Origin of the sequence: Planktothrix rubescens CCAP 1459/22 (genome assembly GCA_904830895.1) — a bacterium.
GTDB lineage: Bacteria > Cyanobacteriota > Cyanobacteriia > Cyanobacteriales > Microcoleaceae > Planktothrix > Planktothrix agardhii.
Map to the genome: position 1 here is coordinate 915,344 of LR882958.1, position 115,343 is coordinate 1,030,686.

Below are 115,343 nucleotides of genomic sequence, written 5' to 3' on the forward strand. Positions count from 1 at the left end.
TCGCTAACTCCCAACGTAAAAACTGAATTAGTTGTGCTTGTTTGGGTGAAATCATTTTGAGGTTCCTAGAAATCGGGCATAAAAAGTTAGATTCTGGTAGAAATTAAGTTCCACATTATTAATCTTACCGAAAATCTAGGGCTACTCAGTGACAGATATCTGGCGAAATCTGTGATTAAATCTGGTTAATGATGTGATCATCATCACAGGGCAAATAATCACTACACTCAGTCTCTACAAGATTTTATTTTCGGAGTTGAATTGAGATAATGCTACCACTCTTTGGGTGAACATCGCTTTTTGATGGTATTTTAGTTATGGAAGTTTGAGTACCTTTGCTAAAAATGGTTTAATAAAAATCGATTCATTAAAAAAATATTAAAAATTCCCGAATTTGGTTAATCGTTGAAATGTAGGTTTTATGAGAAATTCTATCGTTCAGGGCGTCAAAACAGCAGAATTCGTCTATTACCCCCCCCAAATCGCATTAACGGCAAAACGGATTTTGGTCAAACCCAATTTAGGATATCCCGTTGGGCCGCCCGTTACCGTCAGTTTGCAGGTCTTAACCACGGTAATCCAAACCCTGCGACATCAAAACCCTGATGCGGAAATTTTAATAGTAGAAGGGGTTTGTTCTCCGGTGTCTCTGGGTGAAATTGTTCGTCGTCATGGGATAGATCAAATTTTAGGGGACGGAATGCGGATTTTGGATGCGGATATCCTCCCTTTAACTGAATATCCAAATTTGTCCCCCCAACCCGTGCGGTTTAAATCGATGTTCGCCCCCAGTTTATTGACAGAGGTGGACTGTCGAATTAGTATCGGGGCATTTAAACGAACTATTCTAAATGGAAACCCTTTAATTTCTGCATCCTTAAAAAATTTATATGGTTTGTTTCCCAGGGCGCATTATCGCGCGAGAAGTCCCCATTCACGAGGACAATTACACCGTCCTTCTGTTCCGTTAATCTTACAGGATGTTTATTTTTGTATCGGACATTTATTTGATGGGGCTATTGTAGATGGCGATCGCCAATTTATCAGTCCTAATTGGAAACCCGACCGAGGTGAATCAATCCCATTAGGAAAAGTATTTTGGGGGGAAGATTTAATCAGCGTTGATCGAGAAGCCTGTAGGGTTGCAGGGGAAATAATTCCCAGTTATTTAGGCCGGATTGATCAACTGCGTTCGTAAAATAATACCCCCATTTTGACCACACAAATGAAAGGCTTTTTGGGTAGCTAAAATATGTTCTGGGGTTTCGGCAATCGGAACCGTTAGCGCACAATTATCGACTAGATAATCATGTAACTTTGATTAAAATTGTTCCAGAAATCTATTGAAAACGAGGAACGGTTTGATTAAGATATAGTTTAACAGGGGATAGAGCAAGGGATTGTCACTGAGGGAATAGAAGAATAATTTTTATGTTTAGGTTTGATGATTTTATAGTATTTAAGGATATTCTAAAGAAGTGTTAGAATCAAGGAATAGCCATACCACACCGGACGGGGTTGCTCCCAAGTCAAATCAAAGGGTAAATTCCTGATACCTAAAAAATCCTAATTCAATGAGGACTATGATGCTAAACCGATTCAAAGCGATTTATAGGATAGTAATTTTAAGTTTAGGGTTGGTTTTCCTACTGGGAATCACACCTACTTGGGCTGCTCAACCCCTCCCTGAACCCAATGCTCAAGGTAACTATGTGAGCCTATCTTCCCATCTATATTGGCAAGTTGTTGATTCCGATCCTAATGGGTTGAATTGTCGCATGGGAAATTCAAGCATTGAAGAAATTTGGAATCCTGATAACCCTGGATTTCCTAGTATTAGTAATTGGCCGGTAGTTGCCACATTTAAACCCGATGAGATTTTTCGAGCGCAAGTGAGTTATAGTGGCTTTGTTTTCACCAGAGATGCTCAATTTTTACCTTGGATTTTTGTTAAGAAAAAACTTGATGGCACACCTACAAACTGTTTTATACGGGCGAATAGTGCATTAATTAAACCCGTTGAAGAACCAATGAATAATAATATTTCAACTCCCACTGTTGAACAACCAACAGATAATAATATTATTTCAACTCCCACTGTTGAACAACCAACAGATAATAATATTATTTCAACTCCCACTGTTGAACAACCAAAGGATAATATTTCAACTCCACCCGTTGAACAACCAAAGGATAATAATATTTCAACTCCAACTGTTGAACAACCAACGGATAATAATATTTCAACTCCAACTGTTGAAACGCTTCCTGATACTAGCAGTGACAACACTGAACCCTTTATTGATTTGTAGGTATCTCTCGTTTCTAGGTAGAACCTAGAAACAAGAGATAGGAGTTACTAATTTTTTTTTTTGGGTTTTTTTGGTGGGATTTAATAGTATTTAATCTGGCAAATCTGGATCAATTCCCAATTCCCGCAACTTAGCCGCCAATCGTTCTGCCCGTTGTTGTTCTTGGTCTGCTCGTTGGCGTTCTTGAATAGCTTCTTCTGAACTCCACAGTAACAAATTACCTGAATTATCCCACCAACGCAGCCAATTCATAGTTTGTTGCAACCGTTCCCCCGACCAAATTCCCAGATATAATTCTAGTTGTGGAATCCATACCCGTCCCTGATCATTTGCTGGGTGTAAAACATATCGCCCATCTTGCAAATAACGGACTTCTAAACTTCTATCGTAGGGGTCATAAGTGATGTATGTAGGAACTTGAAGAATCTGTTCATAAAAGTGGAATTTGCCATAGGGAGGAGTTGAGCGGATAGATAATTCTCCTCCATCTGCTTCTGATAGAAATTCCATCACAATCTCAATATTAGCGCCATCAATATTAGGGCTATAACTTCGACGAATTACTCCTTGGGGTAGAGGATGGACTTGAGGCACATAAAACCAGTCTGGAGCTTTGACAACAGTGTTTTTATTAACAGTTGCAACTAGCCCTAAATTAGAAGCAATTAGCATTTCTGGCTGAATATATCCGGCGGCTCCGAGTGCATCGGTCAGAGCCGCAGCCAGAACGGGCTGCTCAAGTTCTGTTTTGCCGTCAGCAAAGCTTTGGATTACCTGAAGCGCAACTTCAATCTCGGTGTGGCAATCTTTATTACCCACATTCCGCAGATATTTAAGCCAATTGAATTGCCAATTAAATTGGAATAAATAAAAGCCCAAATCATTATATGGCAATCATTTGGGCTATTTTCAATGTAGAATAATAATTAGAGTAGCTGAACAAATAAAAATATGAAAAACCCCCTAGAAGCGATAGAAATCGTGAATTTAGACCATTTAGGAATAGTAGCAGGCGTAATAGATGAGATGGAATTAGTAGAAGAAGTGAATAAAAAAGTGGGATTAAGAGGAAAAGAAGCCATAAGCCCAGGACAGGTAATGAAAGCAATGATTTTGAATGGATTAGGGTTTTTGAGCGCGCCGCTGTACCTATTCGAGAACTTTTTCGTAGGGAAAGCAACAGAACATTTAATAGGAGAAGGAGTAATAGCAGAGCAACTAAATGATGACAGAATCGGGAGAGCATTAGATAAATATTATGAAGTAGGAACAACAAATCTATTCACAGCAATAGCCCTAAAAGCCGCCCAAAAATTCCAAGTAGAAAAGGAAAGCGTACACCTAGATAGCAGTTCGATATCAGTAGAGGGAGAATACAAAAGTAAAGAAGAAGAAAATCAGGAAATAGAAGAAGAAATGAAAGCCATAAAAATAGTGCATGGATACTCAAGAGATAAAAGACCAGATCTGAAACAATTTATAATAGATATGGTAGTAAGCGGAGACGGAGATGTGCCATTATATCTAAAAATAGATGACGGAAACGCCGATGATAAAAGCGTATTTGTAGAAAGACTAAAAGAATTTAAAAAGCAATGGACATTTGAAGGAATATGTGTAGCAGACAGTGCATTATACACAGCAGAGAATATAGGAGCAATGGCAGGAATGAAATGGATAACAAGAGTACCATTAAGTATAAAAGAAGCGCAAAATAAGATTGTAGAGATAGAAGAGGAAGAATGGGAGCAGAGTCAAATAAAAGGATATAGAATAGCAACGAAATCAAGTGAGTACGCAAACATAAAACAAAGATGGTTAGTAGTAGAAAGTGAAGCCAGGAAAAAAGCAGCCCTAAAAAAAATATCAGAGCAAGTAGAAAAACAGTTAGAGAACGCCAAAGCATCACTGCGGAAGCTATTGAAACAAGAGTATGCTTGCATAGCGGATGCAGAGATTGGGATAAAAATGTTATCAGATTCGTGGAAATATCACGAAATAAAAGAAATAAAATGCACAGAAAAAGCCAGTAAAAAAAGCCAAAGTAAAACAGAAAAAGGGAATCAAGAAAAGACAATAGTTTATCAAGTAACAGGAGAGATAGAACCTAGAGAATCAGTGATAGAAGCGGAAAAAATCAAAGCCGGAAGATTTATATTAGCGACAAATATATTAGACAAGAAAGAGGTGAGTAATGAAAAGCTATTAGCCGAATACAAAGCGCAGCAAAGTAACGAGAGAGGATTTAGATTTTTAAAAGATCCGTTATTTTTCACAGCAAGTGTATTCGTGAAAAAACCAGAGAGAGTGGAAGCAATAGCGATGATAATGGGATTGTGCTTGTTAGTGTATAACCTAGCTCAAAGAAAATTGAGAAAACAATTAGAAACAGCCCAAGAAGGGGTAAGAAATCAGGTCAAGAAATTAACGAATAAACCGACGATGCGGTGGATATTTCAAATGTTCCAAGCGGTGCATTTAGTCAGGATAAATGGAGAAAACCAAGTGAGTAACTTAACCCAAGAACGTCAAGAAATATTGCAGCATTTAGGGAAAGATTGCTGTCAATACTATTTAATGATTCCTGGGGGATAAAGATTAAAAGAAAGGGGGAAATAGTTGTAAAAAATCTAAGTTATGAGTCAAGATGAGAACTCTTGGCTGAAAAGAATTTGGTGATAAAATACAAATATATTAAAAAAATGGAGTTCTATTTCTATTAAAAAATAGTAATTATTTATGTTTAGTTAAATAGCGGTAAACTAGCTATATAATTTGATAGTAAAGCCTCGGAAGTTCACCGAAAAATTGGAATAGGTTTCTATTTTTTAGAATTAGTGGAAAATTTGACCCCTATCTGCGGAATGTGGGTTATTAAGTTGTGAGGGGTAATTCTCCTCCATGTGATCGCATTTTCCAGAAACAAAAAAAGCGATCACGCTCCTTCGGGAAAGATACGCGATCGCCCTTCATCAAAAAGCAGCATCCACGCATTCTCTGACGGTTTGAAATTCGTTTAATCTCTGTTTCATCCAGGTCATCAAAAAACCCGCCTAAGCGGGTTGATTTCCTAGGATTAAACAAGGAACGTAAATTAGGCTTTAGTTGGGGGAGTTAATTCTATAGTAGGGGTTGAATCTGGGGGTTGTTCTTGTTTGTTCTCACTTGCGGATTGAACTTGTTTGAGATGAATTGTATTCACCTGAACAATAAAGTTTTCTATGGCTCTTTGAGCTTTTTTAGAAAGTTGACCATCTTCCATCGCATCATATTGATACAAGGTACTTACTCCTAAGATGAATTTTTCCTGTTCCGCCTCTAATAATTCCACAGCAGTGTTCGCCGCTACCCAATTTTCTTGAAACGGAAAAGAGGTGACAATACTAGCAACAATAGCTGCAATTGCGGGACAAATTACAGGCAACCATTTTAACCAAGATACCCCAGCTTCTAGTTTATCCACTAACACTAAAATAGGAGTGACACCCGATAAAACAATTGTGGCAGTTTGTGAAATATAGTAAATACTGCGACAGTCTCTTCGGGTTTTTTTATAGTCTTCAATTAACTCCTGAGCATATTCTAATGCTTGGATTCTCGCGGCGGTAATCACCGACTTATCCATAGGACTATTCTCACCTGTTAAATTACCTGTTAAAATTGTATACAGTGCAGCATTTTTCTTTATTTTGGAGAGTTTGTCTGCCTGTTGATAGTTCTGAAAAACTTGTCGGTTAATTAAGAACAAACAAATCCAGGTTGCTGCTAAAATAATTTCATAGATTTTAGCGACTTGCAACTCAGAAACAAAAATGTTAATGAAAGCTGCACCTACAAAACCTGCCAAGGAAAAATACTCAACAATTTTTAGCAGCAGTAGGAGGCTGGAGTTGGGTGAACTGGAAGAATCCTCAAGGGTAATGATCATCGACGCTGGGTTCGTCTCTGTAACATTAGTCATGGCTTAAAGGCTAACGGAATAAGCAGAATAACTTTCATCAATATTATACACCATCTGGAAGGGTAACATTTTTAAATTATCTAAGAAATGAGAATACTGTTTCAGCAGTGGAAACCTGATCAAAAGCTCTGTAGTCAGTTAAATTTTATGGGTTCTTGACAATTGGGTGTTAATATACTACATTAATAGTATAAAATAAAACCACAGAAGGGAAATGGGTCGAAATTCTGCCTATCAATGATCTATTAAAAACCCACTATGAAGCGTTTAGAGATTGAAAACCGTACTATTTTACTCGCCTTAACAGGTTCCAGAGGCTATGGAGTGGCAACAACCACCTCAGATATTGAGGGTATTTTTATCAGGATAATTAACGACTAATCCCGCTTCTGTGGCGGTGGCAACACCCTCAATTGCCCAGGGAGGAATTTGATTAGCATCTTTGAATATTTTCAGGGTTTGTTGAGGATTTGTATGGGGTTTTAACTCTAACCCACTTGCTAAAGCGACTAACACTTGAACCCGGGAAATTTCTTGTTTAGGTCGGAAGATATCCCCTGGATATCCTACTAAAAGCTTTGGATTACCTGAAGCGCAACTTCAATCTCGGTGTGGCAATCTTTATTAAGTTGTGAGGGGTAATTCTCCTCCATGTGATCGCATTTTCCAGAAACAAAAAAAGCGATCACGCTCCTTCGGGAAAGATACGCGATCGCCCTTCATCAAAAAACAGCTTAACAATAGCAAATGGTGATTGAGCAACTAACTCAAATTCACCCCAAATTTTTTAATTCCAACTTTCTCGGAATCTGTTGACATAATTCTCAAATTCTTGATCGCTATCGAAATGCGCTCTGAACTCTTGATCTGCTCTCATCTCGCTAATAATTCTTTCTACATCCTCATTAACCTCAGCCTCATTAAATGCAACGGGTTCATCTGTTGGTTCACTGGTGTATTTTAGTTCTCCATCAATGTTTTCAATGCCATTTAGGCGTAGGCTGGTTGAGACATATCGGCCTGATCGGGTTCGACATTGGGCCGATATGACATCTCCACGAATTGAGATATCATCACAAGATTGATCAAAATTAGCAGGTCTCCAAGAAGAAGTGACCTTGAGAGTTCCATCAATATTTTCAATCCCTTCCAACAATAAATGAGTCTGATTTACTGATTGGTCCCTTCTTCTGCAATTCGCTTCTAATATATAGCAATCCTAAATGATTTTCTATATATAAGTATACTGATGAATTTTGGGAAAATCAAATTTATGTTCCTTAGTAAAAAACTCGAACAAAAATTTGATAATCTTAAACGACCTGCATAAATACCAATACTTCCTCAAAAAGTTTTTCGCTTGTAACCAAATATCTTCAACCGGATTTTGTTGCGGAGCATTAGGAGCAAATAAAATACAAGTAATTAAAAAATCATCAGGTTCTTTATCACCATTTATTTCTGATAAAAATTCTCTAAATTCTCCAAATCTATGATAGCTCGCTCCATCCCAAATTAAGATAATTCTCTTGTTTTTATATTGGTTTTGTAAGTATTTTATAAATTCAATTGTTGATTTTCCATCCCCAGATGGGTAACTTTTAACATGGAATCTTTTGCTTTGATAATTCAGTGCTCCAAAATAAGTTTGTCGCTCTTTTTCATTGGTAATTGGAACTTCAATTCTTAGATTTGATTGACCCCAAACGTAGCCATTAACATCTCCATGAAGTAGATGACATTCATCTAAAAAAAATACTATTACTTCCCCCGATTCTATGCCAGCCTTTTGTTTTGATAACATCTCATTAATTTCTTCTCTCTTTTTTTTTACTTGCTCTTCGTTAAATTTTGGATTCACCTTTTGAGACTTCTTCCAACTAATATTTGCCTGGTCAAAAAGTTTATAGTAGCTTTGTTTCGATTTATATATTACCCCAAATTCTTGATCCACATAAGTAACTAATTCATCTAAATCCCAATACTTTTTATTCTTTAACCACTCAATTACTTCTGTTTTTTCTTGAATACTTAAATACCCTTTTGAGCCTTTATATCCTAGTTTTAATCCAGCGATTCCTTTGACTTTAAAAACTTTTTTCCAATGCCCAACAAAAAATTCGCTTACACCTAAAATTTGGCTGATTTCACGGTAAATTTTACCGGTGAGTGCCATCCTGACAGCTATTGCTCGTTTTAGTTCTCTTGCCGAAAGATTACTCTCAATTAAAATTTCTAATTCAGCTATTTCTTTGTTCCGCTCTTTTTCTGCCTGTTGTAAGTCATTCATAATTTTTATTGTCATAATCAAGTAGTGTATATCATTATATCATGCTCTTGATAATGATTTAGGACTGCTATAGAACCGTAAATATTAATATCTTCGCAGGTGAGTTGATAACTACTTGAAGCAGCATTAGCAGGCAAGGGACTGGTAATCAGTGCCAAGCTAAAAACAAATATTAAGACGGAGATTGCCTTAATCCAACGATTTAAGATCACTTTAATTACTCCTTGTCTTTGTGAGTTTTTACCTATAGATTGAGGTTTGTGTTTCCTCTCTACACTAATAAGACGTTTCCCAAGCTCAATTTCTGAATTTTTTGAGTTAGAGGCATTTTTTCTAAATTAATCCACCCATAAACTCTCTTGTGTCACTTTATACGTTCGTGGTTAAATTTGCCACCATTTTATTGAGTTCGCTAATTTCACCTAAGATATCCGGGTCACTAAAAGATTTAAGTGCATCCGCATATTCTTTGACGTTCCCGGCTTTTTGTGTTGCCAGGTTGATTCGCTTTTCTAGGTGATCAGACAATTGGGAGATTTTATTGGTTAATACGATTGCCTTCTGTAACACAGGAGTTTCTCTGCGTAAAGTTCTTAAACTTTTCTCAATATAATAGGCTTCTAAAAACCGGATTGTTTCCGGCTTTCGCGTTATAGCTCCTGCGGCTTTGATGTAATATGTTCCACTGTTAGCCAAATTGGGCCCACCGGCAGTGGCTTGATCAAGGGCGGGGACGGCGCAGTCCATGAATTCTTTGGCGCTAAGGTCTGTTTTGCAACCTTTGTAAACCGCCACTTGATAGATTCGGTCTATTATATAGTAAAGTTTCATCGCTTCTTTAAAGCTTTTTAGATTATCATCATTATCATATCCAACAAGTCTTTCTACGCATGGAAGAAATTTAAAAAATATATAGCCAGTGTCACCTTCAGGTACAGGTTTATCAGCTTCACAATGGTTGATAACAAAGTCAAAAAAGTATACATACTTATTATCGCCGAATATACTGATGTCGCGTGTTATAGGGTTTCGAGAAAAAACTTTATATTCCAGAGTGATATTTTCATTATATCCTTGATTTGCCTGCTCTTTTTGTAGCTGATTGATTCTATTAAGACGATTTTCGTACTCTCTCTGAGATTCATCGCTAAAATTCCCATATTTTACAGCATTTTGCCTAGCATCAATTTGAATTTTTTGTAATTTATTGTCTATCTCTGACAGTGTTGTTTTCCCATTTTCATAAGACAGATTGGGAAGTTTTTGGATTGCTGTCAATACACTATCTAACTCTACTTTAACGTTAGATACATAGGACTGTATTGCGCTATTATAGTTCAATGCCAATGCTGGTTTTGGAGCCAAAAGCAGTGCAGATAGAAGCAAAATGACTAAAGTTTTAAACACAATCTTGGCTTGAAATAATAAGCTTTTGCTGGATAAAAGTCTCATTTCCATACTCCGGTAGTTTTTGGTGCCCATAAATTAACTCAGTAGTTTTTGGGTTTAATTTTACAGAAGAATAGATGGCTGTTATTGCCATCTATTGTGTGAAGATCTAAACTTACTGAACCAAACCTGTTATAAGTTCGTGGTTAAATTCGCAACCATTTCATTGAGTTCGCTAATTTCACCTAAGATATCCGGGTCACTGAAAGACTTAAGTTCTTCCCCATACCCTGTGACGTTCCCGGCTTTTTGTGTTGCCAAGTTAATTCGCTTTTCGAGGTGATCAGAAAATTGGGAGATGTCTTGGGTTAATTTTATGCCCTCGGACAACTTCTGGTTATCTTTCTCTAACTTGGTTCTACTGTCTATTAAAGCGTTCAGCCTAGACCGGATTAATAATAGATTTGACTTATTTGTTTCCAAATACTTCCTGAAATTATCGGCTCCTTGGATAAACTGATTGTCCACTTGCGATCCCAGTTTTTTTGCAGCCCGTTCAATGCGCTCTAGTTCACTTTGTTTTTTCTGGTATTCCGCTTCATTTCTCTGCACTTCCTTCTCCATAGCTTGTTGGGAGGCATATAGCTTGTTGATCTCATTAAGAACATTTTTGTACTCTTTCTCACCTTCATCCCTCAACTTCTGAAAATCTGCGGCATTTTTCCCGGCTTCGGTTTGAAGTTTTTGTAATTGACTCTCTATCTCTGACAGTGTTGTTTTACCAGTCTCGTAAGACAGATTGGGCAGTTTTTTAATTGCTGTCAATACACTATCTAACTCTACTTTCACGTTAGATACATAGGACTTTATTGTGCCATTATAGTCCAATGCCAATGCTGGTTTTGGCACAAAAAGCAGTACAGCTAAAATCAAAATTACTAAGGTTTTCCAAACAATCTTGGCTTGACTTAGTAGGTTTTTCTGGGTAAAAAATGTCATTTTCATAATTCGGTAGTTTTGGGTGTCCATAAATTAACTCAGTCGTTTTTGGGTTTAAATCTACAATAGCAATAGATGGCAATCACCGCTATCTATTGCATTTATTCCTTAAGTCATGTCTAACAGGTATTTTGTGAACCTTAGCTGATCAGCGCGGATGCCTGAATGGGTGTTCTAAATTCCTTGAGAGACTTTATTACTTAAGTTCGTGACTAATGTAGCCAAATCTTTGATTTCACCCAAGATATCCGGGTCGCTGAAAGAAGCAAGTGCATCCGCATACTCTTTGACGTTCCCGATATTTTGTTTTGCCAAGTTGATGTCGTTTTCAGCCTTATTGCAGAATGAAGACATTCTAGTGGCTAGGACTGCTGCTTCAGCTATTGTCTGCCTGTTGCTTTCTAACTTGGTTTTATTTTGTTCTAATGTATTAATACGAGACTGCTTCGACCTGAGTTCTGCTTTCTTGCTTTCAACAGCATTGCGAAGTTGCGAGATCCGATCCAATCGTGATTTTAGATCATTTCTGAGCGGTTCAAGTTTTTGATTTTCACCTTCGTATTTTCTTATTTCTGCATTGAATGAGCTTTTAAGCCCTAGTGGATCAAAGGTTAGTCCGTCTAATTCCCTTCTAATGTGCCTCGCCGCTGCCAAATTATCCTGTATCTCGCGGTTCAGTTTTTCGTACTTCTTGTAAGCTTCGTCATATTGACTTCCCTCAAGACCTAATTCACGTTCTACGATGGGTAATTCTGCGTTCTTTGCTTCCACTTCTCCCTTCAAAACCTGTTGCTCTTGATACATTGTGTTGATGTTATTCAGAAGTTCTTGATATTTTTTCTGCTGCTCATTACTCCAAGTATCAAACTGTTTGGCACGGTTGCTTGAATCCTCTTTAAGTTTTTGTAGTTGACTGTCTATCGTTGCCAGACTTTCTTGACCTTCTTTCTCAGGTAGAGTGGGAAGTTTCTGAATAGACTCCAGTATGTTCTTGAAATCTCCTGTAAGTTTAGATATGTATGATTGTAGTTCCTGGTTATAGGCAATAGATGGATCTACACTTGCAGGGGAATTAACTGTATTCTTAATCAGATTAATGACTGGATTGAAGTCAATTTTCTGAAGCTCATTAGAGACTTTATTCAAGTCACCTTTCTGAATATCATTAACGACTTTATTGAAGTCAACTTTCTGAACATCATTAACGACTTTATTCAAGTCAACTTTTTGAACATCCTTTAAGAAACCACCCAAGTCAAACGCTAATGCAGGAGTTGGGAAAAAAAGCAGTAGAGATAGAATAAAAACGACTAACGTTTTCCCCATGAACTTGGCTTTAGTGAGTAATATTGTAGTCGGAAAAAAATTCATTTGTATACTCCGGTAGTTGTGTTTATCCATGACTTAATTCAGTAGTTTGTTGGTTAACTTTAGATAGCGATGATTCAGCATCTATTGCAGCTATTCCATCAACGACGAGCAGGCTTGTTCTAAACCTTAGTTGATAGGCTTTATAGCCTCTTCTAAAGCTTGAATCTGCATATTGACAGAACCGAAAAGTTTTTTAGCTAACTCAGGTGTTAGTTTCTTAGCAGTTTCGATTGAAGGTTGTGCCTGTATATTAGCTGCTACTTTATTTTCCAGAATTCTTGCTGCTACTAAAGATTCCTGAGAAATTCCATAGACAGCCATCCATTGGGATAAGCTCCGCAAGAACATATTAATGAATTGCTGGCTAGAATATCTCTGAATCTTCTTCTCTAAAGATAAGCTTACCTGGGGTTGAAGATTTTTGAATTTTTTAAGGTTATTACAGTAGCTCTCCATTGAATACCAGAAAACTGTTTCCTGCTTCAATGAAACCACGATTGTAGAGAGTGCTTTATATACAGTATGGAAACTCTCAACAGATCTGGCAGCATCAGAAATACTGCTTTCTAGGCTGGAAATTTGTCCTGCATATCTGCTAATTTTTAAAAGAGTTTCAATTTTTTGTTGTTGAAGACGTTGCATTTGAGTAAAGTATCGAGAATTTTCTTGCGCTATAAGTTCCTTTCTTGGGTCAGGAACATTGACTCCAAAAAACCCTAAAAAACCGGCAACAAAACCGCTAAAGCCTCCGCCAGCAGACTCTTCTATTTTTAAGAGGGAATCACAATGATCTATAATTAGCTTATCGATATCTTTTAAAAGATTATCTTGATAGACTTTCGCGTTTGTCTGAAGTTCATTAAATTCATTCAATTCTTTAGTCAGTTTAGTCTGATCAGCGTAGCTCAGATTCCGTAAATTTAATGAATTTTTACTGACATCGTAGGACTGATTATAAAGATTTTCAAAACTATCCCCTAAAGTTTTGGCATAAATACCCATCTGGTTTGCAATCTTCGCGCAATACTCTAATTGAATACCGGCTAATGCTTCTTTACCTGCCAATAGGTGTTTGTATATTTTAACCAGAGCAATCATGATTTGTTGACATTGACTGATGTATATGTCAAGTGTGTTAATACATTGGCCAGAAATTTTATGCAGTGAAAACTGGATTCCAGCGACTTGGGACTGAATATCTGTTCCCGCCGAAGCGTTGAATGCCAGAAACACTAAATCCCCAGAATTTTCCAAATTCCGCACTAACGAATCCATTGACAAAACTCCAAGAATCTGATCCCTAGAATCAGCCACAAATTTACTGTCAATTTTCTGAGGAATGATAAGCGTCTCTATCTTTTCTTTATTCGTTATATAAGGTTCTACCCAAAGGCCCAGATTATCTTGTGTCAGTATTGTTAAGTCGCTCATTTTACCTACATAATTGATGTATGGGTTAAGAAATTTAGAGGGGGTTAGTCATTGCTTTATGTCGTCAACACAGGGGTTGGAACAAAAGGCAGTCAGGAAGGGACAAGAGATAGCAAGTGTTGTGGAGCAAAACATCACAACACCCGATATCTCATGATCCTCAGCTTATCCAGGTTTACAAACCTTAGATAAATATCTCAATCTTGATTTTTAAGGTACAAGCACCGCTTGAACATCTAAAGTTGTCAGTTCTGCATTCAGATTTTTAAGAACTGATTGAGCTAAGGCTGGTGCTGCTTTTTGCCCTGCTTCAATTGAAGGTGCTGATGCGATGTTAGCGCCAACTTTTTGAAATACCTCATTTGAAGCAACCAGATATTTTTTAGAGACGCTATTCACAGCCACCCATCTACAGAGCAGATCAAGGGCTCCTCTCATGAAAACTGGTTGAGAGTAAGCCTTACGCCGTTTATCCTCAGATTGGATTTTCATAGCGCTTTTCAGTGAGGATTGAGCCCTTGGGGATTGCAGTCTTTCACAGAAATTCGCCATTGAATCCCAAAATAATGCTGTCTCAGTCAATGCAACGTGGGCTTGGGCAAGAGCGCGAACTGCACATTCGAGACTCTCAATCGCCATAGCTGTGTTATCAATGTCGATTTTTGTATTTGAAACTCGTACTGCATATTCTGCAAGTTTTGCCATCGTTTGACGGCTATCCTCTGCAAGTTTATTCCGGGCATTGAACAAATTAAGTTTGTGAGTTGACGCACGCTCTAGTGCAGACTGTGAGGAACTTGACATTTCTTTCAAGTCCTGTGACATCCGATCTGTGGCTTTTTGAAGACCTTCGAGGGCTAGTTTTGCTTGTTCTAACTGCTCTGTTAATAATTGGTTTTCTTGGGTTTTTTGTTGAAGTTTCTGTTTTTCAGCTTCTTTTGCCGGCGAATCAGGCAGGTCTTTTATATTTTTGTTGCACTCAACAATTTCTTGCTCAACTTTAAGTTTTTTTCGCTGAAGTGCAAGTTCCTCTTTCGTGGCTTTCTCCAAATCAGCTATTGATGAGTCTACCTTCTTGATCGTCGGGTTCGTCGATGAGGTTTGGGTGTTAGCTGCTGAAGTGCTTCCACCGCCTAAATTTCCCCCCATCAATCCCCCAGTTTTTGCAGCAGCGAACATTTGAACTCCTGCACCGAAAGCAGCAGACAGACCTCCCATAATTGTAGAGGCGAGTCCTAGATCAAAAGCCCTTTGGGACTCTCTTTGCTCTATCTGTTTAGCTTCCTCATATTCTATATTGATTTGTTCTAGTGATGATTTAATCTGCTCTTGAAGCGTCTCAGCGTTTTTCTGAACTGCTGCCAACTCAGCTAAACCCTGCTTTAACTTTTCTCGGTCTTCATTCTTAATATTTCTTAAGTCCAGTGACTCATTATGTACAACGGTGCAGTCAGCTATAATTTTCTTAAAACGAACGGCTAAAGCTCTGGCTTCCTGAGCCATCTCTTTTGCAGTCTCTCCACACTGTGCAATTATATCCACAGCTGCCTCTTCCTCAATCTGATATAAGAAGCTATAAGCCGAGAATATATTCTCGATGACATCATCAGACTTTGTTACAAAACCTTGAACTGTTGTTATGCAAACTGTACAAGCTTCATAGAACGATCTTTGTAGGTCAGACATCTTGACCTGGATATTCGGTACCCCTGACAAGGCATTAAATGCCAGGTACATCAAATCACCAGTCGTTTTTAAGTTCAATATGACTTTTTCGATCGATAAAGTCTGCAAAATTTCCCGTTCAGCCTCAACGACTAACACAGATGTGTAGCTCGGTTTAGCCAAAAGTGAATAGATTTCCTCTTTGTTACCCGTTTTGATGACTAATTCGAGCTTTTCCTCGTTAGGATCAACTTTAACAATTGATGATTCGCTCATGTTATTTACCTGTAAACTGATTGTTTTTCGTGGTAGCCCGGTTCCGGGCTTAGGCATCTGTATCTATAAGACGATCTCAGATGGCAATTTCTGAATTTTTTGAGTTAGAGACTGTTTTTTTCCCTTTTTCATGCTTTATATGCCGAACTGCGCCTTCAATGCCTTGTTATCAGTGGAACTGAACCATTCAGGTGTTGCCAGATCTGCTGTTTGTAAATTCGGGATATATAACTGAAAAGCATCAGGCCACCCTCCTAAAGCTTCAGGATAATACACACCGTCGTATAACGTCTGATAAATTGGGTTTTTGGATACAGGCTGTGGCGCGTAGCGACCCCAAAAAGCTTCTTTATCGTTCAGAAGCTTTGTTTCCATATAGTAAGTCAGGCTATTCCACTCAATGGTCACTGCTGATCTGTCTCGAACATAAGCCAAAAATATTTGACTTTTTGCAATAGAATCTTTTAATATCCCTTTTACTCCCCGTGTATCATCCTTGAATGGGTCATAATTAGACCACCAAGGAGTAATTGGGGGTGTAAAACGATGAATATTTGGATTTCTTGACGGCTTATAACCAGTAAGCTTCCATAACTTCATCCCTTTGGGAAGGATTACTAATGTCGCTTTTTGGTCTAGGAAGGCTTGTTTCACATGATCCGGCTGTTGATTCCATTGGAGTGGCATTTATTTAAAACCTCATGTTTTTGATTCAATCGAGCTAATTTTGTGTGCTCTCTTACACTTTAAAGACGATTTCCAACCTCAATTTCTGAATTTTTTGAGTTAGAGGCTATTTTTTTCCCCTAACTCAATCCCACTAGAAACTCATCCTCAACGAGGTTAATCCTTCCGTAATAAAGCTTTTAGCCGTTTCAAAGCGACTTCAACCTCCCCACGAGCCGGATAAAGTAACTGTTGACTCAAGGCACTGCGATAAACCTTCATTGCCCCCATAACATCCCCTAACCCCTCTAAAGCTCTGCCTAACCAGTAATCAGCTATAACGGGGTTGAACATCCTCAGTTCCTGACTTCGTACGCAAGCTTCTTCCCACCAGTGGTGACTCGCCCCATCATTCCCCAGTACCCGATAACTTTCTCCTAGCCACACCGCAGCCGAGACGAATTGCAGATATCCCCCATTTTCAGGTAAAAACTGCCATCCTTGCTGTAGTACCTCCACCGCTTCTTGGTGTTTATGGGCTAAGGCTAACACTCGGCCATGACGAAACCAAGCATCCGGTAACAGAGGCTGAAGTTGAGTTCCCTGGAAAGAAATACGACACCCCCTCTCAATCTCCTGAAAGTTTTGCACCAGCACCCGCCCTGCTGTCGCCCAAACACTCCAACGTTCAGGAAATCGCTCCAGCATTTCTTGCACGATTGAAGCAAGACTTTCCTTTCCTCCTGGGAGAGAAACTTGGGTAGAGGCAATCAAAATTTCACATAAGGCTCGATAGATTTCACAATCATTGGGATAGAGACGATAAGCTTTCAGTATCACTTTAGCTGCACTCTGATAATCCCCCCTGTGAAATAAACACAGCCCATAGTAATACCAACCACGAGGATTATTAGGGTGTTCTTCAGTAAACTCTGTTAACACCCTGACTCCTTGCTCCCAATCTCCTCGAAAAATGTGGTAATAAGCTAAGGATTTATGGACTTCGGCTCCATGAGGTGCCTGTCGTAAAGCAGAGCTAATCATCTTTTTAGTCTGCTTGCCCTCTTCACCAGATACCCATCTCATCGTGCAACGCCAATCCAACTGTCGTTGAAGTACCCGCAAATCATTAGGAGCTAGGACGATTAATTGATTCAGCCGTCGCTGGGCTTCCTGATAATTCCCCAGTTGGAGCAGTCCATCATAGCTATGAATTAAAGCCACAATATCATCTGGGTTGATGGACAAAATCATGTTAAAGGCTTGTAAAGCCCCCACAGGATTCTCTCTACCCATCTGCAATTGTCCGACAGCCAGCCAGGTAGCAGTGTTATCTGGTTCTAGGTTAGCCGCCGTTTCAAACGCAATGATGGCTTTTTCCGTATCACCTTGACAAACGGCAATCAATCCGCTAATGTTCTTACTTACAGCTTCATTTTCTGAGAAAACTAAGGCACTTTCATAAACCCTAATTGCCTCAGCTTTCTGTTGCATGAGTTCCAAAAGTTTCCCCAACTTCAACCACAGATTGATTAATTGGGGCTGTCGGTCAAGGACATGGCGATACTCTTCAATCGCCAGAGACCATTGACCCATCGCGTAGAACAAATTAGCTAATTCCAACCTTTTTTTCCAGCCAGAGGGATACTGCTGCACATACTGACTTAATGTTTTCAACTTCTGGTGTTGTCGGGTTGGTTTTTCTTCTAAGACTAGGTGAATATTCAACTCCACCCCAGAGGACTGGGTGAGTGATACCAAGCATGAGGCAGTGTTTCGAGACATATCGCACTTATTTGATAATTAAGGGAACGATCAAAGCCCTCCTTTTGTCGGGAGGGTGGGGTCATCTCTGAGTCAGTCCTGATCATTGCATTGGAGTCGAAACTCTCTACTTCGGTTATCTTTTTTTTGTCGGGTAACTTAAAAGGCAATAGAGAAGATTGTTCTAACCCAGACAAATACCTTGTCAATCGTTTTTGCACAATTCCTCGTGCCTGTGAAATCCGTTTGCAAAGGTTGTCGTAGGATATCCCTAGTTCTTGTGCTATGTCCTGATAGGATTTCTCCTCAATGAAGTATAGGACAAAGGGTTCCCGCAGTCTGGGTGGTAAATCCTCAATCACACGGTGAATGATTATTCCTAGTTCGCATTCCAAAGCCCAGCTTTCAGGACTATTGGAGGAGAAAACAAGCCCATCATCCCCTTTTTCAAATATTATTTCCAAGCTCTCAACCCGATTACCTAACATCTTGTATTCTCGATGTATATCCATACAGAGGTTATAGGTTAGTCGAGTCAACCAAGCTTTAAAGTTAGTAACGATATGACTCCCCTGTCTAATCTTCTCAATGGCTTTGAGCATCGCTTGGCTGAGTACCTCTTCGGCATCAATAGCATTACCTCTCATCCATTTCAGGCAGCAATGATAAAGATAATCTCGATACTGCCCCCATTGCTGCCAAAACAGTTTTTCTCTCTCTTTTGTGCCATCCGAAATTGTCTTTACAGCTTGGGCAATTACTAAGGGATGTAAAGTTTTATTACTATTCATGTTTTCAGTGCATGGGAGTTAACTTAATGGGTTCGTTATGTCATCCTCCTAAAGAATTATTCCACAAATAATTTAGGATTTCTATAGCCGTGTTGAAAATAGTTGGAAAAATTTACATCTATAATATAAAAGCCAGTAAAAATCAAGTCATTGTCATCCCACCAATCGACAAAACCGCTTCGATTCGGTCATAATTAGATCCGCGATTGATGGGACTTAAATATTTACTGTTATCTGGGTTTCAAGCAATAATATTGCCCGTTGCCAGTTAAGGAGTTAGACAGAGCACGACCAATTGACTGTGATGGCACTGGTGTTATCGCAGTAACACCCAGGCACGTCATTAAGAATGAAGATTAAAGTTTCACCCGCTTTGACAACTAGAGTCGTTTCTTGACCCACTTCTGCTACAACCGCACCGGTTTGCTTGTTCACCGCCAGCAGAGCAAAGGATGTATTGTTAGGATATTTCATCACATCCTGATATTTGAAGTCCTTAATTCCTGCTGATGTACACTCCGGCAAAAATTCCGCAACGCTAAATCGGCCTGATGGGGTAAATTTAAACGTGACATCCTGACTCTGCTCGTTAGTAAATTCTACCCCTGTCTCCAATTTGCAGGGAATTTCCAATTGGCCGTCTAAAATAATCGGTTTCACTGGGGTCGGGTTAACCACTGCCTGAATTTGCTCTGGACTGAGGGCGACATTATAAATAGATAAACCCTTGATACTGCCCATGAAATAATTCATGCCCGCATTTTGATAACCTCGGCAACCGAGATAGAGGGGACTATTAGTTTTGGTATTCCCAGTAGTCGTATCTGTATTGCTACCCTCTAATTTTCCATTAATATAGAGAGAGAGTTTCCCTTGATTATTTTCCTTGCTGCGGACAAACGCGACATGATGGAATTGCCCATCATTAACTTTGCTGGTTGACCGCACACTAGGATTATTGCTGCCATCATAGCGGGCTGCAACAATTATCCCAGAGCTATTCCCCGCTTTTTGATTTATGTAGCGAATCACATAAGGATATCCCCCAGAGCCACTGATCCACTTTTCAAGGACATCATTATCTCCATTTTTCGTGTCTTTTTGTTGACTTTCGGCTTTAACCCAAACGGCTATGGTGAAGTCCTGATCGGCGCTAAAGTTGATCGCGTCACTATTATTAACTTTTTCAAAGTCACTGATGCCATTAAAGCTGTAAACTTTGTCCTCTGAATTGTAAACAGGTATGGGAGCCATTTTTTATCCTCGTATCCACGTAATTGTTTTGGGTTAGTTTGAGTTCTAATCTATAAGAAGATCTCAGAAGGAAATTTCTGAAATTTTCGAGCTAGATGCGTTTTTTCTCAACAAATGCACCCCATCAAACAGGCACTTAAGATTAAAACTAAACTTTGCCCAATACCTTACCATATCTTCCATTGTCGAAGCAATACTCGCTCTACAAAAGTTTGCCAAACTTCAAGCATACATCTATTAATTCGGGTTATGGATGGGGCCATCTTAGGGTAAGTCTTGATGATTTCAATAATCATCTATTTCTGTTGTAACAATAATTGCCAATCTCGAATTAACTCCTTAGACCACATCCAATTTTGAGATAATTCATTAGGTTCAAATTTATTAGGTGCTTCACTCATCACTTTACTACTAAATTTAACCGCTTTACTCAACATAAACTCTTTTTCTTTACTAGGCAAAGTTTGAGCAAATCTCCACCAAACCAAGGAAATTCCCGCATAAGCATTTAACTTATCTTGTTGTTGAACTTGAGACTGGATATTATTAGCAGTTCCGGGTGTTATTTTTCCTGATAAAGTAGGTTCCTCAACCTCTAAAACTTGCATCCAAACTTGATAGGCATTTTCTAACTTTCCTTCGGTATAATAAGCAAAACCCAAGGCGTTTTTATACTTCATAGATTTAGGATTTTGTTGAACTGCTTTTGCCCAATGGCGTCGCACGTCATCAATTTTATATTCCGTACTTCCCCTTTGAATAGATTGCCAAGCTAACCGACCATGAAGAAAATTAACCATAGGATTATTCAAATCTTGAACCTGTACCGCAGCTAAGGCGGCTTTAGCTTTTTGTAATGCTCCTCTATCTAATAATTCTGTAGTTGCTTCTTCTGCCGATAATAGATTTCTCTGATAAAATTGTTCAACGGCAATTCCTAAAACATAATCAGTATTTGCTGTTTTTAAATCCGTAGCTTGAGGTTTATCAGTTCGTAGAGACGTGCCATGGCGCGTCTCTCCATGGCGCGTCTCTCCATGGCGCGTCTCTGCTAATTTTTTCGATTGTAAAGCCATATTTTGCCACCACAAAGCCCCAAAACCCAAGGGAATGAGCAAAAATGGTAAAACCCAGAATAATCGTTTTCCCTTAAACAAATTAACGGCACTTAAACCCGATAAAAAGTTTTTAGAATCAGAGTTTAAAGACTTATTTGTAATAGTTTTTGACGGTGAATTTAAAGATAAAGAAGGTATTTTTTCTGCTGCTAAATTTGGTATTGATTCGGTTTTTATGGGAGGATTTTCAACCTTTGATTTATTTAGAAAATCTCCAATAAAGTCAAGATTATCTGAATCATTGTCTAAATTATCTTCATAAACGATATCATCTAATAAATCTTCGATATTATCATCATTCATATTATCCAATTCGGATAATGATAGAGTTTCAGGGGTAGATTTTAGCTTCAAATCTTGTTCTGCTGGAGGAGAAGGTAAAGGTAAAAATTCCTGTTCTTCCAGAATCGAATTATTGGCGTGATTTGCGGTTAAATATCCATTAAATTGTCGATGTAAATATAAAATTGGCAATGCCCAATATAATTGATCGGAACCATAAGCAGAAATTAATCCTTGTCTGGCTCGACTTAAACTTAAATCAATCGGATAACCCTGATTTAGATTTCTATATAATAATCGCGTTAAGGTCAGTGCCACATCATCAGGAATGCGTTCTGCCATGGCTAACACCCCTGGAATACCGCGCTTAACGGCATATTCAGCTAAATTTAACTGGGCAGAATCATCGCTAACATTTGGTATATTTCCATAAGCTCCCCGACAGGAATTTAACACCACCATTTGCACGCCATTATTAACTAATAATCCGGCTAAATCATCGCCATTTAGGGTTTCTGTTAACCCGGTTCGACGACTAACTAAATATAATTCTCCCCCAGATACACCTAAATTACTATGTCCGGCATAATGAAATACTTGATATTCTCCTTGTTCCAGGGCTTGGGTGAGTTGTTCTCGGTCGGGTTGTTCTAAAATAGTTAGTTGAATATCGGGGGTTATGGGTTTCACAAAATTGCCGTTACTTCGTCTATTTTCCCGTCGCAATTCTTCTTGTAAATGCAACACTTCCCGCTTTAGTTGTAGGGTTTCTTGGTCGGTGGGGGCGGCAATAGCAATTAAAATTTTTAAGGGTTGATTGGGTTTTCTAACTTGGGTTTGGGGAATAGAATTCATCCCAGGTTGGTAACGAGAAAAAACCACATCGGTTCCCGTCGCTATTGGACGATCTGCGGCGTGTAATACTTCCCAAGGTAAACTCGATAATCGTTTGCCTTTTACGCCTAAGCGTAATTGTAATAATTCTTGACGATTTTGGGCGATCGCTTGGGCGCAAGTCCAACTATTGTGTAAAGTTCCTTGAAATAAGCCATGATAAAGCTGTTGACCCAATTCTACTAAACTTAATAGGGGCGGATCACTGGTGGATTGAGTTGCGATTGTTTGGCCAAAACCACGGGAACGACGAACTGTTTGGCCCTCCAATAGACCTAACAGGGGATCATTCATCAATTGACGAGCCTGGGCTAACCATTCGTCCACAGGCCATTTAACTTGTTCTTCGGCTAAAGGAACACCGGATGCGACTTTTTCGGTTCGCACCAAATATTCATTATCTCCAACCGGGGTAACGGAAATATGGAATTCCTGAGTCATAAAAATCTATGACGGAAATGTAACTATTTTGCTCCTGAGTCTAGGGTAACTAATATTAGGCAAATTTGCTTGCGGAAACCGGAAATTTCCTGTCCGTAGGGACTGATGAGGAGCTATAGTAATCCTAAACATTTATGAATCAATTCTACTTCATAGTAAGCCCTTCAGGGCTTAATCCATATTTGCTGGTAAATTTATCCTTGATAATTGGGATTTATGAATAAGCCCTGAAGGGCTTACTACAAATAGGCAATAATCAACATTAAAATTCAAGATTACTTTTTTTGTTGCCAGCGCATCCAAACATTGACACGATAAATTATAAGGGATATTCTGTGACACCGGAAAAACACCCCATCCTCATTTTCTACGAAGAGGCGATACAATTGGCTACAACGCACTATTTTAGAGGCGTGAAGCTATAACTAAGCTATAACTAAGCTAGAATATATGTTACCTCAAAAAAAAGCCATGACTGAAATTACCCTAGATGAAACTAAACTCAAAGAATTGCTCAAAACAGCTATTTTTGAGTTGGTGCAAGAAGAAAAAGAAGTATTTTCTGAACTTTTTGCCGAAGTTATACAAGACATCGGAATGGAAAATGCGATTAAAGAAGGCGAAAATACTGAAGTAGTCAGCCGCGAGGAAATTTTCAAAATTCTGCATAGAAAACCATGAATATTGAATTTAGAAAGAGTTTTGAAAAGGATTTAATCGAGATTCTTGATCCCAACTTATTGCCCAGAATTCAGGAAGTTATTGAACGGGTTGAGCAAGTAGAAAAATTGAGTGAAGTTAGCAATCTAAAAAAACTAAAAGGTGAGGCAGAATACTATCGCATTAGAGTTGGGGATTACCGAATCGGTATCAAATTTAATGATAGTGTCGTGTCTTTCATCAGGGTATTGCATCGGAAAGAGATTTACAGATACTTTCCCTAGATTCTGATAATTATCCAGGATTCAATCAATTAAGAAACCGGGTTTCTTGAAATTTAATCCTGATGGTAGGTGTAATTCATGAATTGCCCCCTAACACAAACTATTCAGGATTGCTATACTTATGAAGAAACTCTAAATGATGTGCGACCAGCTATTCTATTTCATATTGAGACTTTTGGAGAATCGTTGCTAGAATCTGAATCCTCAATCCTAATCCTCGAAGCTTTTGTCGCAGAGATAAGCGTATAATGGCAAGGTTTCCGGTTGACGCCCCCAAATCAAAAGTTATTAAGCGTAGTCAGACATTGCTGGGCTTAATCCATATTTGCTGGTAAATTTAGGAGATTAAATCATTATCTATGTTTCCTTTTATTCCTACATTTGTTTTAGCAGAAGTGATTACCATTCCCCCGCCAAATCTAGGGAAACGATATATTACTCAAGCGCAGGAAATTCGAGCTTTACCTGGACAATTGAATGAAATTCCGGTATTAAATAGTAATAGTCCCGAAGTGGTTAAGGGGGAAGGAATTTTATTGTCTACCTTTCCCCAAACAGCGAAAAAATTTCCGAATGCTCACCTAAATGTTCCTATCAGTGGAGAGTTTGAATTTTTTTCCCATCATATTGCTCGTCCGATTAATAAACAACAAACCCTATATCAAGGAGTATTAGTTTATAACCCCAGTCCTCAACCCGTTACCCTGAATATTCTGCAAGGGATTAGTTATGTTACCTCACCGGACGCGCCTTTTGTGGAACTACCACCTTTGGTGGAAGACCCCCAAGGTCGGGTATTTTCTGGGCCAGGGTCACGGATGGCGGGGGATATTTTACGGGGAAGAAATCAACTCAGCTTTCCTGAACAAATCATAATTCCGCCCCAACAAACCCAGATGTTGTTTAGTTTACCCATCCCAACGGCCAGCGCCCGTTCGACCCTACTCCGATTACAAAGTAATAGCCCTGTATACCTAGCGAATTTAGTGCGGTTTAACTCCCCAATGAATTCTCCGATGATTCCCAATATTCCCCGCTTACCTTTATCTCCGTTTTTCCCCCCACAAATCCCAGCTTTAGCCCAATGGTGGGATTTTTTAAATACGGGAAAACTAGCCGAACCCAGAGATGTGATCCCAACCTTCGGGGATAATGTCTACACGGGAGAAAAGGTTTATGGTCGTGTGGCGGGGGTGTCTGTGGGTTCCCAATGGACGGGAACAGTAGTAGACCGTCCGGGGATGAATTATTTAACCATTCCCGATCGAGGTTCGGCTTTTTCTTATCCTTTAAGTACGGTATCGACGGCAACTTTAGGAACCCAACAGGTTCAAAGCGCACCCTTATTAGCTCGTTATCCTGATACAGCCCTTCGCGCCCATGGCAATTATGGGGTGCGTTATAGTCTCATTTTACCCTTATATAATTCTACCCGACAATCCCAAACCGTGAGTTTATCAATTCAAACTCCATTTAAACAAAATGTGGCATCTAATCGGTTAACCTTTATTGAACCCCCCCAGGGACAAATATTTTTTCGCGGGACGGTGCGACTGAGTTATGTTGATGATTTTGGACAAAACCAACAGCGTTATTTTCACCTAGTCCAACGTCAGGGACAACAGGGGGAAGGGTTAGTTAGCTTAAATTTACCTGCGGGGGGTTCTCGTGCTGTGGGAGTGGAGTTGATTTATCCCCCCGATGCGACTCCGCCCCAAGTATTAACGGTAAAAACTTTAGACTAAGAGTGGAAACTGACCTTAATTAGCTCTAAAATTAAGCACTATAATTAAGTTTAATAGTCTAGTTTCTAGGGATGTTTCATGTTTTAGAATGATCGCCTCGTTTTGGGCTATATAGTAATGGACATGGTTATGAGGACAAAATATAGCCATGTCCGGCGGGTAAGCGGAGAGAGAGTCTATGTCCTGAGCACTCTTGGCAACTACTTATATCCCCATTGATAGGATTATAAAGAAGACTGTAAATTATGACTAAATTCAAGAAAGTTAAACGTTTTTTTTTGTTAGGGTTGATATCATTTTTAATAGTAATTTTAAGATTATCTCAAGTTGATGCTCAAGAGGTTTCCATCTCTGAATTTAGAGAAAATTTAGTGGCTCAAGAAGTTGCTGAACAGTCTTTTGAGGAGATAATTAAAGGCAGTAAAAAATTAGAAGGTTTATTTACAATTTATCAAAATAAAGAATCGGGAAAGGTTTATTTAGAATTAACATCTGAACAGTTAAATCAAGATTTTCTGTGTTTTGTGACATTGGAATCTGGTATCGGAGAAGCCGGAATTTTCAGTGGATATGCTCTTAGAGATATTCTCTTTCAATTTCGTCATCTACAGAATAAAATTCAATTTGTTGTTCCTAATATTAATTTTCGTACTCAAGAAAATGATCCTCAAATTGATTCTATCAATCGTTCCTTTAGTGAATCTGTTTTAAAAACTTTACCTATTTTAAGTATTAATCCTGATACAAAAACTATATTAATTGAAATTGGGGATTTATTCAATGGGGAAAGTGATTTACCCGGGTTAATGATCCAATTCTCAGATTTTTTAACAACTAACTATGCGATTGATCCGAGTAAATCCTATATTTCTGAAATTCAAACCTTTCCAGAAAATGTCGAAATTGAATCCATATTTGGATTTTCTCTTTCACAATATGCAGATGAACAATATATTCCATCCTTACCCGATAACCGCACCTTTAATTTAAAAGTTCGTTATAGTTTATTAGCAGTTCCTTATGGTAATAATTATGTTCCTCGGTTAGCAGATGAACGAGTTGGGTATTTTACAACCACCTATAAAGATTTATCAAAACGGGATGAAAGATCAACAGCCGTTCGTTATATTAATCGCTGGAATTTGGAAAAACAAGACCCCAATGCTGATTTTTCTCCCCCGGTTAAACCGATTACATTTTGGATTGAAAATACCGTCCCTTTAGAATATCGGGAGACAATTCGAGAGGGAATTTTATTCTGGAATAAAGCCTTTGAACAAGCCGGATTTATAAATGCGATTCAAGTCGAACAAATGCCCGACAATGCCCCTTGGAACCCCGCAGATGTTCGTTATAATACCATTCGCTGGTCTACTTCCTTTGATGTTGACTTTAGTGGTTATGGCCCCTCCCATACTAACCCCCTAACCGGGGAAATTTTAGATGCAGATATTATTATAGAAAGTAATGCTATCCGAAGTTTATCTGATGAAATAGATGTATTTTCAGGAGAAAATTTATCAACGATATGGACAGAAAATTATCCGCCCAATTCACGATTAAAGACAGAAAATCAACTTTGTCCGACAGGATTATCCGCCTATTCTATTGCCAATCAATCTGAAGCTCAAAAAAATAAAAAAGCCCTAGCTAATTTTACCCATGAATCCTGCTTTCATCGAGGTTCTAAGCAACAATTCAATGTAGGAACAATGGCTTTATCTCTCTTGGGAAATGTGATGCCCAATAGCCCGAAAATGGAACTCTATATCAAGCAATATTTACGTCTTTTAATTGCCCATGAAGTCGGACATACCTTGGGATTAAGACATAATTTTCAGGGGAGTACCCTGCTATCTCCAGAGGAATTAAATAATACTGAAATTACCCAAAAAAAAGGATTAGTGAGTTCAGTTATGGATTATGTTCCAGTTAATTTAGCCCCCCAAGGAACAATCCAGGGAGATTATTTTTCTACCCGAATTGGGCCCTATGATCAATGGGCAATTGAATATGGTTATCAACCCATTGCTAGTACAACTCCACAGGGAGAATGGCAAAGGTTACAAGAGATTGCAAAACGATCAATTCAACCGGAATTAGCTTATGCAACAGATGAGGATTTGAGATTTTTTCTTGACCCAGCAATTAATCGTGACGATTTAAGTAATAATATGTTGCAATATTCTCAATGGCAATTTGATAATGCAATTGAGATGTGGAAACGGTTAGAAAAATATACCCCAAGTCGGGGAGAAGGTTATGATAAAATTCGGAAAATGTTTAATACAATTGTTAACTATTATTTTATTCAAGCTAATCATTTAACTCTTTATATTGGCGGACAATCTTTTACTCGAACCCGGGCTGGAGATGGAAATAATCGTCTACCTTTGGAACCGATTTCGATTGAAAAACAAAGAAATGTGTTAAAACTCTTGGAAACCTATATTTTTAACGATAAAGCATTTAATTTTTCTCCTGATTTATTAAACAAATTAGCTCCGTCTCGTTGGTCAGATTGGGCAAATCCCGATCAAAATAGTCAGTTAGATTATCCTATTACTAGCTTAATTAGTCTTATTCATCGTTATGTTTTACAAGATTTATTTAATCCTATAAGGTTATTTAGGTTGCGAGATTTAGAATTAAAAACAACGGCGAATAATGCTTTAACCATACCCGAATTATTTGAAACTATTCAGAATGGCATCTGGACGGAAATTTTAGCTAATAATGGAGAAATTGAAATTTCCAGTCTACGGCGTTCTTTACAACGGCAACATTTAGACATTTTAAGCAATATGGTATTGCGAAAAATCTCAATTCCTGAAGATGCAGAAACCGTAGCTTGGTATCAGCTTAAACAGTTAAATAATCAGTTAGAAACAACCTTAAAACGAAGCAAGAATAAAATGAATGCTTACACCTTAGCCCATTTAGAACAAACTCAGAATCGGATTCAAAAAATATTGGAATCACAGGTAGAATCTTATTAAATTTATATTGAATTAAAAGGTAATCCAGTGTCAGAAAATACAACCTCAAATCAGCCTCTATCTATTCCTGAACTCCAAAGTCTAGGACATACTTATTTAGGTCAACAACAGTTTTTAAAAGCCATCTCGGTTTATGAACAATGTATTTTGGAGTCTCCTGATATTGTTGCTAATTATTGGTATTTGGGATTATCTTGGTTATTACAGGGAGATGTATTACAGGCGCAAACAATATGGTTTTCTGCTTTTGCTGAATCTAATTTAGAAACAACTGAAATTACTGAATTTGTCAATTTTTTAAAAGGTAAAGCAAGAGAATATTTATCCTCCCAATCTTTTGAATTTGCCCAACTAATTTATGAAGCAATTTTAGAATGGTGTGAAACCGATCTTGAGGTTTATGATAATCTAGGTCATACTATTGCACTTCAAGGAGATTTAGAAGCAGCTATTAGGATTTGGCAAAAAGGGATTGAGTTAGAACCCAATTCTATTCAAATGTATCTTAATCAAGCAAATATTTTTCAAAAATTAGAACAATTTGAAGCCGCAATTCAATGTTATCAAGAAGTTGTTAAATATTCCCCAGATTATTTAATTTATTACCAATTAGGATTATGTTTAACTCAGATTAAACAATGGGAATCTGCGATTAATGCCTTTGAAAATGCAATTCAACTTCAGCCAAACTATGCACCCGCTTATAGTGATTTAGGAATGAGTTTAATAATTTCGGGGTTATTTGAAAAAGGAATTAGTTTTCTTAAACAAGGAATCCAGAAACAGCCTCAATTTTATCAGGATTTAACTGGGAATAAAACTCTATCAACTCGTAATATAAATTCCTTAGTAATTAATTTTTTAAGACTGTTATTATCTCCCTCAATACCCCCAATAGAGTTATATATTGGCTTGAGCAAAATGTTATCTAATTTCTATCCAGATCCAGCCTTGATTTTACTTCAAAAAGCTCAGGATATCGCCCCCAATAACTTTCTAGTTTATTTAAAATATGGAGATATATTTTATAATTATAAACAGGATTATGTAGAAGCATTTCAGTGTTATTTAGCGGCTAATTTATCGGATTTTTTATCTGTAATAGATAATACTATTTCCTGGGAAGAAAAACAAGCTCGTTATCATTTGGCATTGGGAAAATGTCGATTAAAATTAAACTGTTATCAACAGGCGATCGCTAATTTTAAAACGGTTATTGATTTTAATTATAATCTAGTTGAGGCTTATTATGGTTTAGGTCAGGCTTTATTTCATACTGGAGAAATTGATCAAGCTATTGATAGTTTAAAACAATGTTTAAAATTTGATTCTGAATCAGCTTTATATTCAGGATATTTGGGATTTTTATTAATTTATAATAACCAGATTGAAGCCGGATTATTTTATTTTAAAAAAGCCATAATTTATGAATCTTCTGTTGCGAATTGGATTGATAGTTTATTAAACAATTTATCAGAATTAGGGAAATTAAATACTTCTGTTGATCTCTCAGAAATCAAACCAATTAACCCTCCAATTCAATTTGATCAATCAACGGAAGATTGGCTAAAATCTAATCCTTCAACTCCAGACAATTATCAACAAATTTATCCCGAAACTATTGTTAATCTAAAACCCCCAAAATCCTTGGATAATTCTATCCATTTTAGTTTTAGATTTGGTCAACAGATGGAACTTCCTGCTGCTTTTGTGCTTAAAATTCCTCAAGGGCGATTTTGGTTAAGTTCTGATCAAAATCAATCGGCTATTTTAACCCGAGAACAACATTTTTTAGGGGATCTTTCCCCAGAATTTCCTTTATTAAGTCCGGGTCATCCTGACAAAAATCCCAGTCAGCATTCTATTTTATCTATTAATAAATTACCTCCAATTTATTTTATCAATGGGACTGTGGCTATTTTAGCTGGACTTTCAAATTCAGTTTATTTTCATTGGATGTTAGATGTATTACCTCGAATTGAATTATTGAAAAAAAGCAGTATTAATTGGCATGAAATTGATTACTTTATTGTTGACAATCGTTTATCTTTTCAAAAAGAGACTTTAGAGAAATTACAAATTCCCCAAAATAAACAAATTAATATTAATGAATTCCATCATCTCCAAGCCCAAGATTTAATTGTGCCTTCTTTCCCTGGTTGTGCGGCTTGGATGGCCCCATGGACTTGTGATTTTTTAAAGCAACATTTTTTGCATCCTGATGCTGTTGCAAATTCCCCTAATATTAAACGAATTTATATTACTAGAAATGCCGCAAAAAGCCGTCGGATTTTAAATGAGAATGAATTATTAAGGGTTTTACAACCCTGGGGATTCCACTCTATTAAATTAGAATCAATGTCTGTGATCGAACAAGCTGCGTTATTTTCCCAGGCTGAAATAATTATTGCACCTCATGGGAGTGGGTTAACCAATCTTATCTTTTGTCAACCCAACACCAAAGTAATCGAGTTATTTTCCCCAAATTATGTCTATCATTGCTATTGGTGGATTAGTAATTTAGTCGAATTAGATTACTATTATTATATTGGAGAAACCTTCCCAGGTTACTATCTCCACCGTTTAGTTTATCCTCAACCTTTTTCCGAAGATATTTTAGTTAATATTCAAGAATTTTTAAATCTGCTGGTACTAAGTAGTTACACAAAATAAATTACCTAGTTGAGAAAGGGAACATCCCCCCAAACCCCCCGTGTACGGGGGGCTAGGGGTGGAGGGAACAGGGTGGAGGATGTGTAATTAATTTTGTTTAGGTACTTATTGGGAATGGGTTAAAATTACCGATAAATTAATATCTAAAAACCAGCAATCGCAAGCTAATCTTAAATTAAACAAAAATTTTGCCGGATCAAGGACGATCAACGGTAAAAATTAGAAATTAACTCAATTCTATAATCGGGAAATATCTCTGGCTGACTCTGACAGGGTAAACGTGCTACCTTAATCCCAGAGTCCACCAGAAAAATAATCTCGCTGTCGCAAAAGGAATAGACATGGTAACACTGATTGAAAATCCCTTGCGGGTGGGACTGCAACAAGATCGAATTCCCGAACCCCAGATTTTAGTAATTTTTGGTGCATCGGGAGACTTAACCCAACGGAAATTAGTCCCAGCCCTCTACCAGATGAAATTAGAGCGCAAACTTCCGCCAGAAATAACCATTGTCGGGGTTGCTCGTCGGGAATGGAGCCACGACTTTTTCCGCGAACACCTGCGGGAAGGGGTGGAAGCATTTGGGGGCGGTTTATATTCCCAAGCCCTTTGGGACGACTTCGCCCAAGGGATTTTTTACTGTTCGGGGAATATGGATGAACCCGAAAGTTACCAAAAACTCAAAGCCTTTTTAGGGGAAATTGATGAACTGCGCCACACCAGGGGAAACCGAGTCTTTTATTTATCCGTAGCCCCGCGTTTTTTTGCCGAAGCTATTGAACAATTGGGTGGAGCCGGAATGCTCCCCGACCCGAAAAAACAGCGTTTAGTCATCGAAAAACCCTTTGGTCGAGATTTAGGTTCGGCCCAAATTCTCAACCGGGTGGTGCGTCAAGTCTGTTCCGAAGAACAGGTCTATCGGATTGACCATTATTTGGGGAAAGAAACCGTCCAAAACTTGATGGTGTTTCGTTTTGGCAATGCGATTTTTGAGCCGATGTGGAACCGTCAATTTGTCGATCACGTCCAAATTACCGTGGCGGAAACCGTGGGTTTAGAAGGACGGGCGGGCTATTATGAAACCTCCGGGGCACTGCGGGATATGGTGCAAAACCACCTGATGCAGTTATTTTCCCTAACGGCGATGGAACCCCCCAACTCCCTCGATGCCGATAGCATTCGTAACGAAAAAGTTAAGGTGGTACAAGCAACCCACCTAGCAGATACTAATTTTTTAGAATATTCTGCGGTACGGGGACAATATACCCCCGGTTGGATGAATGGCCTACAGGTTCCGGGTTATCGTTCCGAAGACGGAGCCGCCCTGGAGTCCATCACCCCAACCTATGCCGCGTTAAAATTTTATATTGATAACTGGCGCTGGAAAGGCGTCCCGTTCTATTTGCGAACTGGAAAACGAATGCCGAAAAAGGTAACGGAAATTGCCATTCAATTTAAGGAAGTGCCGTTTTTAATGTTCCAGTCGGCGGCAAAACAGGCTAACCCGAACGTTTTGGTCTTGAGAATTCAACCAAATGAAGGAATTTCCATGCGCTTTGAGGTGAAAACCCCCGGAAATTCTCTGCGGACTCGTTCCGTTGATATGGATTTTCGCTATGATACGGCTTTTGGTAAAGCGAATACAGATGCCTATGCCCGTTTATTGGTTGACTGTATGTTAGGAGATCAAACCCTATTTACACGGGGGGATGAAGTCGAAGCCTCTTGGCAAGCCCTCACCCCGGTTTTAGAAGTTTGGGATGCCCCAGCCCCAGCCGAGTCTATCCCGCTCTATGAAGCCGGAACTTGGGGGCCAGTGGAATCAGAACTTCTGCTCAACCGGGATGGCCGTCGTTGGAGAAGACTTTAATCAGTTAACAGTTATCAGTTAACAGTTATCAGTGCAAGAGTTATCAGTGTAAGAGTTAAGAATTTGATCAACTGTTTCTTAATCACTTCTTTTCTTTACTGATAACTAATGACTAATAACTGATGACTAATAACTGATCACTAATAACTGATGACTAATAACTGATAACTGTTAACTGATAACTGATAACTGATTATGACTACACCACTTGTTGCATTACAAAAACCCAAGGATATTTCCCTCAGTCAAATTGAAGCTGAGTTAAGTAGTATTTGGCTAAGTCAGAATATTGGAAGTAGTAAAACCACCGCCATTGCTACCCGGGCGGCTACCTTTAGTATGGTGGTTTATGAACCCGAAGAATTTCAACAATTGTTAGGAGCTTTAGGGTTTTATCTCGGCAATATTGATGGGATTCATGGAACATCAACCCGGGATGCGATTAAAGAAGCCCAGAGAATTTATGATTTGCCGATTAACGGGCGAGTTGACCCCGATACCTTGCTAAAATTACGCCAAGAATTTGCCAAACTTCCCCCCGCAGATCAAATTATTCCGAATCTGGATGGACGGGGATTTAGTATTAGTGAAACCATTGCCGCTCAAAATCCCTGTCGGATTATTACCCTGTGTCCAATTGTAGGAGAGGATACCGGAGTCACAGCCCAGGTTTCTGCCTACTGCCCGATTCAGAAAAAAAGTGAAGAAGGGTTAGTCTGTTGTGAATATATTACCCTCAGAGGCACAAAAGCAGCCTTAGAACGGGTGGGAAGTGTGGTTTCCTCCCTGATGATTCCCGATTTACCTAAGTTTGTTTGGTGGAAAGCCACACCTAACCCAGAGCAGGAATTGTTTAAACAATTAGCGGGTTGTTGTAATTGTGTGATTGTGGATTCCTCTTATTTTAGTGATCCAGAATCAGAATTGTTAAAAATGAACGATTTGATTGAACAGGAAACCTATATTGCTGACTTGAATTGGCATCGACTTTCCCCTTGGCAAGAATTAACTGCCTCTGCCTTTGACCCCCCAGAACGTAGAGCTTCCTTGGTCGAAATTGATAATATCACCATTGACTATGAAAAAGGCAATGCGGCTCAAGCCCTAATGTTTTTGGGGTGGTTTGCGAGTCGTTTGGAATGGAAACCTGTTTCTTTTGTAGCTAAAGGTGGGGATTATGATTTAAAACTTATGGAGTTTATCGGGCCGAATGATAAAAAAATTATGGCCGAACTCGCGGCAATTCCCACGGCGGATTATGGTGAAATTCCAGGAGATTTAGTGGGGTTACGGTTAACTTCTAGTAATCCTAACGCCAACTGCTGCACAATTTTATGTTCGGAAACCACCGGATGTATGCGGATGGAAGCCGGAGGAAGTGCCCAATCTTGTCGGACTGAACAAGTGATCGCCGCCACGGATCAAAAAGCGGAATCCCTTATGGCTCAACAGTTACAGCGTTGGGGACGGGATGTTCTCTATGAGGAAAGTCTGGATCTAACGGCTCAAATTCTGAAGTTACAATAAGTTCAGATTCAAGTAAGAATAGCCCCCTTTGTTGCACCCCATGATGGGGTGTTTTTTGTTGAGTCCGCCATTAGTTGTGATGGGTGTCATTGTCAAATCATGATCAGTCAACGTAAAATATAATCTAAATAGTTCCATATAAGTTTAGATACTCAACAGGTTGGGGGTATTGTGTCTTTTGTTTCCTTTTGGGAGGCATTGAAAATAAATTCATTGATCAACGGCTACGAATATTTATAATTAAGTTGAGTTGAGATAGTAATTTGCTTTCTGCTGGAACAATTTCGATTGATCCATAAATCATAATCCCATTTAATATGCACTCCAACTCATTCAAAGAAACCACCATACTAATTGTCGATGATAGCCCAACAAACCTTAATTTATTATCAGGTTTTATTAATAATTGTGGCTGGAGAATTTTAATCGCAAACCATAGTAATCAAGCTATTCAAGTTGCGGAAACTGAACAACCTGATTTGATTTTATTAGATGTGGTCATGCCCGAAACCGATGGGTTTGAAACCTGCAAACACCTGAAAAGTCATGCTTCAACCCATGATATTCCGATCATTTTTATGACCGCAGTGATGGATAATTTAGAAAAGGTCAAAGGCTTATCAATTGGGGCTGTGGATTATATTACTAAACCGTTTCAAGCTGAAGAAGTGATTGCTAGAATTAAAATTCATTTAAAAATTAGTTCTTTAACACAACAATTATTAGAAAAAAATCAAGAATTAGAACAACGGGTTTTAGAAAGAACAGCCGAATTATCCCAAGTATTAGAAGATTTAAAACAGTCTAAAATGCAATTAGTACAAAGTGAAAAAATGTCAACTTTAGGGCATTTGATTGCTGGAGTAGCCCATGAAATTAATAATCCGATTAACTTTATTGCGGGTAATTTGAATCATGCTAATATTTATATTAAGGATTTAATTCAGCATTTAAAACTGTATCAAAGTTATTATCCTAATGCCGATCCTTCTATTCTTGCCTATGCTGAATCCATTGATTTAGACTATTTAATCGAAGATTTACCTAAATTGATTTCTTCTATGAAATTAGGCACAGATCGAATTTCTAATATTAGTACCAGTTTACGCACTTTTTCTCGGAGCGATATTAAGGCTCAAGTTCCTTTTAATATTCATGAAGGGTTAGAAAGTACCCTATTAATCCTGAAACATTTATTACAAGCAACCGATCACCGTCCTGATATTAAGGTGATTAAAAAGTATGGTCAAATGCCTTTAGTTGACTGCTATCCGGGGCAATTAAATCAGGTGTTTATGAATTTAATTAATAATGCTATTGATGCCTTAAATGAATCTAGCGCCACTAAATCCTATCAAGAATTACTGCAACATCCGAATCAAATTATAATTTCAACCTATCTGGTTTCTAATAGTCGTGCTGTTGCTGTTTCAGTTAGGGATAATGGGACGGGAATGTCTGAAGATACTAAAAAATGTGCCTTTGATTATTTATTTACCACTAAACCTGTAGGAAAAGGCACGGGACTGGGACTATCCATTAGTCGAAAGATTATTGAAGATACCCACAAAGGGCGATTATTGTGTCGTTCTCAGTTAGGAAAAGGATCGGAATTTATTATCGAGATTCCGATTTGTAGAGAATTAGAAATCATTAATTAGTAATCAGTATAGAGACGCGCCATGGTGAGTCTCTACTATCAGACCCAACATAGGAATTAAATCCAAAAATAATGACTGATACAAAATATAAATTTCAACTCAAATTATCTAGTTTTACTTTGGGAATGATCTCAATATTTATTGGGTCTATTCTTTTAAGATTTTGGGGTTTAGGCCGATTTAATAGTTTGGTTTTTGATGAAGTTTATTTTGCTCAATTTGCTAATAATTATTTAACTGAAACTCCTTTTTTTAATTCCCATCCCCCCCTAAGTCAATATTTAATTGCCATTGGAATTTGGCTCGGATCTAAACTACCCTTCGGACAAGAAACCATTAATAATTTAACGGGTTCGACCCTATCTACTTGGAGTTATCGGTGGTTTAATGCTTTATTTGGTTCGTTTATTCCCTTAATTGTAGGTGCGATCGCCTATCAACTAACTCAACGTCGCAGTTATACTTTAATTGCTACCTTTTTAATGGCAACAGATGGATTATTTCTAGTAGAATCTCGCTATGCTCTGAGTAATATTTATATTGTATTTTTTGGATTATTAGGACAACTATTTTTTTTAAAGGCTTTACATAAAAAAGGGATTAACCATTGGTTTTGGATGGGTTTAGCCGGAATTGGATTAGGAGCAGCAGCCCTAACTAAATGGAATGGATTAGGATTTTTATTGGGGATTTATTTAATATTAATAGTCTCAGGATTGATTCAATATTGTACCAAAAATTCAAAAAAAATAATCCCAGAAACATCTTTTAAATCTCCCTTACAAAATCTAAATCAACTCACCACAATTATTATTCTAGTCACCTTAATTATCATTCCTATTCTGGTTTATTGGATCGGTTGGCTTCCCCATTTACAACAAAATCCAGATCCGCCCTTTTGGGGTCTTCAAGCTAAAATTTGGGCTTATCATCATAACTTAGGAGATGGTACAAAAGTTCATCCCTACTGTTCTAAATGGTACAGTTGGATTCTGATGTTACGACCAATTGCCTATTTTTATCAGAAAGTTGATACTACCACTCCCCTTGATCCAACTTTACCTTTAAGTTATCCCGATCAACTTCCCATTATTTATTCAGTTCATGCGATGGGAAATCCCTTTTTATGGTGGTTATCGACCTTAGCAAGTTTATTATTATGTTTTCTGTTAATTCAACGAGTTTGGATGGCTTTATCTGTTAGATTTCCCTATTTAAAACCTAGATTATCCCTAGAATTTCCGCCGACACCGGAACTGTGGTTGGCTCTATTTTTAAGTTTGAATTGGTTAGCAAATTTATTACCCTGGGTGAGAGTTACTCGCTGTTTATTTATTTATCACTATATGACCGGATTTGTGTTTAGCTGTATGGCTTTAGCTTGGTGGGTAGAACGATGGTTATATAGTCATAATAAACAATTTCGGTGGCTAGGATTTCTGATCATATTCCTGGTTTTATTTGGTTTTTTGTATTGGATGCCCTTATATTTGGGACTGCCTTTATCCCCTCTACAATGGCAACTGCGGATGTGGTTTCGATCTTGGATTTAGCTTCTGGGACTGATCCCAATTTAGAATAAAAGGTGAGATTCATCACATTAATTGGTAATAATGATCACAAATAATCTTGATAGATATTGCGGAAATCTCAAGCTAGATCGTGAATACTTGTAATAGGTTCTAAAAAATATAATTTTATGAATAACAATAACTCTGATTCCAAAGAATACCCCGTACCAGAATCCCAAGAAAAACAATTAGATGCGATCGCTAAACTAGCAGTTTTAAGTTTAACCTGGTCTTTAGCGGGTCTATCCCCAAAAAATAGATCCAGTGCCAACCCCAAAATAGCCACCCCAAATATCCATATTAACTTGTCTGGACTCAAAGATGGGGTTTTTCCCTCTTAGTTGCCCATTTTTTCGATAATCTGGGGCAAGGACATATTAAACTAAATTGTGAATTGGTTAATACCCCAAGGAGAACACCGGACGTGGCAATCGAAATTGGTCAAAGAGTCAAGATTCGTCGAGTTATAGAGCGAGTCCCTGCCGATATTATCGCTCAACTCAAGCAAAATCCTTTTGGAACTGTCAAAGGCTTCAAAATGGTAGATGGGAGTGGAGTCGGTTTTATTGTCCAACTCGATAATAAAGCAGCAACTTGGTTCTTTGAAGATGAACTAGAAGTTTCTCGTTAATATTCCCATACGGCGGGGGACGGGAAATGTTAAGGGGATGATCTGCAAGTTTGGCTTCGGGCTATTATGGATCATCCTCTTGATTTTTGGAAATTGTCAAAATGTCATTCGCTTCTATAGCAATCCTATTTAAGTTGTAATATTTTTTGAAATTTAATCCTTGTGGTAGGGGCAATTCATGAATTGCCCCTACCACAACCTATTGAGGATTGCTATATATATGACTATTATCGGAATCGGGTAAATAATCAATGTTTAGTGTTTCTTCAATAGAAAATGGACAATTTTCAGGAAAAAAAGAACGGGGTAAACCTGTTTCTGCGGCTGCTAATTTTTTAGCACCTTGATAACATTGTATAAAAATATTTTCTAAAAATGGCTTGAGACTGGGACTGTTTTCGAGTGCATCTTCAATCCTTTGACGATGCTCAATGATTGTATATTGCCAACTATTAGAACGTTTTTCTGGCTGAAATCTATATTTCAGTAAGTGCATTAATAAAATCCTCAGATTACTTTTTAAGGCATTTTTATCATTTTTTCCCATACTGTCTAATTCTTCAATTAAATTTTGACAATCTAATTCTTCAAAATGTTTGCTTTCTAGCAATTGAATCGTTTGCTGTACCCATAAATGGAAATCTTGTTCATAAAGTTGGTTGAGTTTGAGTGATAATTCAGAGTTCATCAAATTAGCTCCTTGATGAGTTGAAAATATACCGGATTGCCGTATACCTATTCTAATTGATTTGTTGTAGGATCAAGTTTCCATAAACGAGATTAGGAAAATCATAAATGGCCTTAACATTAACATTTTTGGGCAAGGGGGGTACGGGTCGGACAACACTGGCGATCGCAGCCGCTCAACAATTGGCCGCCAGTGGGAAGCGGGTATTATTAGTCGGACAAGATGGTAGTCCCGCCTGGAATATCCTACTAGAAACGGAAGTGGGGTGTGATCCAACGGAAATCGCCACCCATTTAAAAGCCGTACAATTGAAAAGTGCAGTTTTACTCGAACGCAGTTGGGAAGAAGTAAAAAAGCTGGAAAACCAATATGTTCGTACCCCGTTTTTTAGGAATGTTTATGGTCAGGAATTGGGAGTTTTACCCGGGATGGATAGTGCCCTGGCCCTCAACGCGATTCGCCAATATGATGCCAGTGGCGAATATGATGTAATTGTTTATGATGGGTTAGCCAGTCAAGATACCCTGAGAATGTTAGGAATGCCAGAGATTTTAAGCTGGTATTTACGCCGTTTTCGGAATGTATTTATGGAGTCGGATTTGGGAAAAACCCTTTCTCCTTTTGTACAACCGATTGCCAGTAGTGTTCTGAATATTGATATTTCTGGGGATACTTTTGCCCAACCAACTCAAGACATGAATAATATCTTGGAGCAAGGGAAAACGGCGGTATCCGATCCTCAGCGAGTGGCGGCTTATTTAGTTAGTACCCAAGATGAAGTGGCGATCGCCACAGCTAGATATTTATGGGGAAGTGCCCAACAGGTGGGACTCACCGTGGGCGGGATGCTATTAAACCAAACATCCCTAACAGAAGCAATTACAGAGGCATTTGATCCCTTAAAAGTCAGTGTAATTCCCCCACGTTCGGGTCAAAGTTGGCAACCTCTGATCGAGTCTTTACCTGATTTTACCCAGGCTGGGTTAGCGCCAAAACCAATTAGTATTGATGTGGCACAACGCAAGGTTAGCCTGTTTCTGCCCAGTTTTGATAAAAAACAAGTCAAGCTAACCCAATACGGCCCAGAAGTCACGATAGAAGCCGGAGATCAACGGCGGAATATCTTCCTTCCCCCAGCCTTAACCGGAAAACCCGTAACTGGAGCCAAGTTTCAAAACGGTTATTTAACGATTAGCTTTTAATCAGTTATCAGTCATCAGTTAACAGTTATCAGTTAACAGTTATCAGTTATCAGTCATCAGTCATCAGTGCGATAGTTAATCGTTAACTATTAATTTATTCATCGAAAAACAAACCACTATCACCAATTACCTATTCGTAATTCGTAATTCGTAATTCGTAATTCGTAATTCGTAGTTCGTAATTTCCCATTACCCATTACCCATTACCTTAAATTATTAATAGGGTTCAGAGGAAGAAGAACGGGGTGAAGGTTCTACTTGAGAATCTATAGTTTGATTATTTAAGTTTAATTTTTCATTAATTGTCAGGGATATTCCCAGGAACAAAAGACTGCTAATAATCGCTAAAAGTGGTAATCCTTTCGTTAAGCTTAAATCTCGTAGAATTCGTGCAAGGGGATGACTTTGGCGTCGGAGCATTTGGGCAACGGCACACTGTTGGAGGCAAAAGGGATCTCGCACATAATGACCACTGTGACTCAGGACAAAATTGGTATGGCAGTGAGGGCAAGTAAAGAGTCCACCTAACATTCCAATTGAGGGCAAAATGCTAGTATGATGGCAAATTGGGCAGGTAACAGAATGGGTGTTAAAGGTATCTGCGTTCATAATAACTGGACTCAAACGTAGAAAATTAAAGGTTTGTGGAAGCTTGGGCACATGGCAACAGCTTGGACAGTGAGTTATCTTCGTTGCTTTCTATTACTTCTAGTCTACCTCTAAGGTAGGAGAGTTTATCAAGGAGAAACATTAATATTTGTAGAGCAGAAACCACCAACCCTCAACTCCAACTCAAGAGGGGCGATAAATCAGTTAAACTTTATTCAGAGATTTTGATCATCACAAAAAGGGGTTTGGGCATCGCATGGAAAAACCAGTCAGTGGTTCCGCTATGCTGGGACAGGGGGTGCTGCGGGGACTGAATCTCCGTCAGGAAGAAGTAGAAAGAACCCTACTGATGTTTTTGGTCTACACCTTAGCGTCCGTGGGGTTAATTTGGTTAGAACTCAGTACCGTGGGTTTATTCCTGGATGAATACGGCGCTGATAAATTACCCTGGATCTATATCGCCAGTGCTGGGATGGGTTCAGGCTTGGGCTTTGTGTATTCATCGCTGCAAAAGGTTTTTCCCCTACGTCAAGCGATTGTCATTATCTTTGTGATCATGGCAATACCCCTATTTTTATTTCGTTGGGGACTAGGATTATCCGATATCAAAATATTAGGGTTAAGTCTTCAATTTATCACCCTATTTTTAATGTGGTTATGGGTGGAAGCCTCTTATGTTCTCAACGACTTAAATAATGCGATTACCGCCAACCAACTGTTTAATATTCGAGAAATTAAACGCACCTATCCAATTATTAGTAGTGGATTTCTAGTCGCCGGGGTGATTAGTGGGTTTTCCCTTCCCCTACTATTAAGAGTGGTGGGACTGAATAACGTCACTTTGGTTTCCGGGGTGATGGTACTCCTAGCCGCCGTAATTTTATTTTATCTATCCAAACGCTACGGTCAATCCTTCCCCGACTCCACACGCTGGACACCGGAAGATGAAGAACAAGAATTTAGTACCCGTAATCTCAAGGGCCCGGTGTTGGGTTATGTAATTCCCCTAGTCTCGTTTTTTGTTCTAGCAGAAGCCCTATATGTATTAGTCGATTTTCAATTTTTTAGTCAATTAGAATTTCAAAGCGATACGGCCGGAGCCAGTGGGATTGTTAGCTTCCTGGGAATCTTTGAAGGGATTTTGAGTGTAGCTCAAGTCCTAACTCAGTGGTTTGGGTCTAGCCGATTAGTTGAACGCACGGGAGTCTTTGTCACCGCCATTGTTTTACCCGTTGGGGTGATTATTTTAGGCACGATTTCCCTGATTGGGGGAATTACCGGAATATTTTCTGTTTTTATAGGATTTGTGATCCTGCGATTTTTAGATGAATTATTCCATTACACCTTAATTGAAACCACCGGAGCCGTCCTGTTCCAACCATTGCCGGATCACGTTCGCAGCGATATTCAATCAATGGTAAACGGGGTGTTTGAACCGATGTCCACGGGGGTGACGGGGGTACTGATTTTAATTACCCTCTGGATTTCGCGGTTGATTTTTCCCGAATCGACCCAAACCCAGTTACAAACTCAACAGGGATTAATGTTCGTCGGTCTGATCATCCTCATGGCCTTCGTCTGGTTATTTGTGGTTTGGTTAATTCGCGCCCAATATGTGAGTTTATTGGTTCGGAGCGCCGAACGGGGGCGGCTGAGTGTCTCGGATATTGATATGCCCCAACTCAAGCGGAATGTGGTGGAAACCTTGAAGAAACCCGGAGAAGAAGCCGATAAACGCTCCTGTATTGAACTTCTGAGTCAACTGGATGCGAAAAATGTCGGTGAAACCCTGGTTCCCCTCCTGGGTAGTCTTTCCCCAGGGTTACAGCGTCAGAGCTTGGAAATTATGCTCAATCACCCCAATCCCGCCTATTTGGAGGAAATCCGAGCTTTTACCCAAGGGACTTTGGCCCCGGAAGTCCTGGCCCTGGCTTTGCGATATCTGTGGTTAACCGAAACCAGTCCCGATATGGAACAGTTGCGCCCCTATCTCCAACCCCAGGTTGATCCGGTGGTGCGGGGAACGGCCGGGGCCTTGATTTTGCGTCGAGGCGATCGCGAACAAAAGGCCGCCGCCACCAATACCATCCGGCGGATGATTACCAACGGCCAAGAACGGGAACGGGTGATGGGAGTCCGCGCCCTGGGAGAAGCTGACTATTTACAAGGACTGCGGCTCTATCTTAACGATTTGTTACAGGATGAATCTTTGCGCGTCCGTTGTGCATTATTAGATGTGATCGCCTCTACCCATTTGGAAGAATACTATCCTTCTTTAATGAAAGCTCTCTGCTATCGTTCCACAAGGGATACGGCTTTACAGGCTTTAGTGAGATTAGGGAATGAGGCAATTCCTTTGTTAATCCAGCAAGCTAGTGATATCTATAAACCGGATTTGGTGCGCTTACAGGCTTGGACAGCCCTGGGCGAAATTGGTACTACCGAAGCCCTGGATACCCTGATCGGTGAATTGATGATTTCCTGGGGAACTACCCGACGCAATATCCTGAGAATTTTGCTAAAAATTCCTCAAGATGCTGGAATTGAAGGAGTATTAGATCGGGTCGGACGCACCGGGGTAGAAATTTTAATTGAGCAGGAATTAATGTTCATCGGTCAGATTTATGCGGCTTTGCTGGATTTGTCCCTAGAAACACCTATGCTGTCGGACTCGGAAGATGAAGATTCAGATACCTTTGATCCCTTCGATCCGGTTGTCCCTGATATTCATGCTCCCCAACAGTTATTAAAACGCGCCCTGGAAGGATTAGAAATTGATGCGGTCGATCGTTGCTTTTTGTTAATGAAGTTTTTGTATCCCCATGACTCCATTCAAGCAGCATCCTTTAATGTTCAGTCAAATTCTTCAGATAATGTGGCACGGGGGTTAGAAATTATTGATAATATTGTTGATATTGCCCATAAACGGGCATTAATTAGCATTCTTGATCAACACTCTAAATTAGAGAAATTGCAGAATTTATCCGATTTAGTTAGCTATCAACCCCTGAAACCAAGCGATCGCCTACGCCGTTTATTAGAGTTACGTCATTTTCTCTCGGACTGGGCTTTGGCTTGTTGTTTCCATGTCGCCAAAAGCTCCCGATGGAGTTTAACGGCTGAACAAGCCTTGATGTGCTTACGTCATCCCACCGGGTTTGTTCGAGAAGCTGTCTTAGCATATCTAAAGATTGCATCTGAACGGGCTTTGATAGAATTATTGCCAATGCTACAAAATGATCCCGATCATTTAGTCGCAAACCAAGTTGAGGAGTTAATGATGCAGCTTGGAGTTAAGTAGGGATAAGGATTATAGGGTGCGGAGTACAGACTACAGAAGTTAAGGTGCGATTCGTTTAACCTAAAGTAAGTTAAAAGACTTACGGGACGGTTAACCCAGTTGATGAAACTGGTGATAACTGATTACATTTATGGGTGAAACTCTGTGAGTTAAGTCCCATCCCTCAAGTGCTGAGGTGAAAGCATAACCCCTAGTTTGTTCGGGTAGCAACCAACAGATTAAAGCGGGGTTAAAAGGTAGAACTACTGGTAGCCAAATCCGGTAACTATCGAGCAAGAAGTCCATGCGTAGCGTAAGCAAAGATGTGTCCGAACCACCGTTATGTAGAATGGTGAAATGGCTAAATCAAGATTTTTATCTTGATTAACACCAAGCCAAAAGGCAAGGATAGGGCATAAGCAATTTTTGCATTGACTTATAAGCACCGCCCAATAAACCCGGTGGAAAGCATCACGCTAAAGACTTCAAACAAATGTGTAATCGGAACGAAATAACCCCTATATATCTCTGGAAAAGGTCGAAAATCCAGTAAGTAGCTAACGAATGATATATAGGGACGGGATGGCGTTAAAAGCGAATGCCCTTGGTAATACAAGGGATATGCTAACAAACGCTCGGTAATTCCAAAGAAATAGAACAAGTAGCAATGAATATATCTAAAACGCAGAATAATCTGACGGTGGAGTGGAAAGACCTTAACTGGCGCAAGCTAGAAAAGGTAACTTTTAAGTTGCAAAAGCGCATATTTCAAGCGAGTGAACGAGGCGATGTTAAAGCAGTTCGCAAACTTCAGAAAACCCTGATTAATTCCTGGAGTGCAAAATGTATCGCGGTTCGACGGGTAACACAAGATAATCAAGGTAAAAATACGGCGGGTGTGGATGGAGTTAAATCTCTGACCCCAAAGCAACGTATGAGCCTTGTAGGACGACTAAAGTTAACCGGAAAGGTAAAACCAACTCGTAGAGTTAACATTCCCAAATCCGGAACAACCGAAACCCGTCCATTAGGAATACCCACAATAAACGACCGTGCATTACAAGCGTTAGTCAAACTAGCGTTAGAACCCGAATGGGAGGCTAAATTCGAGCCAAACAGTTACGGTTTTAGACCAGGACGTTCCTGTCACGACGCAATCGAAGCAATATATACCAGTATCAATAAAAAACCCAAATATGTACTTGATGCTGATATCTCAAAATGCTTCGACCGTATAAACCACAAAGCACTAATCTCCAAAATACACACATATCCCACATTAAGCCGAATAATAAAAAAATGGCTCAAAGCAGGATACTGTGACGGAAAAGAACTTTTTCCTACCCAAGAAGGTACACCACAAGGAGGGGTTATATCACCCTTACTTGCTAATATTGCCCTACATGGTATGGAAGAAAGAGTTAAGCAATATGCAGAAACTCTAAAAGGGAAAAAACGGGATAACCGCCAAACCCTAAGTCTAATCCGATACGCCGATGATTTCGTAATAATCCATAAGGATTTATACGTAGTCAAGGAATGTCAAGAGATAATAGCTGATTGGTTAAGTGATATGGGATTGGAATTAAAACCAAGTAAAACAAAACTAACTCACACCCTCAATGAAATTGATGGAAATGTTGGGTTTGAGTTTCTAGGATTCCATACTCAACAACACAAAGTAGGAAACTACAGAGGGGCTTATAGCTCTGAAGGAATCCCGTTAGGTTTTAAAACATTAATTACACCCTCAAAAACCAAAACCAAAGCTCATCTTGTCAAAATAGCTGAAGTAATAGACAACCATAAAAATTCACCTCAAGCTGCCTTAATTAGCAAGCTGAATCCAATTATTAGAGGTTGGGCAAATTATTACTCAACAGTGATTAGCAAAGAATGCTTCTCAAAAGTAGATAATCTAATCTACGACAAACTAAGAGCATGGGCAAGAACGAGGGGAAAAGGGAACATCAATAAAGACAAATACTGGAGAGCAGTAGGCGACAAAAATTGGTGTTTCAGTACAGAAAACGGAATGGAATTACTCACCCATGCTAGTACGCCAATCGTAAGGCATATAAAGGTTAAGGGCGAAGTTAGTCCGTTTGATGGTAACTGGATTTACTGGAGTAAACGACGTGGAGAATACCCAGGAACTTCTACAAGAGTTTCCAAATTAATCAATAAACAAAAGGGTATTTGTCCTCACTGTGGTTTGTATTTCACAAGTACAGACATTGTAGAAGTTGACCATATCAAACCAACATCATTAGGTGGGAAAGACACTTATGACAACCTACAACTTCTACACAAACATTGTCACGACACAAAGACGGCAAACGATGGTTCTCTAATGAAAAGTAAGCAATTACCAATAGTTGAGAATTATGAAAATAACCCGTTTTGAATCGTACCTATAACAAAGGTGGAGTTATCAAGGAGCCGTGTGAAGCGAAAGTTTCATGCACGGTTCTGAAGGAGAGGTTAGGGGGGTAACTCCCTAATCGACTCTAACTATTTACCCCTGTTCTCTGTTCCCCGTTCCGGTGTTCCCTCCTAGAAGTGAATTTTTTAATTTTTTAGTAAACCTATGTTAACTAGCGTTGAACGCCTTTTATTTGTCAGGGGTGTCCCGATTTTTAAAGAATTGCGAGACGATTTTTTAGTCCGTCTAGCATCGGTTATGGATGAATTATCCTTTCCTAATGAACATAGTATTTTTACTGAAGGTCAAGAAGGACGGGCGCTTTATATTGTGGTTTCTGGACGGGTACGAGTTCACATTGGCGATCGCAATTTAGCCGAATTAGGAAAGGGGACTTGTTTCGGTGAAATGTCTCTATTTGATGCCGAACCTCGCTCCGCCACCGTCAGCACCCTAGAAACCTGCGAATGTTTAATATTAACCCAAATGCAACTCTATGATGCCATTGATGAAACCCCCGGAATTGCGATTAATATTATTCGTTTATTATCTCGACGCATTCGAGAATTGAATCAAAAATTAAACCCTCCTACCTCTCCCCCGACCGTCGAGGGTAATAAAGTTATTGAACTGCGACCGTCGGCGGGATAGTCTGTTAGTAGGAATTTTCTGGAGGATAAACGTTCAAAAACTTATATGTCTAATCTCGAAAAAAACTGGTTTCAGTTAACACTCCGTATCCAAAATTCCGTAATTCCAGCCATCATGCCCCGTGTGATTTTATGTACAACATTGGGCATTATTATTTCTCTGTTAGATCATCAGAATTTACCCTTACCTACCGAAGTATTTAGTTATTTTATTTTTCCTGATTTGGTTCTAGGTTTATTATTAGTTTTTAGAACAAATACAGCCTATGATCGATTTTGGGAAGGTCGAAAACTCTGGGGAACTTTAGTTAATACCGTTAGGAATTTTTCTCGTCAAATCTGGTTAATGGTTCCTGAAAAAGAGGTTAATGATACCGCTCATAAAATCGTCACATTAAAACTATTAGTTGCTTTTGCCGTAGCAACTAAACTTCATTTAAGGGGAGAAAAAGTTAATTCAGAAATTGAGGCTTTAACTTCTTCAGAACAGTATACAAAACTGCAAACCATGAACCATCCCCCTCTGGAAATTGCCTTTTGGATTGGAGATTATTTACAGGATAAAAATAAACATTATCACCTTCATATCTACCAATTAACAGCTTTATATAAACTCTTAGATACCATGGTAGATGTTTTAGGAGGTTGTGAGCGAATTTCAAAAACTCCCCTGCCTTTAGCTTATCAAATTCATCTACAACAAATTTTATTAATTTATTGTTTGATTTTACCATTAAAAATTGTCAATAATTTAGGACTATTTACCGGGTTAATCGTAGCAATTATGACCTTTACCCTATTGGGAATTGAAGAAATTGCCCGCCAAATTGAGAATCCTTTTGGTTATGACGAAAATGATTTACAACTGGATGCAATTTGTCAAACAATGTTAAGAAATATTCAAGATTTAATTTCTCTCCCCCCCAGTGTTCAGAATTATGAACAAGAAATTAAATCTAAACTTAATGATACAGCAGTCGCCCAGGAATTTAGGACTCCTACCGATTCTGAAACCTAAACTTGTACTCCTTCAATTACCCATTAAGTAGTTACACAAAATAAATTACCTAGTTGAGAGAGGGAACACCGGAACAGCCCCCAAACCCCCCGTGCACGGGGGCTAGGGGGGGAGGGAACAGGGTGGAGGATGTGTAATTAATTTTGTTTAGGTACTTACCCATTACCCATTACCCATTCCCTATTCCCTATTCCCTATTCCCTATTCCCTATTCCCTATTCCCTTAGTCTTGAATAATTCTAAAAATGAAAGGATAGGAATAGGGTTGATCAGGATTAGAAACAACAGAAACAATCGCCAAAATTGGCATGACTAAACTAAAAACCCCCAAAATCACTAATAAAGGAAACCCAATTAATAAAAAAGTCAGCATTCCAAATACAAACGCATAAAGATATAAATTAATATGAAAGTTTAAGGATTCTCTCGCATTGGCTTTGACCACGGAATCTTGAACTAAAAATAAAATAGCAATGGGAATCCCAATGGCGACTAAAGTAGCACTAAAGAAGATTGCGCCATGACTCAGTGCCGATAGAATCAGTCGTTTATCTCGTTCCATGAGGATCACTCCTTAAAGGGTAATTGACTTATTATATCAACCCTGGATAACATTTGTGTTATACCAAAATTAAATTACAGCAACAATAGTAGAACGCACTTTATTTAATTTCTGTCCTTATGAACCGTTTAGAGATTGAAAACCGGACAATTTTACTGGCGTTAACGGGTTCCAGAGGTTATGGACTGGACACCCCTGCTTCTGATTATGATTATCGTGGGGTATTTATTGCAACCGAACCCTATTATTTAGGATTTAATATCATTGAACAAAAAGATCGAGGTTGGGAGACAGAACCCACAGAAAAGTTCCCCTTTTTATCTAAAGATACTTGTTTATATGAATTAAAAAAATTTCTGAAACTTTTGATTGATAATAACCCTAATATTTTAGAATTATTATGGTTTAAAGACTATGTTCATCTGACGGAAGTGGGAGAACAATTGAGAGAACATCGTCAGATATTTTTATCTAAAAAAGTCAAACAAACCTATTCTGGCTATGGCTATGCTCAAATTAAAAAGTTAGAATCCCATCGTCGTTGGTTATTGAATCCTCCAACGGAGAAGCCGACGGCGGCAGAATTTGGATTAGTGGATACACCGCCCTTAACCGTTAGTCAGATGAATGGTTTTTTAGAGTATTTATATGGGTTAGTTCGCGATCGCATTGAGTTTTTAGAACCCACCCAGGAACTCTATAAACTGCTAACGGCGGATATAGATTTTAAAGGAGTTTTAAAACAGTATCCCTTACCAGAATCTACTTTAGAAATGACTCAAAAGTTGTCTAATTCTTCTAATGATTTTATCCAATTATTGCAAAAAAGTCAACAGTATCAACGGGCTTGTCGAGAATACCAACATTATCAGGATTGGAAGAAAAATCGCAATCGAGATCGGGCGGAAATGGAGGCTAAGGTGGGATATGATTGCAAATTTGCCATGCAAGCAATTCGGCTATTAAAAACCGGAATTGAGGTCTTAGAAACCCAATCTTTAATAGTAGACCGTCGAGAAACTGGAGATGCGGAGGAATTATTAGCCATCAAAAAAGGGAAATATTCTTATGATCAGGTAATGGAAATAGCTAAAGGTTTGTATGAAAAACTCGACCAGGCGGCAGAAAATTCTACCTTGCCAAAACAGGTAGATGCGGAAGTTGTGAATCAACTTTGCATTGAATTAGTATCTCGGCAAGGATTGGGATCACAGATTTAAGGGGATTTCACGGATTTTAATCTGTCTCTTAATCAAGTTGAGGGCAGGGTTAATGTGCGTAATTCTCTTAAATCTGTGATGGGGAATGGGTTAAGAATATCACCTTTTAACCCACATTCCGCAGATAGGGGTCAAATTTTCCACTAATTCTAAAAAATAGAAACCTATTCCAATTTTTCGGTGAACTTCCGAGGCTTTACTATCAAATTATATAGCTAGTTTACCGCTATTTAACTAAACATAAATAATTACTATTTTTTAATAGAAATAGAACTCCATTTTTTTAATATATTTGTATTTTATCACCAAATTCTTTTCAGCCAAGAGTTCTCATCTTGACTCATAACTTAGATTTTTTACAACTATTTCCCCCTTTCTTTTAATCTTTATCCCCCAGGAATCATTAAATAGTATTGACAGCAATCTTTCCCTAAATGCTGCAATATTTCTTGACGTTCTTGGGTTAAGTTACTCACTTGGTTTTCTCCATTTATCCTGACTAAATGCACCGCTTGGAACATTTGAAATATCCACCGCATCGTCGGTTTATTCGTTAATTTCTTGACCTGATTTCTTACCCCTTCTTGGGCTGTTTCTAATTGTTTTCTCAATTTTCTTTGAGCTAGGTTATACACTAACAAGCACAATCCCATTATCATCGCTATTGCTTCCACTCTCTCTGGTTTTTTCACGAATACACTTGCTGTGAAAAATAACGGATCTTTTAAAAATCTAAATCCTCTCTCGTTACTTTGCTGCGCTTTGTATTCGGCTAATAGCTTTTCATTACTCACCTCTTTCTTGTCTAATATATTTGTCGCTAATATAAATCTTCCGGCTTTGATTTTTTCCGCTTCTATCACTGATTCTCTAGGTTCTATCTCTCCTGTTACTTGATAAACTATTGTCTTTTCTTGATTCCCTTTTTCTGTTTTACTTTGGCTTTTTTTACTGGCTTTTTCTGTGCATTTTATTTCTTTTATTTCGTGATATTTCCACGAATCTGATAACATTTTTATCCCAATCTCTGCATCCGCTATGCAAGCATACTCTTGTTTCAATAGCTTCCGCAGTGATGCTTTGGCGTTCTCTAACTGTTTTTCTACTTGCTCTGATATTTTTTTTAGGGCTGCTTTTTTCCTGGCTTCACTTTCTACTACTAACCATCTTTGTTTTATGTTTGCGTACTCACTTGATTTCGTTGCTATTCTATATCCTTTTATTTGACTCTGCTCCCATTCTTCCTCTTCTATCTCTACAATCTTATTTTGCGCTTCTTTTATACTTAATGGTACTCTTGTTATCCATTTCATTCCTGCCATTGCTCCTATATTCTCTGCTGTGTATAATGCACTGTCTGCTACACATATTCCTTCAAATGTCCATTGCTTTTTAAATTCTTTTAGTCTTTCTACAAATACGCTTTTATCATCGGCGTTTCCGTCATCTATTTTTAGATATAATGGCACATCTCCGTCTCCGCTTACTACCATATCTATTATAAATTGTTTCAGATCTGGTCTTTTATCTCTTGAGTATCCATGCACTATTTTTATGGCTTTCATTTCTTCTTCTATTTCCTGATTTTCTTCTTCTTTACTTTTGTATTCTCCCTCTACTGATATCGAACTGCTATCTAGGTGTACGCTTTCCTTTTCTACTTGGAATTTTTGGGCGGCTTTTAGGGCTATTGCTGTGAATAGATTTGTTGTTCCTACTTCATAATATTTATCTAATGCTCTCCCGATTCTGTCATCATTTAGTTGCTCTGCTATTACTCCTTCTCCTATTAAATGTTCTGTTGCTTTCCCTACGAAAAAGTTCTCGAATAGGTACAGCGGCGCGCTCAAAAACCCTAATCCATTCAAAATCATTGCTTTCATTACCTGTCCTGGGCTTATGGCTTCTTTTCCTCTTAATCCCACTTTTTTATTCACTTCTTCTACTAATTCCATCTCATCTATTACGCCTGCTACTATTCCTAAATGGTCTAAATTCACGATTTCTATCGCTTCTAGGGGGTTTTTCATATTTTTATTTGTTCAGCTACTCTAATTATTATTCTACATTGAAAATAGCCCAAATGATTGCCATATAATGATTTGGGCTTTTATTTATTCCAATTTAATTGGCAATTCAATTGGCTTAAATATCTGCGGAATGTGGGTTTTAAAAATTCCACATCACCGGACTATCATCTAAATAATCGGTAACAGTTCGTCCAATTTTATCAATTTCTGCAATATCTTCGGGGGAAAGATGAATTTGAGCAGCCAGAGTATTTTGTTGGGCTTGTTCGGTATTTCTAAACCCAATAATCGCGTTAGTTTGAGGTTGAGCAATTAACCAAGCGATCGCTAATTGTCCTAAAGTACAGTGATAAACTTCAGCAATGGGGCGTAATTGGTCTAGGGCATTTTGTACCCGTTGATAATGGTCTTTATCGGCAAAAAGTTTATTTTTAGAACGATGATCTCCTTCGGCAAATTGATGATTAAAGCCAAATTTTCCGGTTAATAATCCTTGGGCTAAGGGAGAATAGGCTAAAATCGAAATATTCTGTTCAATGCAATAGGGCATGGCATCTTTTTCTACCTTTCGCCAGAATAAAGAATAGGGGGGTTGTAGACTTTCTATTCTTCCATATTGTGCTGCTTCTTCTAATTGAGAACGGGAAAAATTAGAAACACCAATAGCTCGAATTTTGCCCTGTTCTTTTAAGTGATTTAAAGCCTTCATTGTTTCTGCGATGGGAACAATTTCCGAATTCATAAATCCAGAAGGCCAATGAATTTGATAGAGGTCAATATAATCGGTATTCAGATTTTTTAAAGATCGTTCACAGGCTGCAATCACTTGATCATATTTTAAATGATTAGCAAAAACTTTACTCGCATAAACAACTTGATCTCGGACATCAGATAACGCTTGGGCGACGATTTGTTCCGAGTGTCCTTCCCCATAAATTTCTGCGGTATCAACAGTGGTAATACCCGCATCAAAGGCGGCACGAATAGCCTTAATAGTTTCTGCGTCTTCAATTCCCACCCACATCCGTTTTCCCGCTTGCCAAGTTCCAATTAAAATTGGAGTAATTAAAATATCAGATTGACCCAGAGTTCGTTTTTTCATGTTAAGTTCCTCAGTTGTAGGTTATTATTATTGTATATAATTTTAGCAAAAATTAGCATCTATAGTTAAATCATGGAAACCGTAACAAATTATGCTTTAAAAGAATGGGATATTGCCATTCAAGCCTTAGAACTGGGTGAAACAATTATGTTATTGAGAAAAGGAGGAATTCGGGAACATGGGGGAAAATTCAAGGTAGATAACGATAGAATTCTACTCTATCCTACCTTTGAACATCAAAAACCCACTTTATTAAAACCTGAATATGCAAATCTTGTGCAACCTGTTCCTTCCGGTTGGCATCCTGAAACCGTTAAAATTAGTAGTTTTGCTGAAATTACTCATATTTTATCATGGAATAATGCTCAAAATGAATCTTTAATTAATTTCTTAATAAAATATCATATTTTTAATCAAGAATTTGTGCGCGATCGCCTTCAATTCAAACCCGATCAACCCCTTTATATTTTATTATTGAGAACCTATAAACTTGAGAAAGTTTATAATATTCCTTATCATTCAAGTTATGGAGGATGTCGGTCTTGGATTGAGTTACAAGAAAGGATTTCATTAGAAAATATGGTTCCTGTGTTAACGCAAGAAGACTACGATAAAAAAGTATCAACTATTGATCAAATTCTTCAACCCTCGTAGTGAACCCTTCAGGGTTCTATTTCATATTTTTTAAGAAAGCCCTGAAGGGCTTACTACGGGAGATAACCCTGAAGCCTGGGTGTCAACTCCAGAACAATTTAGGAGTTTTAAGTAAGTACGGAAGAACTGGACATCTAGGTAATAATATAATAAGCTGTTATGCATTTAAACTGTGATTATAGCATTACCTTTGTTTTTAAGTTTACGTCCCCATTTAATAGATAACTGTCCCTCATTTAAAAGCTGATGCAATAAACACTCTAGCTCATCAACTGATTTAAAGAGTCGATTAGCAATATATTCTTTAGCTGAATGCCAGACCAATTCAATTAAATTATAATCTGGACTATATTCTGGAAGAAATTCTAAATAGATATTAGGCATTTCTGCTTTAATTTTTTCTAGGTATTCTTCTTTTTTGTGAAAACTTGCATTATCAAGAATAATGACAATCTTTGCTCCTTTTTCTACAAATTCTTCTGCTTGATTTCCCGCTAATACCCACTCATGAATTAGCTCTTGATAAAAACTTTTTAACACTTGATAAAAATTATTTGCATTCCCTTTATCCAGAAATTCTACAAATCTTTTTTTGTCCGAGTACCTCAATCCTCCCATAACATTAACTTTTCCTTTCCTTCTGTCTCCTCTAATCTTTCTTCTCTTTCCTTTTTCACACCAGTTCTTTCTTTTTATTACTCTTAAATTAAATCCACTTTCATCCCAAAACCATACCTGTAATTGTTCTGGACTTTCTTTTGTTATTTTTAAATATTCTTCTATTTTATTTTTAAATAATTTCCTTTTTTCTGGATCTCTTTTCTCTTCCAAGCTATACTTTGCCCACAAGTAAACATACTTTTTTTTCTTTAATATCCTTCTCACTTGTGAACCACTTAATTTTATTTCTGTGATTTGTTCTAAATAAGTTGCCAATCTTTCTCCTGTCCATCTCCCAAATTCATATCCTAATTCTTCCGGTTCTTTTTCTACAGTTTCTAATAATATCTCTATATATTTATCTGTGGCTTTTCTATTATTTCCTTTCATTCTTTCATCTTTCAGGCTTTCTAACTTGTCCGGATCTCCATGTACACACCAATAACATACTTTATTTATTGAACATCCCAAAAAATTGGCAATTTCACTTTGTTTTTTACCATCATTTAGCAATAGTAGAATCAAGATTCTTTCTCTGATTTGTCCATTTTCTTCCTCTTTCAATCTTTTCTGTAGTTTCTCTACTTGCTTTTCATTTAAGTGATTTTTAGCAGGCATCTTTTTATTGATTTTTCTAAACTTAGTTTTTCATTATACCCTATTTAGATGCTGAACAGCTTAAGCAAGAGAGTTATTTGTTAGATTGATCATTTTCACAAAACCTCTGGCAAACATGGAAGATTACCAATCTGCTTTTTTAGAGCGTCATAAGGATACTGAAATACTTTGTTCCCGTCCTACAAGAAAAGTAGCCGCCATGCACTTTGGTGGTGTTACCATAGAGTGTCTGCTAAAATCAATGATATTGGCTTCATTACCCAAAGGTTCAAGCAGAGAATGGAAAACTGACGATAACTCTCCTGGACACACAATCACAAATCCACGACATAGTTTTCAAGATGCTTTGAAGCGTCACAATCGACTCCATACTAGGGTTCAAAATTTGCCGGAAGTAATGAAATGGTTAATCACAGTTGAAAATCCGAAAAATCAACATTTTATAGATATGCGCTACTCTAGTAATGAACCTAATGATGAAGATTATAAGCAGTGGCTATCTGCATACAAGAGTCTCATAGGTTGGTTACAGAAGCAAGCTACTCAACTTTAAAGAGGCAGATATGGAGGAAATCTGGCAACTATCATTGAAACGGCAGCTTACGGACACTTATGTGCAGAGTCCGCAAGCATGGACTGACATCAATATTTCAACTTCTGGACTTCTGAATTTAACGATTGTAAGCGATCGCTTTAATGAATTATCTTTACCACAGAGAAGGGATCAATTACAAAACATCCTAAGTCAATTTAAGATATCCCCAGGCTTTATTTCTTTATATACATTAGAAGAAGCACGATCCCTGAATTTATCAGCCCCACAGCCTGTAAATGGAAGCTCAATAAATACTTGGCAAGATTTAGCTTTATGGGCAGCAAATCCACAAAATCAATCCACATCTCCTCAACCTCAATCCCGCATTCCTCGAACAGTAACATTCTATTCTTTTAAAGGGGGAGTGGGTCGAACAACAGCCTTAACCCATGTTGCTTGGATTTTGGCTATGCGCGGTCGAAAAGTGGTGGCTGTTGACTTAGATTTAGAAGCACCCGGTTTAAGTACAGCTTTTAGCTTAAACCCACTACCAGAATTCGGTATTGTCGATTATTTTTATGAACGTTCTTATTTACCAGAAGGGTTAGAACCCAATATTTTAATCACCAAGATATTTGGTGAAGTTACAATACCCGATGCTACAGGAAGACTCTTTATTGTTCCTGCGGGTTCTTTAAGTCTTGATTATATTTCTAAAGTTGATGATCTGCGAGCAACTACTATTCTTGATCATGGTGAAACCCTCTGGTCTATTTTTAGTCGTGAAATTCAAGAACAGCTAAAACCAGATATTATCTTGGTAGATTCGCGTACCGGAATCAATGAATGGGGTGCTTTATCTCTACTCCAAGCTGCTGATGAAGCGATTATATTTTTATTTCCAAATGAGCAAAATCGACAAGGCATCGATCTTCTCCTAAAATCACTTAATTCTTTTGGCAAACTGTCAATAAACTTTGTGTTTTCACCTGTTCCCGATCTCAGCGATACTGGAATGGCTAAAGTTACAAAGCTTTGGCGACTTTTGCGCGAAGTAATTGAGGGAGAAATAGATCAAGATGAACTGAGTCAAAATGGGGATGACTCAGATGAGTCTCAATCGGAAATAGCAGAACCATTAGTAATACCTTATCTTCAACCTATTGCTCTAGCCGATCATTATCCTGTAACGGGCTTATTGGATTACTACAATCGAATTGCTAACTTAATTGATGAAGAAACTAATCAAATCCGCTCACAGGAAATTCTAACGGGAACAGATGCAAAACAACGCTGGAAAATTATCGAAAGCCTTCAATTTCAACCATTAAATGCTGCTGACCCCAGCCAAAATCTTGATTTGCTATTTCAGAAAACTGCTAATTTTGACAAATTTTTAGATGAAACAACTTGTCTTATACGCGGTCGAAAAGGCACGGGAAAAACGGCACTTTACTTACTTCTATTAAAACATGAATCTAATGCTAAACAGTTAGCTCGTGGTCGATTAGATTCCGTAACTTTCCTTTCTGGTCATGGAGGATTCACGAATAGTCGTCCATCCCGTGACGAGTTCCGATACATCAATCAAAAGTTAGAAGAAAATCAGGGAAGTTGGGAAGAATTATGGCGAGCCTACTTAATAGTTCGATTATTCCAAGAAAACAGTTTAAAACTTCCAGATAAAGGGATTCAGAAACCTAAATTTGAAACTTTACGCGAAATTCTGAAAGCACTATCACGCGAAAAATGGCAGTCTGAACATACCCAAGTATTAATTCAATTATCAACTGATTCAAATTTGAGACTTGTTTTACCTGATGTCTTAGATATTGTGAACGAACAGGAACGGGATAAAAATCAAACCCTGTGGCTTTTATATGACGATTTAGATGAAGATTTTCCCGAAAGAAATGGAGTTAGGCAACAAGCTTTAACGGGTTTATTTCAACTGATTCAGGCTTGCGATGCCCGTCGGTTAACCTCAATTCGATTTAAAATATTCCTACGGGAAGATATCTGGAATCGGTTAAACTTTGATAATAAAAGTCACTTCAATGGACGGGATCTATTTTTGATGTGGACAAGGGTAGATTTCTTGCGATTAGCCCTTCGTCAAGCCATGCAATCACGAGATTTTAAAAATTTAGTAGATCGTTCTGCACCTGTTGAAAATATTGATAATGCTAATGAAGAAACCTTAAATCGTGCCTTAGATTTATTGTGGGGAATTCGTCGAATAAGAGGCGGTAAAGCTAAGTATGTTTATCGATGGGTTTACGAACGTTTATCCGACTTAAATGGTACTGCATTTCCCCGCAGCTTAAGTGCTTTACTTCAAGGAGCAAAAGAGCAGGAGCTAACTTATAAAGAACAAACATTAATTAACACTCCAACTGATCGTTTACTCCGAGGAACTTCTCTGGAGATTGGTTTAGAAAAGGCTTCAGAAGAACGTTGTGATGCAATTGAACAGGAATATCCTGAGTTATGCCAATTTTTTGAAGCCCTAGAAGGTGTTCAATCTTTACCATCGAGAGAACAACTTGAGAACGTATGGCAGAAAAGCGCACGGGAAATATATTCTGATTTCAATGAATTTGCAAATTTTTTAAGCGAAATTGGTCTGGCTAAATGGCGAGAAAAAGAACAACGTTATGGATTTGCTGATATTTATGTATACGGTTTTAAGATGGAGCGTAGAGGTGGAAAGTAGTAAATTAGGTTTCTCAATTTCCTCCAACACAGAATTTAATTTGTTTAAACAGCGTATAAATAAAATTATTTTTCTTCTCAATAAATTAAAGCCAGAACTTTATTTTTTACACAAGTTGATAGTTGCAAACTATAACAATGCTTGTTTATGATTGCTATAGTATAGAAAGATAAAATTGGCTGATTTAAGGTTGGAGCGATCGCATTATGCCCATCTCTCGTTATTTACTTTTAATTTTTGGAATTTGTCTAATTTTAGGCTTAATGATTTGGCTGGTGAGTTCCCTATCGGCTCTTTATAGTCAGGTAATTTGGTCAGCTAATCCTATTTTAGCAAATTTGCTGCTTTTATTGTTAATTATATTGTTAGGATTGGCAATTTTTGCCTTTTTTTATTATACTAGATTCTTCCAGAAATCAGGAAAATCTCGCAAAAAACGGCGACCGTTAAAAATACCTTTAGACAAAATAGAAGCGGCGGAAGCATCCCTCAAATCCGTAGAACAACAGGTAACTCAAATTCAGGACGAAGTGGCTAAAAAAGCCTTATTAAGTCGCTCTCAAGATATGGCTTCAGAATTAGCTAAAGGCAATATTCAAGTTGTTGTATTTGGTACGGGTTCGGCGGGAAAAACCTCTTTAGTTAATGCGTTAATGGGTCGAATGGTGGGGAAAGTTAATGCACCCATGGGAACAACAGAAGTGGGAGAAACCTATCATTTAAAATTAGATGGAATTGACCGGGAAATTTTAATTACTGATACCCCCGGAATTTTAGAAGCAGGAATAGCCGGGTCTGAGCGGGGAAAATTAGCGCGTTCGGTGGCGATGGATGCTAATTTATTATTATTTGTTTTAGATAATGATTTAAGACAGTCGGAATATCAATCTTTACAAGCCTTAGTTGAAATTGGCAAACGATCGCTTATTATTTTAAATAAAAAAGATTTGTACACAGCAGCAGATCAAAATATTATTTTAGCAAAACTTAAAGATAGAGTTAAACTATTTTTAGATGCCAATGATGTTATTTCTATCGCGGCGAATCCGTCATCAATTAAATTAGAAACGGGGGAAATGATTCAACCAGAACCGGATATTATGCCCTTAATTAGACGCATCGCCCTAATTTTAAGAGCCGAAGGAGAAGAATTAATTGCGGATAATATTTTATTACAATCCCAACGGTTAGGAGAAGAAGCTAGACTCTTAATTGATAGTCAACGCAAACGGGAAGCAGAAAAAATTGTGGAGCGGTTTCAATGGATAGGTGCGGGGGTAATTGCAGTAACACCTTTACCCGTAATTGATTTAATTGCTACAGCAGCCGTTAATACCCAAATGGTGATAGAAATTGGTAAAATTTATGGGTGTGAATTAAATAGCGATCGCGGTCGAGAATTAGCCCTATCCCTAGCAAAAACTTTAGGAAGTTTAGGAGTAGTAAAAGGAGTAATTCAGTTAGTTTCAACCGCCCTACAATTAAATTTAGCAACCTTAGTAGTCGGACGAGCAATTCAAGCGGTGAGTGCGGCCTATTTAACTCGAATTGCTGGTAAAAGTTTTATTGAATATTTCCGCCAAGATCAAGACTGGGGAGATGGAGGGATGACAGAAGTAGTACAACGACAATTTCAGTTAACTCGTCGGGATGAATTTGTAAAACAATTTGTTCAGGATGCCTTTGCTAAAATTATTGAACCCCTGAATTTTAATAATACTGAATTAGAGGAAGAAGAACAACCCATCGCAGCAGATATTAAACCGTTATTAAAGCGTTATTTAGATGATTGGGAAGATGAGTAATCAGTAATCAGTCATCAGTTATCAGTTATAGCAAGAGGCAATAGGGAATAGGCAATCTCGCTATAGGTAAATACTTACTGTGAGCAGCTTTTAGCCTTCAAGAATGTCCTAATAGATGTGGCGACTGCTATATCAGTTTAGGAGTGATCAGTATTCCCTATTCCCTCCCCCCCAAGCCCCCCGTGCACGGGGGGTTTGGGGGGGCTGTTCCCTGTTCCCTATTGAATTTCCATTTGATTTTGAGTTTTAACTAAAGTGCGATCGCCTCGAATTAATTGATATTCTGCTTTCCAAACTCCAGAAGTTAAGGGTTGTTGAGGATCATTTTTTTTGCCAACATAACCAATCCAAGTTTTACTAGAATCATTAACAAAATTCTCATTATTTAAAACTTTTTGTCCCTGGGGATTATACAAATTAAAAACCATTTTATCCCCGGTTAATACTCCATAAACCTGTACCCAAAATAACAACGCCGGACTATCTTGGGGTAAGGTAGTTTGATTAAATTTCCCCTGCCATAATTCATCCATAGTTGGAGGTTGAGCCGAAAATCCAGCCCGAATTAATCCCGTGGGAATATAGGCAAAAGACTGTTCCCAAATCGGGTTACGAGTGACATTACATCCGGCCGTTGCCCCTGGCCCGACAAAGGGATCAATTACTTTCCCCTGATAATTAATGGTGAGATGAACATGGGGAAAGGATGCCAAACCCGAAGCCCCCACCGCCCCTAAAACCGTACCTTTTTCGACCTTATCCCCTGGTTTGACCTGTACACTTCCCTGGCGTAAATGACAATATTGAGTTTCCCATCCCGCCCCATTGGGAATAGAACTATGGTCAATTACAATACCATTGCCACATTCCGTGCCTTCCACGGTCTTTTTATCCGCTTCGGTTTGAATTCGTCGATCCACAACTCCGTCCCGTACACGCAATACTGTCCCCCCCTGGGAGGCTAAGACCGGAACGCCTCTGGCCATGGCTTGTTCATCAGGTATGGCAAAATCCGTGCCCTTATGCCCATCGTAGGTTTGCCGTCCACAACCAAAATCAACGACATTGGGGGTTGGATCTCGATCAGGATATAACAAAATAAAGCAATCCTGACCCAATTGACAATCAATGGGTTGGGCAAAACGAGGATTTTGGGTTTGGCTAATCAGTTGTTGGCTGATCCCTTGGGCCATGGTGTGAGCTTGCTGTAGGGAAGACTCAGCCGTTTGGGTGGCTTTAGGACTCCAACAACTAACTAATGCCGTTAACCCTAAAGTTAGGCAGAATGCGATCGCGTATTTTTTAGCCGTGGAAATCCTCATAAGTAGTAAGCCCTTCAGGGCTATCTTGATAAGTAGTAAGCCCTTTAGGGCTATCTTGAAAGAAGGAGCCCTGAAGGGCTCACTACGATTTAGCGGAAGATGATATCCGATTGTAAGGTTAAACTGAGGTCTTGACTCGGATTAATCACCACCACATCCACTTTACTCCGTCCAACAAAGACTCCGGTAATGGCGCCGAGTCCCGCACCTACTAAAACTTCTTCCGTTGCGATCGCATTATCCCCGGCCACTGCCCCAATAGCTGCCGCAGCCGCCGCCCCAATAGCTGCCCCACCGACAATAGATTTCGCCGAAGCCCCTTTGCGGACGGTTTCGGTGTGGGTGACAACTTGAGAATTCGCATCTAGGCGAAACCGTTGTCCGGCACCGAGAATCACCTCACTCGCTACAAATTGAGACCCCCCGGAAGCGGGTTTTAATTGTCCGACAATTTCAGCCCCTGCCGGAATCCAAACCCGTCCCTGACTGGTAACAATATCCCGTGCTACCGTGATTGTTAGGGCAACGGTTTCGTTCGGCATAACCACAATTTTTTCCGCTTGGGAGTATTCTACCGGAATCTCGGTTCCGGCTAAAATTCTATCCCGTTGTAAGGTATTGGGGAAGGCTTGGGCTGTGGCGGGAATAGCTTGCAGCAGAGGTGTGGCTACGGCTGTTGTTAAACCCAAGGCGAGGAAAACCGATAGTCCTGAACGTGATAATTTAGAAGTTAACATACACTCAAATATCCTTATTTTTTCAAGTTCTGATTTAACTCTTATAATCTAAGAGTCGATAGAATCCGTTTATTGTTCCTTTGAAGATTCAATTTGACCGGACAGAAGGCGCGATCGCAATAAAATCTGCTCGGCGGGTGAGAGGGAATGGATCGCTTGAAGTAAGGATTCTACAAGTTGCAAATTAATGTTTGTATTGTTTACTGCGCTATTGATGATTCCTCCTGTTTAATTGAGAATATTCCCTGAGCTATCTATGTAAAAAATAATGATGCAAATGCGGGCAGAGTCTCAAGGCTTAGAATTAAAATTTGAGTATTCACAAAACCTCCCCCATTATTTAGAAAGCGACGAAGGAAAATTGCGACAGGTTTTATTAAATCTGTTAAGCAATGCGATTAAATTTACTGTTCAAGGGACAGTTATAGATATGCAAAGAGCGATCGCGAATTTTCAAAATTGCCCTAAATATATTTATCTGATAATTTGTAGGTCAGAATGGGTAAAATCATCAATCACAAATGCTACCCCCAAATCTTTTAAACTATTGGGATCATGGGTAGAAGCAACCCCAATAGTTTTAATCCCCGCAGCAATAGCAGAACGAATCCCAGAAGGAGAATCTTCAAAAGTGATCGCTTCTTCTGGTAAAATATTTAACTGATCTAAACAATATTGATAAGGCGCGGGATCGGGTTTCCCAATACCAATTTCATCGGACAAAACCACACTATCAAAATAATCTGATAAATTCAGTATTTCTAGGATAAAATCCGTATTTTCCCGAGGCGCATTGGTAACTAAACCCGTTTTAAAGCCTTGCTGATTCACCCAATCTAAAAACTCTATTAACCCAGGTAAGGGTTGTAAATCAATAGCTAGTTCTCGAAATTTTAATTCCTTTAAATCCACCATTTTTACTATATCTTTATCGGAAAAATCAGGAAATAAATCCCCTACAATTTCGATATTTGTTCTGCCACTAATTCGAGTTTGATAAAAACGATGATCAATCGTCAATTGATAAATCTCTAAAACCTTTGCCCAAGTCAGATAGTGCAATGGGTCACTATTAACTAAAGTCCCATCCAAATCAAATAAAATCGCTTTGAGCATGATTATATAAAATATAGAAACTGGAGTTTTTAACCAAATTTAATCCCATAGCAATCCTATTTATTGCCTATTCGTAATTCGTAATTCGTAATTCGTAATTCCCCACTACACATTATTTTTGAATCGAACCATCCGGCATAATTGCCCCTTGAAAATTAGCTCCTTTCTGGTCTGCTCCGGTTAAATCGGCTGAGTTCAAATCCGCATCTTTAAAGATTGCTCCATTCAGTTTGGCATTATTCAGTTTAGCCCCTCGAATAAATGCCCCAGTCAGATTCGCTTGACTCAAATTAGCATTTGTTAAATTAGCTTGATTTAAAGTAGTTTCACTTAAATCTGCCCCGGTTAAATTCGCTCCAGTAAAATCAACAGTATCTAAAAATGCTCCCTTGAGATTAGCTCCTTTTAAATCCGCTTTACTAAAGTTAGAATTATTCAATTTAGCCCCGGTTAAATTTTGCCCTTGCAAACTTTTTCCGCTAAAATCACATCCAAAACATTCTTGATCTTGACCTAACTTAACTTGAGCAGGTGGTTTTTGGCAACCCGTAACAGTTAATAATAAAACACTAAAACCGATAATCGTTGCCCGGTTAAAAACTTGTATTTTTTGAACTTTCATGTTAGACATTTTAATTCTTAATTTCCCCAATATCGTCGCCAATGAAACAGATTTTCTGTCCAATTAAATAATACCCTATTTTGACAACGGCGTTGATCAATCCAAGCGATCGCACTTTGATGATAAACCTCCGAAAACGTGGGAAAAATCGGAGGAAATTCAGCTAAGGTTTTAAGGTTTACCCCTTGACGAATTGCCAAAGCTAGGGTATGAATTAATTCACTTGCCTGGGAACCGACCACCGTAGCCCCTAAGAGTTTACCATTCGCCAAACCCACAAGTTTACAAAATCCCGTTGTTTCCCCGGAAATTTGCGCCTGAGCGATCATTTTTAGGGGTTGTTGCTCTACAATTACTTGAGTTCCATAGCGTCGTTTAGCTTGGGTTTCTGTTAACCCCACCTGTGCTAATTGGGGGTCAGAAAAAATAGCCCAAGGAATGCTTTGATAATCAACTTGAAACTTCGGCCAGTATAGGGAATTTTTGAGGGCAATTTGTGCTTCATATTGGGCGATATGTTCAAAGGGATATCCCCCTAAAATTTGTCCACACCCATAAATTCTAGGATTGGTGGTTTGTAGTTTTTGATTCACCCATAAATGATTTCCTTTAAACTCAACACCGACCAGGCTTAAATTTAAGGATTCGACGTCGGTTTGAGAGCCATAAGCCACCAAAATTTCATCGACTTCTATAGCAGTATTTCCCGCTTGAATCCATTTTTTATCGGCAATTTTTTTAACCTGAATAATTGGAGTTTGGGTTAAAATTTTTACTCCTTCGGCTTCTAATTGACATTGAATCAACTGCACCGCATCGGGATCTTCCTGGGCTAAAATTTGAGTAGCTGGGGTAATCATAATCACCTCTAAACCCAAACGAGCGAAATATTGGGCTAATTCAATTCCCTTCGGATCACCCCCAATAATTGCTAATCTCTGGGGAATTATTTCTGATAAATTCGGTAATTTTTCTAAAAACAAATCCAAGGTTTGTGGAGTAATAAATCCTGTGGATAATAACCCTTCAATGGGGTGAATTTTAGGGGTGGAAGCTGGGGCTAATAAATAATTGCGCGATCGCAATATTCTATTATTAACTTTAAATCCCAGACGGGGAGATTTGATAAATTCACCTTCACCAACAATCACATCCACTCCCCCTGCCCCTAACCGTTGATGGGAATAAATTTCCTCACAGTTATTTCTAACTAAATCGACCCAAGGTTTGATCGGTTTTCTCCTAATATCCGACCCGCCCCAGAGGGGTATTAACTCAAGTTTAGAGAGGGATAAAGCCATCGAAAATAACCCCGAATGCCCAGTTTTTTCCGGCTCAACTAAAGCAATTCGTCCTTGCATTTGACTGCCTAATAATGCTGCATAGCGTCCGGTTAAACTCCCTCCTAAAATCACCAAATCATAATCCAACATACAAAAATCAGTTATCAGTTATCAGAAATCAGTTATTAGTCATCAGTCCAAAACCCAAAACCCAAAACCCATTACCTATTAATTTTGAGCCACCACCAATTGAGAAGATAGCAATTCCAAAGCCGCTTGATATTGGTGATCGGCTTCCGTTGCCACTTGATTTCTAAGTAAAGGTTCCGAAGGAATTAACTGATCGGGCATAATTCCCAATTTATTAATATCAGTATGATTGGGAGTTTCATATTTAGCAACTGTTACTGCTAATCCCGAACCATCGGATAAATCAAATAAAGATTGAATTAATCCCTTGCCAAAAGTTTTTTCTCCAACTAAAGTTGCTCGATGATTGTCATGTAAAGCCCCGGCTAAAATTTCACTGGCACTAGCGGTTCCTGGGTTGACTAAAATGACTAAAGGAGCTTGGGTTAAAGCCGAACCCACCGCTTCAAAACTTCCCAATAAACCTTGACGATTAACAGTATAAACAATCGTCCCTTCATCTAACCAAAGTCGGGCAATTTCTATGCCAGATTGTAATAATCCCCCTGGATTATTTCTGAGATCCAAAATATAGGCTTTCGCCCCTTTTTTTTCTAAAGATTGAATCCCTTGAGCTACTTCTTCCGTGGCATTGGCATTAAATTGATTTAAACGAATATAACCTAATGGAGTGTCTTTCAAATCAGAACGTAGTTCCGTGATCACCGGGTTCAGGGCAATCCGATCCCGAACTAAAATAATATCTTCCGTGGTTTTATTGCTATTTCTTAACACCGTTAAAGTCACTTGGCTACCCCTTAGCCCCCGCATCCGAGCCGCGGATTCATCTAGGGTTAACTCAGAAGTAGAAAAGCCATCAATTTTCACAATCTGATCCTGGGGTTGGATACCCGCCCGTTCTGCGGGAGAATCATCGATCGGAGCAATAACGGTTAAATTGCCCGTTTCCCCGTCCTGGGAGATTTGTAACCCCACCCCCATCAGTTCCCCGGAGGTATTCACCTGTAAACTGCGATATTGATCCGGTCGCAATAACCGGGTAAATGGGTCATCCAAGGTGGCTAACATCTTCTCAATGGCAGAATATGTGTCGTCGCGGCTTTTGAAGGGTTGCCGGATTAGTTTCTCGCGGATAGACCACCAGTTTTGATGGTTGAAACTTTCATCCACATAGGAGCGATTAATAATTCGCCAACTTTCACTCAAGATTTTTTGATCTTCGGTCAGGGCCAGAACCGGATTTGTCCAAGTGATCCAGATTAAGCTAACTTGCAGAATAATTAGAAATGCTATGGGAAAAACGCGCTTTTGCATGGTGGTGATTTAACGTTGCTTTCAAATTAGATTGGGGAATCAACCGATTTAAGACCTTTCACGGCTTGATTTTCAGCATCACCCTTGGGGGATTCGATCCGGGGCAGATTGATTCCCTAGTTTTGTGAAAATTGAGTTGAAGTTATGTTACATTTTTTAGAGTAGGGGAGAACACGCAAGTCTTTTAGCCTAATCTGTCAATCGGATCAAACCGACCTCCCTATTCCTTATGGTGATGGCTTTTTGATATCCAGAGTTCTCTGGCTTCAGACAGTCTAATCTAAAGATATCTATTAATGATGTCTTAAAGGAATAACAATAGGTAGCCATTTATTTTTAGGAATTCTAGCTTCATGTTTTCTAAGGGAATCAAAGAATCTCAGACTTTCAAGTGGTTTGATGAACGGCTGGATATCCAAGCACTTGATGATGACATTTCCAGTAAGTATGTGCCCCCTCATGTCAACATTTTCTATTGCTTGGGTGGAGTCACTTTAGTTTGCTTTTTAATCCAGTTTGCCACTGGATTTGCGATGACGTTCTATTATAGACCGACCGTCGCGGAAGCTTTTACTTCTGTTCAATACATTATGACGGATGTGAGCTTTGGTTGGTTAATTCGCTCCATCCATCGCTGGTCTGCCAGTATGATGGTGTTAATGATGATCCTGCACGTTTTCCGCGTTTATCTCACCGGGGGTTTCAAAAAGCCCCGGGAATTAACCTGGATCACGGGTGTGATTTTAGGCGTGATTACGGTTTCTTTTGGGGTTACAGGCTATTCTCTGCCTTGGGATCAGGTTGGTTACTGGGCGGTGAAAATTGTATCTGGGGTTCCTGAAGCGATTCCCGTTGTCGGTTCAACCATTGTGGAACTGATGCGGGGTGGTACGGCCGTGGGTCAAGGTACTCTTAGCCGTTTTTACAGCTTACATACCTTTGTCCTACCTTGGCTGATTGCCGTCTTTATGTTAGCCCACTTCTTGATGATTCGGAAGCAAGGGATTTCGGGCCCTCTGTAAATGGACGTGGATCGGGTTTGGCGTTTCGGCGCTACTCCGGCATCGGTGGCGGTTTGTTCGGAGAAAGTTAACTTTCGATAACGGGTCTCAAACATCCAAGGGTTAGGAGTAGCCTTTGCCAAATTCAAAGACAACCAACAACCTGTTAAATTTCCCAAAAAGGAGCGACGTTTTAATTATGTCCATCTTAAAAAAGCCGGATCTCAGTGATCCAGTTCTTCGCGCTAAATTGGCTCAAGGCATGGGTCACAACTACTATGGTGAACGGGCTTGGCCGAATGATTTGTTATATACGTTCCCGATTGTAATTTTGGGAACCTTTGGTTTAGTGGTGGCATTGTCGGTTCTCGACCCCGCCATGATGGGAGAACCCTCTAATCCTTTTGCAACGCCGTTAGAAATTTTACCCGAATGGTATCTCTGGCCAACCTTCCAAATTTTGCGGGTCGTTCCCAATAAATTGCTAGGAATTATGTTGATGTCTTCGATTCCTGTGGGTTTAATTGCGGTTCCTTTAATTGAGAACGTCAACAAGTTCCAAAACCCCTTCCGTCGTCCTGTGGCAACGGCTGTTTTCTTATTTGGAACTTTAGTAACGCTGTGGTTAGGAATTGGGGCTGCCCTTCCCATTGATAAGTCTTTAACTTTGGGATTTTAAACCACATCCTCTCAAAATTTTTGATGATATGATACCTGTGGGTTCACCGGGATAGCGTGTTAGGCTAGGTCTGGGAGCGTCACAGGTATCCTTTTTTATAGGAACAATTGGAAAAGACGGAATACAAAACAATATTATTCTTGAACCCTGGCTATGTTATTAAAAAAATACCCAAACCTAGATCAAAATCAATTACTTTGGTGCTTTTTAGCTGTTTTTTCTTGTGAAGGAGGAATTCAATCCTATGTTAAAGATATTTTAGATGCTTCCCAGACTATTAAACCCGTTTCTCCCGACTCAAAGATTAATATTAATCCCCAGAATCAGGTTTTAATTTTACGGGATTATCCCGGATGTCCTAACCCTTTTGAAACCCCATCCAGTTCTTTTCAATTTGAGTATTTTAAATCTCAAAATCCCCTCTGGGGAAGGATTAAATTAGCAATATCTTTACTAACTAATTTAGTCCAATATCGACCTCGACGGGTGTTGTGTGGTCATATTAATTTAGCCCCCTTGGTGCAAATAATTTGTCAACCCTTGAGTATTCCTTACACCGTATTAACCTATGGTAAAGAAGTCTGGGAACCTCTGCCGAAAAAACAGCAAAAAGCCCTACAAAATGCCGATCAAATTTGGACAATTAGCCGATATAGTCGCGATCAAGCCTGTCTTGCTAATCAGTTAAATCCGAATCAATTTCAAATGTTACCCTGTATGGTAGATGGGGAAAAATTTACTCCCAGCCCCAAACCCCAACAGTTAATCCAACGCTATGATTTACAGGATGCCCGGGTATTAATGACCGTTGCTCGTCTATGGAAAGGCGACCCCTATAAGGGAGTTGATGTTACCATTCGCGCCCTCTCCCAAATTGCCCAAGTCTTTCCCAATGTCAAATATTTAGTTATTGGTCGGGGAGATGACCAACTCAGATTACAACAGTTGGCCGAAGATTTGGGAGTAAGCGATCGGGTCATTTTTGCCGGATTTGTTCCTACCGAGGAATTAGTTAATCATTATCGGGTTTGTGATGGTTATGTCATGCCCTCTCAAGAGGGGTTTGGGATTGTTTATTTAGAGGCGATGGCCTGCGAGAAACCCGTTATTGCCGGGGATAGCGATGGTTCGGTTGATCCTTTGCAGGATGGAAAATTGGGCTGGCAAGTCCCTCACCGCGATGTAGAGGCCGTTGCAGAGGCTTGTATTCAACTGCTTCAGGGTGAGGATCAACGCTGTCATGGCCCTTGGTTGCGGGAGCAATGTTTGGCCCATTTCGGAAAACCCGCCTTTGAGGGCCGAGTCCAAGAGTTGCTGGATCAAAACCAGGGGTAAGCCTAATTTAACCACAAAGACACGAAGACACAAAGAAGTTGTGAATATTAACCTGCTGGTTGCTATAATATCATAGAAATTAAAATATCAAAGTTCAAATTTTTAAGGGTTCCATCAGATTAAATCTGGCTTGAATAATTAAGGAGATAGCTGTGAACCAAGAGCGGTTCAAAACTCTACAAATCAGACTTTCTGGTTTGACTAACTGGCTGATTACTTTAGCTGTAATTGGCATTTTGATCTCTATTGGTTTGGGTTGGTTAGTCAAGGGGGTTCTGATTTTAATTGCGGTGATTGCGATTACTCCTATTTTGGTGATTTTGGGTGTCCAGTGGTGGTTAAAACGCAATCTAATTCAAGATCAATGTCCGGTTTGTAGCCATGAATTTCCGGCTTTTAATAACATTCAATTTCAATGTCCTAACTGTGGAGAACCGTTGAAAATCGAACAGGGGCATTTTAGTCGGTTAACACCCCCAGGAACTATTGATGTGCAAGCGGTTGATGTTTCAGTTAAACGGTTAGAAGATTAACTTAAATTCATTGAATAAAACAAAGGAGCATAAATTTATGTCTGAAGATAAAACTACTATTTTAGTTACTGGCGGAGCGGGTTATATTGGTTCCCATGCTGTCCTGGCGCTACAACGTTCGGGTTATAAAGTTATTATTCTCGATAATTTAGTTTATGGACATCAAGACTTAGTGGAAACGGTCTTAAAAACTGAATTAATTATTGGAGATACTAATGATCGTCCGTTACTTGATCAGTTATTTTCTAGTCGCAAAATTGATGCGGTGATGCACTTTTCTGCTTATGCTTATGTGGGGGAATCTGTTACTAATCCTGATAAATATTATCGCAATAATGTGGTCGGAACTTTAACGTTATTGGAAGCAATGAAAGAGGCGGGAATTAATAAGTTTGTATTCTCCTCAACCTGCGCCACTTATGGGGTTCCTGATATTGTTCCCACTCCTGAAGAGCATCCCCAAAATCCGATTAATCCCTACGGGGCGACTAAATTAATGGTAGAAAGAATTTTATCGGATTTTGATGTCGCCTATGATTTTAAATCGGTACGTTTCCGTTATTTTAATGCCGCCGGAGCCGACCCAGAAGGGTTATTAGGGGAAGATCATAATCCCGAAACCCATTTAATTCCTTTAATTTTATTAGCAGCATTAGGAAAACGAGATTCTATTTCTATTTTTGGAACCGATTATCCCACACTTGATGGTACTTGTATTAGAGATTATATTCACGTTACGGACTTAGCAACCGCCCATATTTTAGGGTTAGAATATTTATTAAATGGTGGAAAAACGGATGTTTTTAATTTAGGAAATGGGAAAGGATTTTCTGTTAAAGAGGTGATAGAAACCGCTAGAGAAATTACGGGAAAAGAGATTAAAGCGATTGAATGCGATCGCCGCCCCGGAGATCCACCAAGTTTAGTTGGAAGTGGAGAAAAAGCCCGATCAATATTAGGTTGGAATCCTGAATATCCCGATCTTCAAAATATTATCACCCATGCTTGGAATTGGCATCAAAAACGACACACCTAACCCCGTAGTAAGCCCTTCAGGGCTTAATCCCCAGATTAGTAACTAGGATGGATTGAAGCCCTAAAGAGATTACCACGATTTATTTTTGATCAGGATAAAAGATTATTCACCCTTGATTTCCTTCAACCTTTTTAACAAGTCATTCAGAATTTTTTCAACTGAGTCTAATAACTGATTATCTTCAGGAGTTAACTGTTTTTTTAATTCGTTATCGAGAATTAAAAACTTACCTAGTTTAAACCAATCATTTCGTTGTTCTTCTAATAATTTGTCTTCAAAATCTAATCGTTCTTCTATCGGAGAACGATATTTTTCTTCTGGGATTAATTTAACAAAAGAACGTACAATTTTGATCCAATCTTTATCTTTATTTTCCATAGGTTGATCTATCTTAGATTTACCGGAACTGGCGGTTTGGGAGTTACCAAACTTTGCGGAATCGGTATTTTCTCCGGCTTCTCTTTCTTGTTCTCCATCACCTTTAACGTCACTATCATTGAACTTAATATTGTTATGATTATTAAGATTACCGCTACCACTTTTATGTTTAACCTGAATCTTGGGGACTTTCCCATTGGTAAATCCCCCTTCTCCTCAGTTTTTTCAGGTTCTATTGAAGGAGATGACAATTTTTCAACTTGATTATCCGTAGGTATTTCAGGCTTAAGATCAAGATCAATAGATGAAACCGAGACTGTATTCTTATCAACCTTACTGATTAAAATTGCTAAATCATCTTCCGGTAATCCGGTGTTGATGATTTTCTCAGCCAAACTAATAATTTCTTGCTCATTACCTATTTTTTCATCTTTTTTGTACCAATTTTGTTGATCACCTTCAGCTTTATCTAAATTTGAAAGTAATTGTTTGAGCTTATCTGCTGAATTTTCAGTTAATTGATTGATTTTATCGAGATTAACCTCAAATTCCTCTAATCCTTTAAAATTAATTGCCTCATTGATTGTATTAATAAACTCTGGATCTTTACCTACAAAGCTTAATAATGCGCGTGCTGCTAAATGTCGTAACATTAATTCGTTTTTAGGTGAAATACTGTTACTTTCATCAGGATCAACAACCCATGCAACTGCATTATATACTTCGGTTTCTATTGTACTTCCAAATTTGTTAGTTTGTTTGTTTACAAACTCAATTCCTGAAACCATGAATAATAATTGTTCAGAATAACGCATGAGAACAAGCGAAGGATTTTGATAATTTATCAAATATCCAATTGTTCCTAAATCCCCTGTTTTTTTCTTAACCAACCTTTCTTTAAGCATATTAGGAGATTCTGAGATATACTGGATATTTTCATTTTCAATCTTGCGCCAATGAATTCCAGTTTTACCTAGGGCATAACTTCTCACATAAACCTCTGGCTCTAGCTCTTTCATGTTTCAATCTCCTTGTCTATTAATTATGGGGAATAGGCAACAATTTAGCACCTTGCAAAATAGCAAAACCATCACTATTTTTACAGCCAATGGCAAAAGCAAAAACAGCATTGTTAAAAATCTTAATTTCCTCCTGCGTAGCTTGAACTTGGGTTTTAGACTTCTGAACTTTAGTTTGAATGTCTTGAACTGTTTTTTCCGTTGATTTAAGGTTTTCTTGCGCTGTTTTATAAGCTCCGTACTTATCATCAAATAATTTGTCTATAGATCTGAAGGGAAACCAAAGTTGCTGTTGTTCTCTAAATGCTTTCTGTCGTTGAGCAACTTTTTGTTTAACTTCATCAAGTTTATCTTTTTCTGTGGATAGACTTTTTTCAAGTTCAGCTAGTTCTCTTTGATCTTGCTCTAACTGACGTTTTTTTTCCTCATTAGAAAGATTTAGCAAAAACCGTAAAACATATCTCAGGGGTTGATCTCCATCTTTTGGAGCATAGGGAGCTTTCATTTCTGTTTTATTAAAGTAAAATTTTGTAAAACCCTGATCATCAGTTTTGTGGTAAGCAAAAACAGCATTACCAACGGTTTGAACGGGTGTCACCACAACTGCCACTTTACCAAATAACCCATCGGATTTTAAAAAATTTAACAGTTTTTGATATCCGATTTGAACGTGCTGGAGTAAGTTGTCAGCATCTTGGGAAGTTCTCATGTAAGTTTCGCATTTAACAGGAGCTAAAATGACTAATCTGGGAACGGATCTGGGATCGGTCAAACCTGCATAGGCAGATTTTAACAGGGTTGTGATCCGTTCAGGATCGTTTTTTTCTTCATGCCAAGTTCCCACTTCGCTATGGTTGACCCTTCCTGTCTTTTTTTCCATTAATGCAGTAGCATCAATGGGAATAATTACAGCATCACATTTTAATAATTTTTCCTTCACATACTCTTTCTCTGTTTGTATTGAATCTGTTGCAAAATAATCACCTGATGGGTCAGTAAATCTAAGTTTCATAAATTTTCTGCCACCACTCCCAAGCTCAAAAACAAAACCTTTATCATCCCAAAGATCATCAAAGATGTCAGTTCTTTTTACGGATTTTTGAAATTTAGGATCTATAGTTCTTAAAACTATCTTGCATTCGGTTATAGCTTGTAATGTTCTAGTATCATCAGTCCACGTTTGAAGATTAGCTTGTTCAAACGTTTTATCGAATTCTTCGTGCATGGCTGCTAACAGACTGGTTTTACCAATCTGTCTAGGAGCAACCATGATAATATTTAACTCATTAGTTAGCATGAAAATTTTCTCCGATTTAAACGTTTAAAAACTGCAATAATTCAGGCTGATTAGCACTTTCTACATTCTTAACTAATTGCAGCCAATGATCACGAAGTTCGTGATTATTTTCGAGTTGACCCAGTTGTTCTGGCCAAACTTGCGATCGCACTTCCCGCAAGAAATTTTTCCATTCTTCCTGAACATCTTCTTGACGGATAATATTATCAACAAATTCTTCAACCATGGCATAAGCGGCTTGATTTGGTTCCCAGAGCAATTCTTCCAAAGCAGGTTGAATACGATGCACCGCAGTATCATATTTAATCTCTAGTGCAGTTAGAATTTCTTGTGCCGTAGTTGAAGCATCAGGACGCAATATTTCATCTTTATCCAGTAATTGTCCCGTTGAATTATTCGACGGTAAAACATTCGTGAGTTGATCTAAATGCTTCCGAATTCGGTGTTGTACCAATCCTCGATAGGACAGTTCAAAATCAATAAAAATTCTCAATCCTTGTTTTAAATTAGGAGAATAGTCTTGATCTTCATCTGCTAAATCGATCCTTTTTTCTAATTCTCGGATAAATTCCGATCCTCTCGCATTTGTTAAGACTCCCAAGCGACCTTTTTCAATCAAAACTTCAGCGACCTGCTTTTTGGTATCTTCTATCATTTTTTTTAGTCCATCATCTAAGGTAATAAAATGATGGGATAATAACACCCGCAACTTATCTTGATAATCTGCATAGGTTATCAACGCACCACTGGTTCTGATTCGTTCATTAATTTCTTCTAAGGGATTTTCCGAGGACAAAACACCTTTGTTTTTGTTACAATTTTGAATCGCTTCAGTGACCTTATCCTCTAAATTTTTATCTGGATTATCCCGATATAACCACAGGTCTGAGCGCAAGTTTTCTAAACCGAGTACAACATCTTTCCACCAACCTTTTGTATTATTTCCAAATAACTTACTAAACTCTTGTTCCATAAATTTATAAAAATTTTCTCCCGTTCCACCAAGGGCATTTTTTGCATGATCTAACTCAGTTTTTAATTGTTCATGAAGTTGAATCAAACACTCTTGATTAGATTTTGCATATCGCGCATCTAATTCAATGACTTGAGTTTCTAAATAATCTAAAACTTGATCTAAGACTTGATTTGCTTGTTCTGGATTACGACAGTCAGCAATCAGGCATTCAACCACCTTAATTTGAACTATTTGTTGATCAATATCAGCTTTAAGATCTTGACAGCTTTTTAAGTTACCACTGTCATCACCATTAACTTTATTGTTAAGAACAAAAAATGATCTGGCTGATAATTCATTTAAAGCTTGACTGGCTGTATTATAAAGTTCTGTGTCGTTAATTGTCCACACAGAACCATTCTCATTGGGTTTAAGAATAAATAAAACTACGTCAACTTCTTCCCCTAAAGTTGTCAACATTAATTTTTCATCACCCAGTTTAAAATCTCCTAACCCTGGTAAATCAACTAATGCAATTTTTCCGATTTCATTGGCATTAGGAAAAGAGCAGGAAATTTCTACTTTCCTAACCGCTAAATGTTTGCTATCGGTGAGTTTTCCATTTTCTTCTTTCTGAGCAACATATTCTCGGATTTTTTCTTTGGTTATCCGTATCGGTTGTTTACCAATAAACGGGGAATAATCGTTAAAATTGAAGTGATAATCATCACAAAGACGTTTATAGATTGTTTTAGTGGTGGCATCATTTCCTTGCAGTAAATCCTGTGATGGAAGTTGGATTTTGTGAAAATCATCTAGGCTCTGAGGTGGGGTTTTAGGTAAAATATTAGCCAATTTTTCATGGTCAAAGTAGGGAAGAATTACCTCTTGTAAAAATGATTCTTCAGTATGAAATGTAACTAACGCTTCAGTTAGATTTTCCGGTTGATGATAGATTGTGCTACGAACCGCAGTACAGGCTTTTCCTGAACGGGCTGGAATTTCATCATTAGAGAGTCCACTGAGGGTTTGTAGTAGGGTACTTTTCCCTTGTTTCATTTGTCCAACCACGCCGATATTGAGGGTTTGACGAGCGAAACGAATCCTTAACTTATGTAGTTCTCGTAATTCTTTTTCTATTTTTGATAAAATTGAAGAAAAATCAATTTTATTTAACTTATCAACAATCTTAGCCTCGTTTGGCCATTGGTTAAGTTGTTGCTTTCGGTCACTTTCTAAAATTTGAATTGCATTTTGCAGATTCTTTAAATTAGATTCTACACTGATGATCCTCTGAGCTAGGGGCTGGCGTTTTTGAATAATTTCAGTAATTCGCGCAGATCTGTTAGCTGTTGTCATGTTCATTTTAACCTGGCTGACTGGTCTTTGATGAAGTCTCCCAATTTTATCATGAGTCCGTAAAAAATAACCTCTGTGTACTAATATTTTTTGCTTCGCCTCTGGTTCCCTGGTTATACCTTGCTCGTCTTTACGGTACATTTTCCCCGACTCATCATGCCAGCTTTTTGGACTATTTTACACCTTGTCCTTGCACCTGTTCCGGTTTTTATTGCTGAAACATCCTTACACTGTCCCTTTTTCAATCTTCTTCAGCAAACCCTACTTAACAACAAATATAACATCTGTATAGCTTTTATATTGTTGGTTATTAAATGACCAGTCAAGTTTGAGTTTTTCCCAATCAAAGAACTGATTATTAAGATAATTATCAATCTCTGATTTTAATAGTTGATAATCTCTCTTGATCTTCCAACTGTTTTCAAGATGATTAAGATCAATAACTATTAAAAATAGTCGATTACTAGCATCAAATCTTTGAGTGCCTTGTTGTTCATATAACCATTTAAGAAGGTTTCGAGGTTGTTGTATGGTTTCGGTAATAATTTCACGTCTTGTTGAAATAAATTGATGGTAAAAATCTTGTACTTTTGTTTGTGAATTTTCTGAAAAAGCAGCAATTAAATCTAATAATAGATCCTGATCGCTTCTGTTTTTATCAAATGGAATTTCAAAGGAATTAGCTGCTTTTTTTAATTCAGACACTTCTTTAACTGTTAACCCTCTCTCTTTTCTTTTTTTCTCCATGAATCCTATAGGAAAATAGGTCATTTTGAGATCAAAAGGAACTTGATCTATAAAAAAATCTACTTGCTTGATTTTACCAATGGTTGGTAAAACACGAGGATGATCTTTAAAAATATCTTCGATAATAATAGATGTCCAATTATTATACCATGAACAAAGAATAAAACCTTTTAAACTATTTAATATTTCGTTTTCAATCTTTTCAACTAAGGAATCATAGTTATTTATTTTTTTAATATAATTATTGACTAAGTGTTTATTAATATCATTTTGATGAATACCGCCCCAATCAAAGACTCGCAACTTATAAAGTTCTGCCAAAATTTGACGCTCTAAATTCTTTCTTTCTATTCGTTCTTGAGTATAAATTTCACGGATAGTCATTTCAATAATAGAAGTAGAAACTTGTGCCTCAAAAGATTTTTTTAATAGTTCTTTAGCTGGAAGTTTGTCTACATAAATTTTACTTTTTTCCAACAAATAAAGTAAATATTCTTTTCGAGCTAAAGAACGAAGTTTGAGAAAATATAAACCATCTTCAGAGTTAGTTAGTTCATAAAAATTACCCTGATTATATAAAGATTCAAGATGAAAAAATGTATTTAAGTTATTATTAGACATGATTCATACCTCAATCTATAAAAATTAGTTAAGTTTTAAAAAATCTTCAGGAAACTCTACAGACCATTCAGGAATTTCCAATAAAGGCTTTAATTTTTCTAAATCATCAATCCCTGATTTTTGATAGATTAAAATAAAATCACTTTTTAAACTTCCTTCTCTATTATCTTGGATCACAGATTGGGCTGAATAATTCATAGGAAAATACCCTCTAAATTTAAGATATTGTAAAGATGTAAGATGTTGTTTTAAAAATTTCCAACTATCTTTATCTTTAGCATTAAAGAACAAAGCTAGTATTCCACTTGGTTTTAAAATACGACTCGCTGTTTTTAAAAAAATACTCATATTATGGGTATAATCTTCTTTATTTTTTTCTCTATTTTTTGCATTAGAAATTACAATTTCCTCAGTAAAATTTGGGATTTTACCCAATAAAGAGTTCCACATTTCACTCAATTCTAAATAAGGAATTCTATCGCCATGAGGAGGATCAGTTATAATTAAAGATACAACTTCATCAGGACATTCTTTTAAAACAGTAAGATTATTACCTAAAATCAAAGCCAATTGATTATTTTTATTGATAACAGGTTCTAGCCTTGTAGAAACTAAGTATCTTTCTTTTTCTTTGTTATCAATAACACTTTTAATTAAATTATTTACTTTATTTTCAAAACAGTTCCAAACATTAATCTCAAAATGAAGTTTAGGTCTCCAATATCCCACTACCCAACTTCCTACTTCTATTTTATTAGTTATTTTGTTCTGATTCTTACCTCGGCTTGTGATAGCGAAAACCATTTTTGACATTTGACCAGAAGCAGCTGTTAGCGAAAGTAACAAGGGTTTTTGGATATTCTGAGGTAAATGGTTAATTTCTTCTCTTAAAATGTCAATATTATACAAAGCGCGGCCAGTAAATATATCATTTAGGGTTAACAGATTAGTGGTATTAATTCGACTATTATTAAAAAGCTGAATTTTACGCAAACTTTTGGATATATAATTTTCATATTGATTGATTAAAATACAATCATAATCTGTTGGTTGTCTTTCTTCACGAGTTTTTTTAAAGTTTGATATATTCCAAGTTGAAATTAATTCTTCCCCATTCCATAGATAGTGACTTGCTATTTTATCGTCTTCTAAAATGTAGGTTTTATATATTTTATGCTTAATTTTTTGATCTAAATTATTGATGGCTTCTTGAAGTTGAAAAGAACAAGGAAGATTGACCATAAGATTTGATAGTTCAATAGCTATGGGATTAATATCAATCCCGATAAATCTTCTTTTTTTCAGAAGTGCTTCCCTTGCCACTAAACCTGAACCCAAGAAAGGATCAAGAATGAGATCATCTTTTTGGGTTAAAGCGTCAATCAGAAATGATAAAGACTCAATTGGTTTTTTTCCCCAGTATTTGTGAAATCTTGCTAACCCTTTATAGCCTTTAGGATATTTTAAATTGTTGTAATTAATTGAATTCTGACTATGATTAAATAAGTTAAGTTGATAGTAATTTTCCATTTTTACTTTAATCCTAATTAAACAAATTAATTTTTTAGTTGACTATTGTAATTATTATAACAGTTCAATTTCAATAGAAACCCCTGTTTTTTTAGGATCTGGTCAAAAGTACAGGCTTTTCCTGAACGGGCTGGAATTTCATCATCAGACAGTCCACTCAGGGTTTGTAGTAGGGTACTTTTCCCTTGTTTCATTCGTCCAACCACGCCGATATTGAGGGTTTGACGAGCGAAACAAATCCTTAACTTATGTAGTTCTCGTAATTCTTTTTCTATTTTTGATAAGATTGAAGAAAAATCAATTTTATTTAACTTATCAACAATTTTAGCCTCGTTTGGCTATTGGTTAAGTTGTTGCTTTCGGTCACTTTCTAAAATTTGAATTGCATTTTGCAGATTCTTTAAATTAGATTCTACACTGATGATCCTCTGAGCTAGGGGCTGGCGTTTTTGAATAATTTCAGTAATTCGCGCAGATCTGTTAGCTGTTGTTATGTTCATTTTAACCTGGCTGACTGGTCTTTGATGAAGTCTCCCAATTTTATCATGAGTCCGAATAAAATAACCTCTGTGTACTAATATTTTTTGCTTCGCCTCTGGTTCCCTGGTTATACCTGGGAACCAAATCCAGTTGTTCCAACGTTGTTGCGCTTGCTGCGCATTCTTTTCTGATGCTATACTACAACGAATAAGATGCGCTAAAGCGCAACAACGGGATGATTTATAGGTGATTTTGGATGATTTTTGCTGTTTCTTTTCCGGTTTTTTCCCAACTAAATTGTTTAACTTGTGCTAATCCTAATTGTCTTAAATGCGATCGCATTTCCATATTATTTGCTAGGGTTTCCATTGCTTCTGTAATTTCTTCTACTTGATAAGGATTAACATATAATGCCGCATTTCCCCCCACTTCGGGTAAGGAAGATAGGTTAGAGGTAATAACGGGAGTTCCGCAAGCCATCGCTTCTAAAACCGGGAAACCAAACCCCTCCCAAAGACTGGGAAAAACAACAGCAATGGCTTGATTAATTATTGTAGTTAATTCATCGGTTGGAACATAATTTAAAAACTTTACTTGTTGAGTTAATTCTAACTTTTGAACTTGCCTTTTGAGTTCGGGGGTATAGGTTTCATCCGTTGGGCCGGCTAACCATAATTCATAGTCTGATGGTTTTTTTAACCCGGCAAAAGCATTAATTAATCGGGACACATTTTTATGAGCATCATGACGACCAATATAGAGAAAATAATTGTCGGTTGGTAGGTCTAAAAATTGGAATTGTTGAGGGTTGTAGGCGAGGGGAATTGGTGTAATTTTGTGTTCTGGAATGTTAAAAAACGCGATTAAATCTTCAGCCGTTGCGATAGAATTACAGATAATATGTTCGGCTTGAGATAATACCAAGGGAATATAATATTTAAAATACGCTGTTAACCGAGAACCCCGCCTCGGAAACCTTAACGGAATTAAATCATGAGCCATTACAATTGACCGACATCCTGAATATAAAGGGGCTTCTGGAACTGGAGAAAATATCAAATTCCCCTTTAATTGCTGATATATTTTAGGGAGTTTAAACTGTGTCCAAAGTAACCGCCTAAGATGTCCCTTTGTTCCTTGGTCGGGGGTCATATTATTGGGAACGGAATAACAAGAATAATCGGGGTTTTCTTGAGCGGTTAATAAGGTAGGTTGCAGAGGTTTTAAAGCGGGTAAAATATGACTAGCATAAATAGATATTCCTGTGGGTTCAGGAATTAAAAATGATAAATTAATCAAGAGTGATTTACTCATAAAAAATCTATATAGCAGGGAACAGGGAACAGCCCCCCCAAACCCCCCGTGCACGAGGGCTAGGGGGGAGGGAACAGGGGGGAAATACTTCACCGTCTGGGTTCTAAGATCCGTCTGGTGTCCTAACTGCCTTGGCGGTTGCTATAATTAAAAATATTACTAGATCTATAATAGCTTATTGCTGATATTTTTAACAATAAAATTTATAACTCCTTTGAGTTTATACCAAGATTTTTTAGGAGTAATTAAGATTGTAATTAAACCAATAAAACTAATTCTAAATAACCAGTAGAGCAAAACAGCTTTAGAAGTATGTTTATCAAGACTGAGAAGATAACTGTAAATACTATATTGAAGTTTGAGGTTAGGGTTTCTCTGGGTAATGGATGAAGTTTGATGAAATACTTGAATTTGTGCAGTAATCCCAATTTTATGTCCTTGATTTCGATACCTTAAACAGAAATCAAAATCTTCATAATAGAGAAAATAGTTAGGATCAAATTGAGGACATTCTTTAAAGTTTTTCAAATTAATTAATAGACTGCATCCCGATACCCATTCTGTTAATTGGTAAGGTTGATTTTGCAAAAATTCTGATAGTTGATTACAGACTTTAATTATACCAGTTTTTCGGTTAAATTGACCTTCTGTAAACTCTAATTCTCCTTTGTTATTATAAATAACTGTTCCTAAAATAGATAATTCTGGGTAAGATTTAAAGACATCAATTGCTTGAGATAGCACATTTTTAGATAAATAAGCATCGGGATTAATTAACCAAACAAGGGCTTGAGAATCTTGTTGATAAACCCAATTTAACCCAATATTACAAGCTCGACCAAACCCAATATTTTCGGGTGCGTCAAATACCAGAATATACGGAGATTTTAACCGATGAATAGAAAGATCATCGGGGGAATTATTAATAATAATAATTTGATAATTAATTCCCTGTAGAGACGCGCCATGGCACGTCTCTACGAGAGAATTAATTAACCGTTTAATCAGTTCGGTAGAGTAATAATTAACCGTTATCCAGTAAATCACGCTAATTCAACTTGACTATCATCTCCAATCATAAAACGTAGGGCTTTGGGTCGTTGAGGGGCGGTACTTAAACTAGCCCGACGACCAATAACCGTATCTACAATGCGTTGATTAATCCCAATAATTTTAGCTTCACTTAAGATGACACTATGTTCGATTTCAGCATCAATTAAAGTGACTTTATTCGCAACACTACTATAGGGGCCAACAAAGCAATTTTCTAAATGGCAATTTTCCCCAATAATCACTGGCCCCCGTATACTACAGTTGACTAATTTTGTACCTTTACCAATTTTAACCCGGCCTAAAATTTGACTCTTTTCGTCTATTTCTACTGCTACATCGTAGGTAATACAGGAATCTAAAATAATTTGATTTGCACTGAGTAAATCATCTTTTTTTCCTGTATCTAACCACCAACCTTCTAAGGTACAAGCCTCAACACTTTTATGATCATCAATCAGTTGTTGAATAGCGTCGGTAATTTCGAGTTCTCCCCTAGCGGAAGGTTGGATTTTAGCGATCGCTTCATGAATAGTTTTATCAAAAAAATAAACCCCGACTAAAGCCAAATTAGAGGGGGGAACTTTGGGCTTTTCAATTAACTTTAATACCCGTCCTTGATCATCAACAACGGCTACCCCAAAAGCACTGGGATTAGTTACAGTTCTTAGTAGAATTAACGCATCTAGTTTTTGCTGTTTAAACCTCTCGGAAAACTGACTTAGTTGACTTTCAATTAAGTTATCTCCCAAGTACATAATAAAGGGAGAATCTCCTAAAAATGGTTGACCCACTTTCACCGCATGGGCGAGTCCGGCTGGTTGTTCTTGTAAAATATAGGTGATTTTTGCGCCAAAGCGATCGCCATTCCCCGTTAAATTTTTAACTTCTTCTCCGGTTTCTGGACTAATAATAATCCCAATTTCTGTAATTCCAGCCGCTACAATTCCTTCAATTCCATACCATAAAATCGGTTTATTAGCGACGGGAACTAATTGTTTTGCACCTGTGTATGTCAAGGGGCGTAAACGAGTTCCTTTTCCACCTGAAAGAATTAGTGCTTTCATAATTAATAATTAAGGGTTAGTAGAGCAACAGAGACGCGCCGTGGCACGTCTCTACGGTTTTAATTGTTGTAGCATTTTCCTCAGTCCTTGTCGCCATTGGGGAGTATGATTTCCCACAATATTAGCTAACTTTTTCCCGCTTAAAACTGAATAGGCGGGACGAGTTGCTGGCGTTGGATATTCGGCGGTTGTAATGGGAATTACCCGTTCAATTTTGAGGGGAAAACCTAATAGTTGGGCTTCTTCAAAAATTGCGATCGCAAAATCATACCAACTGGTAACACCGCTATTTGTACAGTGATAAATTCCGTAGTTTTGATCATTCAAAAGGGGCATTAATTGCACAATAGATTGTGCTAAATCTCCCGTCCAAGTCGGACTCCCAACTTGATCACTAACAACGCGAATTTCTTCCCGTTCTTTCCCTAAACGTAACATTGTTTTGACAAAATTTCCGGTTCCACCCACACCATAAACCCAAGCTGTTCTGAGGATTGCAAATTTAGCTTGGGATGCTTGAATTGCCATTTCTCCTAATAATTTTGATTCTCCATAAACACCTAAAGGGTGAGTCGGATCGGTTTCAAGATAAGGATGGCTTTGGGTTCCATCAAACACATAATCCGTGGAAATGTGAATCAATGTTGCATCTAATTGCTGACAGGTTTTAGCTAAAATACCGGGTGCAATTCCGTTAATTTTTAGGGCTAACTCCGGTTCACTTTCTGCCTTATCTACTGCGGTATAAGCGGCGGCATTAATCACCCATTCCGGTTTGATTTCCTCAATTAGCCTTTCAATTTCTTGGGTTTGGGATAAATCCAGGGTGTCTCGTCCGACACTGACTAATGAACCCAGAGAGGCGAGGAAAGGCTGTAATTCTTGACCGAGTTGACCATCTTTTCCGATCAATAAAATTCGTTTCATGAGAAAAAATCCGCCGTTTTTAAAGGTTGACCTGCTTGATCTTTTACTGACAAAATTGGGGTGATTCCTTCTAATGGCCAATCAATGCCTAAATCGGGATCATTCCAGAGCAAAGAACGCTCATATTCCGGGGCATAATAGTCGGTGGTTTTATATAACACTTCAGCAATATCTGAAATCACGACAAAGCCATGGGCAAATCCTGGGGGAATCCAAAATTGTCGCTTATTTTCTGCACTGAGAATGCAACCCACCCACTCTCCAAAATTCGGAGAACTTTTTCTCATATCCACCGCCACATCAAAGATTTCGCCTGCAATAACGCGCAATAATTTGCCCTGGGTTTGTTGTATTTGATAATGTAAACCTCTTAAAACCCCTTTAACAGAACGGGAATGATTGTCTTGTACAAACTCCGAGGTAATTCCTGTTTTTTCGGTAAAATTTTTCTGGTTAAAACTTTCAAAGAAAAAGCCTCTCTCATCTCCAAATACTTTGGGCTCGATGATGAAAACATCTGGAATTTTTGTAGGAGTAATAGTCATTTTTAGATGGAATTGTGGTCAGCGACTAAACATTGTACCAAATTATTGCTACTTGATCAGAACTGAATTAAAGGTTAATTTTTTTCAAGAATAATATTGACTTCTCCCTTTAACGGGATAAATTCATTCCCATCAGGATTATAGACCCAAGCTTTAACCCTTGTGTTTCCCAAATCATTATGCAATTGTACAGTAGGAATTGTAACTTCCCATCGCGCATAATTATAGAGGGGAGAATTCAATACTTGAGCAATATCTGGACTATTTAAACCAATATTAGCATTGGCAAAAAAGGTTTGTTGATTTCCCCTGCTGAAAAAGACGAGTTGGGGCTGATTTTGTTGCTGGGGAAAAATTGCCCATCCTTTTAATGTCAGGTCATCTTTTGGCTTTAATTTTAATGGTTGATCACCAAAAAGAGGAAAATCAATATAACCATAAAGTTGTTCTGATTCGGTTTTGAATGTGATATTATTTGCCCAATTTCTAAGATTAACGCCCTGAAGTTGTTTAACCCCATCTTGAATCCACCAAGTTGTTTTACTTAATCTTAATAAGCAACGTTCAGGATGGGTTTTAAAGAATTGAGAGTCTTCTAAATAGTTAATTAGTTCTAAGCAGGTTTCCCCCCGTTGTTTATTGATGACATCCGTTTGAGCTTGAGCGATCGCTATTTCTGATTTTACCGCTATTAAACAGACTAAAATTCCCCCGATAAAACTATAAATCAGTTTAGGGTAATAATTTTTTAAATAGAAATTACCTTCTGAAATCATTATAAACCAAAGTTGAATAACGGCAATAATTAATAGTAAAGAATGAGTTGTATATCGAGAGGTATAAATAGCATAATTCGCTCCATAATCATAACGACCTAATGTAATTACAATCGAGCATAGGATAGAAAATATTCCAATCGAAAACCAAGGAGAACATAATTTTATTAAATATTTTTTGTTTTTTAGATTAATCAGACAGTAACTTCCTAAAACAATAAAATTTAAGATAATAATTATTCCGATCCAAATACTAAAATTTTGAGAATTTGTCACGGGCGCAGCAATTACATTAAAAAAGAATTGAATAAAAGTAAATAACTTTTCAAGGAGAGAGAGATTAATTATTTTCGGTTCTTGAGTGTATCCAATTGAATAAATTAAACTTGAACTTAAAAATAAAGTCATCCAAAAAATTAGGTATTTTCTTCTTTGATAACCTGATTCTGAAATCATGATAATTCCAGGTATTAAAGCCAACCAAGTCATTAAACCTTGAGCAGATGAAAAACTGGCAATCAAACAAAGAATCGCAGCCAATAATAGCTTCGTTTTAGGTTTAATTTGATTTTGAGTTAGACCAATTATAATTAATAATATTACAGACTTAACCCCCCCTTGCCCCCCCTTGCTAATGGGGGAGACTAGAAGTGTTGAGTTTTTATCTGGAATTGGGATTAAAATAAAACAACTTAAAATTACGCAAAAGTTGATTAAAAATATAGCAATTTGAAATCCCCAAAGCCAGTTTTCTGATTGAGCTAAGGAGAAAAATATTAAAGCTGTTAATAAATTAGTAAAATGAAAGAAATAATTTTGATTTTTTGAGGTATTAGCAGAAATTTTATATAACAATATAAAGGTTAATATTGCCAATCCTAAACTCAAAAAAAGCTCTAATTTAATATTCCAACTTGAAATAAATCCTAAAGCAATAAAAATTAATCGCGGAAATAGAATACGATGATTATTATGCAGTTCAAATAAGTCTTTAAATTGTAATGTTCCCGTGGCTGTTTTTTCAAATAAAGCAGGTACAACCCACTGATCATAAAAGGGAATATTCACACCAAAGCAAATAATAAATCCCGTTACTCCCAAAATAGGGATTAAATATATCAGCCATAAAATAACAGCAGGAAAAGTGATAATAGAGGAGGATTTTTGAGCCATTAACTATCAATTCAATAACTGCTAGAGACGCGCCATGGCACGTCTCTACTGATTAAAACTACTTCAAGTTTGTAATACTGTTGATCCGACCAGTAAAGCGGTTTAAGAAGATATCTAAGACCGAACGTTTACCGACATTAATCTTAGTATTTACCGACATCCCCGACTGCAAACCAATCTTAATATTTTTATCCTCGTCTAAAACAAAGCTTTGTTTATCCAATTTCACTTTTCCTTTAAACGAAAAATACTGACGGCCTTTTTCGGGATCAGGTTTAATCGCGTCTTGACTCAGCCATTTTAACTGTCCAGAAACCATCCCAAATTGATCATTGGGAAAAGCATCAATGGTTACTTCCACCGGAACACAATCTAGATCAGCAATCCCAATTTCTGCTCGAGCTTCTGGAGAATCTGGACAAATACAATCCTTTTCTGCTTTACATTCAATCACTTCTCCAGCCACGGTTTTTCCATCATAGGGCTGTAGGAATTTACGTTTGACCCGTAGGGCATTTAAAACTAAAGCCAGATCCGTATTTTTAATAAAAATTGTGCCTTCTAATCCTTTATCATCGGCTAAAATTTGCATCAATTTTTCGGTTTGTTGGGCTTCATAATAAGCCTCATTACAACGCTTCATTTTCGGATCGCCGGATTTTAACACTTGCTGATTCACATAATTGCAAATTTCATCCTTATTCATATCGACTTCTGAATCCTGTTTGGTTGAGGGTTGTAAATCATAAATCACTCCCGCCACAGGAGAACGTAAAACTTGAGTATCGCGCTGTTCTTCAACTTTTTCCAGTTGAGCCGTAACATCCCCTAATCGTTTCTCATTTTCCAGTTTATATCGACTCAGTTGAGAGTCAATACTAGCAATCTGTTTTTTGTTTTCTTCAATGCGAAGATATAAGTCTTTTGCCCAAGCATCTTTCGTATTTTGCAATTCTTGTTGAGTTCTCTCAATAGAGGCTAGAACTTTTTGTTTTTCATCTTCTAGGCGTTTAATTTCAGATTGCTGTTTTTCAACATCACCTTTACGCGCATTAATTTCACTTTGACGGGTGGTGATTTGATCCTCTTGTCGTAAAAATTCATTTTGACTTCTCAAAACCTCCTGTTCTTGACGTTTTTTATTGAGGTCAGACATGGCGCCTTCATCAACTAAAGGGGCAATTTGACCCAAAATAGATTGGTTTAGATCTAAACCTTCTTGAGACTTATTAAGTTGATCCCTGGCTGAATTTAATTGTTCTTCGGAATAGCGAATTTGATTGGTTGCGTATTGCACCTGTTCTCTCGTTGCCCGAATCAAATTTGCTGTCTGTTCCAGTTGTTTATTAAATTCAATAATTCGCCCTTCCACCGCAGACACCCGGGATTGATATTCGGCTCGGTAATTAGTTACTAAACCTGACTGAGCAGAACTATAGTTAACCGTTCGACCTTGATTATTATAAAGTTCATTAATCAAAGAACTTAAAACGTTATTTTCTTGGATTCGGGTATCTCGATCTTTAACCATTGTTTCCCATTCAGGCGGTAAAGTTCCTCGACCATTCCCCTGAATAATATTCTTATAGAATTCGTTTTCTTGATTAAGAGTCCCTTGCAAATTAGCTAAAGATTTAATATCCGCGCTGGGGTTTGTCTGACTAAAGGTTAAAAGCGGTTGGTTTTTCTGAACCCGATCTCCATTTTCAACGTGCAATCTAACCACGGCTCCGGTTATTGGGGCTTGAATTTCTCTAGCACCTTCTTTATATTCGAGTTCGCCCGCGGCGGGAACTGTTTGTTCAACCCGAGAAAAATAAGCCCAAACAACGCCTGATGTGGTGATTAACATAATCAACCAGAGAAACAGATGAGACCACATTGCAGGTTTCTCAAGAATAACCGGTTGATCAACAAGTGATACAGATTTCATAAATATTAATTGGTAAACAGCAACTAGAAACAGGATTTCTAAGGTTTTTTAATTAAGTAGGAGCTTCCTGTTGTTGATACAGGCAGTAATAACGTCCTTTCAGGGCAACTAACTGATCATGATTTCCCTGCTCAACCACAGACCCTTGATCCATCATAATAATTACATCCGCGTTTTTGACGGCGCTCAGACGGTGAGTAATAAAAAACACCGTGCGATCGTGAAATGCTTCCATCAAATGATTAATTACAGCCCGCTCCGATTGATAGTCTAGGGCACTGGTGGCTTCATCCAAAATTAACAGTTTAGGATTTTGTAATACCGTGCGGGCGATGGCCACCCGTTGTCGTTGTCCCCCCGATAAAGCCGATCCCCTTTCCCCGACCTGGGTATTGTAACCACTGGGAAGACCCATAATAAAATCATGGGCCGCGGCAATTTTAGCCGCCCGAATAATTTCGTCGCTACTGGCTTCGGGGTTACTCAAGCCAATATTATCCTGAACCGTTCCGTTAAATAGGAGGGTATCCTGCAATACCACCCCCAATTGACGGCGGACAGAATAGAGTTCCACTTTATTAATATCGTAGCCATCAATTAAAATTCGTCCCGATAGGGGAGCATATAGACGCTGCAATAACTTCATCAGGGTACTTTTACCCGATCCACTCAACCCCACAATCGCCACAAACGACCCAGAGGGAAAATCTAAATTGATGTTAGCCAGTTGCAGGGGCCCTGTGGGATTAAATCGGAAAGACACCTCCTCAAAGGTAACTGACCCTTCAATTTCAGGTAAGGGAATATTATTGCGATCGGCTTCATCGGCTTCGGGAAGGGTATCAATAATATCCCGCAACCGTTCCACCGAAATCGACACCTCTTGGATCTGTTGATAAACACTAATAAACCGTAATAACGATCCTGTGACGTTTCCAGAGATAATCCGAAAGGCAATTAATCCCCCGATGGTCAACTGCTGTTCAATCACCAGATAAGCTCCCACCCATAACAGGGCAATCCCCCCAATTTTATTCAGGAAGTCACTCATGGTTCCCGCGGCCGTTTGGGTGAGAGTGGTTTGTAAACTCGCACTCATGAAACGGGCATACATTCCTTGCCACCGCCAACGGGCTGTTAGTTCAATGGTTTGGGATTTAATGGTTTGAATCCCACTAATCACTTCCACAATATAGGCCATCGAAGCCCCCGCCAAACCTGCCCGTTTGCGGATTAACCGCATAATCACCGGGGAGAAGAGAAAGATAATTCCAGCAAACAGGGGTAGGGGAGCTAAAGCCACCAGGGTCAGAGTTGGACTTAGGGCAACCATCACGGCGATGTAGACCACCGAGAATATCGCATCCAAAACCACCGTTAAAGCTGTCCCCGTTAGGAAGTTACGGATATTTCCTAACTCATTAAAACGGCTCATCAAGTCCCCGACCTGGCGGCTATCAAAGTATCCCAAAGGTAGCCGTAACATATGGTCGATAATTTCCGCCGTCAGTTTGATATCAACGCGGTTGGAGCTATCCACAAACAGATAGGTTCGTAACGCCGTTAATAAACCTTCAAACAGAGCAAACCCTAACAGTAGAATCCCCAGGACGTTCAGAGCATCCATGTTCTGTTGTGCGATCACCGCGTCGATGATCACCATACTCACCAAGGGGTTGACCAAACCAAACACTTGGATGAAAAACGAAGACAGCAACACCTCAACAAATGTTGCTCGATGCTCCATCAAGGCTGGGAAAAACCACCAGAAACTAAATTGTTCTTTTTGGTCAACTCGGGGCGCTTGTAACAGCAGTACCTGCCCTTCCTCACCCCAAATTTCGGCAAACTGCCCTGGACGCATCCGGGCTAAACCCTTTTCCGGGGATGCCAGAATGATTTCCCGTTCGGTAATGCTATAGAGAATAGCAAAGCTATCTTTCCAGACCACCATGGCTGGGGCCTTGAGGCGATTAATAGCTTTGGATGGTACCTGGACTAACTGAGCATTGATTCCCAACATTTGGGTCACGGCCCCGCAAGCCTGCAAACTAATATTACCGACCGTTGCTAACTGATTATCTAAAACTCGACGAACAATATCTTTTTTAAAGCTAATCCCGAAGAACTTAGCAATCATATTGAAGCAGGCGAGGGGCGCGTCAATTTTGCCCTTACCCCGAACCACGGGAAACTTCATGGCCGATTTAGGGACATTAGTTTCCGGGGTCGGGGGTACTTCCGGGGCTGAAGTTACTGCCGATAGGTCGATTCTGCGATTGCCGTTGCCATTATTGGAGTCTTGAACACTTACCTCTCCATCGGAGGTTTCTACGGAAGTTTCGACTTCATAAACAGGTTCTCGCAACCCCACTAACCGAACCCCACCGGGCCCCTCCACCTTATAGGATGGATTACTTTCTTCTAATAAAACCCGACTACCTGGGGGAAAACCACCCAAAGTCCCACTACTGACTAACCAAATCCGTTTGGGATCAAGTAGGCTGGTTAATTCTTTGGTTTTCTTATTACCTGCGGCCAGGTTCAGCACAACGGCATCCTGCCCTAGATCAACCGCTAAATTCTTGATATTGTTAACCGGAACAGCCTGGGCCTGTAGATGTTGGCTTAACAGGTCAAAAACTTCACTCAAGCCAGCTTGATCTCGGAATGCTTCTCCAAAAGCCGGTTCTTTTACCACCCATTGCAAAAAATCCGCGGCCGACAAGGTAATACAAATTGTGTCGGTTGAAGCGATCGCGGTTTCACAAGGGACTCCTCGAATTAAGCCCCCCGCACCAATGATTTCTCTGGCTCCGAGCAAGCCCAAACTAACATGGCGTTGGGCTCTAGGATCAAAACCCAGTAATCGAGCCTGTCCTTGATAAATAATCGTGATTTGAGTCGGCAATTTATCCCGCTCAAATATCGGTTGTCCGGTACGGTAGCCCAGGAGTTGACATTTTGGCAACAGGTTCTGAAGTGCCTTTTCCGAAAGCCGATCAAAGGGGCTGGTTTCGGCCAGGAAAGTCTGAATTTGGGATTGAGAAACGGCGGATGTTGTCATGACACAGAAGACACTGAAGTGCGAACAGGTTGTAGTGAGCCAACTTGAGCCATTTGCTCTCGTAGCCAAGTTTCAAACATTTCTTCGATCATACGGCGACGCATGGATTCGTCTAACTGGGCGGGAAGGAATTTTTCTAACCGAATAATCACGAACCATTCTGCCAAGGGGCGCGGTGCCCACAGTTGACCGGGTTGACTCACCGATAACAGTTTACTAATCGCCGGGTGAGGTTGGGATACGGGAACTGGCCCCAAGACCCCCCCAGATCGAGATTCTGGCCCTTCGGAATGATCATGGGCTACCTCAGCAAAGGAATTTTCTCCCTCCGAAATTCTGAAATAGAGTTCTTGAGCCAAGCCAGGATTTTTCGTCCGAATTAAAGAATATACAACTTGATCTAAACCACCTTTGCGAGTCAAAAAATAATTCTCGACTCGACCACCCCAAGTTTCTTGTTTAAATTTTTCAACTTTTACCGGGCGTTCTGCCATTTCCACAAGTTGTTCTGGGGTCATATCATAGGCCGCTAACCAAGCCGATTTTGCTTCCGGGGACGTGAGTTGGTGTTGACTTTCAAATCGTTCGATGGCCGCCGCCTGTTCTGCTTCTGTACAAGTGATCTTAGCGATCGCTTGCTCCAAAATCACTTCTCGCAGAAATAATGGCATTAACTGATAACGCTTGAGCAGAGATGGCAAGTCCTCTGCTGTGATAATAGTGTCTCCGACTTTGAACAATCCTGTCATTGAACTCTCCAACCCACTTTCACTACCCCTTTCAAATTTACCCTTGCTAGTCCTAAATTGACTACTGTATCCAATCTACATTGTCCAAATAATAGCAGACCGTCTACTCCTTACCTTAAATTGATGATCTTTAAATTACCTCAACTTTCGGGAAACTGCTCAAAAAAATTGCTTTTGCCTAAAATGACGCGGATCAATGGTTTCAAGTTCCGGTGTTCGGCTGATCGAACCCTAGTATTGTTATCGTTGATTCAGACTGGCTATCGGTTCAGAACATTGTCCCTTGAATTCAATGCTAAAAAATCAATCATTTTTTTCCTGTAATCATAAATCCTCTGGAGATTAATTTCGGCGAAACCCTCAAAATTCAACTGAGAATATTTAAGATAACACTGGGCGACATAGATCCACAAATCACAAAAAGATGAATCCGTATTTAAGTTTTGAATAATATAAGCCAATAAATTCTCCTGAAAATTAATATATTTTAATCTGTCTTCTGAACACCGAAAACATTGAACTGGAGCAAACAGCCAACTGATAAATTCAGGGAAAAAATATTTAGGAATGATCGCATTTTCGTATATAAAATCAATATCATAAGCTCTTTGATATAACATCAATCCCATCAACCCAGGAATTAAATCACAGGAATACAGACCTTGAGAAAGTTTTTTTCTGATTGATTCAACCCATGATTGTTCAGTCTCACCGACTCCTTGATCAATAATATTACTATTCAATAAATGCTGATAAATTGGACGAATTTCGCTAGAATATCGAGTTTCTAAATCCCCAGGAGTTAAACTTAACCAATATTTAACTAGGGTTTGACGAACTAATTTCAGACACTCTATGACTCTCTCCGTAGGGTTTTCTTGGTATTGATTCAGTAAATTAGTGATTAAATTGAGATAAAATTGCGAGTTAAATAAAGTTTTTTGTAAAACCATCTGTTTAAAAGATTGATTCAAAAAACTATAGCGAGAATCTAGCAAGAGTTTTAAATAAAGTCTTTCATAATCTTTATAATTTTCTTTTTGAACAATATTAACTTGAGTTTGTTGTTTTTTATGAATTAGGAGAGCAGATAATATTTTATCTACAAAAGCAATTTTATAACGTCCCATAATCCTAAACCACATATCAACATCCAAAAGTTGCTGAAGTGTAGAATCAAATTCTCCTAATTCTTCAAAAACTTGTTTAGAAATTAATACCGTTGTCGGTTCTCCAATTTTATTTAATCCTCCGATTAGACAATTAGGATTGGACAATAGATCTTGACCTGATTGTATTGGTTTTAAATCAGACCATTTTTGATGTAAATTAATCGCCCCATTATAAGCAGATTTACAGGTTAAATCAGATTTTGAATCAGGGTCAATCAAAACTTGACGGGGTGAGAAAACCAATCCTATTTCTGGATCTTGTTCTGCTAAATTGACCATTTCTTCAATACAATTAGGTTCTAACCAATCATCTTGAAAAATAAATTTGATATACTTACCTTGAGCTTGTTGAATACAAAAATTTAGATTTTTGACTAATCCATAGTTAGAATGAGTTATAATCCGATAAGGAATAGAACAATTATCTTTAAAAGATTCGGCAATTTTTACAGTTTCATCTGTTGACCCATCATCAGAAATAATAATTTCTAGGTTAGAATAGGTTTGATCTAAAGCACTTTGAATCGCTTTAGATAAAAATTGTTCTCCATTATAAGTCGGAATTAATATACTAACTAGCGGTTGAGATTCAGTTTCACTATGTATATCTAGTTTTTGTTGTAAAATTAGATTCTGATTTTGTACTGCTTCTAGTTGCTTTTTGGTTTGATCAATATCTTGCTGTAATTTCCTATAACTGATAATTTTAAAAATATCATGAGTTCCAGTAAGATGAATTAGATCAGTATATTTAAAGGAATACTGTTTTTCAATATATTCAGCCGATTCAGGATTATTCATCAACCGATATAAGGTAAAAATCCCAAAATATTGATGACTGGGACGGTGAATTTTTAAAGCCAATTTTGCAATTAAAAAATTAAGATCATCAAGGGTAATCGGGGTATTAATCCGTTGCTGTTGAGGAAAAATATTATAAAAATTTTGGCTAACCTCTGGACAGAGATAATGCTCAAGCACTTGAGGGATTCCCCAAGTATGTCGAATCATATTTTCAGCCGTTACACCACTAATATTGCGATCATGAAATCGAAATAAAAGCAAAGGTTCGGGTAGAATATAAATTTCTGATTTCAGACATAAACGTATCCAAAAATCTAAATCATGAATTTGATGTAATCGCGGATCATATAGTCCTACCTGATCATAGCATTTTTTCTTAATTAAAACGCTGGTATTACATAAGGAATTATCAGAGTAAAAAAAAGAATTTAACCACTGAAAACGATTTTTATTTTCTTGAGCAAATAACTGTTGAAAGGAGGATTCTTTACCCTGGTGAAAATCACCATTTTTATCAATAATAATAGCATGGGTAAAAACCGCATCAAATCCGGGGTTTTTATCTAAAAAACTAACTTGCTTTTCAAGTTTATCTGGTAAAAAAATATTGTCAGAATCTAAAATAGCAATTAGTTCTCCCCTCGCCTGACGAATACAATGGTTAGCTGCTGTACTCACTCCTTGATTCTGATCAAAAGAAAAATAGCGAATTCTAGGATCTTTTTTTTCTCGAATAATTTGCAATGTTTGATCCGTAGAACCATCATTAGTGATCACAATTTCAAAATCTTGATAGGTTTGGTTTAAAACACTATCAATTGCTTCAGAAATGTAGGAATCTTGGTTATAAGTTGGAATAATAACGGTGACTCTAGCCATAAAATTTAGGGTGAAAATATGATCAAAAGTTTTTAATTCTAAAATTAACTTGCCAGTGTGACCTAAAACCTGTTATTTATAAAATAGCTCTAGTTTTACTAAAGGTTATGAATAGAGATACTATAGATCAGGTCAATGATCATAATTTGAACCGGAAACCCTCAGAGTTATTGGACTTTTTACCCGCTAATGCTCAAGTCCTGATCGACGTAGGTTGTCGAAATGGAAGTACAGGTTATCATTATAAACGAATTAATCCCCAAAGTTTTTATTGGGGAATTTTAATTGATTCTGAGTTAAGTTCAGAAATAACTCAAGGTCTAGATCAGATTACTCTGAGTTCGATTGATCAATTAGAAACAATCCGGTTAGAACTAGAAGAACAAACCGTAGATTGTTTAATTTATGATGGGATTTTACCCCAAATCAGAAACCCCCTCAAGGTTTTACAATATCACACTCGATGGTTAAAAGATCAAGGTCAGGTTTTAGCTTATATTCCTAATAGTCAGTATTGGCGGAATATTATTGATTTGTTACAGGGAAAATCAGAGATTTCAATTACAGAAAATATAGATTATAGCGGATTAACTTTAGAAGCTATTCAAAAAATATTCTGGGAAGCTGGATTATATATTTATGAAATTCAAACTCGGGGAAAAAAAGATGATCAGTTTCAAAATTTTCTGCAATTAGTGGAACCGCTTAGGAATACTTTGGGTTTAGATCCCAATCGTTTTGCGACTCAAACCGCGGCTGAATTTTATATTGTGCGGGCGATTAAATCATTACAACCTCCCCGTCGTTTGTTGATTCAAACAGCGATTATGGCTCCTACAGGGTGCGATCGCCTGCGGGTATTGGAACCCGATCAATTGAGTGCGACCATACCCGGAACCCGCACCATTTCAGCGTCTAAATCAATTCCAAATGGTTCTATTTTACCCGAAGAAGAAAAGGTTTTTATTTGGCAACGGACAATTTTATCCTATGATCATCACTTAGAAATATTAAGAAATTTGTTACAACAGGATTATTTAATTATTGCTGAAATTGACGATAATCCGTTACGAAGGAAGGAGTATGCAGATAATCGTTATCTCAGCTATCGTGGTTGTCATGGTGTACAGACTTCAACCGCGCCTTTAGGGGAATTTTTACAACAATTTAATCCCCATATTGCTATCTTTAAAAATCATTTATTGACTTTACCTCCCCCGCGAAATTATTCTGATTCAAAAGTTACTTTATTTTTTGGAGCATTAAATCGAGAACAGGATTGGCAACCTATTATGGAAACCTTAAACCGGGTTTTAATTCGTCATCAAAATTTAGTTAAGGTTAAGGTAATTCATGATCGACGTTTTTTTGATCATTTGGCAATATCTGATAAAGAATTTGAACCCTTTTGCAGTTATAATAAATATCATCAGATTCTGCAAACCTGTGATATTGGTTTGTTACCCTTAACCCCCACACCTGTTAATCTGATGAAATCGGATTTAAAGTTTTTAGAATGTGCGGGTCATGGGGTTGCGGTTTTAGCTAGTCCAACGGTCTATGAACAATCGGTGATTCATGAAAAAACAGGTTTAATTTATCGCAGTATTCAACAGTTTGAAATGTATTTGAATGAATTAATTATTAATACCTCCCTTCGGCAAAAAATCGCCAATAATGCCTATCTTTGGGTACGAGATCATCGTTTACTATGTCAACATTATCAACAGCGACGAGAATGGTATTTAAAAATGCGAGATAATTTACCCAGTTTAAATCAAGAATTGCGTCAACGAGTTCCAGAATTATGAGCAAGGATTGCACAAATTAGATGGCGGCTGCCTTTAATTTCTTCTAATTTGTGCTATGGGATATTAAACAATTAATGTTAAAAGGTTCAGTTATAAATTATGCAGATTTTATTTACAATTCCTCACTTTTTTAACCCGGATGGAGATGGAAAACACGCATCTTTAAGTAAAGATCCACGCCCTCGAATTACGGGGTTAGTATTTGCTTTAACTGCTTTGCGGGAACTTTATAGTCAGTCTCAGTGCATGATTGATATTGCTCAATGTCAGACTATTCCTGTGAATCAGGAACAAAATTATCAAGTTGATATTGTTATTTGTACAACTCAAGATTATCATTTACTGGCCCAAATTCCCTTACCTTCCTGGTTTTGTAAACATTATCCTACCCAGGTAGAACCGATGTTACTGGGATTTCAATGTCATCAAGTTTTGCGTGAATATTTGGGTCAATATGATTATTATTGTTATTTAGAAGATGATTTAATTTTGCGTGATCCCTGGTTATTTACTAAGTTAAATTGGTTTAATCGTCATGCTGGAAATAGTTGTCTATTACAGCCCAACCGTTATGAAGTTTCTCCCCATAGCCAAGCAATTAAAGCCTATATTGATGGAGACATTTTACCCCATGTCACGGCTAATTATCAAAATATTCAAGATCAGCCACAATTTATTGGGAAAGTGATGGAACAGGCGGTTTCATTTAAACGCCCCTTGAATCCCCATTCCGGTTGTTTCTTTTTGAATGCTGAACAGATGGAATATTGGGCTAAACAACCCTATTTTTTAGATCGAGATTGTGGTTTTATTGGGCCATTAGAAAGTGCCGCAACTTTAGGAATTATGAAAACATTTAAAGTTTATAAACCTACGGCTTCCCATGCTAATTTCTTGGAAATTCAGCATTTTGGTTCTGGTTTTATTAATTTAATTGGGCGACAAGTTAAGTATGGCGGGGAATAGGTAATAGGTAATAGGTAATAGGTAATAGGGAAAAAAAAACCGAGAAACAATTTCTCGGTCTTTTTTATATTTGAATCTATTGAAATCCCGAAAGTTGAGTAGAGACGTTGCACGCAACGTCTCTACTGGTGTTAACCCAAACTAGAGAACGATCACAATATCAGTTCGGGTTATGGTCGGAATTGTGTTGTTCGGTTGTGCCATGAATGCAACGATATCGGCTGGGTTAGAGCCACCACCATCGGAGTCATACCATAGGACTCCACTGGCTTTCTCGTACACTAATACAGGGCCAACACTGGTTGGGGCTTGAGTATTTGCACCACCGCCATCGTAACTGCCTTTATCGAGAACAATAAATTGCTCAAAGGAAATTTCAGTGGTCGGGACACCTGGGCGCAATTCAAAGGCAAAGCCTCCAGGCCCACGGGAGAAGAATAGTTTATCTTCACCAGATTTAAAGTCAGTAATGATGTCAGCAATAGTACCGCTAAGATCGGATTTGAACTGATACAGGAAGGCATCAGAACCTTCACCGCCGACTAATGTATCTCGTTGAGTACCACCTTGCAGGGTATCGTTACCCGCTTCACCGAACAGGACATCACTGCCCGAACCGCCAAACAGGTAGTCATTACCACCACCAGCAATTAGGGTGTCATCTCCGAAACCAACATCCAATTGCGCAGATGCGGCAACGCTGCCCCCTTGCAGGAAGTCAGCCCCACTACCAGTAACGATGCTGTCGTTGCCATCACTACCGGAAATGGTGTTGTTGCCGAGGGTGTCAAACAAGACAAAGCTGACTCCGGTGCCTCCCTTGGCTAAACCACCCACAAAGGAAATTTTGTCGTTCCCTTCGACGGAACCTTCACCTAAGAGGCTATCGTTGGTTGTGGTAAAGATAATAGTGTCATCACCGAGACCACCATTATAAATATTAGCCACTGACCCTAAGGCACCGTAGATATAGTCGCTACCCGAACCACCGGATAAGGTAACAGCAGGTACTTTAGTAGCTCCTGGGATATCTAATGTCCAATTTCCGCCATAGAGGGTATCGTTACCATCGCCACCGTCTAATAGGGAGAATTTTCCACTCAGGCTGTCATTTCCGGCATCACCATAGAGGAAATCTGTACTAAAGCCGGCTAGTAAGGTATCATTGCCACCACCACCGTACAGGGTGCTTTCACCGGCAAAGCCCGGTTGACTGGTGCTACCTTGAATGGTCAGAACATTAGGATTGGCTGTAACGATCAAGTCATTGCCTTCATCCCCATACAGGGCGTCTTGAAGGGCAAAGCCTCGGATGGTATCGTTACCCTCTCCAGCCTTAAAGTAGTTCTGGCCTTCTCCAAAGCGACCCACACCACCGTAAAGGGAATCGTCACCGCCTCCACCCAGTAGGGTAGTTTGGCTTACGCCAACAATGGCCAAATTCGTTGAGAATTGTTGGGTTGAGAGAGGGTTTTGGATTCTTACGGTGTCATTCCCACTGCCACCATCAAGTAAGTTAAGACTGCCTACACCAACGATGGAGTCGTTATCGTCACCACCGAGGAGGCTATCTCCAGTGTTAATCCCTACAAGAGTATCTGTGCCCTTATCCCCAAATGCAGAGTTGTTTCCTTGGTTCAGGCCACCGATAGCCCCACTCACAGCAACTCCCGTGAGGTTACTTTGACCATTGGTACCAACAAACCCTATTAGGTCTGCTCCTTGACCCCCATACAGGAAATCTCCACCTTGAATACCGCCCAGTAGGGTATCTTCATCTTTATTACCAAAGAGGTAGTTACTGGCAGCCTGACCTATGAGAAAATCTCGGTCTACCCCCCCATAAAGGCTGGCGGTTAAATCTGCCGATAGGGTGTCCCGGCCTGGGCCACCGAGCAGAAGGGTACGAAGTTGTTGAGACCGGATGGAATCATTCCCCTCATTCCCGAAAATTGTGTCGCCAGGGCCTCTGGATGTGAGGATATCATTATCTGTACCGCCTTGTACCTGACTTCCACCGAGGGTAGAAGAAAGGATTGTGTCATTTCCTGCTTCACCCAGAATAGTATCGGGTCTGGGGGCGAAGCCCACATCCTGATCGTAAAATTGTGGCCCCGCGCCTAAAGCTGTTACCATTTGATTTCACTCCTCTGCAATAATGTCATTAGCTCTGTTGGGATGACAGACACTGCCTAAAACACCATAACTTGTTCGGCAGTAGTTTAACCTGTTTGTCTCCAGCAAGTCTAGTCCTTTGTGATCCTTCTTGTCTAGTTGATAGATATGGCAGTTTCGATGGCTGGATTTTATTATCAATTATGTATTGAAAATTTTCATCCTCAACTGGTCTTGAAGCCATCACTCTTAACTCATAAAAGGCACTTTATCTTAACTTGCTTACCTCCGTCAGACGGGTTTATAGACAACAATGTTCCTCATTGACCATTTATTATCTTCTAATCAAAATATCTTCCCGGTGGACGAACGGAACTCAGATCAAGTTCCCACTCTACCCCAAAACCATTGCCGACTCAACCCGGCCAACGGTGGCGGGGAGGGAACGATTGGCGACTTGGGTAATCAGTTGCAGATGTTTCGAGAGGAGTTTACTCAGATCATAACGTTCTAAGGCTGTTTCACGCGCTTTAACTCGCAATTCAGCCATTCGATCAGGATGATCCAAGACTTCATCGACTCGATCCGCAATCTGTTTGGGAGAGAAAAAGTCCACCAGCAAGCCGTTTACCCCATCTTGAATCACTTCCCGCACGGGAGCGGTATCTGAACCCAGGACCAAACAACCTGTTGACATGGATTCAATCATTGACCAGGATAGAACAAAAGGCCGCGTTAAATAAATATGAACATCTGAAGCCTGGATCACTTGCAGATATTGGCCATAAGCTAGAGGCCCAACGAAATGAATTCGGGAAAGATCCAAGGGGATTTTCTTGAGCATATAGTCTTTATAGCTCATGCCGTTGGGTAAAGGTTTACCATAACAAACTCGTTCCGATCCCACAACTACAACATGGCATTTGGGTCTACGTTCCTGAATATAGGCCACGGCTTCGATAAATTCGGGAAATCCCCGATAGGGTTCCATTCCCCGCCCCACATAGGTTACAAGTTCTTCTACACCGGATAAATCCAAATTTGGTAACACTAATTTAGCACCGGGATTCGGTTTAAAATAGCTAGTATCAACTCCATCATGAAGCACAGAAATTTTTTCGCGCAGTTCCGGGGGAAATTGGGATTGTTGCCAATGGGTGGGTGAAAGTCCCCAATCACAGGAATATAAATCAATTAAAATTGGGGTATTTTTAACCCGAATTCGGGCTTTATCATCAATGCTCAGGGGGTCGGCCGGATCGAAGTCCGCATCTGAACCTTCTGCATGATAGAACCACTCGAAATAACATAATAATGGGGTATTTGGAAAGGCTTCTTTGACAAATAAAGTTGGCCCCCAACCGGAATGACCGCAAATTATATCGGGGACAAATCCTTTGGCTTTGAGTTGTTCAGCCATTCTAAATACTGCTTGTCCTTGTAATACTGCACTTTCTAAAACCCGGACATATTGATGGGTGTCTGCACTGGGTTCTCGACTAGGATTAAATACGGCTTTTTCAACTCCGGGAATACTCCATTCAGGACGTTCGTTTTTTGTCCCAAATACAATTTGATTATTGGGATCTGCACCTAAAGTTGTAATAATATGGCGATATTGGGCGGGAAAGTTAGGGTGTAAAAATAATGCTTTCATAGGAATAGGGAATAGGGAATAGGAAATTTTAATTCTTAAACTGATAACTCTTAAACTGATAACTGATAACTGATCACTGATAACTGATAACTTCGGGTGCTTTACAAACCCAAACGCAGTCTCTGGGTACAGACTCATTATCTTTTCGGATAATTTCATAGTTAAGATGGGTTAAAAATTTCTCCATAATGGTATCAGTCATTAAGGAAAAAGCGGTTCCATGTCGGTTTCCCAATAGGTTTTTATCCCAATCCTGTAAGAATTTTTCCCAGCCTAATTCACTTAATAGATTGGTATGGTGAAAAATACAGAGGCGATCGCCTTTTAATAAAGCGGGGATTCGAGTTAAATAGTTAAAAATATCTCGTGGTTCTATGTGTACCAGGGTGTCATAACAAAAACAAACATCTAGGGAGTTAGGTGCAATTCCATCTAAGGTTAAACCATCTAATTTAACATATCTAACCCGTTCATCTCCCAGACGTTTGTGGGTGGCATTCAGGAGTTCTTTGGAAATATCAGCACAGACCAGACGATCGCAATATTTCAGGAGCAAAGCTGCCGTTTTTCCTCCCCCCACACCAATTTCTAAAACCTGATGGTGTTTCTGAATATAAGGGGCAATAAATTGGTTTTCAATTAGGGCTTCATATTCCGCTAAGGAAGTCGCTGCACCCGCAGCAAATCCAATCCATTCATCTCCTCTATAAACTTCTTCAGATCTGACACTTTGCCAATTTTTAGCATAGTCATCCCAGGCGGATTCATAATCAACTTTTTTCATGATTTTAACTGAGTTTAAGATGGGTTGAGAACTTGTATTTTCAGATAAATCTGGTAATTTAGGCGTTGAATTAGAGAAATTATTGGGGATTTCCCAACTCCAATCTTGACCTAAAAAATCTGTTAATTTTTGGTTAAACGGCTGAAAATAATCTTGTAACTGCTGACGAATAATTGGGTCAATATTGGGATAACTATTAACATTGTATTTATCATAACTCAATAATTGATAATTTGGTAGTCCTAAAAAATCAAAAACTTGATTTACCCCTTTTTCGGAATCTGAATATAAATCTTCACTCCTCAGAATCAAAAATTGTTCCCTGGGAAAAAACTTCATCCATCTTTGCAGTTGATCAATATATATTCCCCTGGAAAGGTAGGAATAATGTTGATGGTTAAAACTAAAATAAGTCGGATCTGAACCCATTTTTTCGGCTTCTCCTTGTAGCCGTTGAGTTTCTTGGGCGATCGCATCTTCCAAAGAGAGAGATTCATACCCCAGTTTCACTTCCCAATAATAATGGGAAATCGCCCGATCTACCGGATTTCTCAATAATACAATAAACCGAGTTTTAGGAAAAAATTCATAAATTCGCTGGGGTACTAAGGGATGAAAGAAATAATAGGGAGAACCTTCCCCAGTAATCAATTGCTTGCCATCAGCTTCCGGGGAAAACTGGGATTCATACCATTCTAAACCCTGCTGATAATTTAGCGTAAAAAAATGGATTTCCTTTTGGGTTGCCGATACAATTTGAGGGTGTTGACATAGATACTGATAGAGGGAATTGGTTCCCCCCTTTTGTACCCCAAGAATGATAAACTGGGGTGCAGTGATCGGTTTTGAATCAATTGTCTTTGCTTGTTGAATCAACTGTGATATGCCTCCAGATTGAGAGTTAAATCATCAACGGGAATGATTCCCATTCGTTCAATTTTCCGCCTGTCCAAATCAAGATAACTCCGCACCGCAGGAACTGAACAAAATTGAATAAATTTTCAACTCAATTTAGGATTATACTCTAAATGGTTAACTGTTTCGGTTATGAATTGACTGAAAATTAAATGTAAATTAAGAATGAACTGCTGAGGACATTAAATTATGACACTCACGGCTGATGCTGAAACACTTTCTCCAATTTATACGTTTCGTCGTTTTTTTGCCAACCGATATTTACAGGGAAATGGCATTGAAGTTGGAGCATTAAATCATCCTCTGGAGGTTCCTTTATCCGCTCATGTTCAATATGTGGATCGGATGAGTGTTCCTGATTTAAGAAAACATTATCCTGAGTTAGCTGATGTTAATTTAGTTCCTGTCGATATTATTGATAATGGTGAATTCCTAAAAACAGTTGAGAATGAAACCCAGGATTTTGTGATTGCAAATCATTTTATTGAACATTGCCAAAACCCGATCCTGACGATTGAAAATTTATTACGGGTGATTAAGAAAGACGGGATTTTATATTTAGCTGTTCCCGAAAAACGAACTTGTTTTGATTGCGATCGCCCAGTCACTTCTATTGAACATTTATTAAAAGATTACCAACAGGGCGCGGAATGGTCTCGACAAAATCATTATGAAGAATGGATTGAATTAGTAGAAAAAGAAACAGATGAAACCAAAGCAGAATGGATGGTTAAAGAATTGATGAGGCGAGATTTTAGTATCCATTTTCATGTTTGGACAACTGCCGATTTTGTGGATTTTCTGCTCACCTTAAAACACCAACTTGGGTTTCCTTTTACTTTGGAAAAGATTTTTGATAATTGGAATGAACTGATCACTATCATCAGAAAAGTATAGTAGGGAACAGGGAACAGGTAACACCGAAAGAGTTGTAGCTGGAATTTATTCGTAAAAGCTTAACTCTTTCACTGATAACTGATGACTGATGACTGATAACTGATTTAAAAGCGTTTAGGACGCAATACACACAAACAGAAATCCGATTCTAAACCCCCAGGAATTTCCATTAATATTTGTTCAAATTCCAACAAAAGTTTAATTAGTGTTTCTCCTTTCGGATCACCGGGTAAAAACTGATTATGATCTAATAAAGGATACAGAGGATGAAGAATTGCGCCCCCAAACGGATTGAATAGTTCAATATCAAAATAATACTCAATAAAGGGTAAAATCAGTTGAGAACGAACCGCTTCTGAGGGGTCAGTGGCAAAGACTTGATGAATACTGGGATTAATAAATTTATTTTCCATAATCCCAGAACGAATTAATTTATGGAAACATTGGTATAGGCGGTTGATTAGTTCCACCTGGCGTTTATTGTAGATGCAATAATTAGCCCCAACATATTCATTAATAATGAAATAGCCCTGGGGATGTAACGCCTTATGAACCATTTCTAAAAATCGTTCTAGTTCCCGAACGTGATGCAGAGAACCCGAACAAAATGCTACATCATATTTAACCTCTGGATTCAGGTTAAAGGTATTAAAATCTTCCTGATAAAAATTAACCTTAACTCCAGCTTTTTTAGCGTCTTTTCGGGCAATTTCTAAGGAAGATTCCGAAAAGTCAAAGGCATCAATGTGTTGAGCAAATTCCAATTCCGCCATCAAAATTTCATGATTCCCAATCCCACATCCCAAGGAAATCAGATGATTAAATTTTTGACCGACAAAATAATCTTCAATTAACCACCGTAACCAATATTTTTGGGTTTGACCTCCAGACATTCTTTGATGGATGGTATCCCCAATAATCGGATTAGAAACCCATTGACTGGCGGCGGCATTAGGATTTGTTTCCCAATAATTTTTCGCTTGAGGTTCGGCAATTTCAGGTTCAGGATGATTGACTTCGACGGCGGAAATCGTGACCGCAGAAGGGGGGTTAATCTGAATCTCTAAGGATTCAACGGATTGGGAAGAAAAGAAGGAATTAGAAGCCGGATAGGGATTAATAAAATAGGCTTCTTGGAAGATTTCTAAATAACTTTGAGTCATTTCCTCAAAGGTATTCAGAGACTCCAAAACATACTGGGAATTTTGAGCAAATTCCTGTCTTAAATCCGGGTTTTCTAATAGCGATGTTAAACATTTGGCTAATTCTTCCGGTTGGTGGGGCGTGTAAAATAAACCATTAATTTCAGGACGCACCTGTTCAGGAATTCCAAATACGGGAGTGGTGATAATCGGTAGGTTATATCCCATGGCTTCCATAATCACTCTGGGATAACTTTCCACGCGAGAGGTACAGACGAAAATATCCGCAGCCAGGAAATATTGGGCGGTTTCTGGAGTTTCGGGAACCAGGGTTAATCGCTGTTTTAAAGTATCGGGAAGTTGGGTTTTTAATCGAGCTAATTCGGTGCTATAAATACTGGGGCGATCGCCAACAATAAAACAACGAATTTTGTGATGATATTCCGTTGATAATAGGGGTAACGCTTCGAGCAAATCCTTTTGTCCTTTGCGTTCACAAACCGTTCCTAGTAACAGAATCACAATTTCATCTTCTGCTATTGATAACGCGGTTCTGGCTGCAATTCGAGTTAGCTGTTCCGATGTTTTCAGTAACCTTTGAATATCTAAACCATTATGAATCACCGTAAAGTTATGATGACTATTTAAAGATTGATAAAGATTTCGGGTTGCATCGGCAACAAATATCACCCGATAGGGGAATTGAAAACACTCTAAGGCTCGGGCTGAAATTTCCGAACCCAATCCATTAAAATAGGTTTGCCAAGCCTGACTTTCATGGATATTCCACACACAAGGAATTGATTTTTGTTTAGCACAATCCACCATAAAAAAGGTTTCTAAAGTATTAGCATAAACTAGATCAAATTGTTCTATTTGTAGTTCATTTGCTAATCTTTCAATGACAGTATTATAGGCTTCCCGTTGATAAATATTAGCTAGGGGATGTTCTCGAACAATTACTCTAATTCCCTGCTGTTCATAGGCATAGCGTAACGGCCCATCATCAACACAGAAAATCGTCGGTTCTAGTTTTCCTTCTGAGACTAACTTAACGACAATTTCAAATTGATGCAACGGTGCGCCCGTATATTCTAAGGCATTACTGCACATTAAAATTTTAGGAATCGGGGCAGAATTAACCGTTGATTTCAATTGATAGCGTCGAGGTTGAATTTGAAACCATTCATTATCTAAGGATAAATTAGGGTTATAAAACGGATCAATTTTATCGGCATATTGGCGACGGAATTTTGCCACTTCTTTCGGGTCATCTTTATAACCCCGACTGGTTCCTTCTCGGTGAATTAATTCCGCTTCCGGGCAATAAACCGATTGATAACCCTGTTCAAATAATCTATATCCATAATCCACATCATTGTAAGCAACGGCAAAATCAACTTGATTAAATCCCCCTAAATCTAAGAACAATTGACGAGGAGTTAATAAACAAGCCGCCGTCACCGCCGAATAATTTCTGACGACTTTAGAATAGGCTAAATAACCGAAATCTTGACGGTGGGTTAACTTAAAAGCATGACCCGCCAAACCATGATGGAGTCCATGTAATATTCCAGCGTGTTGAATCCGGTCATCGGGATAAATTAACCGCGCCCCAACTGCCCCTACGCCTCGGATGTGAGCATAACCCATCATCTGAGTTAACCAATGGGAATTAATCACTTCCGTGTCATTATTCAGGAATAATACATAATCCGTATTCACCTGTTCCACCGCCCGATTATTAATCGCAGCAAAGTTGAATTTTCCTTGATTAGCTATTTTTAAAACTGATATTTTTTCGGTGTCGCTGATTTTCTTGAAATACTCTAGGGTTTTGGGGTCGTCGCTTTCGTTATCAATAATCACAACCTGATAATTTTGATAGGTTGTTTTTTTAATTGATTCGACACAAGCCTGGAGTAATTTAAGTTGATTTTTAGTCGGAATAATAATCGTTACGGACGGCCCTTGGTCGGGAAATTGATGATAAAAAATTCCTAGATTCAGTTCACTGGCCCAATTCGGTTGATAAACTTTTCCTGAACTTTGAAGACGGGTTAAGGCTTCTTGAATCGCGTGTTTTCCGGCATCAAAACTCGCGGGTTTTGCCGCTCCAGAAACGGCCGTTGAGCCGGGGGCGGTGCGCCAATGATAGAGAACTAAAGGAATATGACCAATCTGGCGAGAAATTTCCGTTGCTCGCAGGGCAAAATCATAATCCTGTGACCCTTCAAATCCAATTCTAAATCCGTCTAATTTCTCAAAAATCCCTCGTCTAACTACTAATAAATGCCCCATATACATATAGGAAAGCAAGAGTTGGGGCGACCAATCGGGCTTAAATTGGGGGGCAAATCTTTTGCCATCGGGGTCAATTTTATCGTCGTCGGAATAGAGAAAATCGGTTTCGGGATATTGGATTAAATATAATGCCATTTCCCCTAACGCATCGGGGGTTAATTCGTCATCGTTATCTAAAAAGGCAATAAATTCCCCTGTAGCTTGACTGGCTGCACTATTAGTAGCCACGCTAATATTACCATTTTCGGTGCGTAAATAGACTTTAATTCGAGCATCTTTTGCTGCATATTCAGTTAATAATTCTATGACTTGGGTATTGGTACTACAATCATCGGCAATACATAATTCCCAATTAGTATAAACTTGGTTAATTACACTTTGAATCGCTTTTTCCAAGAATTCAATCGGGGGGTTATAAACGGGCATAACCACAGAAATTTTAGGCAATATTTCTGGCGAATAAACTGTTAATCGAGTTTTTAAAGACTCTAAACTGCGTTCTGTCCATTGATTAGCAACTAACCAAGCCTGATAGGGTTCAATTGGTTGCAGTAATTCAAAGCCTTGGGGGGGTAAAAAATCCCCCTGGGGAACGGTTGTTTGCCGATACATCAGGTTCATTTGCCGCAGAATTGCTGGAATTTCCCAAGGCATCGGTAAGAGACGGCCTAAACGTTGTTTTCGTTCTCCTATTCGTTTTTGAATGGCTGCCGTATAACGAGAAACTTGTTTGACTTTTGCGGTGCTTTTTTCTAATAATCCATAACGATAAATTTGGAGAGTTTGAGGACAGTTATAAATCAGAATTTCGCCATTTTCTAAATGGGCTTCTAAACTAATTTCCCAAGTTCCTGGGGGTAAATCAATTAATGCTTCAAACCCACTTTCGGCGCTTCCTATCCACTTAGGAAAAACCTGCCCTACATCGACACGACGTAACCCATAGGCACAAATTACCCATTGATTACCATAGATTAATTTTAATTGTGTAATTCGCTGATTAGGATGGCAACACCAGCCCGCAAATAGGATTTGTCCCTGTCGTTGTTCCCACTGTGACGGCACATCAAAGGAGGCTCTTAAGCTAGAAGCCGTTAGGGGATAACGGGCAAATACCGTCCATTTTCCATTACTATCTTGGGCTTCTAATTCTACTAAGGAATTGCCTTGAGGAACGCGAATTTGCAAATAAAATCCTGATGATTTTGCCTGAGAATAAACTGAATGAATATCCGCCACATCTTGACGTTCAATTCCATATTCTCCGGCAAAAATATCCTTGCCTATTCTAGCTCTCACCGCTTTTAGTTGTTGATTTCCAGTATAAAAACACCAACCGGAAATATTCAAAAATTTCTCCGTAAATCCAATTAATTCCCAATTCAGGGGAAAATCCAGCGAGTAAATAAATCGACGGCGAAATTGTTTTAAACGTCGTTTAGCACCCAGCCATTTTCCTCGCAGTTTCCAAAATTTGGAGGACTTCATAGCGACAATTTCCTGTTGGGCTTTACCCAGTTCATCTTCTAAACTGAATATTTTATTTAAGGCTTGTTCAAATTGAGATTCTGCTCCCAACAATTTCATTTGAGTTCGACCTAGTTCATCTTCTAAGGTTAAAAGTTTGGTCAGTCCATCTTGATATTGAATACTTAAATCTTGGAATTGAAATTGAGTAATTCCCAGTTCCGTTTCTGATTGAAGGCAGCGCCTTAATATTTCTTGATATTTGGCATCTACAGCTTGTAATTGCCCCTGGGTTTGACCTAATTCTATTTCTGTGGTGACGAGTTTATCTACCGCCTGCTCAAATCGGGTTTTAAACCCTTCTAATTCCCCTTGGGTTTTGCCTAATTCTGCTTCTGTAGAGATTAACTTAGTTATAGCTTCCTCGGCTTTAACTTCTATACCATTGAGTTTTAATTGAGTTTCACCCAGGAGATTTTCAGTTTTAATTAAACGTTCAACGGCATCGTCAAAACGTTCTTGCCATTCTTGAATATCTTTTTGTAAAATATCTCTATCTTTGAGCAAAATATCTAAGTCTTTTGCTAGAACAGACTGATTTTTTTCTAATTTTCTGAGTTTTGCCCAATCTTCAAACACCCAATCGGCTGATAAAGGTTGATTTAAACTCTCTAATTCCAATGCCGTTAAATGGCTATTTAATGGATAAGCATTGTTTTCTAAGGTCTGATATAGTTCGATGGATTCAGGAAAATAGGCTTTAATAAATAGGGGTTTTGGAGTCGCTAAAATCCGATTTACTAATAGGGACGGTTCAAATTGATTGGAAAATTCACCCTGTAAATTAAGATTAAATTTATGATTGATTTGTTTGATAAAATCAGCCGTTTGATTGCCAACAGTATAAACATTTGCTAATAGGCAATTATCGGGATATTTATGATAAAATTCTAAAATTTTGCGGTTATAATTGCTCCACATTTGGATAGCAATTTCGGGATGGTCTAGTAAGATAGCATCCGTCGCCCGACGATATAAAGAGTCGATAACTTCCCAGGGAGAACGATAGACAAAAATAAACTTAGCCTGGGGTAATAATTGATGCCAAAAGTCTAAAAATAAAGTAGTTCTAGGATCTTTCCATCCCCAGGCTGAAGAAGAATCTTGATTAATTTCAATCAGTTTTTTAGCGGATTCTATCTCTTGTTCTGTGAGAGAGATTTCCCCTGAGAATACACACCCCAGTTCATCAATATCATGGCTTTTAAAAACAGATTTGTGAAAGTCTACAAAATCAACATTTTCAAAATGACCTTTAATATTCCCATAGTCTACACCGACTAACTGTTTACCAATATTAACCCCTAGATTTTGCAGTAGGGAAGCGGTTAAAGAGGTTCCTGAACGGTGCATTCCAGCAATAATAATAACGGGAGAGGTGGTGTTAGTTGTATCCATCATGTTCTTGTGTTTGGTTTCTATTTCAGCGTTTTAATCACAAAAAGGGGAATAGGGAATACCAGATAATATTCTTACAACCTCGGTGCGGATTGCTATAGTTCCGATGCTGTTTTTACTAAACCGGACTTGATTTTTAAACTGGGTTCAATCAACAAGTCCACTACCCCAGTGCTACAGGAATCTTCATAGGGTTGAACTCGGAACATCCCAACATCAATACAGCGATCTAAATAAGTGAATTCACCCTCTACAATACCAGAAACTCCCGCATTCAGGAAATAAACATCCGGTGATAATTGACATTCAAACTTAAATTTGATGGCAATGGTTGTTCCGGGTTCAATCTGTTTAATCGACTGAGATGTGGCTAAAAAGGAAGCTCCCGCTAATTCAAATCCACTCACGGTTTTAATTAACATTCCAAAGCGAACATGGGAGGCGAGTTTATCAAATTTCACGGAATAGGTGTAAATATAACTATTTCGAGCGACTAAATGATTAACCGTTTCACCCCCTAAAGTAATAATATGGGGTTCTAAAATTTCAGCCCCACGGGAAGGATATTTAATCGGATGATCAGGAACTAATTTGGGATCAAAATAATCTTTGTAATGTCCATTTTTTGAGCTAAAACTAGGTAAAACTGATGGAGATGCGGGATTTTCAGGGTGCAGATTATTTGGTTTAGAAGGTTCCGAAGGCTGTTCGGAAGACTGGGAAGATTTCTGGTTTAAATGTCTAATTTCCTCTCGAATCATTGCCATTTGATCGGTATCGGCATAGATCATTTTTTGATATTTAGAAATGATCATTTTAGGAGTATGTTCGAGTAACAATTCTCCCCGATCCATTAATACAGCCGAGTCACAGAGTTGAATAATTGAAGGGGCTGAATGGGAGACAAATAAAATGGTTCCACCCCGATCTTTGATTTCATGAATTCGACTAAAACATTTACGTTGAAAGGCTTCATCCCCAACGGATAAGGCTTCATCAACAATTAAAATATCAGGATCAACACTGGTAGCTACCGCAAATCCTAAACGCACATACATTCCACTGGAATAGGTTTTGACAGGTTGATCAATAAAATCTCCAATATCAGCAAAAGCAGCAATACTATCAAATTTGGCTTCAATTTCATGGGTTTTTAATCCCAATAATTGACCATTAAAAAATACATTTTGTCGCCCAGTAAATTCAGGATTAAAACCACTACCGAGTTCTAATAATGCTGAAACTCGACCATTAACTTGCACATCTCCTTGAGTTGGGGTTAAAGTTCCAACAATTATTTGTAATAGGGTACTTTTTCCCGAACCATTGCGCCCAACAACCCCTAAAGTTTGGCCTTTCCAAACTTCTAAATTAATATCTTGCAATGCCCAAAAATTATGAGCCAGACTCTTTCCAGGCACAAAAATTTCCTTCAATCTATCCACCGGATGGCGATAACGTTTGAAGCATTTAGAGACGTGATTAACAGATATAGCAATTTCGGTCATTCGATGTTGATTTCGGTGGTTTATCAGTGATCAGTTTGTGTGTGAGTTGTGTGAGGAACTGTCACCGCTACAAAACGTCAGCAAAGGCTGGACGCAACCGTCTATAAACCCATAGGCCTAAACAAAACATAACCAGGGCGAATATTGAGGACATGGCTAATTCTCCCCAATGTCTCATTTCCCCGACTAAAACTAAATCTCGATAGCTTTCTGAAAGTCCAGTAATGGGATTACACCAAACAATCCAAAATTGCCAGGATTCAGGAACTTTAGCGACGGGATATAAAATCGGCGTCACATAAAACCAAAGGTTCAAAATTACGCCTAAACTCTGGGGAATATCGCGTAGAAATACGGTTAATCCGGCTGTTAAGTAGCCTAACCCGGCGGTTAATAGGACTTGGGGTATCCAAACTAACGGCAGTAACCAAAGGGTAGGGTGGAGGATTTGAGAAGACAAGGCGGTTAAGCCAATTAAGGCCACTAAGCCAAAGGAGCTTTCAATAAAGGCGGAGAAAATCGGTACCAGGGGCAATAGTCCCAGGGGAAAAACCACCTTTTTGACTAAGTTCGGCTGTCCGACAACGGAACTGGCTGCTTGAATTAATCCATTTGTGAAGGCAAACCAAGGAATTAAACCCGCAAATAGCCACAGGCCAAAGGCTAATTCGTTATCGGGAAAACCCTCAAGATTGAGTTTGACCTTGAGAACAATGGAAAAAACATAGGTATAAATCAGCAGTTGGGACAACTGATTCAATAAAGGCCAGAGGTTGCCGAGAATCGAACCTTTGTATCGTGCCTCTAAGTCCCTTCGGACTAATGTACTGAGCAGATTCAGTTTGAGGGATAATTTGCTATCGACAAGCGACCACTGACTCCCACGCCCCGAACTTCTGACAAAACCCTTGATTGACCGCAGCAATTTTTTCGTCCTCGTTCACTACACACACCATGATTTCAAGCTCACCACCGGACACAAAGGGCGAAGAAGACCTCAACCCTAGAGTCAACAGTGTTATCAGATATCCCGGCCAGAGGATTATTACTCCCAGATCTTGATCTTAGTCAATTCAGTGTGCCATATAAGGTGTCCAGAAAGCTAGTCCAAGAGGTAATTACGAATTACGAATTACGAATGGGCAAGAGGCAAGAGTTTACTCCCCCTGCCCCTCTAATTAATGAGCGGAACCGTTACCATGGTAATCGTCGCTGTTATAGAAGCCGTTTTTGGTTCCAAAGAACAGACAGCCCAAGGTAAAGAACACCGTTAATACGGTCAGGATTAATTTAATATCCATTTTTGGTAATCAACTCCACTGAATACGCTTTTGATTGTAGACGTTTCTGAGTTGGCCGGGGTATAAGTACCTAAACAAAATTAATTACACATCCTCTACCCAGATCCGGCGTTCCCTCCCCCCCCTAGCCCCCCGTGCACGGGGGGTTTGGGGGGGCTGTTCCCAGATCCGGCGTTCCCTCCCCCCTACTAGCCCCCTGTGCACGGGGGGTTTGGGGGGCTATTCCCTGTCTCAACATCTAGGCTTGATCGGTTACAATAAAACCCAAGAGTTTCTCATCGCTTAATTGAATCTCATGTCGAGAAAAAATCTGTTTTTTAAAGTGATTTTAGTGGGATTGAGTTTGGGCTTTATCCTCGATTTCACCGCTAAGTTTTGGGGTGAATTTCTTTGGTTTGAAGAAGTCGATTATTTGTCGGTTTTTAAAGGAAGATTATGGATAGAAGTTGGGTTAGCGCTATTGGGTTTATTAATCACTGTAGCTTGGTTAATGGGAAATTTAGTTATAGCTCGACGCCATCGATATTTACCTCAACATTTACAAAATAAACCTCCCGATCATCTTTTTGATTTATCTCATCAGAATTTACCTCGATTTTCCTTGGGATTACCTTCGCTTTTAATGCTGGTGATGGGTTTATCCCTATTACTAGGTTTGATTATTATTCATTATAGCCAGATTTTTATTAGTTATTGGCATTGGGATGCGAGTCAACCTCTATTTTCTAATCTACCCGCCCAGTTTGAACCTAATATTTTCGAGAAATGGATTAAAAATTTTAAAGATTACAGTTGGAAAATCCCTGTTTTATTAATTTTAGTAATTTCTATTCTCTGGAATCCTCTGATTATTTTTAGTTTTATTGCTTTAATTTTTGGCTTTGGTTTTAGCCTATTATTATCAAGTCATTGGGCAAGTTTCTTGCAATATTTTCATCCCACTTCTTTTAACCAAATTGAACCATTATTAAATAGAGATATTAGCTTTTATATTTTTAGTCTCCCCATTGCTCACTTGTTAGAATTTTGGTTAATTGGATTGTTTTCAGTTAGTTTTATTACTTGTAGTTTAATCTATTTACTCTCTGGAAATAGTATCAGTCAAGGACGATTCCCAAGTTTTTCTCACCCTCAGCAACGTCACCTGCACGGATTAGCAGGGCTTCTGATGTTCAGTTGTGCGATGCGGTATTGGTTAGCCCGTTATGAACTTTTATACTCCACTCAGGGGGTAGTATTTGGGGCAGATTTTACTGATGTCAATATCTTAAAACCCAGTTATTTATTGTTATCTATAATTGCTATATTTCTTTCTATTTTTCTGATTTGGCAATCTCTTTTTTCGGTTAAAAAAGTTAGACCATATATTGATATTTTTTTAAGAAAAATAGGGGTACTATCTCTAATTAAAAACCGAAATTCACGCCGAGATAAATTATTCGCAGATAGCTATTCCCTTAGAGTAATATTTACTTGGTATTTAGGATTTGCGATTCTGGTAGTAAGTATTATACCAAATTTAGTTCAACAGTTAATTGTTCAACCTAATGAATTAGAACGAGAATTACCTTATATTAAATACAGTATTAAATATACTCGCCAAGGATTTAATTTAGATAAAATTAATGTTGAAACTTTTGATCCAAATGCTAAACTAAGTTATACCGATATTCAAAATAATAATTTAACGATCAATAATATTCGTCTTTGGGATAAACGACCGTTATTACAAACTAATCGTCAATTAC

Annotated in this window: 86 protein-coding genes (2 of these 86 running past the window's edge); 33 read left to right on the top strand and 53 right to left on the bottom strand. The window is 38.4% G+C overall.

Features of this window, described 5'->3' with window-relative positions; translation table 11 throughout:
• On the bottom strand, positions 1-55 hold the 5' portion of the coding sequence (locus NMG86_RS04380) for a DUF2949 domain-containing protein (protein ID WP_081692362.1). The gene continues 236 nt to the left of window position 1, outside the view; only the first 55 of its 291 coding nucleotides appear in the window; its start codon is at positions 53-55; its stop codon lies off the left edge, out of view.
• Positions 56-421: 366 nt separating this feature from the next.
• Between NMG86_RS04380 and NMG86_RS04385 the strand changes: the two genes are divergently transcribed.
• Entirely contained in the window at positions 422-1,198 is a 777-nt protein-coding gene (locus NMG86_RS04385; RefSeq protein ID WP_042153324.1) for a DUF362 domain-containing protein, read from the top strand.
• Positions 1,199-1,583: 385 nt separating this feature from the next.
• Positions 1,584-2,312, top strand: coding sequence for a superantigen-like protein SSL4 (locus NMG86_RS04390; protein ID WP_144018166.1), 729 nt, complete (start codon positions 1,584-1,586; stop codon positions 2,310-2,312).
• Between the two features lie 90 nt (positions 2,313-2,402).
• On the opposite strand, the gene NMG86_RS04395 is transcribed toward NMG86_RS04390, so the two are convergent.
• A complete protein-coding gene (locus NMG86_RS04395; protein ID WP_338010934.1) occupies positions 2,403-3,206 on the bottom strand; it encodes a Uma2 family endonuclease in 804 nt (267 codons plus the stop codon).
• Between the two features lie 57 nt (positions 3,207-3,263).
• Between NMG86_RS04395 and NMG86_RS04400 the strand changes: the two genes are divergently transcribed.
• Positions 3,264-4,907 carry an IS1634 family transposase gene (locus NMG86_RS04400; RefSeq protein WP_026796751.1) on the top strand — a complete coding sequence of 548 codons (1,644 nt, stop codon included), beginning with the start codon at positions 3,264-3,266 and terminating at the stop codon, positions 4,905-4,907.
• A 499-nt stretch (positions 4,908-5,406) separates the two neighbouring features.
• Here the strand turns inward: NMG86_RS04400 and NMG86_RS04405 are convergent, their stop codons facing one another.
• The 14 genes from NMG86_RS04405 to NMG86_RS04470 all read right to left on the bottom strand — a co-directional run bounded on the left by NMG86_RS04405 (position 5,407) and on the right by NMG86_RS04470 (position 22,904).
• Complete coding sequence (locus tag NMG86_RS04405) at positions 5,407-6,273, bottom strand: DUF4231 domain-containing protein (RefSeq protein WP_026797093.1); 867 nt, start codon at positions 6,271-6,273, stop codon at positions 5,407-5,409.
• A 339-nt stretch (positions 6,274-6,612) separates the two neighbouring features.
• Complete coding sequence (locus NMG86_RS04410; protein WP_237157105.1) at positions 6,613-6,789, bottom strand: S-layer homology domain-containing protein; 177 nt, start codon at positions 6,787-6,789, stop codon at positions 6,613-6,615.
• Positions 6,790-7,060: 271 nt separating this feature from the next.
• Complete coding sequence (locus NMG86_RS04415) at positions 7,061-7,483, bottom strand: CVNH domain-containing protein (RefSeq protein WP_081695638.1); 423 nt, start codon at positions 7,481-7,483, stop codon at positions 7,061-7,063.
• Positions 7,484-7,504: 21 nt separating this feature from the next.
• On the bottom strand, positions 7,505-8,563 hold the full coding sequence (locus tag NMG86_RS04420; protein ID WP_042152127.1) for an IS630 family transposase: 1,059 nt from the start codon (positions 8,561-8,563) through the stop codon (positions 7,505-7,507).
• 369 nt (positions 8,564-8,932) lie between these two features.
• Positions 8,933-10,045, bottom strand: coding sequence for a hypothetical protein (locus NMG86_RS04425; protein WP_026797095.1), 1,113 nt, complete (start codon positions 10,043-10,045; stop codon positions 8,933-8,935).
• A 99-nt stretch (positions 10,046-10,144) separates the two neighbouring features.
• Positions 10,145-10,981, bottom strand: a complete 837-nt coding sequence (locus NMG86_RS04430; protein WP_026797096.1) for a hypothetical protein — start codon at positions 10,979-10,981, stop codon at positions 10,145-10,147.
• 144 nt (positions 10,982-11,125) lie between these two features.
• Positions 11,126-12,352: a hypothetical protein gene (locus tag NMG86_RS04435; RefSeq protein ID WP_141294340.1), complete on the bottom strand. Its 1,227-nt coding sequence runs from the start codon at positions 12,350-12,352 to the stop codon at positions 11,126-11,128.
• Positions 12,353-12,448: 96 nt separating this feature from the next.
• Entirely contained in the window at positions 12,449-13,753 is a 1,305-nt protein-coding gene (locus NMG86_RS04440) for a hypothetical protein (RefSeq protein WP_026797098.1), read from the bottom strand.
• 210 nt (positions 13,754-13,963) lie between these two features.
• The gene (locus NMG86_RS04445; protein ID WP_144018167.1) at positions 13,964-15,694 is read right to left on the bottom strand and encodes a hypothetical protein; all 1,731 of its coding nucleotides are present in this window, start codon (positions 15,692-15,694) and stop codon (positions 13,964-13,966) included.
• Positions 15,695-15,829: 135 nt separating this feature from the next.
• The gene (locus NMG86_RS04450; protein ID WP_026788841.1) at positions 15,830-16,381 is read right to left on the bottom strand and encodes a hypothetical protein; all 552 of its coding nucleotides are present in this window, start codon (positions 16,379-16,381) and stop codon (positions 15,830-15,832) included.
• A 156-nt stretch (positions 16,382-16,537) separates the two neighbouring features.
• Positions 16,538-18,145: a tetratricopeptide repeat protein gene (locus tag NMG86_RS04455; RefSeq protein WP_071783072.1), complete on the bottom strand. Its 1,608-nt coding sequence runs from the start codon at positions 18,143-18,145 to the stop codon at positions 16,538-16,540.
• Positions 18,085-18,915, bottom strand: coding sequence for an RNA polymerase sigma factor (locus NMG86_RS04460; protein ID WP_043938843.1), 831 nt, complete (start codon positions 18,913-18,915; stop codon positions 18,085-18,087). The genes NMG86_RS04455 and NMG86_RS04460 overlap by 61 nt, the downstream gene beginning before the upstream one ends.
• 276 nt (positions 18,916-19,191) lie before the next feature.
• A complete protein-coding gene (locus tag NMG86_RS04465; protein ID WP_026788843.1) occupies positions 19,192-20,169 on the bottom strand; it encodes a LamG domain-containing protein in 978 nt (325 codons plus the stop codon).
• 296 nt (positions 20,170-20,465) lie between these two features.
• Positions 20,466-22,904, bottom strand: a complete 2,439-nt coding sequence (locus NMG86_RS04470; RefSeq protein WP_026797101.1) for a CHAT domain-containing protein — start codon at positions 22,902-22,904, stop codon at positions 20,466-20,468.
• A gap of 450 nt (positions 22,905-23,354) precedes the next feature.
• Between NMG86_RS04470 and NMG86_RS04475 the strand changes: the two genes are divergently transcribed.
• The 11 genes from NMG86_RS04475 (at position 23,355) to petP (ending at position 38,526) form a co-directional block, all read left to right on the top strand.
• A complete protein-coding gene (locus tag NMG86_RS04475; RefSeq protein ID WP_227350388.1) occupies positions 23,355-23,585 on the top strand; it encodes a hypothetical protein in 231 nt (76 codons plus the stop codon).
• Positions 23,582-23,848 (top strand): type II toxin-antitoxin system RelE family toxin, encoded by a 267-nt coding sequence (locus tag NMG86_RS04480; protein ID WP_026788846.1) that lies wholly within the window; start codon positions 23,582-23,584, stop codon positions 23,846-23,848. The genes NMG86_RS04475 and NMG86_RS04480 overlap by 4 nt, the downstream gene beginning before the upstream one ends.
• A 359-nt stretch (positions 23,849-24,207) precedes the next feature.
• A complete protein-coding gene (locus NMG86_RS04485; protein ID WP_026797102.1) occupies positions 24,208-25,593 on the top strand; it encodes a DUF3370 domain-containing protein in 1,386 nt (461 codons plus the stop codon).
• A 245-nt stretch (positions 25,594-25,838) separates the two neighbouring features.
• Positions 25,839-28,592 (top strand): zinc-dependent metalloprotease, encoded by a 2,754-nt coding sequence (locus tag NMG86_RS04490; protein ID WP_043939657.1) that lies wholly within the window; start codon positions 25,839-25,841, stop codon positions 28,590-28,592.
• Positions 28,593-28,619: 27 nt separating this feature from the next.
• Entirely contained in the window at positions 28,620-31,265 is a 2,646-nt protein-coding gene (locus NMG86_RS04495) for a tetratricopeptide repeat protein (RefSeq protein WP_052338631.1), read from the top strand.
• A gap of 341 nt (positions 31,266-31,606) precedes the next feature.
• Positions 31,607-33,136, top strand: a complete 1,530-nt coding sequence (zwf, locus tag NMG86_RS04500) for a glucose-6-phosphate dehydrogenase (protein WP_026797104.1) — start codon at positions 31,607-31,609, stop codon at positions 33,134-33,136.
• A gap of 195 nt (positions 33,137-33,331) precedes the next feature.
• Positions 33,332-34,663: a glucose-6-phosphate dehydrogenase assembly protein OpcA gene (gene opcA, locus NMG86_RS04505; protein ID WP_026788849.1), complete on the top strand. Its 1,332-nt coding sequence runs from the start codon at positions 33,332-33,334 to the stop codon at positions 34,661-34,663.
• Positions 34,664-34,980: 317 nt separating this feature from the next.
• Positions 34,981-36,324 (top strand): hybrid sensor histidine kinase/response regulator, encoded by a 1,344-nt coding sequence (locus NMG86_RS04510; protein ID WP_026797105.1) that lies wholly within the window; start codon positions 34,981-34,983, stop codon positions 36,322-36,324.
• A gap of 71 nt (positions 36,325-36,395) precedes the next feature.
• Entirely contained in the window at positions 36,396-37,877 is a 1,482-nt protein-coding gene (locus NMG86_RS04515) for a dolichyl-phosphate-mannose--protein mannosyltransferase (RefSeq protein WP_026797106.1), read from the top strand.
• 146 nt (positions 37,878-38,023) lie between these two features.
• The gene (locus NMG86_RS04520; RefSeq protein ID WP_026794544.1) at positions 38,024-38,236 is read left to right on the top strand and encodes a hypothetical protein; all 213 of its coding nucleotides are present in this window, start codon (positions 38,024-38,026) and stop codon (positions 38,234-38,236) included.
• Between the two features lie 83 nt (positions 38,237-38,319).
• Entirely contained in the window at positions 38,320-38,526 is a 207-nt protein-coding gene (gene petP, locus NMG86_RS04525) for a cytochrome b6f subunit PetP (RefSeq protein WP_026788853.1), read from the top strand.
• A 199-nt stretch (positions 38,527-38,725) separates the two neighbouring features.
• Here petP and NMG86_RS04530 read toward each other — a convergent pair whose 3' ends face one another.
• Positions 38,726-39,214 (bottom strand): DUF29 domain-containing protein, encoded by a 489-nt coding sequence (locus NMG86_RS04530; RefSeq protein ID WP_026788854.1) that lies wholly within the window; start codon positions 39,212-39,214, stop codon positions 38,726-38,728.
• Between the two features lie 107 nt (positions 39,215-39,321).
• Between NMG86_RS04530 and NMG86_RS04535 the strand changes: the two genes are divergently transcribed.
• Complete coding sequence (locus tag NMG86_RS04535) at positions 39,322-40,416, top strand: Get3/ArsA fold putative tail anchor-mediating ATPase NosAFP (protein WP_026797107.1); 1,095 nt, start codon at positions 39,322-39,324, stop codon at positions 40,414-40,416.
• A 216-nt stretch (positions 40,417-40,632) separates the two neighbouring features.
• Here NMG86_RS04535 and NMG86_RS04540 read toward each other — a convergent pair whose 3' ends face one another.
• Positions 40,633-41,025 (bottom strand): hypothetical protein, encoded by a 393-nt coding sequence (locus NMG86_RS04540; protein ID WP_026788856.1) that lies wholly within the window; start codon positions 41,023-41,025, stop codon positions 40,633-40,635.
• A gap of 256 nt (positions 41,026-41,281) precedes the next feature.
• Between NMG86_RS04540 and NMG86_RS04545 the strand changes: the two genes are divergently transcribed.
• The 4 genes from NMG86_RS04545 to NMG86_RS04560 all read left to right on the top strand — a co-directional run bounded on the left by NMG86_RS04545 (position 41,282) and on the right by NMG86_RS04560 (position 48,398).
• On the top strand, positions 41,282-44,326 hold the full coding sequence (locus NMG86_RS04545) for a HEAT repeat domain-containing protein (RefSeq protein WP_026797108.1): 3,045 nt from the start codon (positions 41,282-41,284) through the stop codon (positions 44,324-44,326).
• Positions 44,327-44,972: 646 nt separating this feature from the next.
• Positions 44,973-46,712 carry a group II intron reverse transcriptase/maturase gene (gene ltrA, locus NMG86_RS04550; protein WP_026797077.1) on the top strand — a complete coding sequence of 580 codons (1,740 nt, stop codon included), beginning with the start codon at positions 44,973-44,975 and terminating at the stop codon, positions 46,710-46,712.
• A gap of 183 nt (positions 46,713-46,895) precedes the next feature.
• Complete coding sequence (locus NMG86_RS04555) at positions 46,896-47,381, top strand: Crp/Fnr family transcriptional regulator (RefSeq protein ID WP_026788858.1); 486 nt, start codon at positions 46,896-46,898, stop codon at positions 47,379-47,381.
• 45 nt (positions 47,382-47,426) lie between these two features.
• Positions 47,427-48,398: a bestrophin family protein gene (locus NMG86_RS04560; RefSeq protein WP_043938840.1), complete on the top strand. Its 972-nt coding sequence runs from the start codon at positions 47,427-47,429 to the stop codon at positions 48,396-48,398.
• Between the two features lie 223 nt (positions 48,399-48,621).
• Here NMG86_RS04560 and NMG86_RS04565 read toward each other — a convergent pair whose 3' ends face one another.
• Entirely contained in the window at positions 48,622-48,960 is a 339-nt protein-coding gene (locus NMG86_RS04565; protein ID WP_026797109.1) for a DUF4870 domain-containing protein, read from the bottom strand.
• Between the two features lie 119 nt (positions 48,961-49,079).
• On the opposite strand from NMG86_RS04565, the gene NMG86_RS04570 reads away from it, so the two are divergent.
• Positions 49,080-50,180 (top strand): nucleotidyltransferase domain-containing protein, encoded by a 1,101-nt coding sequence (locus NMG86_RS04570; protein ID WP_026797110.1) that lies wholly within the window; start codon positions 49,080-49,082, stop codon positions 50,178-50,180.
• Positions 50,181-50,566: 386 nt separating this feature from the next.
• On the opposite strand, the gene NMG86_RS04575 is transcribed toward NMG86_RS04570, so the two are convergent.
• Together NMG86_RS04575 and NMG86_RS04580 are read right to left on the bottom strand one after the other, a co-directional pair.
• The gene (locus tag NMG86_RS04575) at positions 50,567-52,210 is read right to left on the bottom strand and encodes an IS1634 family transposase (RefSeq protein ID WP_026796751.1); all 1,644 of its coding nucleotides are present in this window, start codon (positions 52,208-52,210) and stop codon (positions 50,567-50,569) included.
• Positions 52,211-52,349: 139 nt separating this feature from the next.
• Positions 52,350-53,312, bottom strand: a complete 963-nt coding sequence (locus NMG86_RS04580; RefSeq protein ID WP_026797111.1) for an aldo/keto reductase — start codon at positions 53,310-53,312, stop codon at positions 52,350-52,352.
• Between the two features lie 72 nt (positions 53,313-53,384).
• On the opposite strand from NMG86_RS04580, the gene NMG86_RS04585 reads away from it, so the two are divergent.
• Positions 53,385-53,966 (top strand): DUF1802 family protein, encoded by a 582-nt coding sequence (locus NMG86_RS04585; RefSeq protein WP_043938838.1) that lies wholly within the window; start codon positions 53,385-53,387, stop codon positions 53,964-53,966.
• Between the two features lie 165 nt (positions 53,967-54,131).
• On the opposite strand, the gene NMG86_RS04590 is transcribed toward NMG86_RS04585, so the two are convergent.
• Complete coding sequence (locus tag NMG86_RS04590) at positions 54,132-55,244, bottom strand: IS630 family transposase (RefSeq protein WP_026797113.1); 1,113 nt, start codon at positions 55,242-55,244, stop codon at positions 54,132-54,134.
• A 115-nt stretch (positions 55,245-55,359) separates the two neighbouring features.
• Between NMG86_RS04590 and NMG86_RS04595 the strand changes: the two genes are divergently transcribed.
• The 3 genes from NMG86_RS04595 to NMG86_RS04605 all read left to right on the top strand — a co-directional run bounded on the left by NMG86_RS04595 (position 55,360) and on the right by NMG86_RS04605 (position 60,300).
• Positions 55,360-55,797 carry a hypothetical protein gene (locus tag NMG86_RS04595; protein ID WP_026797114.1) on the top strand — a complete coding sequence of 146 codons (438 nt, stop codon included), beginning with the start codon at positions 55,360-55,362 and terminating at the stop codon, positions 55,795-55,797.
• A 10-nt stretch (positions 55,798-55,807) separates the two neighbouring features.
• Positions 55,808-58,495 carry a MinD/ParA family ATP-binding protein gene (locus NMG86_RS04600; RefSeq protein ID WP_026797115.1) on the top strand — a complete coding sequence of 896 codons (2,688 nt, stop codon included), beginning with the start codon at positions 55,808-55,810 and terminating at the stop codon, positions 58,493-58,495.
• A gap of 206 nt (positions 58,496-58,701) precedes the next feature.
• Positions 58,702-60,300 carry a YcjF family protein gene (locus tag NMG86_RS04605; RefSeq protein WP_026794536.1) on the top strand — a complete coding sequence of 533 codons (1,599 nt, stop codon included), beginning with the start codon at positions 58,702-58,704 and terminating at the stop codon, positions 60,298-60,300.
• Between the two features lie 218 nt (positions 60,301-60,518).
• On the opposite strand, the gene NMG86_RS04610 is transcribed toward NMG86_RS04605, so the two are convergent.
• From NMG86_RS04610 to ctpA, 6 genes are all read right to left on the bottom strand, one after another.
• On the bottom strand, positions 60,519-61,622 hold the full coding sequence (locus NMG86_RS04610; RefSeq protein ID WP_026797116.1) for a M23 family metallopeptidase: 1,104 nt from the start codon (positions 61,620-61,622) through the stop codon (positions 60,519-60,521).
• Between the two features lie 89 nt (positions 61,623-61,711).
• The gene (locus NMG86_RS04615) at positions 61,712-62,359 is read right to left on the bottom strand and encodes a hypothetical protein (protein WP_026788867.1); all 648 of its coding nucleotides are present in this window, start codon (positions 62,357-62,359) and stop codon (positions 61,712-61,714) included.
• Positions 62,360-62,833: 474 nt separating this feature from the next.
• Complete coding sequence (locus NMG86_RS04620) at positions 62,834-63,475, bottom strand: HAD family hydrolase (protein WP_026788868.1); 642 nt, start codon at positions 63,473-63,475, stop codon at positions 62,834-62,836.
• A 112-nt stretch (positions 63,476-63,587) separates the two neighbouring features.
• A complete protein-coding gene (locus NMG86_RS04625) occupies positions 63,588-64,097 on the bottom strand; it encodes a pentapeptide repeat-containing protein (RefSeq protein WP_026788869.1) in 510 nt (169 codons plus the stop codon).
• 17 nt (positions 64,098-64,114) lie between these two features.
• Positions 64,115-65,530, bottom strand: a complete 1,416-nt coding sequence (locus NMG86_RS04630; RefSeq protein ID WP_026797117.1) for a dihydrolipoyl dehydrogenase family protein — start codon at positions 65,528-65,530, stop codon at positions 64,115-64,117.
• 78 nt (positions 65,531-65,608) lie between these two features.
• The gene (gene ctpA, locus NMG86_RS04635) at positions 65,609-66,844 is read right to left on the bottom strand and encodes a carboxyl-terminal processing protease CtpA (protein ID WP_026797118.1); all 1,236 of its coding nucleotides are present in this window, start codon (positions 66,842-66,844) and stop codon (positions 65,609-65,611) included.
• Between the two features lie 353 nt (positions 66,845-67,197).
• Here ctpA and petB point away from each other — a divergent pair, with 353 nt between their 5' ends.
• The 5 genes from petB (at position 67,198) to galE (ending at position 71,428) form a co-directional block, all read left to right on the top strand.
• Positions 67,198-67,866 (top strand): cytochrome b6, encoded by a 669-nt coding sequence (gene petB, locus NMG86_RS04640; protein ID WP_026788872.1) that lies wholly within the window; start codon positions 67,198-67,200, stop codon positions 67,864-67,866.
• A gap of 178 nt (positions 67,867-68,044) precedes the next feature.
• Complete coding sequence (gene petD, locus NMG86_RS04645; RefSeq protein ID WP_026788873.1) at positions 68,045-68,524, top strand: cytochrome b6-f complex subunit IV; 480 nt, start codon at positions 68,045-68,047, stop codon at positions 68,522-68,524.
• A 153-nt stretch (positions 68,525-68,677) separates the two neighbouring features.
• Positions 68,678-69,859: a glycosyltransferase family 4 protein gene (locus NMG86_RS04650; RefSeq protein WP_026797119.1), complete on the top strand. Its 1,182-nt coding sequence runs from the start codon at positions 68,678-68,680 to the stop codon at positions 69,857-69,859.
• 152 nt (positions 69,860-70,011) lie between these two features.
• The gene (locus tag NMG86_RS04655) at positions 70,012-70,392 is read left to right on the top strand and encodes a hypothetical protein (RefSeq protein ID WP_026797120.1); all 381 of its coding nucleotides are present in this window, start codon (positions 70,012-70,014) and stop codon (positions 70,390-70,392) included.
• A gap of 37 nt (positions 70,393-70,429) precedes the next feature.
• Positions 70,430-71,428, top strand: a complete 999-nt coding sequence (gene galE, locus NMG86_RS04660) for a UDP-glucose 4-epimerase GalE (protein ID WP_026797121.1) — start codon at positions 70,430-70,432, stop codon at positions 71,426-71,428.
• Positions 71,429-71,530: 102 nt separating this feature from the next.
• Here the strand turns inward: galE and NMG86_RS04665 are convergent, their stop codons facing one another.
• The 18 genes from NMG86_RS04665 to NMG86_RS04750 all read right to left on the bottom strand — a co-directional run bounded on the left by NMG86_RS04665 (position 71,531) and on the right by NMG86_RS04750 (position 95,270).
• Positions 71,531-71,806: a hypothetical protein gene (locus tag NMG86_RS04665; RefSeq protein WP_026788877.1), complete on the bottom strand. Its 276-nt coding sequence runs from the start codon at positions 71,804-71,806 to the stop codon at positions 71,531-71,533.
• An 8-nt stretch (positions 71,807-71,814) separates the two neighbouring features.
• Positions 71,815-72,825 carry a hypothetical protein gene (locus NMG86_RS04670; protein WP_026797122.1) on the bottom strand — a complete coding sequence of 337 codons (1,011 nt, stop codon included), beginning with the start codon at positions 72,823-72,825 and terminating at the stop codon, positions 71,815-71,817.
• A gap of 19 nt (positions 72,826-72,844) precedes the next feature.
• Positions 72,845-74,122 (bottom strand): hypothetical protein, encoded by a 1,278-nt coding sequence (locus tag NMG86_RS04675; protein WP_052338632.1) that lies wholly within the window; start codon positions 74,120-74,122, stop codon positions 72,845-72,847.
• A 16-nt stretch (positions 74,123-74,138) separates the two neighbouring features.
• On the bottom strand, positions 74,139-76,436 hold the full coding sequence (locus tag NMG86_RS04680) for a dynamin family protein (RefSeq protein ID WP_052338633.1): 2,298 nt from the start codon (positions 76,434-76,436) through the stop codon (positions 74,139-74,141).
• Between the two features lie 261 nt (positions 76,437-76,697).
• Positions 76,698-77,804 carry a hypothetical protein gene (locus NMG86_RS04685; protein WP_043937960.1) on the bottom strand — a complete coding sequence of 369 codons (1,107 nt, stop codon included), beginning with the start codon at positions 77,802-77,804 and terminating at the stop codon, positions 76,698-76,700.
• Positions 77,805-77,828: 24 nt separating this feature from the next.
• Complete coding sequence (locus tag NMG86_RS04690) at positions 77,829-79,334, bottom strand: DNA methyltransferase (RefSeq protein ID WP_026798713.1); 1,506 nt, start codon at positions 79,332-79,334, stop codon at positions 77,829-77,831.
• Positions 79,335-79,360: 26 nt separating this feature from the next.
• Entirely contained in the window at positions 79,361-79,528 is a 168-nt protein-coding gene (locus tag NMG86_RS04695; RefSeq protein WP_158295798.1) for a hypothetical protein, read from the bottom strand.
• A 144-nt stretch (positions 79,529-79,672) separates the two neighbouring features.
• The gene (locus NMG86_RS04700) at positions 79,673-79,834 is read right to left on the bottom strand and encodes a hypothetical protein (RefSeq protein ID WP_158295799.1); all 162 of its coding nucleotides are present in this window, start codon (positions 79,832-79,834) and stop codon (positions 79,673-79,675) included.
• Positions 79,835-80,054: 220 nt separating this feature from the next.
• Entirely contained in the window at positions 80,055-81,128 is a 1,074-nt protein-coding gene (locus NMG86_RS04705; RefSeq protein WP_026797125.1) for a glycosyltransferase family 4 protein, read from the bottom strand.
• Between the two features lie 165 nt (positions 81,129-81,293).
• Positions 81,294-82,175, bottom strand: a complete 882-nt coding sequence (locus NMG86_RS04710) for a glycosyltransferase family 2 protein (protein ID WP_026788885.1) — start codon at positions 82,173-82,175, stop codon at positions 81,294-81,296.
• Positions 82,172-83,245 (bottom strand): glucose-1-phosphate thymidylyltransferase, encoded by a 1,074-nt coding sequence (locus NMG86_RS04715; RefSeq protein WP_026788886.1) that lies wholly within the window; start codon positions 83,243-83,245, stop codon positions 82,172-82,174. The genes NMG86_RS04710 and NMG86_RS04715 overlap by 4 nt, the downstream gene beginning before the upstream one ends.
• A 51-nt stretch (positions 83,246-83,296) precedes the next feature.
• The gene (rfbD, locus tag NMG86_RS04720; RefSeq protein WP_026797126.1) at positions 83,297-84,172 is read right to left on the bottom strand and encodes a dTDP-4-dehydrorhamnose reductase; all 876 of its coding nucleotides are present in this window, start codon (positions 84,170-84,172) and stop codon (positions 83,297-83,299) included.
• Positions 84,169-84,717 carry a dTDP-4-dehydrorhamnose 3,5-epimerase gene (gene rfbC / locus NMG86_RS04725; RefSeq protein WP_026797127.1) on the bottom strand — a complete coding sequence of 183 codons (549 nt, stop codon included), beginning with the start codon at positions 84,715-84,717 and terminating at the stop codon, positions 84,169-84,171. The genes rfbD and rfbC overlap by 4 nt, the downstream gene beginning before the upstream one ends.
• 74 nt (positions 84,718-84,791) lie before the next feature.
• Positions 84,792-86,666 carry a hypothetical protein gene (locus NMG86_RS04730; protein ID WP_043939658.1) on the bottom strand — a complete coding sequence of 625 codons (1,875 nt, stop codon included), beginning with the start codon at positions 86,664-86,666 and terminating at the stop codon, positions 84,792-84,794.
• A gap of 58 nt (positions 86,667-86,724) precedes the next feature.
• Positions 86,725-88,599, bottom strand: coding sequence for a beta-barrel domain-containing protein (locus NMG86_RS04735; protein ID WP_026794516.1), 1,875 nt, complete (start codon positions 88,597-88,599; stop codon positions 86,725-86,727).
• 52 nt (positions 88,600-88,651) lie between these two features.
• On the bottom strand, positions 88,652-91,666 hold the full coding sequence (locus NMG86_RS04740) for an ABC transporter transmembrane domain-containing protein (protein WP_026797128.1): 3,015 nt from the start codon (positions 91,664-91,666) through the stop codon (positions 88,652-88,654).
• Positions 91,663-92,415 carry a peptidylprolyl isomerase gene (locus tag NMG86_RS04745; RefSeq protein ID WP_026788892.1) on the bottom strand — a complete coding sequence of 251 codons (753 nt, stop codon included), beginning with the start codon at positions 92,413-92,415 and terminating at the stop codon, positions 91,663-91,665. Before NMG86_RS04745 ends, NMG86_RS04740 begins: the two co-directional genes overlap by 4 nt.
• A 260-nt stretch (positions 92,416-92,675) precedes the next feature.
• The gene (locus NMG86_RS04750; protein ID WP_051319601.1) at positions 92,676-95,270 is read right to left on the bottom strand and encodes a glycosyltransferase family 2 protein; all 2,595 of its coding nucleotides are present in this window, start codon (positions 95,268-95,270) and stop codon (positions 92,676-92,678) included.
• A 107-nt stretch (positions 95,271-95,377) separates the two neighbouring features.
• On the opposite strand from NMG86_RS04750, the gene NMG86_RS04755 reads away from it, so the two are divergent.
• The gene (locus NMG86_RS04755; RefSeq protein ID WP_043938832.1) at positions 95,378-97,081 is read left to right on the top strand and encodes a glycosyltransferase family protein; all 1,704 of its coding nucleotides are present in this window, start codon (positions 95,378-95,380) and stop codon (positions 97,079-97,081) included.
• Between the two features lie 99 nt (positions 97,082-97,180).
• Positions 97,181-98,047, top strand: coding sequence for a hypothetical protein (locus NMG86_RS04760; RefSeq protein WP_026797130.1), 867 nt, complete (start codon positions 97,181-97,183; stop codon positions 98,045-98,047).
• 141 nt (positions 98,048-98,188) lie between these two features.
• Here NMG86_RS04760 and NMG86_RS04765 read toward each other — a convergent pair whose 3' ends face one another.
• From NMG86_RS04765 to NMG86_RS04775, 3 genes are all read right to left on the bottom strand, one after another.
• Positions 98,189-100,183, bottom strand: a complete 1,995-nt coding sequence (locus NMG86_RS04765) for a calcium-binding protein (RefSeq protein WP_026797131.1) — start codon at positions 100,181-100,183, stop codon at positions 98,189-98,191.
• A 373-nt stretch (positions 100,184-100,556) separates the two neighbouring features.
• On the bottom strand, positions 100,557-101,819 hold the full coding sequence (locus NMG86_RS04770) for a glycosyltransferase family 4 protein (RefSeq protein WP_026797132.1): 1,263 nt from the start codon (positions 101,817-101,819) through the stop codon (positions 100,557-100,559).
• Between the two features lie 73 nt (positions 101,820-101,892).
• Positions 101,893-103,479, bottom strand: a complete 1,587-nt coding sequence (locus tag NMG86_RS04775; protein WP_237747583.1) for a sulfotransferase domain-containing protein — start codon at positions 103,477-103,479, stop codon at positions 101,893-101,895.
• Positions 103,480-103,707: 228 nt separating this feature from the next.
• Between NMG86_RS04775 and NMG86_RS04780 the strand changes: the two genes are divergently transcribed.
• Complete coding sequence (locus tag NMG86_RS04780; protein WP_227350367.1) at positions 103,708-104,415, top strand: methyltransferase domain-containing protein; 708 nt, start codon at positions 103,708-103,710, stop codon at positions 104,413-104,415.
• A gap of 104 nt (positions 104,416-104,519) precedes the next feature.
• Here the strand turns inward: NMG86_RS04780 and NMG86_RS04785 are convergent, their stop codons facing one another.
• The 4 genes from NMG86_RS04785 to NMG86_RS04800 form a co-directional block, all read right to left on the bottom strand.
• Positions 104,520-110,786: a glycosyltransferase gene (locus NMG86_RS04785; protein WP_026797133.1), complete on the bottom strand. Its 6,267-nt coding sequence runs from the start codon at positions 110,784-110,786 to the stop codon at positions 104,520-104,522.
• 95 nt (positions 110,787-110,881) lie between these two features.
• On the bottom strand, positions 110,882-112,294 hold the full coding sequence (locus NMG86_RS04790; RefSeq protein ID WP_026797134.1) for an ABC transporter ATP-binding protein: 1,413 nt from the start codon (positions 112,292-112,294) through the stop codon (positions 110,882-110,884).
• A gap of 67 nt (positions 112,295-112,361) precedes the next feature.
• Entirely contained in the window at positions 112,362-113,207 is an 846-nt protein-coding gene (locus tag NMG86_RS04795) for an ABC transporter permease (protein ID WP_026788901.1), read from the bottom strand.
• Positions 113,208-113,472: 265 nt separating this feature from the next.
• Complete coding sequence (locus NMG86_RS04800) at positions 113,473-113,595, bottom strand: DUF8629 family protein (RefSeq protein WP_087882202.1); 123 nt, start codon at positions 113,593-113,595, stop codon at positions 113,473-113,475.
• Between the two features lie 295 nt (positions 113,596-113,890).
• Between NMG86_RS04800 and NMG86_RS04805 the strand changes: the two genes are divergently transcribed.
• A protein-coding gene (locus tag NMG86_RS04805; RefSeq protein ID WP_026797135.1) for a UPF0182 family protein crosses the window boundary here: on the top strand, positions 113,891-115,343 show its 5' portion. Its footprint extends 1,556 nt past the window's final position; 1,453 of the gene's 3,009 nt are visible here — the first part of the coding sequence; it begins with the start codon at positions 113,891-113,893; its stop codon lies beyond the right edge, outside the window.

Coding starts and splice junctions, on each gene's coding strand:
- NMG86_RS04565 (WP_026797109.1), bottom strand. CDS start 48,960: ATGGAACGAGATAAACGACTGATTCTATCGGCACTGAGTCATGGCGCA.
- NMG86_RS04555 (WP_026788858.1), top strand. CDS start 46,896: ATGTTAACTAGCGTTGAACGCCTTTTATTTGTCAGGGGTGTCCCGATT.
- NMG86_RS04530 (WP_026788854.1), bottom strand. CDS start 39,214: ATGAACTCTGAATTATCACTCAAACTCAACCAACTTTATGAACAAGAT.
- NMG86_RS04510 (WP_026797105.1), top strand. CDS start 34,981: ATGCACTCCAACTCATTCAAAGAAACCACCATACTAATTGTCGATGAT.
- NMG86_RS04540 (WP_026788856.1), bottom strand. CDS start 41,025: ATGAACGCAGATACCTTTAACACCCATTCTGTTACCTGCCCAATTTGC.
- NMG86_RS04405 (WP_026797093.1), bottom strand. CDS start 6,273: ATGACTAATGTTACAGAGACGAACCCAGCGTCGATGATCATTACCCTT.
- NMG86_RS04670 (WP_026797122.1), bottom strand. CDS start 72,825: ATGAAAGAGCTAGAGCCAGAGGTTTATGTGAGAAGTTATGCCCTAGGT.
- NMG86_RS04480 (WP_026788846.1), top strand. CDS start 23,582: ATGAATATTGAATTTAGAAAGAGTTTTGAAAAGGATTTAATCGAGATT.
- NMG86_RS04465 (WP_026788843.1), bottom strand. CDS start 20,169: ATGGCTCCCATACCTGTTTACAATTCAGAGGACAAAGTTTACAGCTTT.
- petD (WP_026788873.1), top strand. CDS start 68,045: ATGTCCATCTTAAAAAAGCCGGATCTCAGTGATCCAGTTCTTCGCGCT.
- ltrA (WP_026797077.1), top strand. CDS start 44,973: ATGAATATATCTAAAACGCAGAATAATCTGACGGTGGAGTGGAAAGAC.
- NMG86_RS04520 (WP_026794544.1), top strand. CDS start 38,024: ATGAATAACAATAACTCTGATTCCAAAGAATACCCCGTACCAGAATCC.
- rfbC (WP_026797127.1), bottom strand. CDS start 84,717: ATGACTATTACTCCTACAAAAATTCCAGATGTTTTCATCATCGAGCCC.
- NMG86_RS04700 (WP_158295799.1), bottom strand. CDS start 79,834: ATGAACATAACAACAGCTAACAGATCTGCGCGAATTACTGAAATTATT.
- NMG86_RS04450 (WP_026788841.1), bottom strand. CDS start 16,381: ATGCCACTCCAATGGAATCAACAGCCGGATCATGTGAAACAAGCCTTC.
- NMG86_RS04435 (WP_141294340.1), bottom strand. CDS start 12,352: ATGGATAAACACAACTACCGGAGTATACAAATGAATTTTTTTCCGACT.
- NMG86_RS04470 (WP_026797101.1), bottom strand. CDS start 22,904: ATGACTCAGGAATTCCATATTTCCGTTACCCCGGTTGGAGATAATGAA.
- NMG86_RS04665 (WP_026788877.1), bottom strand. CDS start 71,806: ATGGAAAATAAAGATAAAGATTGGATCAAAATTGTACGTTCTTTTGTT.
- NMG86_RS04800 (WP_087882202.1), bottom strand. CDS start 113,595: ATGGATATTAAATTAATCCTGACCGTATTAACGGTGTTCTTTACCTTG.
- NMG86_RS04490 (WP_043939657.1), top strand. CDS start 25,839: ATGACTAAATTCAAGAAAGTTAAACGTTTTTTTTTGTTAGGGTTGATA.
- NMG86_RS04735 (WP_026794516.1), bottom strand. CDS start 88,599: ATGAAATCTGTATCACTTGTTGATCAACCGGTTATTCTTGAGAAACCT.
- NMG86_RS04680 (WP_052338633.1), bottom strand. CDS start 76,436: ATGACAACAGCTAACAGATCTGCGCGAATTACTGAAATTATTCAAAAA.
- rfbD (WP_026797126.1), bottom strand. CDS start 84,172: ATGAAACGAATTTTATTGATCGGAAAAGATGGTCAACTCGGTCAAGAA.
- NMG86_RS04690 (WP_026798713.1), bottom strand. CDS start 79,334: ATGGAAAATTACTATCAACTTAACTTATTTAATCATAGTCAGAATTCA.
- NMG86_RS04400 (WP_026796751.1), top strand. CDS start 3,264: ATGAAAAACCCCCTAGAAGCGATAGAAATCGTGAATTTAGACCATTTA.
- NMG86_RS04630 (WP_026797117.1), bottom strand. CDS start 65,530: ATGTTGGATTATGATTTGGTGATTTTAGGAGGGAGTTTAACCGGACGC.
- NMG86_RS04535 (WP_026797107.1), top strand. CDS start 39,322: ATGGCCTTAACATTAACATTTTTGGGCAAGGGGGGTACGGGTCGGACA.
- NMG86_RS04745 (WP_026788892.1), bottom strand. CDS start 92,415: ATGACAGGATTGTTCAAAGTCGGAGACACTATTATCACAGCAGAGGAC.
- NMG86_RS04730 (WP_043939658.1), bottom strand. CDS start 86,666: ATGGCTCAAAAATCCTCCTCTATTATCACTTTTCCTGCTGTTATTTTA.
- galE (WP_026797121.1), top strand. CDS start 70,430: ATGTCTGAAGATAAAACTACTATTTTAGTTACTGGCGGAGCGGGTTAT.
- NMG86_RS04440 (WP_026797098.1), bottom strand. CDS start 13,753: ATGAGCGACTTAACAATACTGACACAAGATAATCTGGGCCTTTGGGTA.
- NMG86_RS04585 (WP_043938838.1), top strand. CDS start 53,385: ATGGAAACCGTAACAAATTATGCTTTAAAAGAATGGGATATTGCCATT.
- NMG86_RS04675 (WP_052338632.1), bottom strand. CDS start 74,122: ATGCTAACTAATGAGTTAAATATTATCATGGTTGCTCCTAGACAGATT.
- NMG86_RS04445 (WP_144018167.1), bottom strand. CDS start 15,694: ATGAGCGAATCATCAATTGTTAAAGTTGATCCTAACGAGGAAAAGCTC.
- opcA (WP_026788849.1), top strand. CDS start 33,332: ATGACTACACCACTTGTTGCATTACAAAAACCCAAGGATATTTCCCTC.
- NMG86_RS04515 (WP_026797106.1), top strand. CDS start 36,396: ATGACTGATACAAAATATAAATTTCAACTCAAATTATCTAGTTTTACT.
- NMG86_RS04570 (WP_026797110.1), top strand. CDS start 49,080: ATGAACCGTTTAGAGATTGAAAACCGGACAATTTTACTGGCGTTAACG.
- NMG86_RS04595 (WP_026797114.1), top strand. CDS start 55,360: ATGGAAGATTACCAATCTGCTTTTTTAGAGCGTCATAAGGATACTGAA.
- NMG86_RS04790 (WP_026797134.1), bottom strand. CDS start 112,294: ATGACCGAAATTGCTATATCTGTTAATCACGTCTCTAAATGCTTCAAA.
- NMG86_RS04385 (WP_042153324.1), top strand. CDS start 422: ATGAGAAATTCTATCGTTCAGGGCGTCAAAACAGCAGAATTCGTCTAT.
- NMG86_RS04575 (WP_026796751.1), bottom strand. CDS start 52,210: ATGAAAAACCCCCTAGAAGCGATAGAAATCGTGAATTTAGACCATTTA.
- NMG86_RS04740 (WP_026797128.1), bottom strand. CDS start 91,666: ATGACAACATCCGCCGTTTCTCAATCCCAAATTCAGACTTTCCTGGCC.
- NMG86_RS04420 (WP_042152127.1), bottom strand. CDS start 8,563: ATGAATGACTTACAACAGGCAGAAAAAGAGCGGAACAAAGAAATAGCT.
- NMG86_RS04625 (WP_026788869.1), bottom strand. CDS start 64,097: ATGAAAGTTCAAAAAATACAAGTTTTTAACCGGGCAACGATTATCGGT.
- NMG86_RS04390 (WP_144018166.1), top strand. CDS start 1,584: ATGATGCTAAACCGATTCAAAGCGATTTATAGGATAGTAATTTTAAGT.
- NMG86_RS04560 (WP_043938840.1), top strand. CDS start 47,427: ATGTCTAATCTCGAAAAAAACTGGTTTCAGTTAACACTCCGTATCCAA.
- zwf (WP_026797104.1), top strand. CDS start 31,607: ATGGTAACACTGATTGAAAATCCCTTGCGGGTGGGACTGCAACAAGAT.
- NMG86_RS04475 (WP_227350388.1), top strand. CDS start 23,355: ATGTTACCTCAAAAAAAAGCCATGACTGAAATTACCCTAGATGAAACT.
- NMG86_RS04780 (WP_227350367.1), top strand. CDS start 103,708: ATGACACTCACGGCTGATGCTGAAACACTTTCTCCAATTTATACGTTT.
- NMG86_RS04600 (WP_026797115.1), top strand. CDS start 55,808: ATGGAGGAAATCTGGCAACTATCATTGAAACGGCAGCTTACGGACACT.
- NMG86_RS04705 (WP_026797125.1), bottom strand. CDS start 81,128: ATGAGTAAATCACTCTTGATTAATTTATCATTTTTAATTCCTGAACCC.
- NMG86_RS04455 (WP_071783072.1), bottom strand. CDS start 18,145: ATGTCTCGAAACACTGCCTCATGCTTGGTATCACTCACCCAGTCCTCT.
- NMG86_RS04750 (WP_051319601.1), bottom strand. CDS start 95,270: ATGGCTAGAGTCACCGTTATTATTCCAACTTATAACCAAGATTCCTAC.
- NMG86_RS04650 (WP_026797119.1), top strand. CDS start 68,678: ATGTTATTAAAAAAATACCCAAACCTAGATCAAAATCAATTACTTTGG.
- NMG86_RS04770 (WP_026797132.1), bottom strand. CDS start 101,819: ATGAAAGCATTATTTTTACACCCTAACTTTCCCGCCCAATATCGCCAT.
- NMG86_RS04785 (WP_026797133.1), bottom strand. CDS start 110,786: ATGGATACAACTAACACCACCTCTCCCGTTATTATTATTGCTGGAATG.
- petB (WP_026788872.1), top strand. CDS start 67,198: ATGTTTTCTAAGGGAATCAAAGAATCTCAGACTTTCAAGTGGTTTGAT.
- NMG86_RS04605 (WP_026794536.1), top strand. CDS start 58,702: ATGCCCATCTCTCGTTATTTACTTTTAATTTTTGGAATTTGTCTAATT.
- ctpA (WP_026797118.1), bottom strand. CDS start 66,844: ATGCAAAAGCGCGTTTTTCCCATAGCATTTCTAATTATTCTGCAAGTT.
- NMG86_RS04620 (WP_026788868.1), bottom strand. CDS start 63,475: ATGCTCAAAGCGATTTTATTTGATTTGGATGGGACTTTAGTTAATAGT.
- NMG86_RS04755 (WP_043938832.1), top strand. CDS start 95,378: ATGAATAGAGATACTATAGATCAGGTCAATGATCATAATTTGAACCGG.
- NMG86_RS04760 (WP_026797130.1), top strand. CDS start 97,181: ATGCAGATTTTATTTACAATTCCTCACTTTTTTAACCCGGATGGAGAT.
- NMG86_RS04460 (WP_043938843.1), bottom strand. CDS start 18,915: ATGAATAGTAATAAAACTTTACATCCCTTAGTAATTGCCCAAGCTGTA.
- NMG86_RS04590 (WP_026797113.1), bottom strand. CDS start 55,244: ATGCCTGCTAAAAATCACTTAAATGAAAAGCAAGTAGAGAAACTACAG.
- NMG86_RS04580 (WP_026797111.1), bottom strand. CDS start 53,312: ATGAAAAAACGAACTCTGGGTCAATCTGATATTTTAATTACTCCAATT.
- NMG86_RS04425 (WP_026797095.1), bottom strand. CDS start 10,045: ATGGGCACCAAAAACTACCGGAGTATGGAAATGAGACTTTTATCCAGC.
- NMG86_RS04610 (WP_026797116.1), bottom strand. CDS start 61,622: ATGAGGATTTCCACGGCTAAAAAATACGCGATCGCATTCTGCCTAACT.
- NMG86_RS04715 (WP_026788886.1), bottom strand. CDS start 83,245: ATGAAAGCACTAATTCTTTCAGGTGGAAAAGGAACTCGTTTACGCCCC.
- NMG86_RS04545 (WP_026797108.1), top strand. CDS start 41,282: ATGGAAAAACCAGTCAGTGGTTCCGCTATGCTGGGACAGGGGGTGCTG.
- NMG86_RS04695 (WP_158295798.1), bottom strand. CDS start 79,528: ATGAAACAAGGGAAAAGTACCCTACTACAAACCCTGAGTGGACTGTCT.
- NMG86_RS04685 (WP_043937960.1), bottom strand. CDS start 77,804: ATGTCTAATAATAACTTAAATACATTTTTTCATCTTGAATCTTTATAT.
- NMG86_RS04485 (WP_026797102.1), top strand. CDS start 24,208: ATGTTTCCTTTTATTCCTACATTTGTTTTAGCAGAAGTGATTACCATT.
- NMG86_RS04765 (WP_026797131.1), bottom strand. CDS start 100,183: ATGGTAACAGCTTTAGGCGCGGGGCCACAATTTTACGATCAGGATGTG.
- NMG86_RS04615 (WP_026788867.1), bottom strand. CDS start 62,359: ATGTTAACTTCTAAATTATCACGTTCAGGACTATCGGTTTTCCTCGCC.
- NMG86_RS04430 (WP_026797096.1), bottom strand. CDS start 10,981: ATGGACACCCAAAACTACCGAATTATGAAAATGACATTTTTTACCCAG.